This window comes from Streptomyces sp. NPDC060000 (assembly GCF_042737375.1).
GTDB lineage: Bacteria > Actinomycetota > Actinomycetes > Streptomycetales > Streptomycetaceae > Streptomyces.
Window position 1 is genome coordinate 110,003 of sequence record NZ_JBHWUU010000002.1, and the last position, 81,511, is coordinate 191,513.

Consider the following 81,511-nt stretch of genomic DNA (forward strand, 5'->3'; position numbering starts at 1 on the left):
GGCCCGAGGGGGGCGGCCCGAGGGGGGCGGCCCGAGGGGGGCGGCCCGAGGGGGGCGGCCCGAGGGGGGCGGCCCGAGGGGGGCGGCCCGAGGGGATGGCCGGAGGCTGAGACTGGTGGGGGTTCGGCGATGCACACGCGCGCATGATCTGTCCGCGCGTCCAGCACCGTGGTGGAACGTCCTCGGCTGCGGCGGCGCATCGCGGAGCACGTCTGGGAGCCGGGGGATCGCCTGCCCTCCCGCGCCCAGGTCGGTGAGGAGTGCGGCGTGGGTGAGAACAGGTACGCCGGGCGCAGGAGTTGCGATCAGCGGTCGTACGCGGCCAGCGTGCTCGTGCCGTCGCGCAGGAGGACGCGCACCTCGGTCACCTCGCCCTTCTCCTCACCCGCCCCGGTCCCGGCCCCCGCCCCCGTCCCGGTCCCGGTCCCGGCGCCCGCCACCGCCACCGCCACCGCCGCGGGGTGTGTCCCGTCGACAACCAGGTCCGCCATGGCCGTGCGGGGCCGTGCGGCGAGTCGGCCGGGCCAGGCTAGTACGGCCGGGGGCCGGTCGGGCGCGGAGACCTCCAGCTCGCGCAGCGGTACCGTCAGTCCCACGCCAAGCGCTTTCAGGACGGCCTCCTTGCGCGTCCAGGTGCGCAGGAAGGCGGGCTGACGTTCCTCCGCCGGGCGGGCGTACAGCGCGGCGCGTTCGGAGTCGGACAGGGCCACGCGGGCAGCGGAATCGACGTCCACGGCAGCGTGGGACTCCTCGACGTCCAGGCCCACCTCACCGTCCCGGCAGACGGCGACGCCGACGAGGGCACCGCTGTGGGTGACGGAGAAGTCCCAGACCGGAGAACCTCCCGTAGGGACGCTCGGTCGGGAGTCCGGAGGGGAATCCGACCCGGAGCCCGAGGGGCCGTTCGGTGGCACCTCCAGGCGGACCTTGCCGTGGGGTCCGCCGCAGCGCGGGCACACGCGCCGCAGGGGGACGTCCGCCGGGGGCAGGTCGAGCAGTTCGCCCAGGACCAGGCGGCTGAGGGCGCAGCCGACCAGGAACCGCCCCTTGCCCGCGGGGTCGGCGGTCGACTCGTACCGGGCGCGTTCCACCGGGTCGAGGAGGCCCAGGAGGCCCGCGCGGGCGTCGCCCAGACGGGCCCACCACACCTGCACCGGGTGTCCTGTCACAGCGCCTCGTCCTGGTTCGATGATCAGTCCGCGCCCTACACTCCTGCTCACACCACACCACACGAGGAAGCAGCCGCATGCGACTGCACACACAGGAGTGGGGAACGGGCGAGCGCGTCGCCGTCCTCGTCCACGGCATCATGTCCGACCACCGCACGTGGCACGAGCTGGTCCCGGTCCTGACGGGGCGGGGCTACCGCGTTCTCGCCGTGGACCTGCGCGGGCACGGTGCCAGCGCTCGCGGGCGGTACGAGCCCCGGCTCTTCGCCGAGGACCTCGTGGAGACGCTGCCGGCCGCCCCGGAGGTGGCGCTGGGCCATTCGCTGGGCGCGCTGGCGCTGGCCCTCGCGGTGGCGGAACTGCGGCCGGCCCGCGCCGTCTACTCCGAACCGGCCTGGCAACTGGCCGGGGCCCACGGATCCCTGGACCCGGCCCTCTTCACCCTGTTCAAGCGTTCTTCACGTGCTCTGGCCGCCCTCTCCCGCCCGCCGCGGAACGGGGACGGGAGCAGCGAGCGCCTCGACGAGCGGACCGCGGCCGAGCAGCAGGCCCTCGAGCGGTGGGACGAGAACACGGCCCTCGCGCTCTCCTCCCACCGATACATCGACCACACGCCGGAGCAGGCCGTAGTGCCGTCTCTCGTCCAGGCCTCGGACCCCAGCATGCTCGTCAGCGCGGAGATGCGGGCGGAGCTGGTGCGACGCGGTTTCGAGGTGCGTACGGTGCCCGACGCACCGCACGCGATCCACCGGGACCGGTTCGACGCTTTCGTCGAGTCGCTGTCGGGGTGGCTGTGAATCCTGCGGCGAAGCAGGCCGGGAAACCAGGTCAGTGAACCGCGCGCAGCATGCGCGTCACGTTGATCCGCGTCGGCGAAAGACCGAGCTCCACGCTCTGCATCATCCGCTCGCCGTTCAGCCGGCCATAGGCGAGCAGGTCGACATTGGCCAGGCTGAATTCGGGCCAGGTGTGAATACTCAGATGTGATGCGGAAAGCAGCAGAATCGCGGTGACGGCGCCGTTCGGGAAAACGTGCGAGGCCTCACCGAGTACCGTGGCGTTTCCCTTTTCGGCGGCCGTGCGCAGCACCTTGAGGAGGCGCTCCTCGTCGGTCAGGATGCTGTGGTCGCTCACCCACACGTCGACGGCATAAGAGCACAGATCGTCGACGTTTATACCCTCGGTGGCGAGGTTGGCGGAGTTGCTCATGGGGAACCGGGGGTGAGGAACCGCTGCCCCCGTCTCCTTTCACATAGATGCGCGCTGGTCCGCGCGGCCAAAGGGGAAGGTTGCGAGGCCGGTAGGCGGCGCTCGCTAGTCCCCAGCGTAGCATCCGGGGCGCTCCAGGGCTCGCGCGTGCATCACGTCAAGGAGGGAAGGGGGGTTCCGGAATATTGAACTGAAAACCCCCCGCAATCACCCAGGCAAAACACTTCATAAAGCACAGATGAAGCATAGGGGAAGCAGTAACTGGAACACCCGTCGGGGTGCATGACAATGCTTCTGATAAACCCGTCGGCAAAGCATCCGGCAGAACGTCGTGCGGAACCTCGTTCGGATCGCCGAGCGGAACACCATACGGAATCGCGAACTCATTCACTTTGCGCGCTCGGGTTCCGCATCGTCATGCCGTCGTCTCCTATCCCCCGAGCGGGGCCGGATGCCTGGTCACCTGCCCGTATACTCGAAGTCCCGGAATCCATCAAACAGCTTGCCTGGAGCAGTATTGTGACGAACGCGCGTCGGCACCCTCGGAGTACCACCGCGGATTCCGTGCTCACGGAAGTCGCGGAAGCCGTCCGGCTCCAGGAGGGCCCGCCCGGAGTGCGGTCCGTCCTCCGGGCCCTGCGCCGGCTGGCGCCCGCCTCCACGAAGGACCTCAGCCGCGCGACGGGGCTGCCCGTCCCGATCGTGGCCGCCCTGGGTAACGAACTGCGCCGCCGGGGGTTCGTCACCACGCAGCGTCCGTCCCGGCTGACCGAGGACGGTCTCGACCTCGTCGCCGAGCTCGGCATGGACCTCTCCCTCGACGCCACCTGCGGCACCTGCGACGGGCGCGAGCTCGTGATCCCCGACGTCCTGGACGAGGCGGTACGCCGGCTGCGCGCCCTGATGGACTCGGGTCCCGCCGCCGACATGGCGATCGACCAGTCGCACTGCACCGCCGAGACCAAGGTGCGCCGGGTGCTCGCGCTCCTCACGGCGGGCGCGCTGCCGGGCGGTTCGCTGCTGCTGATCGGCGACGACGACCTCGTGTCCCTGGCCGTCGCGGTGGTGGGTGACGTGCTCGGGGGGCCGATCGTCGAGCGGGTGACCGTCGTGGACATCTCCCCGGAGATCCTCGACTACATCCAGAAGGTGTCGGCCGGTCTCGGCACCCGGGTGGAGACCGTTCGGCACGACCTGCGCCTGCCGTTGCCCGCCGAGCTCCACCAGCAGCACGACGTGGCCATGACCGATCCGCCGTACACCGCCGAGGGCGCCCGTCTGTTCCTCTCCCGTGCCGTGGAGGGGCTGCGGCCAGGCCCCGCGCACAGCGTCTTCTTCTCCTTCGGTGGCAAGAGTCCGGACGAGATGCTGGAGGTACAGCGGGAGATCATGGGACTCGGCCTGGTCACCAACGGCTACATCCGCAACTTCAACGAGTACGAGGGCAGCGGCATCCTCGGCGGTGTCGGCTTCTTCCAGCACCTGCTCACCACCACCTCGACGGCCCCCTCCCACGAGGGCGAGTTCAGCGGTCCCCTCTACACCGGCGACAAGCGGACCCGGCAGCGCGAGTACACGTGCGTGGCGTGCGACGCCCGGCTGCGCGTCGGGCCCGGCGCCCGCTGGACCTCGGTCGCCGCCCTGCGCGAGGACGGCTGCCCGAACTGCGGCAAGGGCCCCTTCCGCCCCGGCCGCCTGGTCCCGGTGGAGGACCCGGCACCCCCGGCCGAACAACCGACCACCCCGGCCCAGCAGGCTCCGGTCCCGGCCCAGCAGCCTCCGGCCCCCGCCGAGACCCCCGCCCCCGCCGCTCCCGCTCCGGCCGGACGCGCCCACGGCTGGCGTCCGCCGGCCGAGGACGACCGTGCCGCTCTCGCCGAGCGGGCGCGGCCGTACGTCACCCGCGGGGCCGACGAGCGCGACCTTCCGGCCATCGGACGGTTCGAGGCCGAGATCGCCCGTGTCTCCTTCGGCGAGGACGCCATCGACGACCCCGCACGGTGGGCGTCCCGCCTCGGCCGCGCGATGGAGAAGTCGAAGGAGGGCATGATCGTCGCCGCCGGTCCGGGCGGGGAGCCCGTCGGCTGGTGCTGGGTGAGCATCAACCAGAACGCGATGACCGGCGACCGCTACGCCAACTTCCGCTCCCTGGCGGTGTCCCCGGTGGACAACCGCAGCGACGTCGCCGAACTCCTCCTCACCGCAGGCCTGGAGTTCTGCCTGGCCAACGGCATCACCGAGGTCGTCGGCCGGGTCCACGTGGGCAACGTCCCGATGCGCACGGTGTACCGCAAGTTCGGCTTCGACCCCACCAGCCTGTCGATGAAGCTGTTCCTGCCGGAAGGGGACGGGGGCCGATGAGCGTCACGGACGGCTTCGATCCCGACGGCGTCAAGTGCGTCGTATGGGACCTCGACGGCACCCTGTGGGACGAGATCGCCGTCGAGTCGGCCACCGACGACCTGCCCACGCCCCACCCCTGGACGCTCGCCGCGATCGACACGCTGGCGGCCCGCGGTGTGCTCAGCAGTATCGCGAGCCGCAGCGCGCCGTCGGTGCTCGAGCGGCTGGACGGCGTACCCGAGGTGCGGACGCGCTTCCTGGCGCCGCAGGTGTCCTGGCAGGACAAGAGCGAGTCGCTGCGCAGGATCGCCAAGGACCTCGGCATCGCGGTGGACGCCCTCCTCCTGGTCGACGACTCCCCGTACGAGCGCGCCGAGGTCGAGGCACTCCTGCCGGGCGTGCGCACCCTCTCGCCCGAGGACGTACCGGCGCTGCTGGCCGCGTTCGAGAGCCGGGAGATCACCCCCGAGTCCCGCGAACGCGTGAGCCGTTACCGCACGGAGGAGACCCGCCGGGCCGAGGGTGAACGCTTCCGGGGTTCGCGCGAGGAGTTCCTGCGCTGGTGCGACATGCGCCTCACCGTCGGCGCGGCGACCGCCGACGAGATCCCGCGCGCGCTGGAACTCGCCGCCCGCACCCACCGTCTGAACTCCTCCGGGCTCACCCCGGGCCGCCTGCGCGAGCTGGCTTCCTCGGACGGGCACGAGCTGTACACCGCCCGCATGACGGACCGTTTCGGCGAGTACGGCATCATCGGCGCCGCTCTCGTCGACCGCACCCGGGACCTACGAGCCACCCAAGACACCCGACGCACCCGTGGCGCCGACCGCACCGACGAAACGGCGCCCGCCACGTGGTCCGTCCCGTTGCTCGCGCTCTCCTGCCGGGTGGCAGGCCGGGGCGCGGCGGCGGCCTTCCTGTTCCGGCTGATGGAGCGGGCCCGCGAGGCCGGCGCCGAGCAGTTCCGGGTGACCCTGCGCCCGACGGACGCCAACCTGGAGATGCGCATCCTGCTCCGCCAGGCCGGCCTGCGCCGCACGGATGACACCGCCACCGCCACCCCGACCGCCACCGGTGCCACCACCGCCGCCACCGCGGATTCGGCGGTCCTGGGCAGGACACTTCACGGCGACCTGCCCGGGCCGCCCGCCTGGCTGCACGTATCCGACCGAGAGGACGCCGAAGCGTGACGGACACCCGAGAGCGGGCCACGGTGGAACGGGAGATCCGTTCGATGATCGCCGAAGCCGCCCGCCTGGACGAGGCCGCGGTCGCCGGGCTCCCCGCCGCCACCGACCTGTTCGGCCCGGAGATCGGCCTCACCTCGCTGGCCGGCGTGACCCTGCTGGGCACGATCGACAAGCGCTACGGCGTCGACGTGGCCGCGCTGGACCTGAGCCTGGACAGTCTCGAGTCCATCGCCACCCTGACCGACTTCGTCGCGACACACCTCCAGTCGCACCAGCCACCCGACCGTACGTCCGTCCTGTTCAAAAAGGGTGATCCGGCCGGACGTACCGTGACCGACCGGGGTCGGCGGCGTTGAACGGGGAGTGCGGTGGCGCCCCCTGCCGCCGCGCGAACCGATTCCTAAGGAGAACGTGATGTCTCGCATCGCGAAGGTGGCCGCTATTGCCCTCGGCACCAGCGCCGTGGTCGTCAGCGGAGCCGGCCTGGCCATGGCGGACGCGGGTGCGCAGGCCGCGGCCGTGGGTTCGCCGGGTGTCCTGTCGGGCAACGTCGTCCAGGTTCCGATCCACATCCCGGTGAACATCTGCGGCAACACCGTCAACGTCGTCGGCCTGCTCAACCCGGCCTTCGGCAACACCTGCGCCAACGTCAGCAACCACGACAACGGTGGCTACGAGCACTACAAGCAGGACAAGCAGGACAAGCACGGCGAGCACGGCGAGCACGGCGGCGGCTACGGCGGCTGAGCTGCACCCTGTACGTACACCCCGGTCGTACCTCGCGTACGTACCACCAGGAGAGCCCCGGCACCTCGAGCGCCGGGGCTCTCCCCCTGTCCGCTACCGGTTCACGCGTACCGGTAGATCCGGGACGCGTCCTCCAGCTGGTCCGGGGTCACGTCCCACGGGGGCAGTTTCTCCTGCCGGGCGACGACCCGGCGGTACTGGCGGTCGCGCGGGCCCGGGGGTTCGGCGGGCAGGTAGCGGTGCTCGCCGTGGCGGCTCTGCCAGCGCGTCCACAGCAGGTCGACGAAGGCGTGGTGCAGCCAGAAGACGGGGTCGTTGACGGAGGCACCGCCGAGCATGACCCCGCCGACCCACCGGTGCACCCGGTTGTGGTTACGCCAGGTGGCGCTGCCGGAGCCGGTCCCCCAGCCCTCCAGTTTGTTGCGGAAGCCCTGGGTGACCGTCGAGTTCCAGGGCGCGGTGTCGTAGACCGGGTCCTGGAGCGCCCACTCCAGATCTGTCGTGGTGGGCAGGTCGATCGGGTTGGCGGCGCGGCCGAGGTCCCGGGTGAGGAACTCCCCGTCGGTCAGGTTCTCCTTGATGGTCCAGTCGCCGGTGGCATAGGCGAACGGCCCGGTCGTCACCTGGTGGTCGGAGCGCCGTCCGTTGCCGCCGAGGAGGTCCTTGGTCCAGGGCGCGGCGGTCGCGGTGCGGTCGCGTGTCCAGTCCCAGTAGGGCACCGTCACCGAGGAGTCGACCCGGCGCAGCGCCTGCTCGAGGTCCAGCAGGAATCTGCGGTGCCAGGGCAGGAAGGAGGGCGCCATGTGGGCCGCGCGCAGGCCTCCGTCGCCGTCGGAGACGTAGTGGTCGATGTGCATGCGGACGAACTCGTCGTACTCGCCCCTCCGTTTGATCTCCAGCAGCGCCTTCACGAAGCGCCGCCGCTCGGCGCTGGTGAGTGTGCTGACGTCCTTACGGGTGTAGGCCATGGTGTCCCCCCATGTACGTGTCCAGGTGTGTGTGATCCGCCGCGCGCAGCCGCTCCCCCGGGCCGAGTTCGTCCACGGCGGCACGGACCGCCTCCAGTGGGGTGGCGTACGAGCGGTAGTGGTCGACCATGCTCAGCCAGGTGCCGTCGGCCCGGCGCATGAGGTGCAGGGGCCGGCCGTCGACCGTGATGTCCCACCGGGCGTCCGCGGATGCCCGTCCCGTCGAGGCGAGCACCCCGTGGATGTGCCGGCCTCGGTAGGTCTCGTCGAAGGAGGAGTCCGTGGGGTCGCCGTCCGCAGGGCGCGTGGGCCGGGAGGCGGTGACGACGGGAACGATCGCGAGGGCCGCGGCGGCGCCGAGCAGCCCGCGCAGCAGGTCGCGTCGTCGTGCGCCGCCCGCCGGGTCTCGTCTGCCGGCGCCCACCGGCCCTGCGGTCACGGGTACTCCATCGGCGCTGACGACCATGATGTGCTCCTCGTCCGGATTCCGTAGCGGGTTGTCCGTGAAGGTAACCGCCCGGCGGCCCTCCTGGTCACCGCCCGGCGGCCGAACAGTCCCTGGAGGGACGCGGATCCGGACATGGCGACGGGCCCGGACGACGGCGTCCGGGCCCGTGGTCGTGACGGTTCGGCCGTCGGCTACAGCCCCTTGCCCAGGCCGAGGTCCGCGCCGGGCACCGCCTGGAGCACCGGGGTGAGCACGCCCGCCCGGGGCTGCTGGAGGTCCGGCAGGCCGAAGCGGTCGGGGTTGGGCGCGGTCAGCGGGGCGTCCAGGGTCAGCCCCGGGCCGAGCGTGCGCACGTCGGAGGCGGGGGCGTCGAGCCCGAGGTGGTCGAAGTCGGCCCCGAGGACCTCCGGCAGGGGCGCGCGGAGCCCCACCCCGGGCAGCCCGGCGGCGACGGGCAGTTGCGGAACGACCCGCTCCGGGAGAAGCCGGCCCTCGACGAAGCGTGGTCCCTCGGGCGCGCCCGGCGTCGGCAGGGGGATCTCGCCGCCGATCTCGGGCAGTTCCACGTTGAGGGACTTCTCGACGCCGTCCAGCGGTACGGGGACGGGCACCGTGCCGATCGCGGCGGCGGGGGTCGCGGAGGCGGCAACGGCGGCGGCCGCCACGCAGGTGATGACTGCGGCGAGGGTTCCTCGGGTGGTCGACTTCATCTGGGGTACGGGACCTTTCGGAGGAGTTCGGGGGCGTTGCGTCCGTACCGGGTAACGAGCCGGAAATCGGCATCAGTTCACAATTCCCCCGAGTGCCGCAATCGTGCTACGAGCGTCGGTACGACAGGCGGATGGTCAGCTCGTCCAGAAAGTCCACCACCGGGTCAGGATCAGCATGCCGATCACCCCGATGTGCAGCAGCGGGGGCAGCCAGGTGAATTCGGTGAGGAAGTTCCGCACTCCGGCCGGGGCCGGCAGGAACGCGTGCCGTACGGCGAACGAGACGGTGTACCAGAACATGAGGATCGTGGCGACCCACGCCAGACAGCACCACAGGCACAGCGCGTTGATCCGGTACAGGGACTCGAACTGCAGCCAGGACACGAACCCGACACCGAAGAGGCAGCCGGCGGTGAAGGTCAGCCAGTACCAGCGGGGGAACGCGGCACCGGCCAGCAGGCTCACACCGACGCACACGACGATCCCGTAGGCCACCAGACCCAGCATCGGGTTGGGGAACCCGAACACCGAGGCCTGGTCGCTCGTCATGACGCTGCCGCAGGAGACGACGGGGTTCAGGCTGCACCCGGGTGTGAAGCCGGGGTCCTCGAGGAGCTTGAACTTGTCGAGGGTGATGACCCAGGCGGCCAGCAACCCGGCCGCACCGGTGAGGACGAGCAGCAGGGCGTACCCGCGGCCGCCGCCGGCGGGTGCCGGGTACGGCCGGCGCATCAGCCGCGCAGGCGGCGGGCGGGCAGGACGATGTGCGCCGCGGCCGTCAGGGTCTCTTCGGCGCCCGCGAACCCGGCCAGCGCCTCGGGCGTGACGGCCCGGCCGGGCGTGGCCTCGGGCCAGGCGCGGGTGGTGAAGACGAGGTAGGCGTAACCGCGCTGCTCGGCAGCCGTGAGCCACTCCGCCGGCGGCAGGCACTGGGCCTTGAGGCTCGGCATGTTCAGGACCGCGGCGCCGGACTCGACGAGCAGGGTGAACGGCAGGCTGGGCCGCTCGGTTCCGTCGACGACGTCCCCGCCGACGGGCATGCCGTTGTCGGTGAGCAGACGCGCGACGGCGGCGGCCGTCCCCTCGGGTCCTTCCTGGGTGTCACCGAGGGAGTAGGCCAGCAGGTAGGGCATGTCGCTGCCGTCGGGGGCCTCGCCGCTCCACGGCACCACGACGAGTGTGCCCAGGTCGGCCACGCGGAAGGGGCGGGTTGCGCTTGGGGTTGAGGTCACCGCGCGACCCTATCGGCGTGGCGGGGTCACTTCCGGCGTGTTCTCACTCGCCCGGAGGACGCCGGCGCGCTGCTCCACACGAACGAGGGACGCGGCGCTCGACCCGCCTCGAACAGCGCCGAGGGCCGGTCCCGTCGGTGACGGGGACCGGCCCTGCGGAACGGCGTCTCAGCCCTGGAGCGGCAGCCCGCCGAGGAGGGAGTTGTGGCTGTTGAGCGCACCCGCCGCACCCTTGACGGTGCTGAGCACGGAGTCCTTGTTCTCGGTGTCGAGGGCGTCCGACTGGTGCTGGAGCGGCATCGCGTCCTCCAGGTTGATCGGCCCCCTGGTGAGGGTGTCCACGGCGCCGTTGAGGCTGGTGGGCGTGAGGTCGGCGGGGGTCGCGAACGCGGGCGCGGCGGCACCGGCGAGGACCAGGGATCCGGCAACGACAGCGGCAGCCTTCAGGGACTTCATCGGGTTCCTTTCTTCGGCGGCTCGGCAACTCGGCCGCTCGGCAGATCGGCTCAAGTCGCCAGGGAAGTTCTGGGCGCCGTGCCTAACGAGCCCCGCCGAATGCGGAAACCGTGTGCGCAGGAAATTCCGCACCCCGGCGGAACCCCCGGGGTGCGCAAATCCGGGAGCGGCGGTCAGGCGGCGGGCAGGGCAGGCACCGCGGGCAGCGCCGACGCCTCCGCCGGGAGCGCGGGCAGCGCCGGGAGCACGGGCAGCGCCGGTGCCGGTGCCTCCGCCGGGAGCGCCGGCAGGGTCGGACCGGCCCCGGCCGGTGTGGCGGCGTGGCGGCGTGGCGGCGTGGCGGCGTGGCGGCGTGGCGGCGAGCAGGCCCGACACCACACCGGTCACCGCCGGGAGGACCTGGCCGACGTCGAGGGAGGTCGCGGCCTCGAGAAGGGCGGCGACCGCCTTGTCCGGCGCGGCGACGGCGTCGGACACCGGGTCGGCGGCCGCCGCCTTCACTTGCCGCCCTCGGCCCTCTTGCCGAGCGGGGGAGCCGCGCCCACCGTGCGAACGGGTGTCGCGCCCCGCAGCTCGACCGCTCCGAGTGACGTCAGCTCGTCCACCTGGCCCGCATCACCCCTGGGGGGTGGCCTGTCAGGGCCCGCCACGCAGGACGCGGCCCCCGTCCCCCGTTCGGGCAACGCTCGCGGTGACACTTCCGGCAACGGGAACGGCCGCCCTCCTGGCGGGAGGGCGGCCGTTCGGCGAATGACGTGTCGTGGCCTCTGGGGAAGGTGACGTCAGTCGTTGACGCAGGTGTTGCCGAAGGCCGGGTTCAGCAGGCCGATCACGTCGATCGTGTTGCCGCAGACGTTGACCGGAATGTGCACCGGAACCTGGACGACGTTGCCCGACAGCACGCCCGGGGAGTGCTCGGCGACGGCGTTCGCGCCGCTGTCGGCGGCGGCGATGCCGGAGGCGCCGGCGACGGCCGCGGCGGCAACGGAGGTCAGGACCAGGCCCTTCGCGATACGCGACATGGAGAGGTGCTCCTTGGGGATTTGACACAAACACCCGGGCGGGGATGCCCGGCTTGGAGGTCAACGCATGGGACGCGCGGGGGTTGTGCCGCCGAATGAGTGATGTCAGCGCAGTCTCGCTTCACCATTCCGACACACTTGTCCGGTTTCTACGGATTAATCCGGACAGCAGTTAGAGTTGCGCCCCATCCGAGGCACGTCTATAGCAAGCAAATCGCACGAAAGGGCACCGCCGGTCATGCGTAATTCCCTGGGTCCGCTGCTGCGCCGCGCGACCGTCGGCGTTCTCGCCCTCGCCTCGCTCTGGGCTCCCACCGGCGCCCGGGCGGCCGGCGCGCCGCCCGCCACCGAGGCACAACGCCTCGCCCTCACACAGCGCTTCCACGCGACACAGCACGGCGGGATCGTCCGCGCCGCCAACGCGGCCATCAGCTGCCGCGCCGCACCGGCGGCCAAGGCCGCGCTCTCCTGCCCGTCCGTTCGCCAGGGCAAGGCGGGCGTCAACAACGCCTTCGACATGTTCTACGTCGACGTCGACGACGACCCGAACACCTACAACTCCTCCCGCGCCGAGGTCCGTCTCCCCCAGGGCGCGCGGGTGTCGTACGCGCGGCTGTACTGGGGCGGCAACCTGCGGGTCGGCGAGCAGAAGCCGCCGAAGGACAACGGGCGGGTGCTGATCGCCGAGCCGGGCGGGGAGTACAAGGCGGTGCTCGCGGACACCGTGGTGGGCCACCGGGTCGCCCAGGGCGCCGACGCCTTCCAGGCCTCCGCGGACGTCACGAAGCTGGTGCGCGAGAGCGGCCGGGGCCTGTACACGGTCGCGCAGATCAACGTGGCCATGGGCAGGTCGGCAGCCGGGGCGTGGGGCGGCTGGACGCTGGTCGTGGCGTACGAGAACCCGGCGGAGCCGCTGCGCGACCTGTCCGTCTGGGACGGCTTCGACACCGTCGGCTCCGGCACGGGCAAGGAGATCCGGCTGCGCGGACTCGACATCCCCAAGGGCGCGAGCGGCCGGGCCGGACTCGTCGCGTACGACGGCGACCGCGGCCGAACGGGTGATTCGCTCATGTTCTCTACCGGTGGCCGAACGGCCGCCCCGCTCACGAACGCGGTCAATCCATCTGACGATGTGTTGAACTCCACGATCAGCGAGCCGGGGGAGGCTCCGGCGGCGCGTGTACCGGCGTACGCCAACACCCTCGGCTACGACTCCGATGTGTTCGATCTGGGCCCGGGTTTGCGGCGCGGTGGTGACCAGCTGACTGTCCGTCTCGTTTCCCACCGGGACGCGGCGTGGGCCGGGGCGCTCTTCGTCGCCGTCGACACACGGAAGAAGCACTAGGCGCGTTCCCGCCCGTCCCGAGCGCCACCGTGAGCGAGGAAACCGCGCAATGCACCAGCCAGAACCCGACGGCGGACTCCGGGTCCTGCACCTCACCCAGCCCGTGGACGGCGGGGTCCCCCGGGTCGTGACGGACCTGGCGCGGGCCCAGCTCGCGGCCGGTCTGCACGTCACCGTGGCCTGCCCGGCCGGCCGGCTCGCCGGGGACCTGCGGTCCCTGGGCGCCGATGTGCGGCACTGGGCGGCGACTCGGTCGCCGGGACCCTCGCTTCCCGGCGAGGTACGACGGCTCGTACGCCTGCTCGACGAGGTACGCCCCGACCTGGTGCACGCGCACAGCGCGAAGGCCGGGCTGGCCGGGCGGCTCGCGGTACGCGGGCGGATCCCGACCGTGTTCCAGCCGCACGCCTGGTCCTTCGAGGCGGTCGACGGGACCATGGCGGCGCTGGCGCTCAAGTGGGAGCGGTTCGGGGCCCGTTGGGCGGACCGGCTGGTGTGTGTGAGCGAGGCGGAGCGCACGACCGGGGTGCGCGCCCGGATCGCCGGACGGTGGAGTGTCATCCCCAACGGCATCGACCCCGAGCGCTTCCACCCGGCGTCCGTCGACACCGTACGGGCCTCCCTGCTGCCTCAACTGGACCCGGCCGCCCCGCTGGTGGTGTGCGTGGGGCGGCTGTGCCGGCAGAAGGGACAGGACGTACTGCTGACCGCGTGGCCGGACATCGCGCGCAAGGTGCCCGGCGCCCGGCTGGTGCTGGTCGGCGACGGTCCGGACGGGAAGCGGCTGCGGTCCGGCGCGCCGGAGTCGGTGCTGTTCACCGGCGCCGTCGCCGACGCCGTGCCCTGGTACCAGGCCGCCGATCTGGTGGTGCTGCCCTCACGCTGGGAGGGGATGGCACTGGTCCCGCTGGAGGCGCTGGCCTGCGGGCGGCCCGTGGTGGTGACCGATGTGGACGGTGCCCGGGAGAGCGTGCCGGCCGCGCTCGCGCCCCGCTGTCTGGTACCCGCCGAGAACCCGGCGGCGCTGGCCGGTGCCGTCGCCGGACTGCTGCTCGACCCGCTGCTGCGCGAGTCGCTCGGCCACCAGGGACGCCGGCACGTCCTGACCACGCACGACGTGCGGCGCACGGCCGAGGCGGTCGCGGGCGTGTACCGCGAGCTGCTCACGACCACACAAGGGGCGCGCGTCGCGCCCACCGAGTGCAGGGAGTCCATCCACTCGTGACTGCGGAAAGCACCGTCCCCTCTCCCGGCGCGCAACCCGGGTACTCGTCCGTCTCGGTCATCCCGCGGCGGGCGAGCGCAGCGGGATTCCGGTTCCCCACCCGGCGGCCCCCGGCGCGGCCCGCGTCGCCGCTGCCGCTGCTGTGCGCCGACGGCCTCGCCGCGTTCGTGGGCGCGCTGGCCCTGACCGGGGCACAGCGCCGTCCGCTGCTGGTGGCTCTCCTGGTGGCCGCGACGATACTGCTGCGCCCGCAGCGCACGCGTCCGGTTGCGGGGGTGCTGGACGAACTGCCCGCCGTCTGCGGCCGGATCGTGGTGGCCTGGCTGGCGCTGGGCGCGCTCGTCGCGGCGTGGAACCCGGTCCACGCGCTGTCGGTCCGCACGCTGCTCCTCGGGTTCGCGGCGCAGGCCGCGACCGGCTGCGCGGGCCGCGCGATGGTGCACCTGCGGCGGCGCCGGACACTGCTGCGACGCCCGCGCGCCGCGCTCGTCATCGGCCCCCCCGCGACCGCGCAGCGCGTGGCCGCCGCCGTGCTGCGGCATCCCCGCTGCGGGGTCCAGCCGGTGGGCATCGTGACGGAGCGCCCCGACGGCACCGACGGACTGCCCGTGCTGACCACGGGTCAGGAAGTCCAGCGGGCCCTCATCCAGAACGGCGTCCGGGACGTCCTGTGCGTCCATCCCGCCGTACGTACCGTGCAGGGCCCGCTGCTGCGGGCGCTCGCCGAGTCGGGCTGCACGGTGTGGGAGGTCGACGCCGACACCCCCTCGTACGCGAGCCGTGACCAGCTCGCCGGGTTCTCCTGCCGCCGCCTCGACCTGGGCGCCCGGCGCCGGGGCAGCCTCGGCAAGCGGCTGCTGGACATCGCGGCCTCCGGCACCCTGCTCCTGCTGCTGAGCCCGCTGCTGCTGGTGTGCGCGGTGGTGCTGCGGGTGACCGACGGGCCGGGGGTCGTCTTCCGGCAGGAGCGCATCGGCAAGGACGGCCGGCCGTTCACACTGCTGAAGTTCCGCACCCACCGCCCGGTCGACGAGCACGAGGCCGCGACCCGGTGGAGCGTGGCCGGCGAACGGGAGATGAGCCGCTTCTGCCGCTTCCTGCGCCAGACCTCGCTTGACGAGCTGCTCCAGCTGTGGAACGTCCTGAGCGGCGACATGAGCCTGGTCGGCCCGCGCCCCGAACGCCCCTACTTCGTCGGCCAGTTCAGCCAGACCTACCCCGGCTACGCGGCCCGCCACCGCATGCGGACCGGGATCACCGGCCTCGCTCAGGTCCAGGGGCTACGCGGGGACACCTCGATCGAGGACCGGGCCCGCTTCGACAACGCCTACATCGACAACTGGTCGCTGTGGCAGGACATCTGCATCCTGCTGCGCACCGCGGCCGCCCTCGTGCGACCGACCGGGAGCTGAACCGCCGATGACCCTCGCCCTGCCCATGCCCCGCGCCCGGACGCTGTCACCGGTCCTGCCCGTGGTCGCCGTGGTCGCCGTGCTCGGCCTGCCGCTCGCCCCCGGCGTCGAGGGCGGCGCCGGACCGGCCGACGCGCTGTCCGCGCTGGTCGTGCTGTTCTGCGCGATCCGGCTGCTGCGGCAGCGGCGGCGCCCGCTGTCCCGGACGGCCGCCGTGGTCCTCGGCCTGCCGGTCGTCGGGCTCGCGCTCGCCGCGATGGGCGCCTCCTCGCCGGGGGCGGGGCTCGGCGGTCTGGGCCGCTACCTCCAGATCTTCGTGCTGGTCCCGGCGGCCGTCGTCCTCCTGGTCCGCGACCGGGCCGACTTCCGGGTGCTGGCCTGGTCGTTCGTCGGGCTCGCCGGGTGGCAGGGGGCGGTGGGCGTGCACCAGTTCGTCACCGGGACCGGCGCCTCCTACCAGGGCGAGGAGATCCGGGCCGTCGGCACCTTCGGGCCCCAGGACGTGATGGGCATGGCGACCGTCGTGGCGTTCGGCCTGATCTGCGCCGTCGGGCTGGCGCTCGGCCGGACCTCCGTACGGCAGCGGGCGATCGCCGCCTGCTCGGCACTCGCCCTGCTGGTGCCGCTCGCGCTCTCCTTCAGCCGGGGCGCGTGGATCGCGACCGCGCTGACCTGCGTGGTCCAGCTGGCCCTCGCCGGGCCGCTGCGGGCACTGAAGGTGGGCGCGGTGGCGGCCGCGGCGGGGGTGATCCTGGTGGGCGGCTTCGGGGTCGGCTCGGCGATGCTCCAGGAGCGCGTCAACAGCATCACCCAGATCGCGGACGCGCCCGACCAGTCGGTCACCGACCGGTACACGCTGTGGGCCTCCGCGGTCGGCATCTGGCGCGAGCAGCCGCTGACCGGCGTCGGGTTGAAGGGTTTCCCCGAGCACCGCGACGCGCACGCCTCCCTCGCGCTGTCCTCCGGCAGCGACACCGACGGCGCGGGCTCCGGGTTCGTCAAGCAGCCGCTGCTCTCCCCGCACAACATGTACCTGCTGATCCTCAGCGAGCAGGGCCTGATCGGGCTGCTCGCCCTCGCGGGGGGCTGGCTGGCGATGCTGGCCTGCGGGCTGCGCGGCTGGTTCCGGGTCCGGCGCTCCGGCCCCGGCCTCGACTGCGCGCTCGTCGCCTTCGGCCTGCTGTTCTGGCAGCTCGTGGACTTCACGTACGCCGACATCGGCGGTCCGTCGACCGTGCTGACCGCCGTCGTCTTCGGGGTCGTGGCCTGGTGGGCGCTGGTGGGCGCCGGTGGCCGCGAGGAGGCGCTCGCACGATGACGGTGACGCCTCCTCGGACGCCCCGCACGGACGGTCCCGCTTCCGTGCCGCCGGCGCGGTCCGTCGCGCGCACCGGGGAGACGGCCGAAGAGGCTGTCGAAGCCGCACCCCGAGCGAGTGCCTCGTCGAGTACAGCGGCGAGTGCCACGTCGAGTACGACGGCGAATGCGACGACGAACACGGCGGCGGCTGCCGGGACGGACGGCGGTGAACTCCCCCCGGCCTCGCGCCGGTTCCTCGCCAGGGCCACGCTCGTCACCGCCGTCCTCTCGGTCGCCGGGGCCCTGCTCGGGCTGGTGCGCGACCAGGCGCTGGCCCGGCTGTTCGGGGCGGGCAGTGACACCGACGCCTTCCTGGTGGCGTGGACCGTACCCGAGTTCGCGGCCACGCTGCTCATCGAGGACGGGCTGGCGTTCGCCCTGATCCCGGCGTTCAGCATGGCGCTGGCCCGCCGCTCCCAGGGCGCTCCGGGCGACCCGGTCCGCGCCCTGGTCGCCGGCACGCTGCCCCGGCTGTCGCTGGCCTTCGTCGCGGTCGGCGCCCTGTTCATCGGCCTGGCACCGCAGGTGGTCGAGGTCCTCGCGCCCGGCCTGCCCGACCCCGCGCTCGCCGTCGACTGCACCCGGCTCACCGCCACCTGCGTGGTGAGTTTCGGGCTCGCCGGGTACTGCAGCGCGGCGCTGCGCGCCCACCGGCGGTACGGGCCACCCGCGGCGATCTACGTGGCCTACAACACCGGCATCATCACCGGGATGTTCGTGCTCGGGGGGCACTGGGGGGTGCGGTCGGCGGCCACCGGGGTCGCCGTCGGCGGGCTGCTGATGGTCCTCGTTCAACTTCCTTCCCTGTGGGCGCTGTTGAGGAAGCGCGGGGCGGGCGAGGTGGCCTCCGTACCGGAGGAGGCCCGCCCCCTCGACACCCTTCTCCTGACGACCGTGCTGCTGTTCGCCCTGTGCCGGCAGTCCCAGGTCCTCATCGAGCGTTTCCTCGCCTCCCAGCTGCCGGCCGGGGCCATCTCGCATCTGAACTACGCGCAGAAGGTCGCGCAGATGCCGATGATCCTGTCGGTGATGGTCTGCACGGTCACCTTCCCGGTGGTCGCGCGGGCGCTGGCCGAGGGGGACACCGAGCGGGCCCGCTCCCGGGTGGAGCGGGACCTGGCACTGGCCGCGTGCATCGTGCTGCTGGGCACCGCCGCCGTGCTGGCCTGCTCCCCGCAGATCATCGAACTGCTTTTCCAGCGCGGCGCGTTCACCGCGAAGGACACGGCGGCGACGGCGGGCGTCATGCGCCTGTACGCGCTCGGGCTGCTCGGCCAGACTCTGACGGGCGTGCTGGTCCGCTCGTACTTCTCGGCGGGCCGCGGCTCCTGGTACCCGGTCGGCGCGATGGCCGCCGGGATCGTCGTGACCTCCTGGATCGGCGCGCTGAGCGTCGGTTCCTGGGGTGTGTACGGGATCGCCGCCGCCAACGCGACCGGCATCACCGTCACCGCCCTCGTCCTGCTGGCCGGGATGGGCCCGCGCAGCGTCCCGGTCCGCATCCGGGGCGTGCTGCACGAACTGAGCCGGCCGGTGCGGGCGGCCGTGGTGGCCACCCTGGCCGGGTCCTTCGCCGCGGGACGGTTCGTCGACCCGCTGGCCGGGCTGACCGCCGGGGGACTCACCGTGACCGTCGTCTTCCTGCTGCTCGGCCGTGCCCTGGGCTCCCAGGGCATCGACTCCGCACTCCGTTCCGTACGTTCCGCGACCCGAAGGCTCTCCCATGGCCGCTCCTGACAACAGCAGACGCACTCCTGTCCCGTGGGTGGCGATGTACCACTCCGTGGGGGACTGCACCGAGGATCCGTACCGCATCACGGTCACCCCCGAGCGGCTGGAGAAGCAGCTGATGTGGCTGCGCCGGCGCGGGCTGCGCGGTGTCTCCATGGCCGAACTGCTCGCCGCCCGCGCCCGAGGCGAGGGGCGTGACCTGGTCGGTCTCACCTTCGACGACGGCTACACCGACTTCCTCACCGAGGCACTGCCGGTTCTGCGCCGCCACCGCTGCAACGCCACGCTCTTCGTGCTGCCCGGCCGGCTCGGCGGCGACAACGCCTGGGACCCGCTCGGCCCGCGCAAGCCGCTGCTGACCGCCGACGGCATCTGCCGCGCCGCCTACGAGGGCGTCGAGATCGGCTCGCACGGCCTCACCCACGTCGACCTGACCAAGGCCGACGACCTCACCCTCAAGACGGAGACGGCCGAGAGCCGCGCGGCCCTCAACGCGTTGCTCGGCACCGAGATCGACGGCTTCTGCTATCCGTACGGGACGATCGACCGGCGCGCCATGGACGCCGTACGCGAAGCCGGTTACGCCTACGCCTGCGCGATCGACCCCGGTTCGCTGAACGGGCTCCACGCCCTGCCCCGCCTCCACATCGGGCAGAGCGACAACTTCGTCCGCATGCAACTGAAGTACCGGCTGCACCGGCTTCGCCGGCGTCCCGTCGAGGGGCTGCGGTGAAGGCGCTGCACATCATCACCGGGCTCGGGGTCGGCGGCGCCGAGCAGCAACTGCGGCTCCTGCTGCGGCACCTGCCGGTCGAGTGCGAGGTGGTGACGCTGACCAACCCGGGGGCGGTGGCCGAAGGGCTGGCCGAGGACGGGGTCCGGGTCGTCCACCTCGGCATGGCCGGCAACCGCGACCTGGCCGCGCTGCCGCGTCTGGTCCGGATCATCCGCTCCGGCGGCTACGACCTGGTCCACACCCATCTCTACCGGGCCTGCGTGTACGGCCGGCTGGCCGCGCGGCTCGCCGGGGTCCGCGCGGTCGTCGCCACCGAACACTCGCTCGGCGACTCGCAGCTGGAGGGGCGGAGACTGACCTCCGGGGTCCGCGCGCTCTACCTCGCCAGCGAACGGCTGGGCCGCACCACGGTCGCCGTCTCCCCCACGGTCGCCGACCGGCTGCGCGGGTGGGGGGTCCCGGCCCCCCGTATCGAGGTCGTCCCCAACGGCGTCGACCTGACCCGCTTCCGCTTCGACCCGGAGGCCCGCCACCACACCCGCCGGCGCCTCGGCCTGCCCGACCACGCCTACGTCGTGGGCGGCGTCGGACGTCTCACGGCGGGCAAGCGCTTCGACGTCCTCGTCCATGCCCTCGCCCGGCTCCCCTCCGACCACTGGCTGTTGCTGGTCGGCGGCGGCCCCGAGGAGAACGTGCTGCGCCGCACCGCCCACGAGGCGGGGGTCGCCGACCGTGTCCTGTTCACCGGCGAACGCCCCTGTGTTCCCGACAGCACCCCCGGCCCCGACCTGCCCTCCCTCACCTGCGCCATGGACGTGTTCGTCTCCCCCTCCCCGGAGGAGACCTTCGGCCTGGCGATCGTCGAGGCGCTGGCCTGCGGCCTGCCCGTGCTGTACGCGTCCTGTCCGGCGATCGAGCAGCTGCCCGGCCGGGCGCCGGGCGCCCGCCGGGTGACCGGCGGCACCGAGGACCTCGTCCGCGCGCTGACCGAGGCGCGCGCGCAGGCTCCCGGCCCGCGCACCGCCGCCGAAGCCGCCCTCCACTACGACATCACCCGCAGCGCCGCCCAGCTCATGGACGTGTACACGGCCACCCTGTCCGGACCGCCCCTGCTCTCCCCCGCCAACCCGACACCTCAGGGAGTCAGTTCCCCATGACCGAGAACCCCCGCCGTCCTGCCGCCCTGCGCCGCGCCAGGACGCTCCCGCCCTGGTCCCTGCTCGCGGCCGGCGCCGTCGCCGGCGGTCTGCTCGGCGGCGCGTACGGCGCTCTCAAGCCGCCCGTGTACACGGCCACCGCCTATGTCGTCGCCGTCCCCACCGAGAAGTCCGACCCGGCGTCCGCGCTCGGCTTCGCGCAGGCCTACGGCCGGGTCGCCACGCAGCTGGCGGTGCTCGGGGACGCGCAGGTATGGGCCGGCGTGCCGGTGAAGACGCTTCAGTCGAGCGTGCAGACGGCCACCTCGCCGGACGCCCCGATGGTCTCGATCACGGCGACCTCCTCGCGCCCCGACCTGGCCGCCGACATGGCCAACGCGGTCTCCCGCTCGCTGACCCAGCACGCCAGGAGCTCCCGGGCCGCCACCAACGTCGAGCTCCAGCAGTTCGCCCGCGCGGTCCGGCCGACCGGCCCCTCCTCGGTGTCCCCGGCGGTGACGGGTCTGGTGGGGGTGAGCACGGGCGGACTGCTCGGCGGTCTGGTGCTGCTGGCGCGCCCCAAGCGGGGCTCGGAGGAGGAGGCCGCGCGCCCGGCCGCCGTTCCCGGCCCGGCCCTCGCCGCCGAATCCCACGGAGCGCTGTGAAGCCGACGCTCACCACCGAACTCGTCACCGACGAGCAGGTCTTCGCCGCGCTCGCACCCGCCTGGGGCCGGCTGTACCAGCGGTGCGCGAGCGCCACCCCCTTCCAGAGCCACGCCTGGCTGCACTCGTGGTGGCTGTCGTACGGCAGGCGCGGCCGGCTGCGTCTGCTGCTGGTCCGCGACGGCGGTGAGCTCGTCGCCGCCGCTCCGCTGATGGCCGTACGCCGGCCGCTGCCTGCGCTCGTGCCGCTCGGCGGGGCGATCTCCGACTACGGGGACGTCCTCGTCGACGACGAACTCGGTGAGCGGGCCGTCGCCGCGCTCACCGAGGGCCTCGCGGCGGCCGCCCGCACGGCGGTGATCGACTTCCGCGAGGTGCGTCCGGGCGGCGCCGTGGAGCAGGTCTACGAGCGGTGGCGCGGACCGCGTCGACGGGTGAGCGACTCGGTGTGCCTGGAGCTGCCCGCCGTGCCCATGGACGAGCTGGTGGCCCGGCTGCCGTCGGCGAAGGCGCAGCGGGTCCGCGCCAAGCTGCGCAAGCTGACCGCGCTGGGCGTACAGCGTCACGTGGTGCGCCCGGACGAGGTGGACGCGGCGCTGCGCCGGCTGCTGGAACTGCACCAGTTGCAGTGGCAGGGCCGGAAGGTGACGGGTGAGCACCTGCGGGAGCGGTTCTGCGAGCACCTGGTGCGGTCGGTCGGCCCGATGGTCCGCTCCGGGGACGCCGTGGTCACCGAGTTCCGGCTGGACGACGACGTGGTGGCCGTCGACCTGACCCTGCTGTCGCGGCGGCTGGCCGGGGGCTATCTCTACGGCGCCCATCCCCGGCTGCGCGAGCGCAAGGCGGACGTGGCGGTGATGCTGCTCGAAGCCTGCGCCGAGCACTCCCGCGACGGCGGACGCGCCGCGCTGAGCCTGCTGCGCGGCAACGAACCGTACAAGCACCACTGGCGGCCCGAACCGGTCGTCAACCAGCGGCTGCTGCTGGCCCGCCGGCGCACCGCGCCCCTGCTGTCGGCTGTCGTGTGCGACGTGGCCGCGCGGCGGCGGGGCAAGGAGTTGCTGCTCCGGCTGGAGCGGCGGAGGGAGCGTGACGGTGGCGGCAGGTCCTGACGCGGGCCTGCCGCCACCGCACCGCGGTTCACTGGCCGGCCGACCACCAGTCCAGCCGGAAGCACAGCTTGCCGCCGAGCCAGTACTCGACCCAGTCGCCGAGGTCCAGCGGCGTGCAATCCGCCGGGAGTACGGGCGTGGGTGCCGGCGGCGTGGGCTCCACGGGCGGTTCGACGGAGGGCGCCGGACTCGTCGGCGCCGTGCCCGGCTCGTCGGTGCGGCCGGACAGGAGCGAGCGGTAGACCGCGGACGACTGCGGGTTCTCCCGGCACTGCCACACACCGTGCGGGCAGTAGTCGGTCACCGTGTTGTACAGCGGTCTGTGCTCGTCCATCCAGGCGAGCATGCGCCGCATGTATTCGGGATTGTCGCCGTTACGGAAGAGTCCCCATTCGGGATAGGAAATCGCCTTGCCATGGGTTTTGGCGAAGTCGACGTGTGCCTGGAGCCCGTAGGGTTCTTTCACCTGCTCGTCGAAGGACAGGCCGGTCGGCTGGTCGTAGGAGTCCATTCCGATGATGTCGACCGTGTCGTCCCCCGGGTAACACAGGGTCCACGGAACGGCGTCCTTGCCGCGGGTCGGCGTGAAGTCGAACCTGAATTTCTGGCCCGGCACCGCACGCATGGTGGAAACGATCCTGTTCCAGTACTTTTTCCAGGCCTCCGGGTCCGGCCCGCACCGATGGGTGTACGTGATGCCGTTCATCTCCCAGCCGAGCACGATCACCGTGTCAGGCACCTTCAGTGCTACCAGACGTTCGGCGAGGGCCCTGAAGTGGTGATCGAACTCCCCGGCCGCCCCCTGCCGCAGCAGTTCGCGCACCCCGTCGTCCGACACCCCCTCCTCGTTGCGCTCCATCATGGGCACGTTGAGGACGAGCATCCGGTCGTCCTTCTCCAGCCGCCAGTCGGCCCACACGTCGAGGAAGCCGGGCGGGCCCTCGATGTTGTTCCACCGGTCGCCCGGCAGGTAGGTGTGGCCGACGCGCAGCTCCGCGCCGTCCAGCCACTCGCTGAGCTCGGTGATCCGGGCCACGCCCAGGGCTCCGTAGTCGAGGTAGGCGCCGAAGGCGGGGACGGACTTCGCGGGCGGGGCGGACGGGCTGGGGCTCTCCGACGGGGTAACCGGTGCGTCGGGGGTCACGGGGGCCTCGGGGGTCACCGGTGCGTCGGGGGTCACGGGGGCCTCGGGGGTCACCGGTGCCCCGGGGGTCACGGATGCCGCCGGTGTCGCACTGGGCGCGGGGAAGGCCGGTTCCGGCGCGGGTACGGCCGGCTCGGGCGCGGGTACGGCCGGCTCGGGCGCGGGTACGGCCGGCTCGGGCGCGACGGGTGCGGGGAGGGTCGCCGCGGCCGTCGGGACGGTGGGGGTGGGAGCGGGAGGATCGGCGACCCGCCCCGCCCCAGCACCCGCGGCGAATCCAGGTCCGGACGCGAGGGCGGCCGACGCCGCGACCGCTGCCGCTACGACGGCCAGCCGTCGGGATCGCGCGCGTCGCTGCTGTGGAGCCATGCCCGCTCCTTTCTCCACTCTCACGTAACGCACAAGGACAGCGCATCACTGACACTCAGCCATATGAAAGTCACACGAAAAGGATTCACGCCACCGCCGTTAGGGCTTTCGAGCGCCTTGATCGCCCATATCGGTGAACTGAAGCTAAGGACCCGGAAAAAATGCCCGAGTCGCTCCTCGACACCCGCGTCCCCGCCGTCCTCCTGCGGATCGACCGGAATCCCTTTCACCACGGAACGCTGGGTGCCGTGCGCTCGCTCGGCAGAGCCGGAATCGACGTGCACGTGGTCGCCGACTCGACGGGAAGTCCCGTCGGCAAGTCCCGTTTCGTACGCCAGTTGCATCCCCCGCCACCGCCCGGCGCCGACATCGCCGCCATCGCCGCCACCCTGCTGCGGGTGGCCGCCCGTATCGAGCGGCCCGCCGTGCTGATCCCGATGGACGACGCCGGCGCGGTCGCGGTGAGCCGCCTGCGCGAGGACCTGGAGCCCGCCTACCTGCTGCCGCAACAGCCCTGCGCGGTCCCCGAACGGGTCGCCGACAAGGCGGAACTGGCCGGGCTGTGCGCGGCGGCGGACGTGCCGCACCCGCTCACGATGATCCCGGACAGCGCGGCGCAGGCCGCCTCCGACGCCTGGCGGCTCGGCCTGCCCGTGGTGGCCAAGTGGAGCCGGCCCTGGCTGCTGCCCGCCGGCTCCGGGCTGCGCAGCACGGTCGTGGTGCGCTCCACCCAGGAGGCGCGCGACCTGTATCTGCGCACCGAGGAGGCCGGCAGCCGGCTGCTGCTCCAGGCCTTCCTGCCGGCGGGCCCGGACCGCGACTGGTTCTTCCACGGGTACGCCGACCGCTCCGGAGCGGTCGGCGGCGGCGGTCCGGGCCGCAAGCTGTGCGCCTGGCCGCGCGGCGCGGGACTCACGGCGGTGGGCGAGTGGACCGAGAACCCGCAGGTGCGGACGCTGGCCGAGCAACTCACCGGTGAACTCGGCTACCGGGGCATCTTCGACCTCGACTTCCGCCGCTGCGGCGCGACGGGCGACTACCACCTGCTCGACTTCAATCCGCGCCCCGGCGCCCAGTTCCGGCTCTTCGCCGACGCCGCCGGACTCGACGTCGTCCGCGCCCAGCACCTGGATCTGACGCACCGTCCGCTGCCGGCCGGGGTGCCGCGGCCCGGGCGGGCGTTCGTGGTGGAGAACTACGCGCCGCTGGCCGCGCTGCGTCCGGCGCGCCGCGGCCGTGAGCTGGCCTGGCACGCGGGCGACGACACCGCTCCCGGCCGGGCCATGTGGGGTCTGTGGGGCGCCCATGTCGCACGTCGGCTGGTCGGCAGGCTGCGCCGGTCCGACGCCTCGGGCCCGGCCGGGGCACATCCCCGCGTGGTCCGTCAGGCGGCGGCGCCGCCGCCGTCCCTGACCGGCCTGACCGAACCACCGGCGACCGCACCGGTGCTGAGCGAACCGACCGACGACGAGAAAGCGAGCAGTTGCTGATGTACGACCTGCTGGTGGTGGGCGCGGGCCCGTACGGGCTGTCCGTCGCGGCCCACGCCGCGGCCGCCGGGCTGAGGCTGCGCGTGTTCGGCCGGCCGATGGCGTCCTGGCGCGACAACATGCCCGGCGGGATGTTCCTGAAGTCCGAGCCATGGGCCTCCAACCTCTCCGATCCCGCGGCCCGCTGGCGGCTCGACACGTACTGCGCGACCCAGGGCGTGACGGCCCGGCACGGGGAACCGATCCCGGTGGAGATGTTCGCCGAATACGGCCTGTGGTTCGCCCGCAACGCCGTCCCGGCGGTCGACGAGCGCACGGTGACCCGGATCACCGCCCGGCCGGGCGGCTTCGAGGCGGTCACCGCGGACGGCGAGACCGTGCGGGCCCGGACGGTCGCCCTCGCCGTGGGCGTCATGCCGTTCGTCGAGATCCCGGCAGCCCTGCGCGGGCTCTCCCCCGCCCTGGTCTCGCACAGCAGTCACCACGGTGACCTCGACCGCTTCCGCGGCCGGGACGTCACGGTGATCGGCGGCGGCCAGGCGGCCCTGGAAACGGCCGCCCTGCTCGCCGAACAGGGCTCCCGGGTAAGGGTGTTGGCCCGCGCCGACCGACTGCGCTGGAACGATGTGCCGCCGACCTGGGAGCGCCCGTGGTGGCAGTCGGCCCGCTCCCCGCAGAGCGGGCTCGGCTGCGGCTGGCGCAACTGGTTCTACGCCGAACGCCCCGGCCTCTACCGTCGGCTCCCGGAACCGACCCGGGCGCGCATCGCGGCGACGGCGCTCGGACCGGCCGGCGCCTGGTGGGTACGGGACCGGGTGGAAGGCTCCGTCGAGGTACGCCTCGACCACGAGGTGACGGCGGCGCGAGCGGTGTCCGGCGGGGTACGGCTGGAGGTGACCGGAGCGGACTCCTTCGAGACCGAGCATGTGATCGCGGCCACCGGCTTCAGGGCGACCCGTGACCGGCTCGCCCTGCTCTCCGGCGAAGTGCGCGGGACGCTCGCCACGATGCCCGACGGTTCCCCCGCGGTGGGCCGGGACTTCGAGTCGTCCCACCCCGGGCTGTTCCTGGCCGGTCTGGTGACGGCGGCCGGCTTCGGTCCGGCGATGCGCTTCGTGTACGGCGCGACCTTCACGGCGGGGACCCTTGTCCGGGGCGTACGGCGGCGGCTGCACACGGGCGTGCCGAGCGGGGCGATTCCGGCACCGGCGCCGGGCTGCCGCGGGGCGGCGGAGACCGTACGGCGCTGAGCCGTGCGGGGCTCGGGTGCCGGGCGCCAAGGCGTCCGGCACCCGGTGCGTTCACCGACGGGAAGCGGCCCGGCCTCGCCGGTACAGGAGGGCGCCGCCCGCGATGAGCGCCGCGCTGACGCCGGAGGCTGCCAGCAGACCCGCGCTGTTACCGCCGGTGTGCGGCAACTGCGGCGGCGAGGTGTGCTCGCCGGTGCTCTCGGGAGGTGTGGTGTGCTCACCGTGCGGGGGATGGTTACCACCGCCACCACCACCGTGCGAGGGCGGAGAGGTGTGGCTCCCACCGGGCGGGGTGCTGTGGCCGCCGTGCGGAGGCGGACTCGAATGACCACCACCGTGGGGTGGCGGACTCGAGTGACCCTCACCGTACGGAGGCGGACTCGAGTGAGTCCCACCCGGCGGGGTGCTGTGGCCGCCGTGCGGAGGCGGGGTCGAGTGATCCCCACCGTGGGGCGGCGGAGTCGAGTGTCCACCGCCGCCGCAGGTATCGCCGTAGCCCCCGCAGTCGTCGCCCGGGCCGTGACCCTCGTGGCCGGAGTCCCCGTAACCGGAGTCCCCGTAACCGGAGTCCCCGTAACCGGAGTCGCCGTAGCCGGAGTCGCCGTAGCCGGAGTCCCCGTGGCCGGAGTCCCCGTGGCCGGAGTCCCCGTCGTGGGAATCGCCGTAGCCGGTGTCCTCGTCGTGGGAATCGCCGTGGCCGGTGTCCCCGCGGTGGGCGTCGTCGTCGTACGGGGCGCCGTATGAGCCGTGTTCGCGCGCGGCCGCGTGGTTGGCACAGGAGTTGCCGAACGCCGGGTCGAGTGCGGCGACGACGTCGACCGAGTTACCGCAGACGTTCACCGGGACGTGCAGCGGGGCCTGGACGCTGTTGCCCGACAGGACCCCGGGCGAACCCTGGACGGCCCCTTCGGCTTGCGAGTCGGCGAGGGCGTGGCCGCCCGCGCACAGGGACAGGATGCCCGTCGCGGCGGCGGCCGCGACCATTCCCCTGCTCAGGGTCTGTCGCAATTCTCGTTCGTCTTCCTGCTGGGAGGAGTGGGAAAAGCCGACCCTGGACCACAGGAGTGTCGTCCAAGGCCGGCTCGATCCAGCCGTACAGCTGGGGGTGTCGCGTCGTCAGTCGTTGATGCAGACGTTGCCGCCGGCCGGGTTCAGCGCGGCGATGATGTTGATCGAGTTGCCGCACACGTTGACCGGAATGTGGATCGGAATCTGGACGACATTGCCCGACAGGACGCCAGGGGAGCCGATGGCTGCACCGTTGGCTCCGGCGTCGGCGAAGGCGGGGGCGGCCCCGCCAAGGGTCAGGATCAGACCCGCGACAACAGCAGCGCTCTTCTTCATGAGTTTCCCTTCTCTGCGGTCATGCCCAGATGACGGTCGAAACCGAGCGAGCGCAACTGGAACGCCTCGCACCATGACCCGCAGGCTGCAAACGAGAGATAGACAGCGAGGAAACTGATGAACGCGCGTCACCCGGGAATTCACTCGGACGCGCTCATATAATTAACACGTAAGGCCCACCGGAGGATAAACGCTTCGCCCGAGCGGCGAGGAAAATGACAGAACGTCAGCGAAAGAGCAAGCGGCCGGACGGTCCGCCGAAAAGGAACGGACCGCCGGTGGGCAGCGCCGGGGGACGTCAGTGGTTGGCCACGCCGTTGCCCGAGAGCGCGGAGATGTCGTCCAGGATGTGCGACAGCGGCTCGTCGCCCTTGGCCTGGGTGCTGTTCTCGGCACACTGCTGGTTCTGCGGGGCCGACAGGATCGGGACGTCCTGGAGGCCGATGTTGGCCGCGCCGACGAGGGACTGCACGTTGGCCTTGACCGGCAGACCGATGCAGAGCTTGTTGGCGGTGCCCTGGACCAGGGTGGCCTGCGGGCTCAAGTCACCCTTGGTCACCGAGTTCCCGAACGCCTCGTGCGCGCCGTTGCCGCTGGCGGAGGTGGTGCCGGCGTCGTCCCCGATGGCAAGCGCCTGAGGGGCGACCGCCGCGGACATACCGACGACGGAAGCGGCGACCGCCGCCGCGGCCATTGCCTTCTTGAGCATTTCGCTGTTCCTTTCCCTGCCCTGACTCCGGGCCAGGACCATGTGCCTGCCCCCGAACCAACCCGATGCGCAGGATTTGGTTGCGGCCCGTCACCTGATCGGTTTTCCGGCCGGGGCGAACGAAGTCCGCACCAATGGGCCATCGGAGTGAACCGGAGCAACCGAACAGGTCAGGTGAAGTTGATCCAAACGCTCCGGTGGACGGGGCTTCTCACTGAAAGGGACTCACAAGTGATCAAGAAGGTACTGGCCACCGCCGCAGTCGCCGCTTCCGTCGTCGGCGTGTCCGCCGCGGCGGCAGCTCCGGCACTCGCCATCGGCAACGACAGCGGCACGACTTCCGCCAGCGGCAACGGCGCCAGCCAGTCGTTCGGCAACTCGGCCACCTTCGGCAACATGAGCCCCCAGATGGCGCTCATCCAGGGCTCCTTCAACAAGCCCTGCATCGCTCTGCCGGCGAAGGCCAACGTGCAGTCCCTCGTGGGCGCGGCCAACATCGGCCTCCAGGACGTCCCGATCCTGTCGGCGCCGCAGAACCAGCAGTGTGTCGAGAACAGCACCCAGGCCAAGGGCGACGAGCCGCTGTCGCACATCCTGGACGACATCTCGGTCCTGGCGGGCAACGGCGCGGCCAACCACTGAGCCGTCGCTCTGAACGGGTTCTTTTCCTGAGCCCCGGAGTGGTTTCTCCGCCCGGACAGCGGGCCGCCGGATCATCGGCGGTCCGCTGTTCTAGCGTGCGGCGCGTGACGACGAAGAGAAACCTTCGGCCACGCCGCCTGGCGATTCCCGGAATCGTCCTGGCCGCCGCCGGCGCGCTGCTCGGCAGTTCCGCACTGCCCTCACTGACCGGACCCGCCGACCGGGATCACGCCCCGCGCGCGCTGAACATCCTGCTGATGGGCACCGACGAACGGGACACCATCAGCACCGCCGAGAAGCACAAGTACCACGCCGGTGGACGGCCCTGCGGCTGCACGGACGTGCTGATGCTGGTCCATGTCTCGGCCCGCCGGGACCGCGTCAGCGTGATCGGCCTGCCCCGTGACTCCTACGCGGAGATCCCGCCGTACCGCTACGGCACCGGCGGCAGAAAGGTACGCCCGCCGCATCCGGCGAAGCTCAACGCGGCCTACCAGGAGGGCGGCCCGAATCTCGCGGTCCGGACCGTGGAGTCGATGGCCCGGCTGAACGTCGACCGGTTCGTCCAGGTGGACTTCCGGCGCTTCATGAACAGCGTGGACGAGGTCGGCGGCGTCGAGGTGTGCACACCGCGCCCCTTGAAGGACTCCGCGACCAGGCTCGATCTGAAACCCGGCAAGTACCGGCTCGGCGGCGGACAGGCGTTGCAGTACGTCCGCTCACGGCATGCCGACGGCAGCGCCGACCTCGGCCGGATCCAGCGCCAGCAGCGCTTCCTCGTCCAGGTGTGGCGGGAGCTGAAGGAACGGAAGCTGCTCACCCGTCCGGCACGGACGACGCACCTGGTGCGCACGCTGCTCGGAGCCGGGAAGCAGGGCTTCTCGATCCGCGAGCTCGCGGAGCTGGCGGCCGTCATGCACCGGGTGCCGGCCTCGGCGACGGAGTTCACGACCGTGCCGATCGCCGGGTTCGCCCCGGGCCGCCTGGGCATCGGCTCGGCCCTGGCCTGGGACCGGGACAGGGCGGACGCGCTCTTCACGGAGGTGCGCGAGGACCGGCCGCTGGTCGCGAAGGGCGCGCAGCCGAAACCCAAGGACCCGCCGACCGTTCTCGGCAGCACGACGCCGGTGCGGGGGAGCGCGTACCAGTGCCACTGAGGGGCGCATGGCCGTCGTGCGCGATGCGCTGGGCCGATCGGGGCACACCGCGCAACCCCGGGCGGGGGCGGCGCGTTGATGATCACGCAGCTCCTCCCCCGGAGTCCGCTTTTTCGAAGGGAACGAACATGAAGAAGCTGTGGGCGACCGCGGCCCTCGCCGCCTCCGTCGCCGGCCTCGCGGCGATGAGCGCCCCGCAGGCCCTGGCCATCGGCGACGACAGCGGTACCACGTCCGCCAGCGGCAACGGTGCCTCGTCGGAGTTCGGCAACTCGGCCACCTTCGGCGACATGAGCCCGCAGCTCTCATTGGTCCAGGGTTCGCTCAACAAGCCCTGCATCGGTCTGCCGGCGAAGCTCAACCTCCAGTCCCTCGTGGGCGCGGCCAACATCGGCCTCCAGGACGTCCCGATCCTGTCGGCGCCGCAGAACCAGCAGTGTGTCGAGAACAGCACCCAGGCCAAGGGCGACGAGCCGCTGTCGCACATCCTGGACGACATCTCGGTCCTGGCGGGCAACGGCGCGGGCAACGGCTGAGCCGCAGCCCGACGTACCGCGACGGCGGGTCACCGGTTCTCCGGTGGCCCGCCGTTTCACGTCCGCGCGCGGGCGGCGGGCTACGACACGACGTCCTTGCGGGCGAAACCCCGGAAGGCGAGGGCGAACAGGACCAGGGCGTACGTCACGGAGACGGCGGTGCCCTGGATCATGCCGGACCACTCGGGGGTCGGCTGGACGGCGTCGGCCCAGGCGAACTGCCAGTGCGCGGGCAGGAAGTCGCGCCAGTCGCCGAGGGCCGTGACGGCGTCCAGGACGTTGCCGACGATGGTCAGGCCGACCGCCCCGCCGACCGCGCCGAGCGGTGCGTCGGTCTTCGTCGACAGCCAGAACGCGAGCCCCGCGGTGACCAGTTGGGAGACGAAGACGTACCCGACCACGACCACGAGCCGCTGGGCCGCGGTGCCCGCGTCGAGCGCGCCGCCGGTGGGCAGCTCCAGGGGACCCCAGCCGTAGGCCGCGGAGCCGACGGCGAGGGCGACGAGCGGCAGCAGGACCATCGCGGCCAGGCTGAGGCCGAGGCCGACGACGAGCTTGGACCAGAGCAGACGGGCCCGGGGCACGGGTGCGGCGAGGAGGTAGCGCAGCGAGGACCAGCCGGCCTCCGAGGCGACCGTGTCCCCGCAGAACAGGGCGACCGGTATGACCAGGAGGAAGCCCGCGGACACGAACAGGTTGACGGCGGCGAAGTTGGCGCCGGACGCCGTCGCCGTGTCCATCAGGGTGACCTGGTTGTTGCGGCCGCCGGGCTCGCCGCCGATCGCGAAGGCGATGAGCAGGACGAACGGCAGGGCGGCGAGGATGCCGCCCATGACCAGCGTGCGGCGGCGCTTGAGCTGGCGGACCAGCTCGACGCGCAGCGGCAGCGTGCGGCCCGCCTGGTAGCCGGAGGCGACCTCGGTGAGCGTGCTCATGCGGAACCTCCGATCAGGGTGAGGAAGGCGTCCTCCAGGCGGCGGTGCGGGCCGACGGCCTGTACGGGCACGTCGAGCCGGACGAGTTCGGCGACCAGGCGCTGGGCGCTGCCGTCGGCGGCCAGCCGGACCAGCAGGCCCCCGTCGGCGGGGACCGCGGAGGCCACGCCCGGCAGTGCGGCGATCTTCTCGACGACCGGCTCCTCCACGGGGGCGGCGGTGCCCACGAGGAGGGTGTCGCCGGAGCCGACGATCTCGGCGACCGGGCCTGCCTGCACCAGCTTCCCCCGGTCCATGACCACGAGGTGTGTGCACGACTGCTCGACCTCGGACAGCAGGTGGCTGGAGACGATGACCGTGCGGCCGGCCGCCGCGTACCGGATCATCACCTCGCGCATCTCGCGGATCTGCGGCGGGTCGAGTCCGTTGGTCGGCTCGTCGAGGATGAGCAGGTCCGGGAGGCCGAGCATGGCCTGGGCGATGGCGAGGCGCTGGCGCATGCCCTGGGAGTAGGTGCGGACCGCGCGGGCGAGGGCGTCGCCGAGGCCGGCGATCTCCAGGGCCTCCGCGAGGTGGGCGTCCCCGGCGGGGCGGCCGGTGGCCTGCCAGTACAGCTCCAGGTTCTCCCGGCCGGAGAGGTGCGGGAGGAAGCCGGCGCCCTCGACGAAGGAGCCGACGCGGGAGAGGACGGGCGCGCCCGGCCGGATGGCGTGGCCGAAGACCCGGATCTCGCCGCCGTCGGGGCCGATCAGGCCCATCAGCATGCGCAGGGTCGTGGTCTTGCCCGCGCCGTTGGGGCCGAGGAGGCCGAGGACCTGGCCCTTCTCGACGCGGAAGGACAGGTCGCGGACGCTGTAGCGGTCGCCGTTCGCGTACTTCTTGCTCAGGTCGGTGATCTGGAGCGGGACCTCGGCGAGTGCGGGGTCGGGTGCGGGTCCTGCGGTGCGGCGGCGGGACGTCAGCAGCAGGGCCAGCGCGATCGCCGCGCCCGTGAGGGGCAGCCACCAGACCCAGGACGGGAGCGGGGCGGCGGCGGTCGTCACGGCGGGGGCGGTCGGGACCGACAGGTCGCCCTTCAGGGAGACGGTGTACGTCGCCGGGGCCATCGGGGAGGCGTAGCCGAGGTCGGTGGAGGCGAGGACCAGGCGCAGCCGGTGGCCCTCCTCGACCTTGTGGTCGATCGCCGGGAGCGTGATCGTGACGTCCTTGCCGGCCTTGGCGCCCTCGACGCGGACCGGGGTGACGAGCTGGGAGGGCAGCACCTGGCCGCCGCTGCCGCCGCCACTGCCGCTGACGTCGTAGACCTTGGCGAAGAGGACGGCGGTGCCGGACGTCGACTTCACGTGGACGGTGACCGTCGGGGAGCCGGTGACGCGCAGGTCGCCGGTGACCGGGGCGGAGTCGAAGGCGGCGTACTGGCCGGGGAAGTCCAGGGAGACGCCGACGCCGAGGGAGGAGAGCTGGGAGAGGCCGCCGCCACCGAGCCCGGGCAGGGCCGAGACAGCCGGCGGGCTGGCGCCGGGCGGGTTGGTGAAGGACTGCTGCTCACGGCGGCCGGTGAGGGGGAACGAGCGCTCGCCGTTCTCCAGTCCGGGGTAGCTGTCGGCGCTCGCGCCCCTGAGCTGGGCGGCGCCGTCGGTGGAGTCGACGCCTCCGGTGCGGGTGACGCGGAAGGCGGGGCCGGTGTCGGCGGCCTTGTCGTCCTTGAGGTAGCGGTCGAACCAGCCACGCACGCGTGCCTGGACGCGAGCGCCTTCCAGGTCGCCGCCGTCGTGGCCGCCCGCGATCCAGTCGACGTCGACGGGCGCGCCGTTGGCGCGGATCGCCTTCTCGGCCGCGTCGGACTGGGCGAGGGTGAAGAGGGAGTCGGTCTGGCCCTGGAGGAGAAGGGTGGGGACCTTGATGCGGTCGGCGACGGCGGACGGCGAGCGCTCCTCGAGGAGCTCGCGGGCCGCGGTGTCGGGGGTGCCGGACTCGGCGACGCGGTCGTACATCGCGGCCAGCGCGGGTTCGAAGTGGGCTGAGCCGCCGCCCGTGTTGAAGAAGATGCCGGCCCAGAGCTTCTTGAGGACGCCGTCGGGGAACAGGGCGTCCGCGAGGTTCCAGTAGGTGATCGCGGGGGCGATGGCGTCGACGCGGTCGTCGTACCCGGCGGCCAGCAGGGAGATCGCGCCGCCGTAGGAGGCGCCGGCCACGCCGACCCGGGGGTCGCCGGTCTTGTCGAGCTGAACCTGGGGCTGCCTCGCGAGCCAGTCGATCAGCTTGGAGACGTCGGCTACCTCGCCCTTCGGGTCGTTCAGCCCGATCTTGCCGGTGGACTTGCCGAAGCCGCGCGCCGACCAGGTGAGGACCGCGTACCCGTCGCGGGCGAGGTCCTCGGCCTGCTGCCGTACGTCGTCCTTGGTGCCGCCGAAGCCGTGCCCGAGGAGGACGGCGGGGCGGCGGCCGTCCGCGCCGGAGGTGAAGTAGGAGGTGTCCAGGCGTACCCCGTCCACCGCCATGACCCGGTCGGCGCGGTGCACCGCGGGCGTGTCGTCGTCGGAGGCGACGGCCGTCCAGGTACCGGCACCGGCGAGTACGACCACGGCGGCCACGGCGGAGACGATCCGTCGTGGCCGCCGTGGTCCTCGCAGACCGGGCAGTCGAAGATCCATGCTTCAACGGTACGGCGTCAACCTGTCGTGGAGTTGTCGACCGTAGACCGAACTCGTCACCCTCCCGGGGGCGTACGGGCCGGGGCCCGCGTACACCAGTCGCGGTATGCGTCAGGCCCGCGCGTCCTCCGGGATCGACACCAGCCAGCGGGTGTCGCGGCGGGGGCGGAGGTAGAAGACCCAGTAGAGGGTGGCGGCGGCGGTGATGCCTCCGGTCCACAGGAGGTAGACCGTCTCCTGCTGGGTGAGGACGTAGCCGAGGACGACGATCAGCAGGACCGGCAGCACCGGCCACAGGGGCATGCGCCAGGCGTGGGCGTGCCGGTGGTGGCCGCGGCGGGAGAGCAGGGCGGCGACCGCGACGAGCAGGTACATGCCGGTCACCGAGACGCCGGTGACGCCGTACAGGGTGTCCAGGTTCACGAAGCAGAGCAGTGCGCCGGGGACGCCGACGGCGAGCGTGGCGACCCAGGGGGAGCCGAAGCGGCCGAGCTTGGCGAAGACGTCGTTGACCGGCTGGGGCCAGGCCTTGTCGCGGGCGGAGGCGAACAGGACGCGGGAGTTCTGGATGACCATCACGATGCCGGCGTTGATGATCGCGAGCGCCACACAGAGGCTGACGAAGGTGCCGACGGCCGAGTCGGACCAGGCGGTGACCATGCCGCTGATGTCTCCGCCGGTGAGCTGGGCGAGGTCGGACGCGCCGAAGGTGATGGCGACGACCGGGACCAGGATGATCACGGAGGAGATGGCGAGGGTGGCGAGGACCGTGCGGGCGACGTTGCGGCGCGGGTTCTCCAGCTCCTCGGAGAGGTAGACGGCGGTCGAGAAGCCCTGGGTGACGAACAGGGCGATGGCGAGGCCGGAGACGATCAGCATGGCGGTGACGGTGTCGGTGTGGCCGTCGCCGCCGGCGACCTGCATCGAGACGAGGCTGCCCGGGCCACGGTGGCCGTGGGCGAAGCCCAGGACGGCCACGACGGCCGCCGCGATGACTTCCAGGACCAGGAAGACGCCCGTGATCCAGGCGTTGGCGCGCAGGTCGAGCAGGCCGGCGAGGGTGGCGAGCAGCATGACGGCGGCGCCGGCGTGCGAGGAGTCGAGGTGGACGACCGGGGCCAGGTAGTCGGCCGTGCCCATCGCGATCACCGGCGGGACGATCATGACGACGAGCAGCGAGAGGACGAAGACCAGCCAGCCGGCGAGCCGCCCGGCCAGTGTCGACACCATGGCGTACTCGCCGCCCGCGCTGGGGATGAGGGTGCCCAGCTCCGAGTAGCAGAACGCCACGGCGATACAGAGCAGCGAACCGATCGCGATGGTGAGGGCGGTCGCGGTGCCGAGCGAGCCGAAGAGATCCGGGACGACGACGAAGAGGGTGGAGGCCGGGGTGACGCAGGAGAGGGTGAGCAGGGTGCCGCCGACGACTCCGATGGAGCGCTTGAGCTTCTGGGGACTGTCCGGCGCCGGCGCCTCGGGGGCGGTGGTGGCGACGGGGCGGAGCGTGTCGGTCATGCGGCGGGTCCGATCGACTCGTGCGGATGCCTCCGGCGGCTGTGGTGGTGCTGCATGGAATCCCGACGGAAACCGGCGCGTCAATAGGTGTTTACCTACGGAATCCGTAGGTGAGAGGCAGCTTCGACTGCGTTTACGGTCGTTTGCCGCTAGTGATTCCGGTTGCCTGGGGGCGTGCGGGAACCGCAGGCCGGGTGCAGAAAAAACGTGAAGCCGTCCGGAGTCCGGACGGCTTCACAGGGGGAGCTGCGTCGATCAGTGGTTGCGCGGGAAGCCCAGGTCGACTCCGCCGGGGCCGTCGGCCGGGTCGGGCCAGCGGGTGGTGACGACCTTGCCTCGGGTGTAGAAGTGGGTGCCGTCGTTGCCGTAGATGTGGTGGTCGCCGAAGAGCGAGTCCTTCCAGCCGCCGAAGCTGTGGTAGCCGACGGGGACCGGGATCGGGACGTTCACGCCGACCATGCCGGCCTCGATCTCCAGCTGGAAGCGACGGGCCGCGCCGCCGTCCCGGGTGAAGATCGCGGTGCCGTTGCCGAACGGCGAGCTGTTGATGAGGGCCACGCCCTCGTCGTAGGTGTCCACCCGCAGCACGCAGAGCACCGGGCCGAAGATCTCGTCCTGGTAGGCCTTCGCGGACGTGGGCACCTTGTCCAGCAGCGAGATGCCGATCCAGTGGCCGTCCTCGAAGCCGTCGACGGTGTAGCCGGTGCCGTCCAGGACTACCTCCGCGCCTTCCGCCGCCGCGCCCGTCACGTACGACGCCACCTTGTCGCGGTGGACCGCGGTGATCAGCGGGCCCATCTCGGAGGTCGGGTCGTTGCCGGGGCCGATCTTGATCTTCTCGGCGCGCTCGCGGATCTTCTCCACCAGCTCGTCGCCGATCGCGCCGACCGCCACCACGGCCGAGATCGCCATGCAGCGCTCGCCGGCCGAGCCGTAGGCGGCGGACACGGCGGCGTCGGCAGCCGCGTCGAGGTCGGCGTCCGGGAGGACCAGCATGTGGTTCTTGGCGCCGCCCAGGGCCTGGACGCGCTTGCCGTTCGCCGAGGCGGTGGTGTGGATGTGGCGGGCGATCGGGGTCGAGCCGACGAAGGACACGGCCTTGACGTCCGGGTGCTCCAGGAGACGGTCGACCGCCACCTTGTCACCGTTGACCACATTGAAGACGCCGTCCGGCAGCCCGGCCTCCGCCAGCAGCTCGGCGATCTTCAGGGCCGCCGACGGGTCCTTCTCCGACGGCTTCAGCACGAAGGTGTTGCCGGTCGCGATGGCGATCGGGAACATCCACATCGGGACCATCGCCGGGAAGTTGAACGGCGTGATGCCCGCGACGACGCCCAGCGGCTGACGGATCGACGACACGTCCACCCGGCTGGCCACCTCGGTCGACAGCTCACCCTTCAGCTGCACGGTGATCCCGCACGCCAGGTCCACGATCTCCAGGCCGCGCGCGACCTCGCCCAGCGCGTCGCTGTGCACCTTGCCGTGCTCGGCGGTGATCAGCTCGGCGATCGCGTCCCGGTTCTCGTCGAGGAGCGCGCGGAACTTGAAGAGGATCGTGGTCCGCTTCGCGAGCGACGAGGTGCCCCAGGTGGCGTAGGCGTCCTTGGCGGCGGCCACCGCCGCGTCGACCTCGTCCACGGTCGCGAACGCGACCTTCGTGGTGACGGCGCCGGTCGCCGGGTCGGTGACCGGCCCGTACGTACCCGACGCGCCTTCGACGGTCTTGCCGGCGATCCAGTGGTTGACGATCTTCGTCATGACCGAGTACTCCTTCACAGATGGCGGCGTCGGGTAGAGACGTGCCGTTCGTACAGCTCACGTGCCTTCACCGCGGACGGTCGGGTCGCGGTCTCGGCCACAGGTACATCCCACCAGGCCTGCGCGGGCGGCGGCCCCGACACAGTGTCGGCCGTTTCCGTCTCGACGTAGACACATGTGGGAGTGTCGGCGCGGCGCGCCTCGGCGAGGGCCTCGCGCAGTTCACGGACGGTCTTCGCGCGCAGTACCCGCATGCCGAGGCTGGCCACGTTGGCGGCCAGGTCGACGGGCAGCGGGGCCCCCGTGTAGGAACCGTCGGCAGGGGCACGGTGGCGGTACGCCGTGCCGAACCGCTCGCCGCCCACCGCCTCCGAGAGACCGCCGATCGAGGCGTAGCCGTGGTTCTGCACGAGGAGGAGCTTGATCGCGATCCCCTCCTGCACGGCCGTCACGATCTCCGTCGGCATCATCAGATAGGTGCCGTCGCCGACCAGCGCCCAGACGTTGCGCTCGGGAGCGGCCAGCTTCACGCCGATCGCGGCCGGGATCTCGTACCCCATGCAGGAGTAGCCGTACTCCAGGTGGTACTGGTCCCGGGAGCGTGCCCGCCACAGTTTGTGCAGGTCACCGGGGAGCGAACCGGCCGCGTTGATGATCACGTCCGACTCGTCGGCGAGGGCGTCGAGCGCGCCGAGCACCTGCTGCTGGGTCGGGCGTACGTCCGGCTCCTCGGCCTCGTAACAGGCGTCGACGCGCTGTTCCCACCGCTCCTTGTCCTCGGAGTACTCGGCGACGTAGCCGTCCGTGACCCGGTGGGCGTGCACCCGGAGGGCCGCGGTCAGCTCGCCCAGGCCGCTGCGGGCGTCCGCGACGAGCGGCAGACCGGCGAGCTTGTGGCCGTCGTAGGGCGCGATGTTGAGATTGAGGAAGCGGACGCCGTCGCCCGCGAACAGGGTGTGGGAGGCGGTGGTGAAGTCCGTGTACCTGGTGCCCACGCCGATCACCAGGTCGGCGGTGCGGGCGAGTTCGTCCGCCGTCGCCGTGCCGGTGTGGCCGACGCCGCCGACGTCCTGCGGGTGGTCGTAGCGCAGCGAGCCCTTGCCGGCCTGGGTGGAGGCGACCGGGATGCCGGTGGCCTCCGCGAACTCGGCGAGGGCCTCCTCGGCGCGGCTGTGGTGGACCCCGCCACCGGCGACGATCAGCGGACGCCGGGCGCCACGGATCGCGCGGACCGCCTCCGCGAGTTCGGCCGGGTCGGCGCCGGGCCGGCGAACGGCCCAGGTGCGCTCGGCGAAGAACTCGTCGGGCCAGTCGTAGGCCTCGGCCTGGACGTCCTGGGGCAGCGCCAGGGTGACCGCGCCCGTCTCCACCGGGTCGGTGAGGACGCGCATCGCCTGGAGGGCCGCCGGGATCAGGGCCTCGGGGCGGGTGACGCGGTCGAAGTACCTCGACACCGGGCGCAGGGTGTCGTTGACCGACACGTCGCCCGCGTACGGGACCTCGAGCTGCTGGAGCACCGGGTCGGCGACCCGGGTCGCGAAGATGTCGCCGGGCAGCAGCAGGACCGGGAGGTGGTTGACGGTCGCCAGGGCGGCGCCGGTGACCAGGTTGGTCGCGCCGGGGCCGATCGAGGTCGTCACGGCGTGGGTGGACAGCCGGTTGGACTGGCGGGCGTAGCCGACGGCCGCGTGGACCATCGACTGCTCGTTACGGCCCTGGTGGAACGGCATGTCGTCGCCGTACTCGACCAGCGCCTGGCCGAGGCCCGCCACGTTGCCGTGGCCGAAGATGCCCCAGGTCGCGCCGATCAGCCGCTGCCGTACGCCGTCGCGCTCCGTGTACTGGGCGGCGAGGAAGCGGACGAGTGCCTGGGCGACCGTCAGCCTCGTCGTCGAGGTCTGCGCCGTCATCGGTAACCCCCTGTGCTCTCTACGTGGTCCGGGTGGAAGCAGATCCGCCACTCCCGGGTCTCGCCCGGTCCCGCCATGACGTTCAGGTAGTACATGGCGTGGCCGGGCTGGGCGATGGCCGGGCCGTGCCAGCCGTCGGGGACGAGCACGGCGTCGCCGGTGCGGACCTCCGCGAGGACGTCGGATCCGCCTTCGCGTGAAGGGGATACGCGCTGATAGCCGAAACCGTTCGGGCCGTCGATCTCGAAGTAGTAGATCTCCTCGAGTTCGGCCTCCTCGCCCGGCCGGTGCTCGTCGTGCTTGTGCGGCGGGTACGAGGACCAGTTGCCGCCGGGGGTGATCACCTCGACGGCGATCAGCTTGTCGCAGTCGAAGGCGTCGGCGGAGGCGAAGTTGCGCACCAGACGGGCGCAGTTGCCGCTGCCGCGCTCTTCGACGGGGACCTCCGGCGCGGGGCCGTAGCGGGCGGGGAGTTGTCGCTCGCACTTCGCTCCTGCCAGGGCGAAGCGGCCTCCCGCGCCGGAGGCGATCTGGACCCGGGCGTCACGGGGAACGTACGCGAAGTCGGTTACCGACGCGAAAACGCTCTCCCTGCCCAGGAGTTGGAACTCTTCACCGGCTGTTCGCACGGTACATCCGCCTGCCAGCGGAAGGACGATCCACTCACTGTCACCGGTGGTGAAGAGGTGGGTGCCGCCCGGCTCCAGCTCGACGATCCGCAGACCGCAGTAACCCCAGCCGGCCCGCTCGGGATCGATGTCGAGGGTGTAGTGGTCGCCGGCGGTGGCGCCGTGCGGGATGTACAGGTCGTGGTACGGCTCGGTGTGCGTCATGCGGCCCTCACAGCAGTCCTACGGCGGTGTCCACGGCGGCGGCGACATCCCCGTCCGGCGGGTAGAGCAGCGAACGGCCGACCACCAGGCCCTGGACGGTGGGGAGTTGGAGCGCCCCGCGCCACTTCTCGTACGCCCCGTCCTGGTCGTCGCCGACCTCGCCGCCCAGCAGGACGGCGGGCAGCGTGGACGTCTGCATGACCTCGGCCATGTCGTCGGGGTTGTCGGTGACCGGGAGCTTCAGCCAGGTGTAGGCGGAGGTGCCGCCCAGGCCCGATGCGATGGCGATCGACTTGGTGACGGCCTCGGCGGAGAGGTCGTTCCTCACCTTGCCGTCGGGGGTCCGGCGGCTGATGAACGGCTCGACGAAGAGGGGGAGCCTGCGGGCGGCCATGTCGTCGATGGCGCGGGCCGTGGACTCCAGGGTGGTGAGCGAGCCCGGGTCGTCGTAGTCGATGCGTACGAGCAGTTTGCCCGCGTCGAAGTTCGACCGCTCGATGTCCTCGGGTCGGTGACCGGTGAAGCGGTCGTCGAGCTCGAAGACGGATCCCTGGAGGCCGCCGCGGTTCAGCGAGCCCATGACGACCTTGCCGTCGAGGGCGCCGAGCAGCAGCAGGTCGTCGAGGATGTCGGCGGTCGCGAGGACGCCGTCCACGCCGGGCCGGGACAGCGCCAGGCACAGGCGCTCGAGCAGACCGGCCCGGTTGGCCATGGCGAGCCTGTCGCCGCCCACCCCGAGCGCGCCGCGGGCCGGGTGGTCGGCGGCGACGATCATCAGGCGGCCGGAGTCGCCCAGCAACGGCCTGCGCGGGCGGCGGGCGGCCGCCTCGGCGATCGCCTCGGGGTGCTGCGTGCGCAGGCGGACGAGTTCGGAGATGTCGACGGTCGTCACAGGACGGCCCCCGCCTTGATCGCCGCTTCCACTTCGTCCGGCGTCGGCATCGCGGAGGAGCACTCCAGCCGGGAGGCGACGATGGCGCCGGCGGCGTTGGCGTGACGCATGATCTTCTCCAGGTCCCAGCCCGCGAGCAGGCCGTGGCAGAGCGAGCCGCCGAAGGCGTCACCGGCCCCGAGGCCGTTGAGGACGTTCACCGGCAGCGGCGGGACCTCGGCGGACTCACCCTTGCTGTTGACGGCGAGGACGCCCTTGGGGCCCTGTTTGACCACCGCGAGTTCGACGCCCGCGTCCAGCAGCGCCTGCGCCGCGGCCCGGGGCTCGCGCATTCCGGTGGCGACCTCCACCTCGTCGAGGTTGCCCACGGCGACCGTGGTGTGTTTCAGGGCCTCGGCGTAGAACGGGCGGGCGACCTCGGCCGGGTCGCCCCCGGACGGGTCCTTCCAGAACATCGGGCGCCAGTCCAGGTCGAAGACCGTGATGCCGGCCCTGGCCCGGTGCGCCAGGGCGGCGAGGGTCGCCGTACGGCTGGGCTCCTCGCTCAGGCCGGTACCGGTGACCCAGAAGACGCGGGTCTCGCGCACGGCGTCGAGGTCGAGCTCGTGGGCGTCGATCTCCAGGTCCGGCGCCTTGGGCTGCCGGTAGAAGTACAGCGGGAAGTCGTCCGGCGGGAAGACCTCGCAGAAGGTGACGGGCGTCGGCAGTCCGGGCACGGGGGTGACCCAGCGGTCGTCCACGCCGAAGCCGCGCAGGGCCTCGTGCAGATAGGTGCCGAAGGGGTCGTCGCCGGTGCGGGAGATCACCGCGGTCTCGCGGCCGAGGCGGGCTGCGGCGACGGCGACGTTGGTCGCCGATCCTCCCAGGAACTTCCCGAAGGACGTGACCTGCGGGAGTGGGACACCCGTCTGCAGCGGATAGAGGTCCACCCCTATCCGCCCCATCGCGATCAGGTCGTACGCCATCGATTTCCCTTCGTATCGGCTCATACCGTGACGCCGCTCGTACCGTGAAGCCGCTCGTGGCACGTCCCCGGCACACGTCCCCGTATCGGCTCTCACGGCTTTGTAGCCCCGCGCGGCGGGCCCTGTCAATGTTTTGTCCAGACATTCGGACCAGCCCTTGACACCCCTTCGACGAGACAGCACGCTGACGCCCATGACGTCGTTGTCACCTCAGTCACCAGTTTCCGGTGTTTCCCGCATCCGTGTCGGATCCGCCCCCGACAGCTGGGGCGTCTGGTTCCCGGACGATCCCGCCCAGGTCCCCTGGCAGCGCTTCCTCGACGAGGTGGCGCAGTCCGGCTACGAATGGATCGAGCTCGGCCCCTACGGGTACCTGCCGACCGATCCCGCACTCCTCACCGAGGAGACGTCGAAGCGCGGCCTGAAGGTGTCGGCAGGCACGGTCTTCACCGGCCTGCACCACGGCGAGGCCGTCTGGGAGAAGACCTGGGCGCACGTCGCGGACAACGCGGTGCTCGCCCAGGCGATGGGCGCGAAGCACCTGGTCGTCATCCCGTCCTTCTGGCGGGACGACAAGACCGGCGAGGTACTGGAGCCGGACACCCTCACCCCCGAGCAGTGGCGCAACCTCACCTCGCTGACCGAGCGGCTCGGCAAGGAGGTGCGGGAGCGGTACGGCCTGCAGATCGTCGTCCACCCGCACGCCGACACCCACGTCGACAGCGAGGAGAACGTCGTCCGGTTCCTGGACGGCACCGACTCCGACCTGGTGTCGCTGTGCCTGGACACCGGGCACTACGCGTACTGCGGCGGCGACAGCGTCAAGCTGATCGAGACCTACGGCGAGCGGATCGGGTACCTGCACCTCAAGCAGGTCGACCCGGAGATCCTGGCGGACGTACGGGCCAACCAGGTGCCGTTCGGGCCGGCCGTCGCGCGCGGCGTGATGTGCGAGCCGCCGAGCGGTGTGCCCGCGCTGGGGCCGGTGCTCGAGGCGGCGCAGAAGCTGGACGTCGATCTGTTCGCGATCGTCGAGCAGGACATGTATCCGTGTGCGCCGGACGCTCCGCTGCCTATCGCGCAACGTACGCGGGCGTTTCTTCGCTCCTGCGGAGCGTAGGCGCGCCCACCGGGGTGCCGGGTTCCGTTCGATGCCGGGCACGGGCAGTCCGTAGCCGGTCGCGCAGTTGCCCGCGCCCCTGGGTGGGCTGCGGTCGCCGCCTCTAGCATGGGCGCCCATGGCTGCGAGGGCAGTACACGTCCGGTCGGGTGAAGGGCCGAGTGGCTCCTGGGAGTTCGCCATGGGCTCGCCCCATCCGCGGCTGCGGCCCGGGGTGATCAGTTATCGCGGGATCCGGCTTGCCATGGCTCGGCCCCGGCGGCGGTTGGAGACGCCCATCGGGGCGGTGACGCTGCTGCTGGGGTTCGGGGAGCCCGTTCGCATCTCTCGCGCCGGGCGGGCCACGGACACGCTCGTGTCCGTGTACTGCGGGCCCACGACCACGCCGGCCGTCGGTGAGCACGGTGGCCGGTTGTCGGGCATCGAGGTGCTGCTCACGCCCTGGGCCGCGTTCACCCTGTTCGGCACTCCGCAGCACGAGCTCGTCAACCGGACCGTGGACCCGGACGAGCTGCCGCACGCCCTGGCCACTCCCCTCGGCGAATTCGCCGCCGCGCTGGCCGCGTTGCCCTGCTGGGCGGACCGGTTCGGACTGCTCGACGATGTCCTCACCCGCTGGCGGGACGCCGGGACGCCCAGTTCGGAGCAGGTGGCGCGGGCCTGGTCGCTGCTGGTGCGCACGGGTGGCGCGATACCGGTGCCCCGGCTGGCCGAGGAGGTCGGCTGGAGCGTACGGCACCTGGAGAACCGTTTCCGGGAGCAGATCGGGCTCGGCCCCAAGGCGGCGGCCCGGGTGCTGCGGCTGCAACGCGCCCGTCGGCTTCTGGCCGAGGGGCGAAGCGCGGCGGAGACCGCGGCGCTCTGCGGCTTCTACGACCAGGCTCATCTCAGCGGCGAGTTCAAGGCGATGACGGGCTGCACGCCGAGGGAGTTCGCGCAGGCCAGGCGCCTTCCGGCGCAGGTGTCCCCGGCGACGGACCGGCTGAGCGGGGAGGCGACGAGCCTGGTCCTGCCGGCTCGCCCGGACGATCGGTCCGGACCGGGTGCGCATTTTTCCAAGACCGGGCGCATTGGCTGAATACAGGCTGAGGGTCTGCCAGTTGATCCGGTGATTTCCGGTTGGTCCGGGTACTTCGGTCGGTCGGGGTACTCGGTCGGTCCGGTCGTTCCGGGGGGTGGCGGGGAGCGGGAACGGGTCGGGCCTGTCGCAGCGGGCCCGGCCCGGCTCCTGTCGGTGATTCGGGGCGTTTGTCAACGCGCCCCTCCCACAGGGCCCCCGCGCGTCCATGCGTCATCTCTGTCACAAATACCTCCTTTCTGTCACGCATGTCCCGTGTACGCGGATCTTGCGTCACACGTGGCCAACAGCCGCTTCCGCACAGTCACCGGCTGTCGTTGACGGGGCACAGGCTTGGTGATCGCCAGCGCAGCGCCGGGTCCCCCCGGGCGGCCTCCCGGCCGCCGACCCCCGCGCGCACGGAGGTGCAACTCATGACCGACCGAAGGCTCTGGTCCTACAAGGAGATCGCGGCGCACATCAAGGTGCAGCCGGACACCGTACGGTCCTACCGCAAGCACGGACTGCTGCCCCCGCCGGACCACGTCGAGGGCGGCAAGCCCTTCTGGTACGCCGACACCGTCCGCGCCTGGGTCGCCTCCCGGCCGGGCAACCGGGGACGTGCTCTGGACTGACCCCCGTCGGAGGAAAAACCGGCTGTGCCCCGCCGGCGCGTGGGGCACAGTGCTGTGGGTGAACTTCTCCGTAAAGCCCCTGCTCTCCGGCCCGAAGACCGTCCTGCGGCCCTTCACGGAGGCCGACGCCGACGCCATGTGGGAGATCATCGGCGACCCCGAGGTCATCCGCTTCACCTTCCCGCCGAAGAGCGACCTCACCTTGGAACGGCTGCGCTCCTGGTACGGCTCCCGCTCCGAGCAGCCCGACCGGCTGGACCTCGCCGTCACCGACCGCGACACCGGCGAACTCGTGGGCGAGGTCGTCCTTCATGAGTGGCAACCGGACGCCCGCAGCTGCACCTTTCGCACGCTGATCGGCCCCCGGGGCCGCGACCGCGGGCTCGGTACCGAGGCGACCCGGCTGATCGTCGGCCACGGTTTCGAGCAGCTGGGCCTGCACCGCGTCCAGCTGGAGCTGTACGGCGACAACGCACGGGCCCGCCGCGTCTACGAGAAGGTCGGGTTCGTGGTCGAGGGGGTGCGGCGGGAGGTCGCGTTGCGGGACGGGGTGTGGGTGGACGAGGTGCTCATGGCGATCCTGGACCGGGAGTGGGCCGCGCTCAGGCCCACGGTTCGATGACCGTCACCCCCGCGCCCGGCGTGGTGCCCAGCGCGGACAGGGCGGCCGGGGCCGCGTCCAGTGTGATCGTCGACGTCACCAGCAGGTCGGGGCGCAGCACCCCGGTCCGGACCAGTTCCAGCATCTGCGGGTACGCGTGCGCGGCCATGCCGTGGCTGCCCAGGATCTCCAGTTCCAGGGCGATGGCGCGGGCCAGCGGCACGGGGGTCGTGCCGTCCGCCGAGGGGAGCAGACCGACCTGGACATGACGTCCTCGGCGGCGCAGTCCGTTCACCGAGGCGGCACAGGTGGCGGGGGAACCGAGTGCGTCGAGGGAGAGGTGGGCGCCTCCCCCGGTCAGCTCACGGACCGCCTCCGCCGTGTCCGGTGCCCCCGTGGCATCCACGCACTCGGCCGCGCCGAACTCGCGCGCCAGGTCCAGGGCCTTCGGGGAGACGTCCACCGCCACCACGCGTGCCCCGCTCGCCGCCGCGATCATCACCGCCGACAGGCCCACGCCTCCGCAGCCGTGCACCGCCACCCACTCCCCCGCGCCTACCCGGCCCTGCCGCACCACCGCCCGGAACGCCGTGGCGAACCGGCAGCCGAGGGAGGCCGCGGTGGCGTACGAGAGGTCGTCGGGGATGGCGACCAGGTTCACGTCGGCGTGGTCCAGGGCCACGTACTGGGCGAAGGAGCCCCAGTGCGTGAAGCCGGGCTGGGTCTGCCGCTCGCACACCTGGTGGTCGCCGGCCGCGCAGGACGGGCAGCTGCCGCAGCCGCACACGAAGGGGACGGTGACCCGGTCGCCCGGCCGCCACCTGGTGACCCGGCTGCCGACCGTCTCCACGACGCCGGCGAGTTCGTGACCGGGCACGTGCGGCAGGGCGATGTCCGGGTCGTGGCCCATCCAGCCGTGCCAGTCGCTGCGGCACAGACCCGTGGCCTCGACCCGCACGACCACTCCGTGGGGCGCGGGCCGGGGGTCGGGCAGCTCACGCACCTCGGCGGGTTCGCCGTACCGCTCGAAGACCACAGCGCGCATACCCACTCCGTTCGTCGTCCAGGGACACCCCGGAGATCTCCGCGAAGGCTAGACGGTCCGGGCGACGGCCAGGTGTGGCGCGTCAGCCGGGTGTGCCCACCTTGTCCCGTTCCTCTTCCGCCTCCTCTTCCGGCGCCGGTGCCTGGTCGGCGCCGCCCTCGCTCAGGCCGAACCGCTCGTGGAACCGCCGCAACGGTCCCGGCGCCCACCAGGTCGCCCGTCCCGTCAGCCGCATCACCGCCGGGACCAGCAGGCTGCGCACGATCATCGCGTCCATGAGGACCGCCAGGGCGATGCCCAGACCGAGCATCTTGGTGTTGGTGACGCGCGAGGTGCCTATCGCGACCATCACCACCGCCAGGATGACCGCCGCCGCCGTGATCAGGCCCCCCGTGCGCCGGAGACCGAGGCCGACCGCCCCCTCGTGGTCGCCCGTACGGTCGTACTCCTCCTTGATGCGGGAGAGCAGGAACACGCCGTAGTCCATCGAGAGGCCGAAGGCCACGCAGAACATCAGGACCGGCAGGGTGGTCTCGATGGATCCGGGGCTGGTGAAGCCGAGCGGGCCGGAGAGGTGGCCGTCCTGGAAGACCCAGACCACCGCGCCGAACATCGCCGTCAGGCTGAGCGCGTTGAGCAGTACCGCCTGGAGCGGGATCAGCACGCTGCCGGTCAGGAGGAAGACCAGGAGCAGGGTGACGATCGCTATGAAGGCCGCCGCCCAGGGCAGTCGGCTGCCGATCGCGTGCTTGGAGTCGACCAGAACGGCGGCCGTGCCAGTCACCTTGGTCTCGAAGGGGGCGGCCGTGGCGCGCAGGTCGCCCACCAGGTTCTGGGCCGTGTCGTCGACGGCCTCGCCCTTGGGCAGCACCGTGAAGTACGCCGAGTCGCCCTTGACCAACGGGCCGTCCACCCGGGCCACTTCCGGCAGCGCCGCCACGCGCTCCTTGTAGGCGGTGTACTGGGCCCGGGTCGCCCTGCCCTCGGCGAGGACCTCGAGGCCGCCGCCGGGGCTGCCCGGGAAGCCGTCCCTGATGTGCTGCTGCACCACGTGGGACTCGGCCGAGGAGGGCAGCTGGCGGTCGTCCGCCGTGCCGAACCGCACGCCCAGGAAGGGCAGTCCGAGGAGGACGAGGACGGCCGTGGTGGCCAGGGCGAAGAACGGGGCCCGGCGCATGACCAGGTTCGCCATGCGGCCCCAGGCCCTGCCGTCCTCCTCGGCGCTCTCCCCGCCGGACGTCCCGGCGGGCCGGCCCCGGCGGAACAGGCGGCGCAGATCGAGGGAGTTGACCCGGTCGCCCAGCAGGACCAGCGCCGCCGGGAGCAGGATCAGGGCGGCCGCGGCGGCCAGCAGGACCACGGCCATGCCGGCGTAGGCGAAGGAGCGCAGGAAGTACTGCGGGAAGAGGAGCATCGCCGCCAGGGACACCGCGACCGTGAGCGCGGAGAACAGGACCGTGCGGCCGGCCGTGCGCAGGGTGGTGCCGATGGCAGCCGACGGATCGGCGCCGGCGGCGAGTTCCTCGCGGAAGCGGCGGACGATGAACAGGGCGTAGTCGATGGCGAGGCCGAGGCCCAGGGCTGTCGTGAGGTTCATCGCGAAGATGGAGACGTCGGTGAACCGCGTGAGACCGCTGAGGACCGCGTTGGTGCCGAGGATCGCGACGATGCCGATGCCGAGCGGAAGCACGGCGGCGACGGCGCTGCCGAAGACCATCACCAGCAGCACCAGCGTGATCGGCAGGGCGATCACCTCGGCGCGGGTCAGGTCCTCCTGGATGATGGTCTGCATCTCGTGCCGCACGGCGACGCCGCCGCCGATCCTGACCTCCACCGGCCCGTGTGTGCCGCGCAGGGCGGGGGCGATGCGGTCGAGGGTCTTGCCCATCGTCTTCTCGTCGCCCGTGATGCGGGCGGCTATCAGCGCCTCGTGGCCGTCCTGCGCGCGCAGGGCGGAGGAAGTCCCCGTGGCCTTGGCCTGCCAGTAGGAGCCGACGCCGACGACGCCCTTCTCGGCGGCCAGTTCCGCGGTGAGCCGGTTCGCCTCGGCGGCCACCGCCGGGTCGTCCACCGAGGCGTCGCCCGCGTCGAGCAGGAGCAGGAGATTGGGCTGGGAGCCGGGGAACTCCCGCTCCAGGGCCTTGGTCGCGTACGTGGACTGCGCGGCCGGATCCTCCCAGCCACCGCTGCCCAGCCGCTCGGCGACCCCGCTGCCGGCCAGCACGGCGAGCACGGTGAGCACCAGGGCCGCGAGCAGCGACAACCCGGGCCGGGCGGTCACGAAGCGGGTCCAGCCTCCGGGACGGGGCGGGCTGTTGACTTCGGTCATCGTGCGGTGTCCCCTTCACCCTGCAAGCAGTCGTGAAAACCGTAAAATGGCAAACACGAGACAGCGCTCGCGTTTCTGATCTCCAGAATGCGAGCGACCACTCGCGTTTGTCAATCGTGTCAGGGAAAGCTGGGGACAACGCGTGGCCGAGAGCCAGGAGAAGGAACAGCCGCGCCGCCGCCAGGCGCGCGGCGAGCGGCGCATCGCGCAGCTGCTCGAGGCCGCGGCCAGCGTCTTCTGCACGACCGGCTTCACCGCCGCCAGCACCAACGCCATCGCCCGCGAGGCGGGCGTCTCACCTGGCACGCTCTACCAGTTCTTCCCCAACAAGGAAGCGATCGCGATCGAGCTGGGCGACCGCCTCATGCACAAGATGCGCGACACCTACGGCGAGGCGCTCGCGCCGGTCGACCCCGCGACCCCGCTGGAGGAGGCCGTCGGCGCGGCCGTGGACCGGTTCATCGCCTTCAACTGCGACCACCCGGTGTTCTTCACCCTGATGCACGGCCCCGACATCCCCGGCCACATCACCGAGGAGCACGACGCGCTGCACGCCACGCTGCACGCCCGCATCGAAGGCCTGCTCTCCTCCCTCCTGCCGGACGCGCCCCCCGCCGACCTCTCCCGCATCGCGCACATGTGTCTGGGCCTGTACAAGGCGGGCCTGGAGCTGGTCCTGGGGCACGAGGGCGCCGAGCGCGACGCGTACGTACGGGAGCTGAAGAACGTACTGATCCGCTACCTGGAGCCGCTGGTGGGCGACCGGCTGGGCTCCCTGGAGGGCAGCGACACCGGGGCCACTACGACCCTGTAGCCCGGGTACCCGCCTCCTCGGCCGGTCCGCCATCTGCCGGGCCGTCGGCATACGTCCCGACGGCCCGCCACCGCATGCCCGGAAGCATCCGCACCGCCGTCCGCCCGGCGGGTCTCTTCCTTGGATTAATACCCCCTAGGGGTATAGTGTGAGTTAACGGGAGACCCCTCGCGGCCTCGCCCGCCCCACCTGCCTCCACGAGGAGAACGACATGACCGCTCAAACCGACACCCCGGGCTCCGTCACCACCGTCTACAAGGTGAGCGGCATGAGCTGCGGTCACTGCGAGGGCGCCGTCTCCGGCGAGCTCTCCGAGCTCTCCGGCGTCACCTCCGTGAAGGCCGTCGCCTCGACCGGTGAGGTCACGATCGTCTCCGCCGCCGCGCTCGACGAGGAGGCCGTGCGCGCCGCCGTCGACGAGGCCGGCTTCGAACTGGTCGGCCAGGCCTGAGGAACCCGCTCCCCCGCACCTCTGCTCGACACCCCTCCTCGCGCCCTCGACACCCTTCCTCCACCCACCGGGCCGTGCCGACCAGCTGATACTGGTTCCGTACGGCCCGGTCAGCTCCTGGAGCACGGACATGACCAGTACCACCACGGAAACGCCGATAGCCGAACCGCATGCGCCGACCGCCGAGGTCGAACTGCTCATCGGCGGGATGACCTGCGCCTCCTGCGCGGCCCGCGTCGAGAAGAAGCTCAACCGCATGGACGGCGTCACCGCGACCGTCAACTACGCGACGGAGAAGGCCAAGGTCAGCTATCCGGCCGGGACCGCGGTCACCGACCTGATCGCGACCGTCGTCAAGACCGGGTACACGGCCGAGGAGCCCGTGCGCGAGCCGGAGCGGGAACCGGTCCGGGCGGACGCCCCGCGGGACCCCGAACTCGCGGATCTGCGGCACCGGCTCCTCGTCTCCGTGCTGCTCGCCGCGCCCGTCGTCCTGCTCGCGATGGTCCCCTCCCTCCAGTTCGACAACTGGCAGTGGCTCTCGCTGACGCTCGCCGCGCCCGTCGTCGTCTGGGGCGGCGGCCCGCTGCACAGGGCGGCCTGGACGAACCTGCGGCACGGCGCGGCCACCATGGACACCCTGGTCTCCGTCGGCACGCTGGCCGCGCTCGGCTGGTCCGTGTGGGCGCTGTTCTTCGGCGACGCGGGCATGCCCGGCATGCGCCACCCCTTCGAACTCACCGTCTCCCGCACGGACGGCGCCTCCACGATCTATCTGGAGGTCGCCGCCGGAGTCACCGCCTTCATCCTGCTCGGCCGCTATCTGGAGGCCCGTTCCAAGCGGCGCGCGGGGGCGGCGCTGCGGGCCCTCATGGAGCTGGGCGCGAAGGACGTGGCCGTGCTGCGGGACGGGAAGGAGGTGCGGATCCCGGTCGACCGGCTGGCGGTCGGTGACCGGTTCGTCGTGCGGCCCGGGGAGAAGGTCGCCACCGACGGGACGGTCGTGGAGGGCATGTCCGCCGTGGACGCCTCGATGCTGACCGGCGAGTCCGTGCCGGTGGACGTCGGGCCCGGCGACGCCGTCACGGGCGCCACGGTGAACGCCGCCGGGCGGCTGGTCGTCGAGGCCACCCGGATCGGCGCGGACACCCGGCTCGCGCGCATGGCGCGGCTGGTCGAGGACGCGCAGAGCGGCAAGGCCGAGGTGCAGCGGCTAGCCGACCGGATCTCCGGGATCTTCGTGCCGGTGGTGCTGCTGCTCGCGGTCGCCACCTTCGGCGGCTGGCTCGTCGCGACGGGTGACACCGTCGCCGCGTTCACGGCGGCCGTCGCGGTCCTGATCATCGCCTGCCCGTGCGCGCTCGGGCTCGCCACGCCCACCGCTCTGATGGTCGGCACCGGGCGCGGCGCCCAGCTCGGCATCCTCATCAAGGGCCCCGAGGTCCTGGAGTCCACGCGCCGCGTCGACACCGTCGTACTCGACAAGACCGGGACCGTCACCACAGGCCGGATGACCCTCCAGGAGGTGCACGTGGCCGACGGCACCGACGAGAGGCAGTTGCTGCGGCTCGCGGGGGCCCTGGAGCACGCCTCCGAGCACCCCGTCGCGCGGGCGGTGGCCGCGGGCGCCGAGGAACGGGTCGGGGAGCTGCCGGCGGCCGAACGGTTCGAGAACGTCCCCGGGCGCGGGGTACGCGGGCGCGTGGAGGGCCGCGAGGTGGCTGTGGGGCGCCTCTTCGAGACCGTTCCTGACGAGGTCGCGCACGCCAGGGGCGAGGCGGAGCGGAACGGCCGTACGGCCGTCGTCGTGGGGTGGGACGGTGTGGCGCGCGGGGTGCTCGCGGTCGCGGACGCGGTCAAGGAGACCAGCGCCGAGGCGGTACGGGAACTGCGCGCGCTGGGGCTCACGCCGGTGCTGCTGACCGGGGACAACCGGGCGGTGGCGGAGGCGGTCGCGGCGGCGGTCGGGATCGACCGGGTGATCGCCGAGGTGCTGCCCGAGGACAAGGTCGACGTCGTACGGCGGTTGCAGGCCGACGGGCGGGTCGTCGCGATGGTCGGGGACGGCGTCAACGACGCGGCCGCACTCGCCACCGCCGATCTGGGGCTGGCCATGGGGACGGGCACGGACGCGGCGATCGAGGCGAGCGACCTGACGCTGGTCCGGGGGGATCTGCGGGCGGCCGCGGACGCCATCCGGTTGTCCCGGCGGACCCTGGCGACGATCAAGGGCAACCTGGTGTGGGCCTTCGGCTACAACGTGGCCGCGCTGCCGCTGGCCGCCGCCGGACTGCTGAACCCGATGATCGCGGGGGCGGCGATGGCGTTCTCGTCGGTCTTCGTCGTGACGAACAGCCTGAGGCTGCGCACGTTCAAGTGAGACCACCGCGCAGGAACCGCGGTGTGGGACCCCTGAGTGAGACCACAGAGTGAGACCACACCGTGAGACCGCAAGGTGAGACTGTCGTATGAGAACTCAAGTAAGAGCGGGTCGATCGGGGAGGACCCCTGGAGTCCTGCGCGAGCCTCACATAAGCTCTTCACAAGGCTCGCGCACCATCCTTACGCTTGGGCCTCGATCGCCGTATCCGGTCTCTTGCGCATCTAACGGACATATGCAAGAGACACAGATCACAGTGATGCGAACGTAACCATCGAAGGGGCCCGAAGGTCTAAGTTGACGATGTCAGGAAGCGTCTTGGGGGGCGTGACCTGACATCTGGGGATGTCTTGGGGGACTTTCCCAGAGATGCGTTGCCGGGGCACGTACACCGGGAAGCTTTGAGCGGCCCTCCCAGCGTGCGCTGTCCCGGCACATCGCACACAGCGGTGACAGGACGAGTTCTGCTCGTTCTGCTCAACCGTGGGCACAACAACCGCAGATGGTTACGAAAACAGCGAATTCAGGCGCTGTCCTCACAACGCCCGGCCGGATCCCGTGGGGGGAATCCGCACCGGGACATGGGAAGGCGCCCTGGTCGTCGGCCCGTGGGGGGACCGGCGCCGGGGCGCCTTCCGTATGCCCGCACGCACTTCCGCGCACATGCGTCGGCAGCAGTCGTGCCTCTGGGCACATCCGACCGCACACACGACGGCTGCGCACATGACGGCTGCGCACATGACGACCGCACACACGACGGCTGCGCACATGACGGCTGCGCACATGTCGGCTGCGCACATGCGACTGCCCGGGACGCGGGCCCCGGGCAGTCGGAAAACTCACCAGCGACGGGGCGCCTCGATGAGCGGCGCCCCCTGCGGCAGGTGTCAGCGCTCCTCGACGGGAACGAAGTCGCGCTCGACGACGCCCGTGTAGATCTGGCGCGGGCGGCCGATGCGGGAGCCGGGCTCCTTGATCATCTCGTGCCACTGGGCGATCCAGCCCGGGAGGCGGCCCAGGGCGAACAGGACCGTGAACATCTCGGTCGGGAAGCCCATGGCCCGGTAGATCAGGCCGGTGTAGAAGTCGACGTTCGGGTAGAGGTTGCGCGAGACGAAGTAGTCGTCGGAGAGCGCGTGCTCCTCCAGCTTCAGCGCGATGTCCAGCAGCTCGTCGGACTTGCCGAGGGCCGAGAGGACGTCGTGCGCGGCCGCCTTGATGATCTTGGCGCGCGGGTCGAAGGACTTGTACACCCGGTGGCCGAAGCCCATCAGGCGGACGCCGTCCTCCTTGTTCTTCACCTTGCGGATGAAGGAGTCGACGTCGCCGCCGTTGGCCTGGATACCCTCGAGCATCTCCAGCACGGACTGGTTGGCGCCGCCGTGCAGCGGGCCCCACAGCGCGGAGATGCCGGCCGAGATCGACGCGAACATGTTCGCCTGGGACGAGCCGACCAGACGGACCGTGGACGTCGAACAGTTCTGCTCGTGGTCCGCGTGCAGGATCAGCAGCTTGTCGAGCGCGGAGACGACGACCGGGTCGAGCTCGTACTCCTGGGCCGGCACCGAGAACGTCATGCGCAGGAAGTTCTCGACGTAGCCGAGGTCGTTGCGCGGGTAGACGAACGGGTGGCCGATCGACTTCTTGTAGGCGTACGCCGCGATCGTCGGGAGCTTGGCGAGCAGCCGGATCGTGGAGAGGTTGCGCTGCTTCTCGTCGAACGGGTTGTGGCTGTCCTGGTAGAACGTGGACAGCGCGGAGACGACCGACGACAGCATGGCCATCGGGTGGGCGTCGCGCGGGAAGCCGCGGTAGAAGTTCTTGACGTCCTCGTGCAGCAGCGTGTGCTGGGTGATGTCGCTCTTGAAGACGGAGAGCTCGTCGACGGTCGGCAGCTCGCCGTTGATCAGCAGGTAGGCGACCTCGAGGAAGGTCGACCGCTCGGCCAGCTGCTCGATCGGGTAGCCGCGGTACCGGAGGATGCCCTGTTCGCCGTCAAGGTAGGTGATGGCGGATTTATACGCGGCCGTGTTGCCGTAGCCGCTGTCCAGGGTCACCAGACCGGTCTGGGCGCGGAGCTTCCCGATGTCGAAGCCCTTGTCGCCGACGGTGCTGTCGATCACCGGGTAGGTGTACTCGCCGTCGCCGAACCGCAGTACTACAGCGTTGTTGGTGTGCTCGCTCACGTCATCCCTCACCGACGTTGTGCCTCTTCTTCGAGGTTGCCCTGACTGTCTTCTACCATCCCCCATTTGGCGCACGAGAGTGCACTCGGGGTCGACCATTGGGCTTACCGGCGGCACTCAGTGCCGCCAACCAGCTCATCCTGCCGCCTTCGTCACAGTTGGGGAAGTGCTCTGTGACCTTCATGACTCATTTGATCGATCATTTCTTGTGACAAGCCCGAGGAACCTCCGAAGGCGGCCCGGTCAGCGGCCCGCCAGCCGGAAGTCCAGGGCCGTGCAGCGGCGGCCCGCCGAGACCGTGCGCACCGCCTGGCCGATCGCCTTGCGTGAACCGACCAGGACGACAAGCTTCTTGGCGCGGGTCACGGCCGTATACAAGAGGTTCCGCTGAAGCATCATCCATGCTCCCGTGGTGACGGGGATCACCACCGCGGGATATTCACTTCCCTGTGAACGGTGGATGGTCACCGCGTACGCGTGGGCGAGTTCGTCCAGTTCGTCGAACTCGTACGGAACCTCCTCGTCCTCGTCGGTCAGCACCGTGAGGCGCTGGTCGACCGGATCGAGCGAGGTCACGACGCCCACGGTGCCGTTGAAGACACCGTTCTTCCCCTTGTCATAGTTGTTCCGGATCTGGGTGACCTTGTCGCCGACCCGGAAGACCCGGCCGCCGAACCGCTTCTCGGGCACGTCGGGCCGGCCGGGGGTGACCGCCTGCTGGAGCAGACCGTTGAGGGCGCCGGCACCGGCCGGGCCGCGGTGCATGGGTGCCAGGACCTGCACGTCCCGGCGCGGGTCCAGGCCGAACTTCGCCGGAATACGCCGGGCGGCCACGTCCACCGTGAGGCGGCCGGCCTCCTCCGTGTCGTCCTCGACGAAGAGGAAGAAGTCCTTCATGCCGTCGGTGACCGGGTGCTGTCCGGCGTTGATCCGGTGCGCGTTGGTCACCACGCCGGACTGCTGGGCCTGGCGGAACACGCGCGTGAGGCGCACGGCGGGCACCGGGCTGCCGTCGGCGAGCAGATCGCGCAGCACCTCGCCCGCGCCGACACTGGGCAACTGGTCGACGTCGCCGACGAAGAGCAGGTGCGCGCCCGGGGGTACGGCCTTGACCAGCTTGTTGGCGAGGAGCAGGTCCAGCATCGACGCCTCGTCGACCACCACCAGGTCGGCGTCCAGCGGGCGGTCGCGGTCGTAGGCCGCGTCACCGCCGGGCTTGAGCTCCAGCAGGCGGTGGACGGTGGAGGCCTCGGCGCCGGTCAGTTCGGCCAGCCGCTTGGCGGCGCGACCGGTGGGGGCCGCCAGCACGACCTTGGCCTTCCTGGCCCGGGCCAGTTCCACGATCGAGCGGACGGTGAAGGACTTGCCGCAGCCGGGTCCGCCGGTGAGCACGGCGACCTTCTCGGTCAGCGCGAGCCGGACGGCCGCCTCCTGCTCGGGCGCGAGGTCGGCCTTCGTGCGGGCCCTGAGCCAGGTCAGCGCCTTGTCCCAGGCCACGTCGCGGAAGGCCGGCATCCTGTCCTCCTCCGTGCGCAGCAGCCGCAACAGCTGGGCGGAGAGGGAGAGTTCGGCCCGGTGGAAGGGGACCAGATAGACGGCCGTGACGGGTTCCGCCGCGCCGTCCGGGCCCGGGACCTTCTCCCGTACGACTCCGGGGTCCTCGCCCTCCTCGGGAGGCGCCGCGAGGTCGGCGAGGCACTCGATGACCAGGCCGGTGTCGACCTGGAGCAGCTTGACCGCGTCGGCGATCAGCCGCTCCTCGGGGAGGTAGCAGTGGCCCTGGTCGGTGGCCTGGGACAGCGCGTACTGCAGGCCCGCCTTGACCCGCTCCGGGCTGTCGTGCGGGATGCCGACGGACTGGGCGATCTTGTCTGCGGTGAGGAAGCCGATGCCCCAGACGTCGGAGGCGAGCCGGTAGGGCTGGTTCTTCACGACTGCGATGGAGGCGTCGCCGTACTTCTTGTAGATGCGGACCGCGATGGAGGTGGACACCTCGACGGTCTGGAGGAAGAGCATGACCTCCTTGATCGCCTTCTGTTCCTCCCAGGCCTCGGAGATCTTCTTGGTGCGCTTCGGGCCGAGGCCGGGGACCTCGATGAGCCGCTTCGGCTCCTCCTCGATGATCTGCAGGGTGTCCATGCCGAAGTGCTGGGTGATGCGGTCGGCGAAGACCGGGCCGATGCCCTTGACCAGGCCGGATCCCAGGTAGCGCCGGAGGCCCTGGACGGTGGCGGGCAGGACGGTCGTGTAGTTCTCGACGGTGAACTGCTTGCCGTACTGCGGGTGGGAGCCCCAGCGGCCCTCCATGCGCAGGGACTCGCCGACCTGGGCGCCGAGCAGCGCGCCGACGACCGTGAGGAGGTCGCCGCCGCCTCTGCCGGTGTCGACGCGGGCGACCGTGTAGCCGTTCTCCTCGTTCGCGTACGTGATGCGCTCGAGCACGCCTTCCAGCGTGGCCGTTCGCCGTTCTCCCGCCTGGGCGGCCCCCGCCTGATCGGTCATGACCCGACGTTACCGCCCCCCACCGACAGTCCTCCAAGGGCGAGCGCCGGGCTCCCGCCGGGCCGTTGCCGGGCGTTCGTCGTCTCCCGCCGGGCGCTGTTCATCACGATCCGGTTTCGGGATGTGGTTGAGGGCTTGATTAACACCCGTGTAATCGATTCCAATCCTTCGTACGCGCCGATGTAATCGATTCCACGAGCAGTCGATGCCATGACATCGGCGTTCATGAACCGAGTCCGAGACCACAAGGAGGTGGGGCGGCGATGGCGAGCATCAAGGACGTCGCGGCCGAGGCGGGGGTCTCCGTCGCCACGGTGTCACGCGTCCTGAACGACCATCCGTCGGTCAGTGAGGACGCACGCACGCGTGTGCTGGCCGCCGTCGAGGCGCTGGGCTACCGCCCGAACGCCGTCGCCCGGTCGCTGCGCACCGACCAGACCCGCACCCTCGGTCTGGTCATCAGCGACGTGCTCAACCCGTACTTCACCTTGCTGGCCCGATCCGTCGAGGAGGAGGCCCGCGCGCTCGGCTACAGCGTCATCATCGGCAACGCCGACGAACGGCCCGACCTCCAGGACCACCACGTACGGACCCTGCTGGACCGCCGGATCGACGGCCTCCTCGTCTCCCCCACCGACGGCGGCTCGCCGCTGATCCTCGGCGCCGCGCGCGCGGGGACGCCGATGGTGTTTGTCGACCGGTGGATCCCGGGCGTGGACGTGCCCGTGGTCCGGGCCGACGGACGCGCGGCCGTGCGGGACCTCGTCGCGCATCTGCACGGGCTCGGACACCGCAGGCTCGCCATCATCGCGGGGCCCGCCGCCACCACCACCGGCAGCGAGCGCGTCGAGGCCTTCCGGGCCGCGCTGGCCGAGTACGGGCTTCCCCTCCCGGACGTCTATATCGGCCAGGGCGACTTCCAGGCCGAGAGCGGACGGCGGGTCACCGAGGGCTTCCTCGATCTGCCCCAGCCGCCCGAGGTCGTGTTCGCCGCCGACAACCTGATGGCGCTGGGCGCGCTGGACGCCGTACGCGCGCGTGGGCTGCGGGTTCCACAGGACCTCGCGCTCGCCGCGTTCGACGACATCCCGTGGTTCGTGCACACCGATCCGCCGATCACGGCGATCGCCCAGCCGACGGGGGAGCTCGGGCGGGCCGCCGTGCGGGCCCTCGTCGACCGGATCGAGGGGCGGCCCCCGCAGTCCGTCACCCTGGCCGCCCGGCTCGTGGTGCGCCGCTCGTGCGGCGAGCCCGCCGGGTCGGAGCCGTCCGCGGCCTCGGAGCAGCCCGCTGCCGGGCGACCTCCCGCGGCGCCGGACTCATGCGCTGCCCCGGAGCCGCCCGCCCGGCTGGAGACCCCAGCCGCCGTGGAGCCGCCCGCCCGGCCGAAGACCCCAACCGCCCCGGCGCCTCCCGCTTCCCCGCCCCCGTCGGCGCCCCGGGGCGCCCCAGAGCCGCCTGCGCAGGGTTCTTCCGCGCAGTCCCCCGCAAGGAACAGGAGCCAGACGTGAGCAACGCGGACGAGTTGCTGCGCATCGAAGGCATACGCAAGACCTTCCCCGGTGTGGTCGCGCTGGACAGCGTCGACTTCGATCTGCGCCGGGGCGAGGTGCATGTGCTGCTCGGTGAGAACGGCGCGGGCAAGAGCACGCTCATCAAGATGCTCTCCGGCGCCTACCGGCCCGACGCCGGGCGGATCCTGGCCGGCGGCGAGGAGGTGCGCATCCATGGCGCGCAGGACTCCGAACGCCTCGGGATCGCCACCATCTACCAGGAGTTCAACCTCGTCCCCGATCTGACGGTCGCCGAGAACATCTTCCTGGGGCGGCAGCCGCGCCGCTTCGGGATGATCGACCGCAAGCGGATGGAGGCCGAGGCGGCCGTTCTGCTGGAGCGGGTGGGGGTGAAGGTCTCGCCACGCACGCGTGTGCGTGAACTCGGCATCGCCCGCCTTCAGATGGTCGAGATCGCCAAGGCGCTCAGCCTGAACGCGCGCGTGCTGATCATGGACGAGCCGACCGCCGTGCTGACCTCCGAGGAGGTCGAGAAGCTCTTCGCCATCGTGCGCAGGCTGCGCGAGGACGGCGTCGGCATCGTGTTCATCACGCACCACCTGGAGGAGATCGCCGCCCTCGGCGACCGGGTCACGGTCATCCGTGACGGCAGGAGCGTCGGACAGGTGCCGGCCACCACCCCCGAGGACGAGCTCGTACGGCTCATGGTGGGCCGTTCCATCGAGCAGCAGTACCCGAGGGAGCGCGCCGGGACGGGCGCCGCGCTGCTGTCCGTCGAGGGACTCACCCGGGACGGCGTCTTCCACGACGTCAGCTTCGAGGTGCACGCCGGTGAGGTCGTCGGTGTCGCCGGGCTCGTCGGCGCGGGTCGTACCGAGGTCGTACGGGCCGTCTTCGGGGCGGACCCGTACGACCGGGGAGCCGTCCGGGTCGGCGGCGCGGCCCTCCCCGGGTATGACGTGAACGCCGCCATGGCGGCCGGGATCGGACTCGTGCCCGAGGACCGCAAGGGCCAGGGGCTGGTGCTCGACCAGTCGGTCGAGGAGAACCTCGGGCTCGTGACCATGCGGGCCGCGACCCGTGGCGGGCTGGTGGATCTGAAGGGCCAGCACGAGGCGGCGGCGCGGATCGCCGCACAGCTGGGCGTGCGGATGGCGGGCCTGGGCCAGCAGGTGCGCACGCTGTCCGGCGGCAACCAGCAGAAGGTCGTCATCGGCAAGTGGCTGCTCGCCGACACCAAGGTGCTGATCCTCGACGAACCGACGCGCGGGATCGACGTCGGCGCGAAGGTCGAGATCTACCAGCTCATCAACGAGCTGACGGCCGCCGGTGCCGCCGTCCTGATGATCTCCAGCGACCTGCCCGAGGTGCTCGGCATGAGCGACCGGGTGCTGGTGATGGCCCAGGGCCGGATCGCCGGCGAACTGTCGGCGGACGAGGCGACCCAGGACTCCGTCATGGCACTCGCCGTCAGCACCGCCGGCACCACGAACACAGACACCAACACCAACACGAACACCAACACCACTGACGAAGAACTGGAGGCCGGCCGTGGCCGCTGAGACGCTCAAGAGCGGGACGGGCGCCGGTGGCGCCGCGGCGGTCCGCCGTCTGCTCCTCGACAACGGCGCGCTGACCGCGCTGATCGTCCTCGTCATCGCCATGTCGGCGCTGTCGGGTGACTTCCTGACCACGGACAACCTGCTCAACGTGGGTGTCCAGGCGGCCGTGACCGCCATTCTCGCCTTCGGCGTGACCTTCGTGATCGTCTCGGCGGGCATCGACCTGTCGGTCGGCTCGGTGGCGGCGCTGTCGGCCACCGTGCTGGCCTGGAGCGCCACCCAGCACGGCGTACCCGTGGTGCTCGCGGTGGTTCTGGCCGTCGCCACCGGCATCGCGGCCGGTCTGGTGAACGGTTTCCTCATCGCCTACGGCAAGCTGCCGCCGTTCATCGCCACGCTCGCGATGCTGTCGGTGGCGCGCGGTCTGTCGCTGGTCATCTCCGAGGGCTCGCCGATCGCCTTCCCCGACTCGGTCTCGCACCTCGGTGACACGCTCGGCGGCTGGCTGCCGGTGCCGGTGCTCGTGATGGTCGTGATGGGGCTGATCGCCGCGTTCGTGCTCGGCCGGACCTACATCGGCCGTTCGATGTACGCCATCGGCGGCAATGAGGAGGCGGCCCGGCTGTCGGGTCTGCGGGTGCGCAGGCAGAAGCTCGCGATCTACGCGCTGTCCGGTGTGTTCGCGGCCGCGGCGGGCATCGTGCTCGCCTCCCGGCTGTCCTCCGCGCAGCCGCAGGCCGCGGACGGCTACGAGCTGGACGCGATCGCCGCGGTCGTCATCGGCGGCGCCTCGCTGGCGGGCGGCACGGGCAAGGCGTCGGGCACGCTGATCGGCGCCCTGATCCTCGCGGTGCTGCGCAACGGTCTGAACCTGCTGTCCGTGTCCGCCTTCTGGCAGCAGGTCGTCATCGGTGTCGTCATCGCGCTGGCGGTGCTCCTCGACACCGTGCGCCGCAAGGCGGGGGCGACCCCGGTGGCGGCCGGGACGGGCAGCGGTGCCACCAGGGGCCGGCAGGCGGCGACGTACGGTCTCGCGGCCGTGGTCACCGTGGCGGTCGTCGGCGCGACCTCCTTCCTGCACGGAGGCAACGCGGCGACCACGAACCCCAAGGTCGGCCTCGCGCTGTCCACGCTCAACAACCCGTTCTTCGTGCAGATCCAGTCGGGCGCCAAGGCCGAGGCGAAGAAGCTGGGCGTGGACCTGACGGTCACCGACGCCCAGAACGACGCCTCGCAGCAGGCCAACCAGCTGCAGAACTTCACCAGCTCCGGCCTCGACTCGATCATCGTCAACCCGGTGGACTCGGACGCCGCGAGCAACTCGGTGAAGGCCGCCGGCAAGGCGAAGATCCCGGTCATCGCGGTCGACCGGGGCGTCAACAAGGCCACGGTGGACGCGCTGGTCGCCTCCGACAACGTGGCCGGCGGTGAGCTGGCCGCCAAGACGGTCGCCGAGAAGCTCGGCGGCACCGGCAAGATCGTGATCCTCCAGGGCCAGGCGGGCACCTCAGCGGCGCGCGAGCGGGCGGAAGGTTTCGCCAAGGGCCTCAAGGCCTACCCCGGCATCCAGGTGCTGGCCCAGCAGCCGGCCGACTTCGACCGCACCAAGGGCCTCGACGTGATGTCGAACCTGCTCCAGGCCCACCCGGACGTCCAGGGCGTCATCGCCGCCAACGACGAGATGGCGCTCGGCGCGATCAAGGCGCTGGGCTCCAAGGCCGGCAAGTCCGTCCAGGTCGTCGGCTTCGACGGCACGCCGGACGGGCTGACCGCCGTCAAGAACGGCACGCTGTACGCGTCGGTGGCGCAGCAGCCGTCCCAGTTGGGCAAGATCGCTGTGGACAACGCGCTGAAGGCGCTTCAGGGCAAGAAGGTCGAGGAGACGGTGAAGGTGCCGGTGAAGGTGGTCACGAAGGAGAACGTGGCCGGGTTCAGCGGCTGACATTCGGCGAGCGAGCGGGCGGTCGCCCCGGGGGCTTCCCCGGCGGCCGTCCGCCCGAAGTCACGTATCAGGGGAGTCACTTCATGTACGACCACGACCTTCTGGTCGTAGGGTCCGCCAACGCCGACCTGGTGATCGGTGTCGAGCGCAGGCCCGCCGCAGGCGAGACGGTCCTCGGTTCCGACCTGGCCGTCCACCCCGGCGGCAAGGGCGCCAACCAGGCCGTCGCGGCCGCCCGGCTCGGGGCCCGTACGGCCCTGCTGGCCCGGGTGGGCGACGACGCGTACGGCCGGCTGCTGCTCGACTCGCAGCGGGCGGCCGGGGTCGACACGGCCGGTGTCCTGGAGGGCGGGGCGCCGACGGGCGTCGCGCTGATCACCGTGGACCCGTCGGGCGACAACAGCATCGTGGTGTCACCGGGGGCCAACGGGCACCTGACACCGGCGGACGTCCGCGCGGCGGCCGGGCTCGTCCACGCCTCCCGCGTGGTGTCGGCGCAGCTGGAGATCCCGCTGGAGACGGTCGTGGAGGTCGTGCGGAACCTGGCGCCGGGCAGCAGGTTCGTGCTGAACCCGTCGCCGCCGCGGCCCTTGCCGGCCGAGGTGCTGGCGGCCTGCGACCCGCTGATCGTCAACGAGCACGAGGCGAGGGTGATCCTCGGCGAGGAGTGCTCCGGCGAGAACCCCGAGGACTGGGCGCGGATCCTGCTCGCGAAGGGGCCGAAGTCGGTGGTCGTGACGCTGGGTTCGGAAGGTGCGCTGGTGGCGTCCGCGGAGGGTGTCGCGCGGGTCGCTTCGGTGCGGGTGGACGCCGTGGACACGACGGGTGCGGGTGACTCCTTCACGGCGGCGCTGGCGTGGCGGCTGGGCACGGGTTCGCCCCTGGCCGAGGCGGCGGCGTACGCGGCGCGGGTCGGGGCGGTGGCCGTGACGCGGCGGGGGGCGCAGGAGTCGTTCCCGACGGCGGCGGAGGTCGAGGCGCTGGGCGGTGCGCGTCCGGGCGCGCCCGGGGCTTCCGGGGCTTCCGGGGCTTCCGGGGCTTCCGGGGCTTCCGGGGAGGGTGAGGCCCGGTGAAGAAGGCCGGGATACTCAACCGGCATCTCTCCGGTGCGCTGGCCGAGTTGGGGCACGGGGACGGGGTGCTGGTGTGTGACGCCGGGATGCCGATACCGGACGGGCCCCGGGTCGTCGACATCGCCTTCCGGGCGGGGGTGCCGTCGTTCGCGGAGGTGGTCGACGGGCTGCTCGCCGAGCTGGTCGTGGAGGGTGCCACGGCGGCGGCGGAGGTACGGGACGCGAACCCGGCGGCGGCCGCGCTGCTCGACGGGCACTTTCCCGGGCTGGCCCTGGTCCCGCACGAGGAACTGAAGAGGCTGTCGGCGGGGGCGCGGCTGGTGGTGCGCACGGGTGAGGCGCGGCCTTACGCGAACGTACTGCTCCGGTGCGGGGTGTTCTTCTGAGATCCACCGCCAGGGGCGGAGGAAGCTTCGAGGGGGTCCGGTCCGTCGACCGGGCCCCCCTCGGCTTTTCCCCTCCGTATCAGAACCCCCGCGATCCCCCCGGATCCCCCTCCAGAAGCCCTGATGCCACGTACGACAGGCAAAGGTGCGGAAGGGTTGTACGGCTTCCGAGGAATTTCTGACAGCCCGTTCGCCACGCGTATCGGAGCGAGTGCCGAAGCGAACGCCGTAGCGAATGAAACAAGCGCTGGCACATGCCAGACGCATCAAACACCACCCGGGCGCATTGCATCACTTGGAATGAACCATGCAGGTCAAACGGGTGAAGCGGGCAAATCGCCCCCCATGATGTGGTCGTTCCCCACCTCCTCCCACAAGGAGCACGACCATGCCCGAGAACACCGAGCCCGAGGTCGGTCCGTTCACGATCGGCGATCCGCTCGCCTCGCCGAGCAACTCCGTCGAGGTACCGGACCGCGACGAGGAGTGGACCGTCACCAAGGGCTTCACCTGGGTCTTCCGCGGTGAAGGCAACAGTCACCTCACCCGCCCGGTGATCATCGCCGACGGCTTCAACCACGGCAAGAGCGACCTCAAGAAGCTGTACGAGTTCCTCGAGGGCGAGGAGTACGGCTTCCTCAGCGCACTCCGTGAGCGCGGCATGGACGTGATCCTGCTGGGCTTCGACAACCGCACGGCGTCCATCCTGGAGAACGCGAAGGCCGCCGAGGCGACCGTCCGGGAGGCCATCGCCCGCCGCGTCGGCGACCAGCGGCTGGTCGTGGGCGGCTTCAGCATGGGCGGCCTGGTCACCCGCTACGCCCTCGCCAGGATGGAGAGCGAGCACAACGACCACCAGACGGGGGTGTACTTCTCCTACGACACCCCGCACCGCGGTGCCACGATCCCCATCGGCGTCCAGGCGTTCTCCTACCTGCTCCCCCGGGGCCTGGACCTCAAGCCCCACCCCTTCACCCAGCAGATGGACAGCGCGGCCGCGCGGCAGATGCTGTGGCAGCACTACGACAACAAGACCGGGAAGACCGGCGTCGCCCCGGAGCGCGAGGCACTGCTGACCGCACTCGACCAGGTCGGCCAGTGGCCGCAGATCCCGCTCAAGGTGGCCGTCGCCAACGGCCGCGGCGACGGCGTGGGACTGCCCGAGGTGAAGGCCGGTGAGGTCGCACTGAGGCTGGACGTCCGCTATCCCGGCACCACCTTCTACACCCAGGCCCAGGGGGACGACGTGACGGTCGCCTACCTGAAGCGGGCGTTCCCGGCGACCGAGAAGACCATCACGACCAGCGGCTTCCCCGAGCTGGACGGTGCGCCGGGCGGCACGCTCCGGACGTACGGGATCCTCGCCGCGTCGATGGAGGAGGCCGGCGGGGACGCGGATCTGCGGCACGCCGACGTGTGCTTCGTCCCCTCGGTCAGCGCGGTCGACATCCTGGGCTTCGAGAAGCAGGAAGACCTGTACGCCAAGGTCGACGACCTGGACCCCGACAAGAGCAGCCTGGACGCGTTCCTCTGCTCGCCCACGACGACGGCGCACACCCTCCCGACCGAGGAGCTGTGCACCTGGCTGATGGACCACTTCGAGCGGTGACCGGCATATTCCGTCGCCCGCCTCGCACCGGGCGGGCGACGGGCACCGTCATTCCGTCACCGCACCACGTGCTCCACGAAGCGTGCCGCCGTCTCCGCCAGGACCTCGCGGCCGTCGCGGGCCCACAGGGCGTCGTTGAACAGTTCCACCTCGATCGCGCCGGTGTATCCGGCCGCCGTCACATGGCCCAGCCACTCGCGCATGTCGATCGCGCCGTCGCCGATCTGGCCGCGGCCGTTCAGCACGCCCTCGGGCAGCGGTGTCGTCCAGTCGGCGAGCTGGAAGGTGTGGATACGGCCGCCCGCGCCGGCCCGGGCGATCTGGGCGGGGGCCTGGTCGTCCCACCAGATGTGGTACGTGTCGACGGTGACGCCGACCTGGTGGGCCGGGAAGCGTTCTGCCAGGTCGAGGGCCTGGGCGAGGGTCGAGACCACACAGCGGTCGGAGGCGAACATGGGGTGCAGGGGTTCGATGGCCAGCCTCACCCCGTGGCCCTCGGCGTACGGGCCCAGCTCCGTCAGCGCGTCCGCGATGCGCTCCCGCGCGCCGTGCAGGTCCTTCGAACCGGCCGGGAGGCCGCCGGAGACCAGGACGAGGGTGTCCGTGCCGAGGGTGGCCGCCTCGTCGATCGCCCGTCGGTTGTCGGCCAGGGCGGCGGCCCGCTCGTCCGGGTCGAGCGCCGTGAGGAAGCCGCCGCGGCACAGCGTCGTCACGGTCAGGCCCGCGTCACGGACCAGCTTCGCCGTCTCCTCCACGCCGTACGTCCGCACCGGCTCGCGCCACAGGCCGACGTTGGCCACGCCCGACTGAGCGCAGGCGGCCACCAGTTCGGGCAGGGAGAGCTGCTTCACCGTCATCTGGTTGATGGAGAAGCGGGTCAGGTCCGGGTGGCTCACTGGTTCACTCCGTACAGGGCGAGCAGGTTCTTCATCCGTTCCTCGGCGAGCTTCGGGTCGGGGAACAGGCCCAGGCCGTCGGCGAGTTCGTAGGCGCGGGCGAAGTGCGGGAGGGAGCGGGCCGACTGGAGGCCGCCGACCATCGTGAAGTGCGACTGGTGGCCGGCCAGCCAGGCCAGGAACACCACGCCCGTCTTGTAGAAGCGGGTGGGGGTCCGGAACAGGTGGCGCGAGAGGTCGACCGTCGGGTCGAGCAGCGCCCGGAAGCCGGCCGTGTTCCCCGTGTCGAGGACCCGGACCGCCTGGGCCGCCAGCGGGCCCAGCGGGTCGAAGATGCCGAGGAGGGCGTGGCTGAAGCCCTTCTCGTCGCCCGCGATCAGCTCGGGGTAGTTGAAGTCGTCGCCCGTGTAGCAGCGGACACCCTGCGGCAGCCTGCGGCGGATGTCGATCTCCCGCCGCGCGTCCAGCAGCGAGACCTTGATGCCCTCCACCTTGTCGGGGTGGGCGGCGACGACCTCCAGGAACGTCTCCGTCGCCGCGTCCAGGTCCGACGAGCCCCAGTAGCCCTCCAGCGCCGGGTCGAACATCGGTCCCAGCCAGTGCAGGACGACCGGCTCCGAGGCCTGGCGCAGGAGGTGGCCGTAGACCTCGAGGTAGTCCTCGGGGCCCGACGCGGCCGCGGCCAGGGCGCGGGACGCCATCAGGATGGCCCGGGCGCCGGAGGTCTCGACGAGGGCGAGCTGTTCCTCGTAGGCCGCGCGGACCTCGGCGAGGGCCGCCGGACCGGTGAGCTGGTCGGTGCCGACGCCGCAGGCGACGAGGCCGCCCACCGACCTGGCCTCGGCGGCCGACCGGCGGATCAGTTCGGCCGCGCCCGCCCAGTCCAGGCCCATTCCGCGCTGGGCGGTGTCCATCGCCTCGGCCACGCCGAGCCCGTGGGACCACAGGTGGCGACGGAAGGCGAGGGTGGCGTCCCAGTCGATCGCGGCGGGCGAGTCGGGCGTGGTGTCGGCGAACGGGTCCGCGACGACGTGTGCCGCCGAGAAGACCGTACGGGAGGTGAGGGGCGCGCCGGGGGTGAGGGCAAGGGGCTCGGTGCGGGGCTCGTAGGTCCGCAGGGTCCCGTCGGCGCCGGGAAGCCGGACGGTCACAGCGTGACCTCCGGGACGTCCAGACGCAGGCCCTCCGAGGACGACTTCAGACCCAGCTCGGCGAGCTGGACGCCACGGGCGCCGGCCAGCAGGTCCCAGTGGTAGGGGGCGTCGGCGTAGACGTGCTTGAGGAAGAGCTCCCACTGCGCCTTGAAGCCGTTGTCGAACTCGCTGTTGTCGGGCACCTCCTGCCACTGGTCCCGGAAGACCTCGGTGGCGGGGATGTCCGGGTTCCAGACCGGCTTGGGGGTCGCGCTGCGGTGCTGGACGCGGCAGTTGCGCAGGCCGGCGACCGCCGAGCCCTCCGTGCCGTCGACCTGGAACTCCACGAGCTCGTCGCGGTTGACCCGGACCGCCCAGGAGGAGTTGATCTGGGCGATGGCGCCGCCGTCGAGTTCGAAGATGCCGTAGGCGGCGTCGTCGGCCGTGGCGTCGTAGGGCTTGCCGTTCTCGTCCCAGCGCTGCGGGATGTGTGTGGTGGCGATGGCCTGGACGGACTTCACCCGGCCGAACAGCTCGTGCAGGACGTACTCCCAGTGCGGGAACATGTCGACGACGATGCCACCGCCGTCCTCGGCGCGGTAGTTCCAGGACGGGCGCTGGGCGGCCTGCCAGTCGCCCTCGAAGACCCAGTAGCCGAACTCGCCGCGGATGGAGAGGATCCGGCCGAAGAAGCCGCCGTCGATGAGGCGCTTCAGCTTGAGCAGCCCCGGGAGGAACAGCTTGTCCTGGACGACGCCGTGCTTGATGCCCGCGGCGGTGGCCAGGCGGGCGAGTTCGAGGGCTCCGTCGAGGCCGGTGGCCGTCGGCTTCTCGGTGTAGACGTGCTTGCCGGCGGCGATCGCCTTCTTGAGGGCCTCCTCGCGGGCGGAGGTGACCTGGGCGTCGAAGTAGATGTCGACGGTGGGGTCGGCGAGGACCGCGTCGACGTCCGTCGAGACGTGTTCCAGGCCGTGCCGCTCGGCGAGCGCCCGCAGGGCGTGCTCGCGGCGGCCGACGAGGATGGGCTCCGGCCACAGCACGGTGCCGTCGCCGAGGTCGAGTCCGCCCTGTTCGCGCAGGGCCAGGATGGATCGTACGAGGTGCTGGCGGTAGCCCATGCGCCCCGTCACGCCGTTCATGGCGATACGCACCGTCTTGCGTGTCACGTCGGTCCCTTCGTGGGCTTGTACGCGGTTGTCGCGCGCCGCGTACGCCTCTTCCTGATCAGCGTGACAGCAAGCGCTTTCTATACAAGAGGAAGTTAGCCTCTGACCGGTGGTCCGGACAAGACCGTGTCCATCCTGAGTTGTTCGAGGGGGCGAACAACTGGGCCGCCGGGCCGTAAGGTCTGCTCGACACGCCCGGAACCAGGACCGCGAGGCCGCTGTCTACCAGGGCGTACGACGACGTACGACGAGATGCGTGACCGGAGGACGAGTAGATGACGGTGACCCTGGCGGACGTGGCGGCCCGCGCGCAGGTCTCGCCCGCGACGGTGTCGCGCGTGCTGAACGGGAACTACCCCGTCGCCGCTACCACGCGGGAGCGGGTGTTGCGGGCGGTCGACGAGCTGGACTACGTGCTGAACGGGCCGGCGAGCGCGCTGGCGGCGGCGACGTCCGACCTGGTCGGCATCCTGGTGAACGACATCGCGGACCCCTTCTTCGGGATCATGGCGAGCGCGATCCAGGCGGAGATCGGGGGGCCGGGCGGGCGGGCCGGCGGCGAACGGCTGGCGGTGGTCTGCAACACCGGGGGCTCACCGGAGCGTGAACTGACCTATCTGACGCTGTTGCAGCGGCAGCGGGCCGCGGCCGTGGTGCTGACCGGCGGAGCCATGGAGAACGAACCGCACGCGGCGGCGGTGGCCGCGAAGCTGCGCAGGCTGAACGAGGCCGGGACACGGGTGGTGCTGTGCGGCCGGCCGCCCGCGCCGGAGACCGGCGCGATCGCGCTGACCTTCGACAACCGCGGTGGCGGACGGGAACTGACCGAGCATCTGATCGGGCTCGGGCATCGGCGGCTCGGCTACATCGCGGGCCCGGAGGAGCGGACGACCACCCGGCACCGGCTCGAGGGTCACCGGGCGGCGCTGGCCGCGGCCGGCATCGAGGAGGACCCCCGCTGGACCGTGCACGGCCGTTACGACCGCCGGGCCGGCTACGAGGCGACGCTGGAACTGCTGCGCCGGGACCCCTCCCTGACGGCGGTCGTCGCCGCCAACGACTCCGTCGCCCTGGGCGCCTGCGCGGCCCTGCGCGAGTCCGGCCTGCGCATCCCGGACGACGTCTCGGTGGCCGGTTTCGACGACCTGCCCTTCAGCATCGACGCGGTGCCCTCCCTCACGACGGTGCGGCTGCCGCTGGCCGAGGCGGGAGCACGGGCGGGACGCATCGCCATGGGCCGCGAGGAACCGCCGCCGGGCGGAATCGCAACGGTGCGGGGCGAGTTGATGGTGCGGGGGTCTTCCGGGGCGCCGCGGCGGTGAGGGGTGCGGCTGCGGTTGTGGCTGCGGTTGTGGTTGCGGCTGCGGCTGCGGCTGTGGTGCGGGGGTCTTCTGGGGCGCCGCCCCGCGGCGGTGAGGGGTGCGGTTGCGGTTGCGGCTGCGGTTTGCGGTTGCGGTTGCGGTTGCGGGGTGTACGTGGGGTGCGGGGAGCGGAAGGGGCGGGGCGGGGGCGAAAGCCAGCGGCCGGGGGAATGATGGTCCCGCTGGACCCTCCGCTGGACCCGTGCCCCGCGGGCGGGTGACAGTGGAAGCATGAAGTTCGCCTTCTCCACCCTCGGTGTTCCCGGTCTTCCCCTCCCCGAAGTGCTGCGGCTCGCGGTCGTGCACGGCTATCACGGCGTCGAGCTGCGCACCCATCCGGAGGAGCCGGTCCACCCGGGGCTCGCTCCGGACGAACGGGACGACGTCGTCGCCGGGTTCAAGGCGGCGGGCGTCGAGATCCTGGGGCTCGCGGGCTACCCGCGGGTCGCCGCGCCGGGGGACGACGAGCCCGTGATCGAGGAGATCCGGGAGCTCGTCGGTCTCGCCCGCGACCTGGGGGCGCCCTTCGTGCGCGTCTTTCCCGGCGGCGAGGACGAGCACGCCGACGCCATCGCCGCCCGACGGCTCGGCACCGCCGCAGAGTACGCCGCCGACCTCGGCGTACGCATCCTGCTGGAGACCCACGACTCGCACCGGACCGGCGCGGACGCCATCCGTGTGCTCGGCCCGGTCGGGCACCGGCAGGTCGGTGCGCTGTGGGACGTCATGCACACCTGGCTGGGCGGCGAGCAGCCGCTGGAGACCTACGCGGCGCTCTCGCCGTATCTCGGATACGTGCAGGTCAAGGACATCGCCTCGGCCGAGGACACCACCCCGCTGGCACTCGGCGCCGGGGTGCTGCCGCTCGGCGAGTGCGTGGAGGTCCTGACCCGGCACGGCTGGGACGGGTGGCTGTGCTGGGAGTACGAGCAGCGCTGGTACGAAGGTGCCGAGCCGCTGCCCGGACTGCTGACCGGCGGACGCGAGCACCTCGGACGACTGCTCAACGACTCCGCGTGAGCGTCCGGAGGGGACGCCCGGCAGGGCCTCCGGCATGACATGCGGGGATACACGGCAGCACGGCCGGCCTCCGGCGGGGCTTGCGGCCGGCATGGGACGTGACGTGCGGAGCGGCGGCCGGTGGCGCGTGGGTCCGCCGCGCAGGTGGTGACGCGTTCGGCGGTGCGGGTGACGCGGCCCGGTGGGGTGGGTCGGCGGAGGCCGGTGGGGTGGGGCGGGGGGTCAGCGGGCGTCGGAGTCAGGGGGCGTCGGGGTCGGGGGCCGGTGGGGCGGGTAATCGAGTGGCGCTTCGGGGAGGGGGCGGGTTAACCTCCGCGCCGTGCATCAGCAGCCAGCGGCCTTCGTCGTCGTCGTTCCGTCATGAATCTCTTGTCCAGAGCCCTGGTCGACGTCCGTCCCCTTCGTTCCTCCCCCGTCTTCCGGCGGCTGCTGATCGGGCGCACGGTGTCCACGCTCGGTGGCTTCATGACCATGGTCACCGTCATGTACCAGGTCTGGGACACGACCCACAGCTCGGTCTGGAGCGGGGCGGTCGGTCTGGCGCAGGCGCTGCCGATGATCGGCGTCGGGCTGTTCGCGGGCGCCTGGGTGGACCGGGCCGACCGTCGGCGCGCGTATCTCCTGGGCACCGTCGGCTCGGCGGTCTGCTCCCTCCTGCTGGCCGTGCAGGGCTTCACCGGGCATGTTCCGGTGGCCGTCGTACTGGCACTGGTGGCGGTGCAGTCGTCGTTCGGCGCGATCGGCGCCCCCGCGGCGGGCGTGTTCGTGCCTCGGCTGCTGCCCAAGGACCAGGTGGCCGCCGGGCTCGCCCTGAACCAGGTCACCGGCCAGGCGATGATGCTGCTCGGCCCGGCCGTCGCCGGTCTCGTGCTCGGCTGGTGGGGCATCGGCGTCTGCTATCTCGTGGACGCCCTCAGCTTCGGCATGTCCTTCTACGGCGCCTACGGGCTGCCCGCGCTGCCGCCCCAGGGCGAGAAGTCCCGTCCCGGTGTGCACGGCGTCCTGGACGGGCTGCGGTTCCTGACCGGTCACCGGGCGGTGCGTGGCGCGCTGCTGGTCGACCTCGCCGCGACCTTGCTGGCGATGCCGGCCAGCCTCTTCCCGCTCGTCAACGAGGAGCGTTTCGGCGGTGACCCGCGCACGCTGGGTCTGTTCCTGTCCGCGCTCGCCGTGGGAGGGGTGGCGGCGACCGCCCTCTCCGGGCCGGTCACCCGGCTCGCCCGCCCCGGCCCCGTGATGCTCTGCTCAGCGGCCCTCTGGGGCGCGGCCCTCGCCCTCTTCGGCCTGACGACCAGTGCCTGGGCGGGCCTGGGGATGCTGGCGGTGGCCGGTGCGGCGGACTCGGTGGCGGTGCTGTCCCGGGCCACGATCGTGCAGACCCTCACCCCGGACGCCCTGCTGGGCCGGGTGACCGCGGCCGAGGCGATCGTCGGCCAGGCGGGGCCCAACCTCGGCAACCTGCGTGGCGGTGTGGTGGCCGGCTGGACCTCGGGCACGACCGCGCTGATCACCGGCGGCCTGATGTGCCTGGCGGCGGTCACGGCGGTGGGAGCGACGACTCCGGAGCTGCGGGGCGGCCTCAGAAGCGCCGCGGGCCCGCAGGTTCCGGACCCACGGGTTCCGGACCCGCAGGCTCCGGACCCGGCAGCCGTCACCTCGGCGGCCGTGCCCCCGCCGACCGTGAACCCGGCGGCCGTGAACCCGGCGGCCGTGAACCCAGCGGCCATGGACCCGGCGGCTATGGACCCGCAGCTCGCCGCTCCTGTCACACCACCTGCCACCGCACCATGACCGACCGCACATGACCGACCGCACATGACCTACCGCACCTTGACCGATAGCGCCGTCAACTACCGCACCCTGAACCTCGTCCGCTCGTCCAGGCACCACTCCAGCGCCGACGGCCAGGAGCCGTAGCCTGCGTCGAGGTCGAGGTGGGCGGCGCCCGGGAGGAGGTCGGCGGTGAGGCCCAAGGGGTCGCCGTAGGCCGCCTGCACGCCTTCCGGGAGGTACGGGTCGTCGTCCCCGGCGACCAGCCGGGTCGGGTGCGGGAGCGGGCGGCCGTCGAGCCACCCGAAGTCGTTCCCCGCGAAGGCGAACCCCTTGACCTCCGGGTACCGCACGAGGACCGAGCCGGACGGCGGAGACACCAGCAGCACCCGGTCGACGCCGGCGAGTTCCGGCAGCTCGCGGGCGACGGCGTGCAGCCAGAGCAGCACCGAGAGGCTGTGGGCGACGACCACCCGCTCGGTACCGGCGGCCGGCCCGTCGAGATGGCGGGCCAGTTCCGTCAGCCAGACCTCCAGGTCGGGGTCGTCCGGGTCGGGCAGCTGCGGGTAGGTGACCTCGTGGCCGAGTTCGGTGAGGCGGTCCGCGAGCCAGTGCTGCCAGTGGTCCTCGGGGCGGTGGTTCTGCCAGCCGTGGAGGATGAGGAAGGAGCGCTTGGTCATGTGTTCCATGATTTCCGGCCCGACACACAAGGTCCAGTTAATGTTTTCAGGTGGAACCCGTAAGCAAACCCTTAAGTCCTCAGTCCTCGAGTCCTGGCTTCGCCATCGACCTGCGGCGTCTGACCGTCCTGCGCGAGCTGGAGCGCCGGGGCAGCCTGGCGCGGACGGCCGAGGCCCTGCATCTCACGCCCTCGGCGGTTTCCCAGCAGCTCGCCGCCCTCGCCCGTGACCTGGGCGTCCCGCTCACGGAACGAGACGGCAGGGGCGTACGCCTCACCGGCCAGGCCCGGGTGCTGCTCGCGCACGCCGATGTCATCGCCGCCCAACTGGAGCGGGCCAGGGTCGACCTGGCGGCGTACGGGGAGGGCGGGCGGGGATCGGTGACCATCGGCTGTTTCTCCAGCGGCATCCTGGGGCTGCTGCCGGGCGCGCTGCGTGCGTTGCGGAAGAGGGTTCCGCAACTGCGGGTGGACGTCGTGGAGGCCGAGCCGCCGGACCTGTTCACTGCGCTCGACGCCGGGCAGGTCGACGTGGCCGTCGCCGTCGACTTCGCTGCCGCTCCCCCGCACACCGACCGTCGCTACACCCGCGAGGATCTGCTGACGGACGTCCTGGACATCGCTCTCCCGCCTGGTCATCCCCTCGCGGAGCACGCAGAGGTGCCGTTGCGGGAGCTGGCCACGGACGTCTGGATCGTCGGGAACCCCGGCAGCTGCTGCGGAGCGGTGACCCGCTCGGTCTGCGGGGCGGCCGGGTTCACGCCCGACATCCGGCACGACGTCAACGACTGGGCCGCGCTGGCGGGTCTGGTGGAGGCGGGACAGGGAGTGGCGCTCGTGCCCCGGCTGGTTCGGTCGCTGTACGCCAACCGGGAACTGGCGTTGCGCCCGGCACAGGGCGAGCCGCCGACCCGTAACGTCTTCGTCGCCGTACGGGCGGGGGCCGAGCGGGATCCGGTGGTGACGGCGGTGCGGGAGGAACTGCGAACGGCGGCGGCCGTCGTACCGTAATGACCGCCGGAGGACGGTAACGGCATGACCGCCGGAGGACGGCTACCGGCATGACCGCAGCAGGGGGACCGCATCGCGTCGGGGGACGACCGTGATGCGGTCGACCGGGGCCGGGGGCCACCGCATACCGCATACCGCATACCGCATCAGGATCGTCGTGGTTCCCTGGGCCGGGTCACCCGGTCGGGGAGGCTGGCCGGCGGGCCAGGAATCCCGCGACCCGGTCCGCCAACCGCCGCTCGCACTGCGGCCATTCGTCCGCCGTGACGGAGAAGATCGCGGAGTCGCGGAGGCGGCCGTCCTCACCCGGCGCCCAGGAGCGGGACCAGTTGCGCAGGACGCCCTCGAAGCGGGCGCCGACGCTCTCGATGGCGGCGCGGGAGCGGCTGTTGCGGGCGTCCGTCTTCAGGTCCACCCGGGAGACGCCCCACTGCGCGAACGCGTGCCGGAAGAGGAGGAGCTTGGCCTCGGCGTTGACGCCCGTGCCCTGGGCGGACCCGGCCAGCCAGGTGAAACCGACCTCCACGGCGTCCAGTTGCTCGTCGGTCCGCCAGGAACGCGGCTCCCAGTACGAGGTCGCGCCGACCGCCCGGCCGGAGGCCAGGGAGATCTGCGCGTAGGGCGCGAGCCTGCCGGTCGCCGCGCGGGCGAGCTGGGCGTCGACGTAGTCGCCGACCTCGTGCGCCCTCGGGACCCAGGTGAAGTCGTACGTCTTCCGGTCCTCCTCCGCCGCCACCGCCAGTTCGGCCGTGTGCCGGTGCTCCAGCGGCTCCAGGCGTACCAACGCCCCCTCGAGAACCGGCCCTTCCAACCTGAACGTCACCCGACGATGTCCTTCCGCAGTACTTCCGCCAGCTCCGCGAACGCCTCGTGGAAACCGGGGAAAGTCTTGCGGACGCAGCCGGGATCGTCGAACGAGATTCCGGGGACGCGCAGTCCGGTCACCGCGAAGGACATGACGATGCGGTGGTCGCCGTAGGTCTTGATGTCGGCGCCGGTGAGGGAACCGCCCGCACGGGAACCGCCCGCGCCGGGCCGGATCTCGATCCAGTCGGGGCCGGTGGCCACCTCGGCCCCCAGCCGCCGGAGGTTCTCCGCGCAGGCCTCCAGGCGGTCGCACTCCTTCACCCGGGTGTTCGCCACGTCCTCGATGCGTACGGGACCGCTGGCGAAGGGGGCGATCGCGGCGAGGGTCGGCATGGTGTCGGAGATGTCCCGCATGTTGACGGTGAGGCCGTGGAGTTCACCGGTCCCGGCCACGGTCGTACGGTCCGCGCCGACGTCCACCCGGGCGCCCATCCGCCGCAGTACCTCCACGAAGCCCAGGTCGCCCTGGAGCGCGCCCCGGCCGAGGCCCCTCACGGTCACCTCCCCGCCGGTCAGCGCGGCCGCCGCGAAGAAGTAACTCGCGGTGGAGGCGTCGGGTTCGATCGCGTAGGTGGTGGCACGGTAGCCGCCCGGCGGGACGACGTAGGTGTTCCCCTCGCGCCCCACGTCAACGCCGAAGGCCCGCATCATCGCGATCGTGATCTCGACGTACGGCGCCGAGACCAGGTCCGTGACCGTGATGCGCAGGCCGGTGCGGGTGAGCGGGCCGAGCAGGAGGAGGGCGGTCAGGTACTGGGAGGACTGGCCGGCGTCCAGCACCACGTCCCCGCCCTCGACGCCGGCCGCCCGCACGGTCAACGGGTGGTGGCCCTCCGCCTCCTCGTGCCGCAGGTCCACGCCCAGGTCGCGCAGGGCGCGGGTGAGCGGGAGAAGGGGGCGGCGGCGCATCTGCGGGGAGGCGTCGAAGCGGTAGGTGCCGTGACCGGCGGCGGCGAGAGCCGGCAGGAAACGTGCCGTGGTCGCGCCGTCCCGGCAGTGGATGTCGGCCTCGGCGAGCGCCGGTCCCTGCGGGCGGCCGTCCACCTGCCAGGCGCCCGGTGCCCGTCCTACGCGGTAGCCGAGCCGTGTCAGGCCCTCGGCGAATCCCTCGGTGTCGTCGGAACGGAGGGGACGCTGGAGGGTGGTGACGCCGTCGGCGGCCGCCGCGAGGAAGAGGGCGCGGGCGGTGAGGGACTTGGAACCGGGAATGTCGACGAGGGCCATGCCCCTCATGATCCCGCGCCGGTCCGCCCCGGCGCCGGTAAGTCCACGGGATGGACGAGTGTCGAGGCGGTTTCCCCCGGTTGAACGACAGTGACTTCCCCCGGCCGAACGGCAACGGTTTCCCCCGGCCGAACGGCAACGGTTTCCCCGGTCGAACGGGCGGGGCGGCCTCACATCGGGTGTTCGTATGCGAGGTGGTGGCCGGACCTGGGTCCGGTGGGCGCCTCCGGTGGCCGCCCCGTCAGTCCCCTGTGTCACTTCCGCACCGACTTACGGGGATTCGTGCGTGGGCGGGAACCCTGGTCGAAGTCCGCTCGTCGAAGTGCCGAGCTGTCGGACGAGTCGCCTCGGTGCGGTGTCGGCCCTCGCTGCTGGCCGCGATCGCCGACCCACCCTCTCCGCCGCACCGCGGCCCCGGCGGCCGAGCCGTCATCGGCGCGCCCCCCTCCAATGCGCCGATGGCGGCGCCTCCCGCGGGTAGCGTGCGCCACCGGCCCCCCACCGGAAGGAGCGCACATGCCCTCCAGACGCACCGTCCTCGCCGCCGGCGCGGGCGTCACCGCCGCCCTCACCGTCGGCGGTCCGGCACACGCGAACGACCGTCGTCCCGGCGAACTCCTCTCCCGGATGACCCTGGAGGAGAAGGTCGGCCAGGTCTTCGTCTCGCGGGTCTTCGGCCACTCGGCGACCGCGCCCGACCAGGCCGACGCCGACGCCAACGGCCGCGAACTCGGCGTCCGCACGGCCGCCGAGCTGCTCGCCCGCTACCGGCTCGGCGGGATCATCTACTTCACCTGGACGCACAACACCCGCGACCCGCGGCAGATCGCCGACCTCTCGAACGGGATCCAGCGAGCCTCGCTCCAGCAGCCGCGCGGCCTGCCGGTGCTGATCTCCACCGACCAGGAACACGGTGCCGTCTGCCGGGTGGGCAGCCCCGCCACCCTCTTCCCGGGCGCCATGGCGATCGGCGCGGGGGGCAGCCGCGCCGACGCCCGTACCCTCGGCCGGCTCGCCGGCCGTGAGCTGCGGGCGATGGGCATCCGGCAGAACTACTCCCCCGTGGCCGACGTCAACGTGAACCCGGCGAACCCGGTCATCGGTGTCCGCTCCTTCGGCGCCGACCCGGAGGCCGTGGCCGCCCTGGTCTCGGCGGAGGCCGAGGGCTACCGGGCGGCGGGTGTGGCGGCGACCGTCAAGCACTTCCCCGGGCACGGGGACACGGCCGTCGACAGCCACACCGGCTTCCCCGTCATCACCCACTCGCGCGAGGTGTGGGAGGCACTGGACGCGGTGCCCTTCCGGGCGGCGATCGCGGCCGGGGCCGAGTCCGTCATGACCGCGCACATCCTGGTCCCCTCGCTCGACGCCTCCGGTGACCCGGCCACCCTCTCCCGTCCGATCGTCACCGGCATCCTGCGCGAGCGGCTCGGCTACGACGGGGTCGTGATCACCGACGCCCTCGACATGGCGGGCGTGCGCACGAAGTACGGCGACGACCGGGTGCCCGTGCTCGCCATCGAGGCGGGCGTCGACCAACTCCTCAACCCGCCGGACCTGGACGTGGCCTGGAACGCCGTCCTGAAGGCCGTACGGGACGGGGAGCTCACCGAACAGCGGCTCGACGTATCGGTCCTGCGGATCCTGCGGCTGAAGGCACGGCTGGGACTGCTCGACGAACCGTACGTCGACCCGGCGGACGTCGGGCGGACGGTCGGCGCGCGGGAGCACCGCGCCGCGGCCGACCGGATCGCCGAGCGGACGACGACGCTGCTGGTCAACGAGGGGTCACTGCTCCCGCTCTCCCCCCGGACCCACCCCCGGCTGCTGGTCGTCGGCGCCGACCCGGCCTCCCCCACCGGCACCACGGGCCCGCCCACCGGTGTGCTCGCCGCCGCGCTCACCGGGCTGGGCTTCAGGGCGACGGCCCTGTCCACGGGCACGTCCCCCTCCGCCGAGACGATCACTGGGGCGGTGACGGCCGCGGGCGGCGCGGACGCCGTGGTGGTCGCGACCTACAACGTCACGACGGCGGCCGACCCGCAGCGGACGCTGGTGGACCGACTGGCGGCCACCGGGCGGCCGGTGGTGGCGGTGGCCGTCCGCAACCCGTACGACGTCGCCCAACTCGTCTCCTCACAAGCCTGCTTGGCGACCTGCTCCTGGACCGACGTCGAACTGCGTGCAGCCGCCAGGGTGATCGCAGGGGTGGACCGTCCGCGCGGAAAGCTGCCGGTGCCGGTCCGTCGGGCGGACGACCCGGCGCAGGTGCTCTACCCGATCGGATACGGCCTGACGTATACGGCCTGACGTATACGGCCTGACGTACGCGGCCTCAGGCCTGCGACGGCTCGGGCGGGCGGAAACCGCGGTACGAGGTGGTGCGGGCCGTGGACGACCGCGCGGAGTGCCCGGCGTCCACGGCCCTTTATGTCCAGCTCGGCGGCGGCACGCATCCGGTGGGATGCGCGCGGCCGGTGCGAGCCGCGCTCATGGGCGCAGCGCCGGCTCCCGCTCCACGTCGCGTACGTCCAGTTTCGCGTCGAACTTCGCCAATGGCTTGGCCTGGGCCACGGCGGTGGGCGAGACGCCCGCCCACTGCAGGATCCGGGCCGTCGCCAGCGTCTTCTGGTCCGCGACCAGGCCGGCGACGTTGGCGCCGTGGTTCAGGCCCGGGGCCGTGAAGACGTAACTGTCCTTCGCGCCCTTGCCGAGCCGGAAGCGCTCCGCGCCCCACGGGTCGTTCTGGCCGTAGACGAAGAGCATGTGGTGGGCGTTGTGCTTCACCCAGGTGTCGACGTCCCGCATCGCCCACGGCTGGAACTTCATCGTGATGTCGCGGGGGACGAAGTTGCGCGGGGGCTGGTAGCCGTAGCGGACGTACTTCTTCTCGATGTGCGGGAAGTGGATGGTGGGGGCGCCGAGTTGGGTGCCCGCCTGGTAGTAGTACGGCGTGTAGGTCGCCAGGCCCTGGTCCGCGTAGGCCGAGAAGCCCGAGATCGTGTCGACCGACGTCCAGATCTCGTCGTCGGTGGCGGTCGCCGCGTTCGCGGGGATCGTGTCGCAGTCGGACAGCAGGCTGTACTGCCAGAAGCCCCAGACGTAGTCGAGGACGACCGCCTCGTAGGCGCGGTCCAGGCTGCCGATGGTGGTGAACGTGTAGCCGTTCTCCGCCGCGTACGCCTCGTACTTCCTCTCCAGCGGCTCACGGCGCACCAGCGCCTCACGCTGTACGGCGTTCAGGCGGTCGCGGCACTCCTTGGTGCCGACGGTCGCGAAGAAGCGGTCGTAGGCGGAGTCCTCGTCGTTGACGACATCGTTGGGGGCCACGTAGGCCACCACGCCGTCCATGTCCCTGGGGTAGAAGCGCTCGTAGTAGGTCGCCGTCATACCGCCCTTGGAGCCGCCCGTGGAGATCCAGTTCTTGGTGTAGATCTTCTTCAGCGCCTCGAAGACGCGGTGCTGGTCGCTCGCCGCCTGCCAGATGTCCAGCTTGGACCAGTCCGCCGGGTCGGGGCGGGACGGTGTGAAGAAGCGGTACTCCATGGAGACCTGGTTGCCGTCCACGATCTGGGTCGGCTCGCGGCGGCTGGGGGTGGTGGAGACGTTGTAGCCGCCGGTGTAGAAGACCGTGGGGCGCGCGGTGTCCTTGTGCAGCACGGTGATCCGCTGCTGGAACGTGCCCTTGGCGGGGTGCCGGTGGTCCACCGGCTGGGTGTAGTTCAGGACGAAGTAGCGGTAGCCGGGGTACGGCTTCTCCTGGATCAGGCTCATGCCCGGTATGGCGAGGAGTTGGTCCTCGATGTCCGTGGTGGCGGTGGCCCTGGGCCCGGCGGCGGTGGCCGCCCCAGCCGTGGCCGCCGTGCTCAAGGTGCCTATGAGCACCGTGAGCGCCAGCAGCCATCTGAGCGCCTTGCGCATGCGCGTGCACCCTCCCTGTGAGACAGATGTGCGTCGCCGGAAGCTATCGGAGCAACACCCGTCACACCAGAGGGGGTTGAGGCATCAAACCGGTACGGGCGGTTCCTCAGGGGTCGGGTCCTCGCCGGTCGGTCCTCGCCGGCGGGTTCCTCGCCGGCGGAGTCGGATTCAGCAGAGGATCCAGCCCGAGCGGTACGAGCCGCCGGCCACCGCTCCCGTCACCCGCACACACCGGTGCCCCGCGTAGACCCTGACCGGTGGGGAACTGCGTGTGTGCGACCTCGACTTACGCACGGCGACATTGCCGCGCGCCTGCACACTCACCGAGATCAGCCGCTTCGTGCCGGGATTCTTCTGGACGGTCACGGCACAGACGTATCCGCCGTCCTTGTAGACCAGAACCGAGCCGGTGGAGAAGGGCAGCGTCCGCACCTTCCGGCCCGGGCAGGACGAGGAGGACGACGCGGCCTGGGCGCTGCCCGGCACCGCGACGGTGAGCAGCGCGGACACGATCAGCAGGACCAGTCCGAGCACCAGCCGCCGGACTGTCACACGTCTCGCACCTGCGCCCACGGTTCCCGCTCCTCCCACGTTCGCCGTACATACGATCGCCGTACTGCTGTACGGACGCACGACGCCCGGCGAATGGTTGCGCGCGCCGACCCCTCACCACGCGACCGCGAGGCGCAGCCTCCCGCTGCCGCCCCACACCGGCCCCCTCACACCGCCGCGGGCTCGTCCTCTCCCACGAACGTCCGCCACAGGCGGGCATACCTGCCGTCGAGCGCGAGAAGCTCGTCGTGCGTGCCGTCCTCCACGACCCGGCCGTCGGCTGAACCTCCTGCTGTCGCCCTCACACCGCTCGGCCCTGGCGGGCCTCCCGGGCTTCGGGACGACGGGCCGGACTCCGTCCGGCGGCCGGCATGACAGCGCGCGCCG

70 protein-coding genes and 2 pseudogenes are annotated in these 81,511 nt (G+C 71.9%); 38 read left to right on the forward strand and 34 right to left on the reverse strand.

What is annotated here, in order from left to right; all coding sequences use genetic code 11:
* Nucleotides 1-168: 168 nt before the first annotated feature.
* Nucleotides 169-302 (forward strand): annotated as a pseudogene (locus ACFWBB_RS02350) (GntR family transcriptional regulator); the annotation flags it as partial.
* A gap of 3 nt (nt 303-305) precedes the next feature.
* On the opposite strand, the gene ACFWBB_RS02355 reads toward ACFWBB_RS02350, so the two are convergent.
* On the reverse strand, nt 306-1,169 hold the full coding sequence (locus ACFWBB_RS02355; RefSeq protein WP_385265800.1) for a 4'-phosphopantetheinyl transferase family protein: 864 nt from the start codon (nt 1,167-1,169) through the stop codon (nt 306-308).
* Nucleotides 1,170-1,246: 77 nt separating this feature from the next.
* Between ACFWBB_RS02355 and ACFWBB_RS02360 the strand changes: the two genes are divergently transcribed.
* On the forward strand, nt 1,247-1,966 hold the full coding sequence (locus ACFWBB_RS02360; protein ID WP_385265802.1) for an alpha/beta fold hydrolase: 720 nt from the start codon (nt 1,247-1,249) through the stop codon (nt 1,964-1,966).
* 31 nt (nt 1,967-1,997) lie between these two features.
* On the opposite strand, the gene ACFWBB_RS02365 is transcribed toward ACFWBB_RS02360, so the two are convergent.
* On the reverse strand, nt 1,998-2,378 hold the full coding sequence (locus ACFWBB_RS02365) for an S-adenosylmethionine decarboxylase family protein (protein WP_385265805.1): 381 nt from the start codon (nt 2,376-2,378) through the stop codon (nt 1,998-2,000).
* Nucleotides 2,379-2,942: 564 nt separating this feature from the next.
* On the opposite strand from ACFWBB_RS02365, the gene ACFWBB_RS02370 reads away from it, so the two are divergent.
* From ACFWBB_RS02370 to ACFWBB_RS02385, 4 genes are read left to right on the forward strand one after another with little or no spacing between them, the layout of a single operon-like run.
* Complete coding sequence (locus tag ACFWBB_RS02370; RefSeq protein ID WP_385265808.1) at nt 2,943-4,739, forward strand: GNAT family N-acetyltransferase; 1,797 nt, start codon at nt 2,943-2,945, stop codon at nt 4,737-4,739.
* Nucleotides 4,736-5,911, forward strand: coding sequence for an HAD-IIIC family phosphatase (locus ACFWBB_RS02375; RefSeq protein WP_385265811.1), 1,176 nt, complete (start codon nt 4,736-4,738; stop codon nt 5,909-5,911). Before ACFWBB_RS02370 ends, ACFWBB_RS02375 begins: the two co-directional genes overlap by 4 nt.
* Complete coding sequence (locus ACFWBB_RS02380) at nt 5,908-6,267, forward strand: acyl carrier protein (RefSeq protein WP_385265814.1); 360 nt, start codon at nt 5,908-5,910, stop codon at nt 6,265-6,267. Before ACFWBB_RS02375 ends, ACFWBB_RS02380 begins: the two co-directional genes overlap by 4 nt.
* 58 nt (nt 6,268-6,325) lie before the next feature.
* Nucleotides 6,326-6,658, forward strand: a complete 333-nt coding sequence (locus ACFWBB_RS02385; RefSeq protein ID WP_385265816.1) for a chaplin — start codon at nt 6,326-6,328, stop codon at nt 6,656-6,658.
* Between the two features lie 101 nt (nt 6,659-6,759).
* On the opposite strand, the gene ACFWBB_RS02390 is transcribed toward ACFWBB_RS02385, so the two are convergent.
* From ACFWBB_RS02390 to chpG, 7 genes are all read right to left on the reverse strand, one after another.
* Nucleotides 6,760-7,626 carry a tyrosinase family protein gene (locus ACFWBB_RS02390; protein WP_385265818.1) on the reverse strand — a complete coding sequence of 289 codons (867 nt, stop codon included), beginning with the start codon at nt 7,624-7,626 and terminating at the stop codon, nt 6,760-6,762.
* The gene (locus ACFWBB_RS02395) at nt 7,610-8,092 is read right to left on the reverse strand and encodes a tyrosinase family oxidase copper chaperone (RefSeq protein WP_385265821.1); all 483 of its coding nucleotides are present in this window, start codon (nt 8,090-8,092) and stop codon (nt 7,610-7,612) included. The genes ACFWBB_RS02390 and ACFWBB_RS02395 overlap by 17 nt, the downstream gene beginning before the upstream one ends.
* 173 nt (nt 8,093-8,265) lie before the next feature.
* Nucleotides 8,266-8,784, reverse strand: coding sequence for a hypothetical protein (locus ACFWBB_RS02400; RefSeq protein WP_385265824.1), 519 nt, complete (start codon nt 8,782-8,784; stop codon nt 8,266-8,268).
* Nucleotides 8,785-8,919: 135 nt separating this feature from the next.
* A complete protein-coding gene (locus tag ACFWBB_RS02405; protein WP_385265827.1) occupies nt 8,920-9,516 on the reverse strand; it encodes a vitamin K epoxide reductase family protein in 597 nt (198 codons plus the stop codon).
* The gene (locus tag ACFWBB_RS02410; protein ID WP_385265830.1) at nt 9,516-10,016 is read right to left on the reverse strand and encodes a DUF5949 family protein; all 501 of its coding nucleotides are present in this window, start codon (nt 10,014-10,016) and stop codon (nt 9,516-9,518) included. The genes ACFWBB_RS02405 and ACFWBB_RS02410 overlap by 1 nt, the downstream gene beginning before the upstream one ends.
* A 168-nt stretch (nt 10,017-10,184) precedes the next feature.
* A complete protein-coding gene (locus tag ACFWBB_RS02415) occupies nt 10,185-10,472 on the reverse strand; it encodes a hypothetical protein (protein ID WP_385265832.1) in 288 nt (95 codons plus the stop codon).
* A gap of 782 nt (nt 10,473-11,254) precedes the next feature.
* The gene (gene chpG, locus ACFWBB_RS02420) at nt 11,255-11,494 is read right to left on the reverse strand and encodes a chaplin ChpG (RefSeq protein WP_385265835.1); all 240 of its coding nucleotides are present in this window, start codon (nt 11,492-11,494) and stop codon (nt 11,255-11,257) included.
* Nucleotides 11,495-11,732: 238 nt separating this feature from the next.
* Between chpG and ACFWBB_RS02425 the strand changes: the two genes are divergently transcribed.
* Genes ACFWBB_RS02425 through ACFWBB_RS02465 form a run of 9 tightly spaced genes read left to right on the forward strand, consistent with a single transcriptional unit; the run spans nt 11,733 to nt 22,215 of the window.
* Nucleotides 11,733-12,839: a DUF3344 domain-containing protein gene (locus tag ACFWBB_RS02425; protein ID WP_385265838.1), complete on the forward strand. Its 1,107-nt coding sequence runs from the start codon at nt 11,733-11,735 to the stop codon at nt 12,837-12,839.
* A gap of 49 nt (nt 12,840-12,888) precedes the next feature.
* On the forward strand, nt 12,889-14,064 hold the full coding sequence (locus ACFWBB_RS02430; RefSeq protein ID WP_385265841.1) for a glycosyltransferase: 1,176 nt from the start codon (nt 12,889-12,891) through the stop codon (nt 14,062-14,064).
* Nucleotides 14,061-15,476, forward strand: a complete 1,416-nt coding sequence (locus tag ACFWBB_RS02435; protein ID WP_385265843.1) for an exopolysaccharide biosynthesis polyprenyl glycosylphosphotransferase — start codon at nt 14,061-14,063, stop codon at nt 15,474-15,476. The genes ACFWBB_RS02430 and ACFWBB_RS02435 overlap by 4 nt, the downstream gene beginning before the upstream one ends.
* A 7-nt stretch (nt 15,477-15,483) precedes the next feature.
* Nucleotides 15,484-16,794 carry an O-antigen ligase family protein gene (locus ACFWBB_RS02440; RefSeq protein WP_385265847.1) on the forward strand — a complete coding sequence of 437 codons (1,311 nt, stop codon included), beginning with the start codon at nt 15,484-15,486 and terminating at the stop codon, nt 16,792-16,794.
* Entirely contained in the window at nt 16,791-18,572 is a 1,782-nt protein-coding gene (gene murJ, locus ACFWBB_RS02445) for a murein biosynthesis integral membrane protein MurJ (protein ID WP_385265850.1), read from the forward strand. The genes ACFWBB_RS02440 and murJ overlap by 4 nt, the downstream gene beginning before the upstream one ends.
* Nucleotides 18,559-19,299 carry a polysaccharide deacetylase family protein gene (locus ACFWBB_RS02450; RefSeq protein ID WP_385265853.1) on the forward strand — a complete coding sequence of 247 codons (741 nt, stop codon included), beginning with the start codon at nt 18,559-18,561 and terminating at the stop codon, nt 19,297-19,299. Before murJ ends, ACFWBB_RS02450 begins: the two co-directional genes overlap by 14 nt.
* Complete coding sequence (locus ACFWBB_RS02455; RefSeq protein ID WP_385265856.1) at nt 19,296-20,459, forward strand: glycosyltransferase; 1,164 nt, start codon at nt 19,296-19,298, stop codon at nt 20,457-20,459. Before ACFWBB_RS02450 ends, ACFWBB_RS02455 begins: the two co-directional genes overlap by 4 nt.
* The gene (locus tag ACFWBB_RS02460; RefSeq protein ID WP_385265859.1) at nt 20,456-21,103 is read left to right on the forward strand and encodes a lipopolysaccharide biosynthesis protein; all 648 of its coding nucleotides are present in this window, start codon (nt 20,456-20,458) and stop codon (nt 21,101-21,103) included. The genes ACFWBB_RS02455 and ACFWBB_RS02460 overlap by 4 nt, the downstream gene beginning before the upstream one ends.
* Entirely contained in the window at nt 21,100-22,215 is a 1,116-nt protein-coding gene (locus ACFWBB_RS02465) for a GNAT family N-acetyltransferase (RefSeq protein ID WP_385265862.1), read from the forward strand. Before ACFWBB_RS02460 ends, ACFWBB_RS02465 begins: the two co-directional genes overlap by 4 nt.
* A 28-nt stretch (nt 22,216-22,243) precedes the next feature.
* Here ACFWBB_RS02465 and ACFWBB_RS02470 read toward each other — a convergent pair whose 3' ends face one another.
* Nucleotides 22,244-23,728: a glycosyl hydrolase gene (locus ACFWBB_RS02470; RefSeq protein WP_385265865.1), complete on the reverse strand. Its 1,485-nt coding sequence runs from the start codon at nt 23,726-23,728 to the stop codon at nt 22,244-22,246.
* 161 nt (nt 23,729-23,889) lie between these two features.
* On the opposite strand from ACFWBB_RS02470, the gene ACFWBB_RS02475 reads away from it, so the two are divergent.
* Together ACFWBB_RS02475 and ACFWBB_RS02480 are read left to right on the forward strand one after the other, a co-directional pair.
* Entirely contained in the window at nt 23,890-25,218 is a 1,329-nt protein-coding gene (locus tag ACFWBB_RS02475; protein ID WP_385265868.1) for an ATP-grasp domain-containing protein, read from the forward strand.
* A complete protein-coding gene (locus ACFWBB_RS02480) occupies nt 25,218-26,468 on the forward strand; it encodes an FAD-dependent oxidoreductase (RefSeq protein WP_385265869.1) in 1,251 nt (416 codons plus the stop codon). Before ACFWBB_RS02475 ends, ACFWBB_RS02480 begins: the two co-directional genes overlap by 1 nt.
* A 51-nt stretch (nt 26,469-26,519) precedes the next feature.
* On the opposite strand, the gene ACFWBB_RS02485 is transcribed toward ACFWBB_RS02480, so the two are convergent.
* The 3 genes from ACFWBB_RS02485 to ACFWBB_RS02495 all read right to left on the reverse strand — a co-directional run bounded on the left by ACFWBB_RS02485 (nt 26,520) and on the right by ACFWBB_RS02495 (nt 28,521).
* Entirely contained in the window at nt 26,520-27,476 is a 957-nt protein-coding gene (locus tag ACFWBB_RS02485; protein ID WP_385265872.1) for a chaplin family protein, read from the reverse strand.
* Nucleotides 27,477-27,584: 108 nt separating this feature from the next.
* Nucleotides 27,585-27,812: a chaplin gene (locus ACFWBB_RS02490; RefSeq protein WP_385265875.1), complete on the reverse strand. Its 228-nt coding sequence runs from the start codon at nt 27,810-27,812 to the stop codon at nt 27,585-27,587.
* 298 nt (nt 27,813-28,110) lie between these two features.
* The gene (locus tag ACFWBB_RS02495; protein ID WP_385265878.1) at nt 28,111-28,521 is read right to left on the reverse strand and encodes a rodlin; all 411 of its coding nucleotides are present in this window, start codon (nt 28,519-28,521) and stop codon (nt 28,111-28,113) included.
* A gap of 231 nt (nt 28,522-28,752) precedes the next feature.
* On the opposite strand from ACFWBB_RS02495, the gene ACFWBB_RS02500 reads away from it, so the two are divergent.
* From ACFWBB_RS02500 to ACFWBB_RS02510, 3 genes are all read left to right on the forward strand, one after another.
* A complete protein-coding gene (locus tag ACFWBB_RS02500; protein WP_385265880.1) occupies nt 28,753-29,163 on the forward strand; it encodes a rodlin in 411 nt (136 codons plus the stop codon).
* Nucleotides 29,164-29,267: 104 nt separating this feature from the next.
* A complete protein-coding gene (locus ACFWBB_RS02505; protein WP_385265882.1) occupies nt 29,268-30,320 on the forward strand; it encodes an LCP family protein in 1,053 nt (350 codons plus the stop codon).
* A 128-nt stretch (nt 30,321-30,448) separates the two neighbouring features.
* Nucleotides 30,449-30,856 (forward strand): rodlin, encoded by a 408-nt coding sequence (locus tag ACFWBB_RS02510; RefSeq protein WP_385265886.1) that lies wholly within the window; start codon nt 30,449-30,451, stop codon nt 30,854-30,856.
* 80 nt (nt 30,857-30,936) lie between these two features.
* Here ACFWBB_RS02510 and ACFWBB_RS02515 read toward each other — a convergent pair whose 3' ends face one another.
* From ACFWBB_RS02515 to iolC, 8 genes are all read right to left on the reverse strand, one after another.
* Nucleotides 30,937-31,791, reverse strand: a complete 855-nt coding sequence (locus ACFWBB_RS02515) for an ABC transporter permease (RefSeq protein ID WP_385265888.1) — start codon at nt 31,789-31,791, stop codon at nt 30,937-30,939.
* Nucleotides 31,788-34,445, reverse strand: a complete 2,658-nt coding sequence (locus ACFWBB_RS02520; protein ID WP_385265891.1) for a CocE/NonD family hydrolase — start codon at nt 34,443-34,445, stop codon at nt 31,788-31,790. Before ACFWBB_RS02520 ends, ACFWBB_RS02515 begins: the two co-directional genes overlap by 4 nt.
* Before the next feature lie 111 nt (nt 34,446-34,556).
* On the reverse strand, nt 34,557-35,960 hold the full coding sequence (locus ACFWBB_RS02525; RefSeq protein ID WP_385265894.1) for an APC family permease: 1,404 nt from the start codon (nt 35,958-35,960) through the stop codon (nt 34,557-34,559).
* Nucleotides 35,961-36,215: 255 nt separating this feature from the next.
* Nucleotides 36,216-37,718, reverse strand: a complete 1,503-nt coding sequence (mmsA, locus tag ACFWBB_RS02530) for a CoA-acylating methylmalonate-semialdehyde dehydrogenase (protein WP_385265896.1) — start codon at nt 37,716-37,718, stop codon at nt 36,216-36,218.
* A gap of 14 nt (nt 37,719-37,732) precedes the next feature.
* Entirely contained in the window at nt 37,733-39,628 is a 1,896-nt protein-coding gene (iolD, locus tag ACFWBB_RS02535) for a 3D-(3,5/4)-trihydroxycyclohexane-1,2-dione acylhydrolase (decyclizing) (protein ID WP_385265898.1), read from the reverse strand.
* Nucleotides 39,625-40,461, reverse strand: coding sequence for a 5-deoxy-glucuronate isomerase (gene iolB / locus ACFWBB_RS02540; protein ID WP_385265901.1), 837 nt, complete (start codon nt 40,459-40,461; stop codon nt 39,625-39,627). Before iolB ends, iolD begins: the two co-directional genes overlap by 4 nt.
* A 7-nt stretch (nt 40,462-40,468) precedes the next feature.
* Nucleotides 40,469-41,353, reverse strand: a complete 885-nt coding sequence (locus ACFWBB_RS02545) for a deoxyribose-phosphate aldolase (RefSeq protein ID WP_385265904.1) — start codon at nt 41,351-41,353, stop codon at nt 40,469-40,471.
* Nucleotides 41,350-42,318, reverse strand: coding sequence for a 5-dehydro-2-deoxygluconokinase (iolC, locus tag ACFWBB_RS02550; protein ID WP_385266040.1), 969 nt, complete (start codon nt 42,316-42,318; stop codon nt 41,350-41,352). The genes ACFWBB_RS02545 and iolC overlap by 4 nt, the downstream gene beginning before the upstream one ends.
* Before the next feature lie 193 nt (nt 42,319-42,511).
* Between iolC and ACFWBB_RS02555 the strand changes: the two genes are divergently transcribed.
* The 4 genes from ACFWBB_RS02555 to ACFWBB_RS02570 all read left to right on the forward strand — a co-directional run bounded on the left by ACFWBB_RS02555 (nt 42,512) and on the right by ACFWBB_RS02570 (nt 45,752).
* Nucleotides 42,512-43,438 carry a sugar phosphate isomerase/epimerase family protein gene (locus ACFWBB_RS02555; protein WP_385265907.1) on the forward strand — a complete coding sequence of 309 codons (927 nt, stop codon included), beginning with the start codon at nt 42,512-42,514 and terminating at the stop codon, nt 43,436-43,438.
* Between the two features lie 118 nt (nt 43,439-43,556).
* A complete protein-coding gene (locus ACFWBB_RS02560; protein ID WP_385265910.1) occupies nt 43,557-44,516 on the forward strand; it encodes a helix-turn-helix domain-containing protein in 960 nt (319 codons plus the stop codon).
* Nucleotides 44,517-44,929: 413 nt separating this feature from the next.
* A complete protein-coding gene (locus ACFWBB_RS02565; protein ID WP_314223138.1) occupies nt 44,930-45,130 on the forward strand; it encodes a MerR family transcriptional regulator in 201 nt (66 codons plus the stop codon).
* A gap of 58 nt (nt 45,131-45,188) precedes the next feature.
* A complete protein-coding gene (locus tag ACFWBB_RS02570) occupies nt 45,189-45,752 on the forward strand; it encodes a GNAT family N-acetyltransferase (protein ID WP_385265913.1) in 564 nt (187 codons plus the stop codon).
* On the opposite strand, the gene ACFWBB_RS02575 is transcribed toward ACFWBB_RS02570, so the two are convergent.
* Entirely contained in the window at nt 45,733-46,776 is a 1,044-nt protein-coding gene (locus tag ACFWBB_RS02575) for a zinc-dependent alcohol dehydrogenase family protein (protein ID WP_385265915.1), read from the reverse strand. The genes ACFWBB_RS02570 and ACFWBB_RS02575 overlap by 20 nt on opposite strands.
* A gap of 82 nt (nt 46,777-46,858) precedes the next feature.
* The gene (locus ACFWBB_RS02580) at nt 46,859-49,105 is read right to left on the reverse strand and encodes an MMPL family transporter (RefSeq protein WP_385265917.1); all 2,247 of its coding nucleotides are present in this window, start codon (nt 49,103-49,105) and stop codon (nt 46,859-46,861) included.
* A 142-nt stretch (nt 49,106-49,247) separates the two neighbouring features.
* Between ACFWBB_RS02580 and ACFWBB_RS02585 the strand changes: the two genes are divergently transcribed.
* From ACFWBB_RS02585 to ACFWBB_RS02595, 3 genes are all read left to right on the forward strand, one after another.
* On the forward strand, nt 49,248-49,919 hold the full coding sequence (locus tag ACFWBB_RS02585; protein WP_385265919.1) for a TetR/AcrR family transcriptional regulator: 672 nt from the start codon (nt 49,248-49,250) through the stop codon (nt 49,917-49,919).
* Nucleotides 49,920-50,130: 211 nt separating this feature from the next.
* A complete protein-coding gene (locus ACFWBB_RS02590; protein ID WP_385265921.1) occupies nt 50,131-50,370 on the forward strand; it encodes a heavy-metal-associated domain-containing protein in 240 nt (79 codons plus the stop codon).
* A 130-nt stretch (nt 50,371-50,500) separates the two neighbouring features.
* On the forward strand, nt 50,501-52,750 hold the full coding sequence (locus ACFWBB_RS02595; protein ID WP_385265923.1) for a heavy metal translocating P-type ATPase: 2,250 nt from the start codon (nt 50,501-50,503) through the stop codon (nt 52,748-52,750).
* 887 nt (nt 52,751-53,637) lie between these two features.
* On the opposite strand, the gene ACFWBB_RS02600 is transcribed toward ACFWBB_RS02595, so the two are convergent.
* Nucleotides 53,638-54,936: a citrate synthase gene (locus tag ACFWBB_RS02600; RefSeq protein ID WP_020131734.1), complete on the reverse strand. Its 1,299-nt coding sequence runs from the start codon at nt 54,934-54,936 to the stop codon at nt 53,638-53,640.
* A gap of 243 nt (nt 54,937-55,179) precedes the next feature.
* Nucleotides 55,180-57,438, reverse strand: a complete 2,259-nt coding sequence (locus tag ACFWBB_RS02605) for an ATP-dependent RecD-like DNA helicase (protein WP_385265927.1) — start codon at nt 57,436-57,438, stop codon at nt 55,180-55,182.
* A 263-nt stretch (nt 57,439-57,701) separates the two neighbouring features.
* On the opposite strand from ACFWBB_RS02605, the pseudogene ACFWBB_RS02610 reads away from it, so the two are divergent.
* The 6 genes and pseudogenes from ACFWBB_RS02610 to ACFWBB_RS02635 all read left to right on the forward strand — a co-directional run.
* A pseudogene (locus ACFWBB_RS02610) lies at nt 57,702-58,724 on the forward strand (LacI family DNA-binding transcriptional regulator); the annotation flags it as partial.
* A 221-nt stretch (nt 58,725-58,945) separates the two neighbouring features.
* On the forward strand, nt 58,946-60,514 hold the full coding sequence (locus tag ACFWBB_RS02615) for a sugar ABC transporter ATP-binding protein (RefSeq protein ID WP_385265931.1): 1,569 nt from the start codon (nt 58,946-58,948) through the stop codon (nt 60,512-60,514).
* The gene (locus ACFWBB_RS02620) at nt 60,504-62,456 is read left to right on the forward strand and encodes a substrate-binding domain-containing protein (RefSeq protein WP_385265933.1); all 1,953 of its coding nucleotides are present in this window, start codon (nt 60,504-60,506) and stop codon (nt 62,454-62,456) included. The genes ACFWBB_RS02615 and ACFWBB_RS02620 overlap by 11 nt, the downstream gene beginning before the upstream one ends.
* 83 nt (nt 62,457-62,539) lie before the next feature.
* Nucleotides 62,540-63,529, forward strand: a complete 990-nt coding sequence (locus ACFWBB_RS02625; protein ID WP_385265936.1) for a ribokinase — start codon at nt 62,540-62,542, stop codon at nt 63,527-63,529.
* The gene (gene rbsD / locus ACFWBB_RS02630) at nt 63,526-63,915 is read left to right on the forward strand and encodes a D-ribose pyranase (protein WP_385265939.1); all 390 of its coding nucleotides are present in this window, start codon (nt 63,526-63,528) and stop codon (nt 63,913-63,915) included. Before ACFWBB_RS02625 ends, rbsD begins: the two co-directional genes overlap by 4 nt.
* 388 nt (nt 63,916-64,303) lie before the next feature.
* Complete coding sequence (locus ACFWBB_RS02635; RefSeq protein WP_385265942.1) at nt 64,304-65,524, forward strand: esterase/lipase family protein; 1,221 nt, start codon at nt 64,304-64,306, stop codon at nt 65,522-65,524.
* A gap of 56 nt (nt 65,525-65,580) precedes the next feature.
* Here the strand turns inward: ACFWBB_RS02635 and ACFWBB_RS02640 are convergent, their stop codons facing one another.
* The 3 genes from ACFWBB_RS02640 to ACFWBB_RS02650 are packed head-to-tail and all read right to left on the reverse strand — an operon-like array spanning nt 65,581 to nt 68,719.
* A complete protein-coding gene (locus tag ACFWBB_RS02640; RefSeq protein WP_385266043.1) occupies nt 65,581-66,381 on the reverse strand; it encodes a sugar phosphate isomerase/epimerase family protein in 801 nt (266 codons plus the stop codon).
* A gap of 35 nt (nt 66,382-66,416) precedes the next feature.
* Complete coding sequence (locus ACFWBB_RS02645) at nt 66,417-67,571, reverse strand: dihydrodipicolinate synthase family protein (RefSeq protein WP_385265944.1); 1,155 nt, start codon at nt 67,569-67,571, stop codon at nt 66,417-66,419.
* The gene (locus ACFWBB_RS02650; protein ID WP_385265946.1) at nt 67,568-68,719 is read right to left on the reverse strand and encodes a Gfo/Idh/MocA family protein; all 1,152 of its coding nucleotides are present in this window, start codon (nt 68,717-68,719) and stop codon (nt 67,568-67,570) included. The genes ACFWBB_RS02645 and ACFWBB_RS02650 overlap by 4 nt, the downstream gene beginning before the upstream one ends.
* A 275-nt stretch (nt 68,720-68,994) precedes the next feature.
* Here ACFWBB_RS02650 and ACFWBB_RS02655 point away from each other — a divergent pair, with 275 nt between their 5' ends.
* From ACFWBB_RS02655 to ACFWBB_RS02665, 3 genes are all read left to right on the forward strand, one after another.
* Complete coding sequence (locus tag ACFWBB_RS02655; RefSeq protein WP_385265949.1) at nt 68,995-70,041, forward strand: LacI family DNA-binding transcriptional regulator; 1,047 nt, start codon at nt 68,995-68,997, stop codon at nt 70,039-70,041.
* Nucleotides 70,042-70,311: 270 nt separating this feature from the next.
* The gene (locus ACFWBB_RS02660; protein ID WP_385265952.1) at nt 70,312-71,100 is read left to right on the forward strand and encodes a sugar phosphate isomerase/epimerase family protein; all 789 of its coding nucleotides are present in this window, start codon (nt 70,312-70,314) and stop codon (nt 71,098-71,100) included.
* Between the two features lie 360 nt (nt 71,101-71,460).
* Nucleotides 71,461-72,891 carry an MFS transporter gene (locus ACFWBB_RS02665; RefSeq protein ID WP_385265954.1) on the forward strand — a complete coding sequence of 477 codons (1,431 nt, stop codon included), beginning with the start codon at nt 71,461-71,463 and terminating at the stop codon, nt 72,889-72,891.
* Nucleotides 72,892-72,950: 59 nt separating this feature from the next.
* Here ACFWBB_RS02665 and ACFWBB_RS02670 read toward each other — a convergent pair whose 3' ends face one another.
* Entirely contained in the window at nt 72,951-73,550 is a 600-nt protein-coding gene (locus ACFWBB_RS02670; protein WP_385265956.1) for an alpha/beta hydrolase, read from the reverse strand.
* A gap of 50 nt (nt 73,551-73,600) precedes the next feature.
* Here ACFWBB_RS02670 and ACFWBB_RS02675 point away from each other — a divergent pair, with 50 nt between their 5' ends.
* Nucleotides 73,601-74,560 (forward strand): LysR family transcriptional regulator, encoded by a 960-nt coding sequence (locus tag ACFWBB_RS02675; protein ID WP_385265958.1) that lies wholly within the window; start codon nt 73,601-73,603, stop codon nt 74,558-74,560.
* A 175-nt stretch (nt 74,561-74,735) separates the two neighbouring features.
* On the opposite strand, the gene ACFWBB_RS02680 is transcribed toward ACFWBB_RS02675, so the two are convergent.
* Nucleotides 74,736-75,383, reverse strand: coding sequence for a GNAT family N-acetyltransferase (locus ACFWBB_RS02680; RefSeq protein WP_385265961.1), 648 nt, complete (start codon nt 75,381-75,383; stop codon nt 74,736-74,738).
* Nucleotides 75,380-76,651: a 3-phosphoshikimate 1-carboxyvinyltransferase gene (gene aroA / locus ACFWBB_RS02685; RefSeq protein WP_385265963.1), complete on the reverse strand. Its 1,272-nt coding sequence runs from the start codon at nt 76,649-76,651 to the stop codon at nt 75,380-75,382. Before aroA ends, ACFWBB_RS02680 begins: the two co-directional genes overlap by 4 nt.
* A 516-nt stretch (nt 76,652-77,167) precedes the next feature.
* On the opposite strand from aroA, the gene ACFWBB_RS02690 reads away from it, so the two are divergent.
* Nucleotides 77,168-78,961: a glycoside hydrolase family 3 protein gene (locus tag ACFWBB_RS02690; RefSeq protein ID WP_385265966.1), complete on the forward strand. Its 1,794-nt coding sequence runs from the start codon at nt 77,168-77,170 to the stop codon at nt 78,959-78,961.
* A gap of 180 nt (nt 78,962-79,141) precedes the next feature.
* Here ACFWBB_RS02690 and ACFWBB_RS02695 read toward each other — a convergent pair whose 3' ends face one another.
* The 3 genes from ACFWBB_RS02695 to ACFWBB_RS02705 form a co-directional block, all read right to left on the reverse strand.
* Nucleotides 79,142-80,572 (reverse strand): S28 family serine protease, encoded by a 1,431-nt coding sequence (locus ACFWBB_RS02695; RefSeq protein WP_385265968.1) that lies wholly within the window; start codon nt 80,570-80,572, stop codon nt 79,142-79,144.
* Nucleotides 80,573-80,740: 168 nt separating this feature from the next.
* Nucleotides 80,741-81,124 (reverse strand): hypothetical protein, encoded by a 384-nt coding sequence (locus ACFWBB_RS02700; RefSeq protein WP_385265970.1) that lies wholly within the window; start codon nt 81,122-81,124, stop codon nt 80,741-80,743.
* Nucleotides 81,125-81,291: 167 nt separating this feature from the next.
* Nucleotides 81,292-81,429: a hypothetical protein gene (locus tag ACFWBB_RS02705; RefSeq protein ID WP_385266046.1), complete on the reverse strand. Its 138-nt coding sequence runs from the start codon at nt 81,427-81,429 to the stop codon at nt 81,292-81,294.
* Nucleotides 81,430-81,511 lie beyond the last annotated feature (82 nt).

Coding starts and splice junctions, on each gene's coding strand:
- ACFWBB_RS02575 (WP_385265915.1), bottom strand. CDS start 46,776: ATGCGCGCTGTGGTCTTCGAGCGGTACGGCGAACCCGCCGAGGTGCGT.
- ACFWBB_RS02360 (WP_385265802.1), top strand. CDS start 1,247: ATGCGACTGCACACACAGGAGTGGGGAACGGGCGAGCGCGTCGCCGTC.
- ACFWBB_RS02525 (WP_385265894.1), bottom strand. CDS start 35,960: ATGACCGACACGCTCCGCCCCGTCGCCACCACCGCCCCCGAGGCGCCG.
- ACFWBB_RS02390 (WP_385265818.1), bottom strand. CDS start 7,626: ATGGCCTACACCCGTAAGGACGTCAGCACACTCACCAGCGCCGAGCGG.
- iolB (WP_385265901.1), bottom strand. CDS start 40,461: ATGACGCACACCGAGCCGTACCACGACCTGTACATCCCGCACGGCGCC.
- ACFWBB_RS02470 (WP_385265865.1), bottom strand. CDS start 23,728: ATGGCTCCACAGCAGCGACGCGCGCGATCCCGACGGCTGGCCGTCGTA.
- ACFWBB_RS02635 (WP_385265942.1), top strand. CDS start 64,304: ATGCCCGAGAACACCGAGCCCGAGGTCGGTCCGTTCACGATCGGCGAT.
- ACFWBB_RS02625 (WP_385265936.1), top strand. CDS start 62,540: ATGTACGACCACGACCTTCTGGTCGTAGGGTCCGCCAACGCCGACCTG.
- ACFWBB_RS02460 (WP_385265859.1), top strand. CDS start 20,456: ATGACCGAGAACCCCCGCCGTCCTGCCGCCCTGCGCCGCGCCAGGACG.
- ACFWBB_RS02400 (WP_385265824.1), bottom strand. CDS start 8,784: ATGAAGTCGACCACCCGAGGAACCCTCGCCGCAGTCATCACCTGCGTG.
- ACFWBB_RS02385 (WP_385265816.1), top strand. CDS start 6,326: ATGTCTCGCATCGCGAAGGTGGCCGCTATTGCCCTCGGCACCAGCGCC.
- ACFWBB_RS02450 (WP_385265853.1), top strand. CDS start 18,559: ATGGCCGCTCCTGACAACAGCAGACGCACTCCTGTCCCGTGGGTGGCG.
- ACFWBB_RS02480 (WP_385265869.1), top strand. CDS start 25,218: ATGTACGACCTGCTGGTGGTGGGCGCGGGCCCGTACGGGCTGTCCGTC.
- ACFWBB_RS02365 (WP_385265805.1), bottom strand. CDS start 2,378: ATGAGCAACTCCGCCAACCTCGCCACCGAGGGTATAAACGTCGACGAT.
- ACFWBB_RS02565 (WP_314223138.1), top strand. CDS start 44,930: ATGACCGACCGAAGGCTCTGGTCCTACAAGGAGATCGCGGCGCACATC.
- ACFWBB_RS02695 (WP_385265968.1), bottom strand. CDS start 80,572: ATGCGCAAGGCGCTCAGATGGCTGCTGGCGCTCACGGTGCTCATAGGC.
- ACFWBB_RS02520 (WP_385265891.1), bottom strand. CDS start 34,445: ATGGATCTTCGACTGCCCGGTCTGCGAGGACCACGGCGGCCACGACGG.
- ACFWBB_RS02490 (WP_385265875.1), bottom strand. CDS start 27,812: ATGAAGAAGAGCGCTGCTGTTGTCGCGGGTCTGATCCTGACCCTTGGC.
- ACFWBB_RS02405 (WP_385265827.1), bottom strand. CDS start 9,516: ATGCGCCGGCCGTACCCGGCACCCGCCGGCGGCGGCCGCGGGTACGCC.
- ACFWBB_RS02690 (WP_385265966.1), top strand. CDS start 77,168: ATGCCCTCCAGACGCACCGTCCTCGCCGCCGGCGCGGGCGTCACCGCC.
- ACFWBB_RS02425 (WP_385265838.1), top strand. CDS start 11,733: ATGCGTAATTCCCTGGGTCCGCTGCTGCGCCGCGCGACCGTCGGCGTT.
- ACFWBB_RS02660 (WP_385265952.1), top strand. CDS start 70,312: ATGAAGTTCGCCTTCTCCACCCTCGGTGTTCCCGGTCTTCCCCTCCCC.
- ACFWBB_RS02605 (WP_385265927.1), bottom strand. CDS start 57,438: ATGACCGATCAGGCGGGGGCCGCCCAGGCGGGAGAACGGCGAACGGCC.
- ACFWBB_RS02670 (WP_385265956.1), bottom strand. CDS start 73,550: ATGACCAAGCGCTCCTTCCTCATCCTCCACGGCTGGCAGAACCACCGC.
- ACFWBB_RS02515 (WP_385265888.1), bottom strand. CDS start 31,791: ATGAGCACGCTCACCGAGGTCGCCTCCGGCTACCAGGCGGGCCGCACG.
- ACFWBB_RS02395 (WP_385265821.1), bottom strand. CDS start 8,092: ATGGTCGTCAGCGCCGATGGAGTACCCGTGACCGCAGGGCCGGTGGGC.
- ACFWBB_RS02560 (WP_385265910.1), top strand. CDS start 43,557: ATGGCTGCGAGGGCAGTACACGTCCGGTCGGGTGAAGGGCCGAGTGGC.
- ACFWBB_RS02440 (WP_385265847.1), top strand. CDS start 15,484: ATGACCCTCGCCCTGCCCATGCCCCGCGCCCGGACGCTGTCACCGGTC.
- ACFWBB_RS02640 (WP_385266043.1), bottom strand. CDS start 66,381: ATGACGGTGAAGCAGCTCTCCCTGCCCGAACTGGTGGCCGCCTGCGCT.
- iolC (WP_385266040.1), bottom strand. CDS start 42,318: ATGGCGTACGACCTGATCGCGATGGGGCGGATAGGGGTGGACCTCTAT.
- iolD (WP_385265898.1), bottom strand. CDS start 39,628: ATGACGGCGCAGACCTCGACGACGAGGCTGACGGTCGCCCAGGCACTC.
- ACFWBB_RS02655 (WP_385265949.1), top strand. CDS start 68,995: ATGACGGTGACCCTGGCGGACGTGGCGGCCCGCGCGCAGGTCTCGCCC.
- mmsA (WP_385265896.1), bottom strand. CDS start 37,718: ATGACGAAGATCGTCAACCACTGGATCGCCGGCAAGACCGTCGAAGGC.
- ACFWBB_RS02665 (WP_385265954.1), top strand. CDS start 71,461: ATGAATCTCTTGTCCAGAGCCCTGGTCGACGTCCGTCCCCTTCGTTCC.
- ACFWBB_RS02555 (WP_385265907.1), top strand. CDS start 42,512: ATGACGTCGTTGTCACCTCAGTCACCAGTTTCCGGTGTTTCCCGCATC.
- murJ (WP_385265850.1), top strand. CDS start 16,791: ATGACGGTGACGCCTCCTCGGACGCCCCGCACGGACGGTCCCGCTTCC.
- ACFWBB_RS02375 (WP_385265811.1), top strand. CDS start 4,736: ATGAGCGTCACGGACGGCTTCGATCCCGACGGCGTCAAGTGCGTCGTA.
- aroA (WP_385265963.1), bottom strand. CDS start 76,651: ATGGCCCTCGTCGACATTCCCGGTTCCAAGTCCCTCACCGCCCGCGCC.
- ACFWBB_RS02580 (WP_385265917.1), bottom strand. CDS start 49,105: ATGACCGAAGTCAACAGCCCGCCCCGTCCCGGAGGCTGGACCCGCTTC.
- ACFWBB_RS02495 (WP_385265878.1), bottom strand. CDS start 28,521: ATGCTCAAGAAGGCAATGGCCGCGGCGGCGGTCGCCGCTTCCGTCGTC.
- ACFWBB_RS02590 (WP_385265921.1), top strand. CDS start 50,131: ATGACCGCTCAAACCGACACCCCGGGCTCCGTCACCACCGTCTACAAG.
- ACFWBB_RS02475 (WP_385265868.1), top strand. CDS start 23,890: ATGCCCGAGTCGCTCCTCGACACCCGCGTCCCCGCCGTCCTCCTGCGG.
- ACFWBB_RS02430 (WP_385265841.1), top strand. CDS start 12,889: ATGCACCAGCCAGAACCCGACGGCGGACTCCGGGTCCTGCACCTCACC.
- ACFWBB_RS02510 (WP_385265886.1), top strand. CDS start 30,449: ATGAAGAAGCTGTGGGCGACCGCGGCCCTCGCCGCCTCCGTCGCCGGC.
- ACFWBB_RS02415 (WP_385265832.1), bottom strand. CDS start 10,472: ATGAAGTCCCTGAAGGCTGCCGCTGTCGTTGCCGGATCCCTGGTCCTC.
- ACFWBB_RS02595 (WP_385265923.1), top strand. CDS start 50,501: ATGACCAGTACCACCACGGAAACGCCGATAGCCGAACCGCATGCGCCG.
- chpG (WP_385265835.1), bottom strand. CDS start 11,494: ATGTCGCGTATCGCGAAGGGCCTGGTCCTGACCTCCGTTGCCGCCGCG.